The organism is Amphritea atlantica (assembly GCF_018860855.1).
Taxonomy (GTDB): Bacteria; Pseudomonadota; Gammaproteobacteria; order Pseudomonadales; family Balneatricaceae; genus Amphritea; species Amphritea atlantica_A.
On the sequence record NZ_JAHKQE010000014.1, the window covers coordinates 57,672 to 173,014 of the forward strand.

General features: G+C 48.3%; 107 protein-coding genes (2 of these 107 cut by a window edge). 51 read left to right on the forward strand and 56 right to left on the reverse strand.

Translation table 11 applies throughout. From position 1 onward, the window contains the following. The 3 genes in view from dnaG to rpsU are tightly spaced (at most 46 nt apart) and all read right to left on the reverse strand, a layout consistent with a single transcriptional unit that may run on beyond the window. Positions 1–869: the 5' end (the start) of a DNA primase gene (gene dnaG / locus KO512_RS06045; RefSeq protein WP_215951434.1), read on the reverse strand. Its footprint begins 1,078 nt before the window's first position; only the first 869 of its 1,947 coding nucleotides appear in the window; it begins with the start codon at positions 867–869; its stop codon lies beyond the left edge, outside the window. Positions 870–913: 44 nt separating this feature from the next. Further along, positions 914–1,363 (reverse strand): GatB/YqeY domain-containing protein, encoded by a 450-nt coding sequence (locus KO512_RS06050; protein ID WP_215951435.1) that lies wholly within the window; start codon positions 1,361–1,363, stop codon positions 914–916. A 46-nt stretch (positions 1,364–1,409) separates the two neighbouring features. Further along, entirely contained in the window at positions 1,410–1,625 is a 216-nt protein-coding gene (gene rpsU / locus KO512_RS06055) for a 30S ribosomal protein S21 (RefSeq protein WP_019622914.1), read from the reverse strand. 218 nt (positions 1,626–1,843) lie between these two features. Between rpsU and tsaD the strand changes: the two genes are divergently transcribed. Further along, positions 1,844–2,878: a tRNA (adenosine(37)-N6)-threonylcarbamoyltransferase complex transferase subunit TsaD gene (gene tsaD, locus KO512_RS06060; RefSeq protein ID WP_215951436.1), complete on the forward strand. Its 1,035-nt coding sequence runs from the start codon at positions 1,844–1,846 to the stop codon at positions 2,876–2,878. A 627-nt stretch (positions 2,879–3,505) separates the two neighbouring features. Here tsaD and plsY read toward each other — a convergent pair. Further along, a complete protein-coding gene (plsY, locus tag KO512_RS06065; RefSeq protein WP_215951437.1) occupies positions 3,506–4,096 on the reverse strand; it encodes a glycerol-3-phosphate 1-O-acyltransferase PlsY in 591 nt (196 codons plus the stop codon). A gap of 95 nt (positions 4,097–4,191) precedes the next feature. Here plsY and KO512_RS06070 point away from each other — a divergent pair, with 95 nt between their 5' ends. The 5 genes from KO512_RS06070 to KO512_RS06090 are packed head-to-tail and all read left to right on the forward strand — an operon-like array spanning position 4,192 to position 7,989. Then, positions 4,192–4,506, forward strand: coding sequence for a hypothetical protein (locus tag KO512_RS06070; protein ID WP_215951438.1), 315 nt, complete (start codon positions 4,192–4,194; stop codon positions 4,504–4,506). Positions 4,507–4,556: 50 nt separating this feature from the next. After that, positions 4,557–4,913, forward strand: a complete 357-nt coding sequence (gene folB, locus KO512_RS06075) for a dihydroneopterin aldolase (RefSeq protein ID WP_215951439.1) — start codon at positions 4,557–4,559, stop codon at positions 4,911–4,913. Then, positions 4,913–5,422: a 2-amino-4-hydroxy-6-hydroxymethyldihydropteridine diphosphokinase gene (folK, locus tag KO512_RS06080; protein ID WP_215951440.1), complete on the forward strand. Its 510-nt coding sequence runs from the start codon at positions 4,913–4,915 to the stop codon at positions 5,420–5,422. Before folB ends, folK begins: the two co-directional genes overlap by 1 nt. A gap of 36 nt (positions 5,423–5,458) precedes the next feature. Then, a complete protein-coding gene (locus tag KO512_RS06085; RefSeq protein ID WP_215951441.1) occupies positions 5,459–6,055 on the forward strand; it encodes a LemA family protein in 597 nt (198 codons plus the stop codon). 35 nt (positions 6,056–6,090) lie between these two features. Beyond that, entirely contained in the window at positions 6,091–7,989 is a 1,899-nt protein-coding gene (locus KO512_RS06090; RefSeq protein WP_215951442.1) for a M48 family metallopeptidase, read from the forward strand. A gap of 96 nt (positions 7,990–8,085) precedes the next feature. Here KO512_RS06090 and KO512_RS06095 read toward each other — a convergent pair whose 3' ends face one another. Genes KO512_RS06095 through KO512_RS06135 form a run of 9 tightly spaced genes read right to left on the reverse strand, consistent with a single transcriptional unit; the run spans position 8,086 to position 17,274 of the window. Next, complete coding sequence (locus KO512_RS06095; protein WP_215951443.1) at positions 8,086–8,826, reverse strand: pteridine reductase; 741 nt, start codon at positions 8,824–8,826, stop codon at positions 8,086–8,088. After that, complete coding sequence (locus KO512_RS06100; RefSeq protein ID WP_215951444.1) at positions 8,826–9,947, reverse strand: hypothetical protein; 1,122 nt, start codon at positions 9,945–9,947, stop codon at positions 8,826–8,828. The genes KO512_RS06095 and KO512_RS06100 overlap by 1 nt, the downstream gene beginning before the upstream one ends. A 3-nt stretch (positions 9,948–9,950) precedes the next feature. Further along, positions 9,951–10,271 (reverse strand): thiosulfate sulfurtransferase GlpE, encoded by a 321-nt coding sequence (gene glpE, locus KO512_RS06105; protein WP_215951445.1) that lies wholly within the window; start codon positions 10,269–10,271, stop codon positions 9,951–9,953. Further along, entirely contained in the window at positions 10,271–11,092 is an 822-nt protein-coding gene (locus KO512_RS06110) for a symmetrical bis(5'-nucleosyl)-tetraphosphatase (RefSeq protein ID WP_215951446.1), read from the reverse strand. The genes glpE and KO512_RS06110 overlap by 1 nt, the downstream gene beginning before the upstream one ends. A gap of 9 nt (positions 11,093–11,101) precedes the next feature. Next, on the reverse strand, positions 11,102–11,488 hold the full coding sequence (gene apaG / locus KO512_RS06115; protein ID WP_215951447.1) for a Co2+/Mg2+ efflux protein ApaG: 387 nt from the start codon (positions 11,486–11,488) through the stop codon (positions 11,102–11,104). 19 nt (positions 11,489–11,507) lie between these two features. Continuing rightward, positions 11,508–12,308 carry a 16S rRNA (adenine(1518)-N(6)/adenine(1519)-N(6))-dimethyltransferase RsmA gene (gene rsmA / locus KO512_RS06120; RefSeq protein WP_215951448.1) on the reverse strand — a complete coding sequence of 267 codons (801 nt, stop codon included), beginning with the start codon at positions 12,306–12,308 and terminating at the stop codon, positions 11,508–11,510. Further along, positions 12,301–13,305 (reverse strand): 4-hydroxythreonine-4-phosphate dehydrogenase PdxA, encoded by a 1,005-nt coding sequence (gene pdxA, locus KO512_RS06125; protein WP_215951449.1) that lies wholly within the window; start codon positions 13,303–13,305, stop codon positions 12,301–12,303. Before pdxA ends, rsmA begins: the two co-directional genes overlap by 8 nt. A gap of 5 nt (positions 13,306–13,310) precedes the next feature. Further along, entirely contained in the window at positions 13,311–14,606 is a 1,296-nt protein-coding gene (locus tag KO512_RS06130; RefSeq protein WP_252734860.1) for a peptidylprolyl isomerase, read from the reverse strand. Next, positions 14,593–17,274: an LPS-assembly protein LptD gene (locus KO512_RS06135; protein WP_215951450.1), complete on the reverse strand. Its 2,682-nt coding sequence runs from the start codon at positions 17,272–17,274 to the stop codon at positions 14,593–14,595. The genes KO512_RS06130 and KO512_RS06135 overlap by 14 nt, the downstream gene beginning before the upstream one ends. A gap of 132 nt (positions 17,275–17,406) precedes the next feature. On the opposite strand from KO512_RS06135, the gene KO512_RS06140 reads away from it, so the two are divergent. The 3 genes from KO512_RS06140 to djlA are packed head-to-tail and all read left to right on the forward strand — an operon-like array spanning position 17,407 to position 19,986. Continuing rightward, complete coding sequence (locus KO512_RS06140; RefSeq protein WP_215951451.1) at positions 17,407–18,459, forward strand: aminoglycoside phosphotransferase family protein; 1,053 nt, start codon at positions 17,407–17,409, stop codon at positions 18,457–18,459. Next, complete coding sequence (murU, locus tag KO512_RS06145) at positions 18,459–19,151, forward strand: N-acetylmuramate alpha-1-phosphate uridylyltransferase MurU (RefSeq protein ID WP_215951452.1); 693 nt, start codon at positions 18,459–18,461, stop codon at positions 19,149–19,151. The genes KO512_RS06140 and murU overlap by 1 nt, the downstream gene beginning before the upstream one ends. Further along, positions 19,141–19,986 carry a co-chaperone DjlA gene (gene djlA / locus KO512_RS06150; RefSeq protein ID WP_215951453.1) on the forward strand — a complete coding sequence of 282 codons (846 nt, stop codon included), beginning with the start codon at positions 19,141–19,143 and terminating at the stop codon, positions 19,984–19,986. Before murU ends, djlA begins: the two co-directional genes overlap by 11 nt. 60 nt (positions 19,987–20,046) lie before the next feature. Here the strand turns inward: djlA and KO512_RS06155 are convergent, their stop codons facing one another. Further along, the gene (locus tag KO512_RS06155; RefSeq protein ID WP_215951454.1) at positions 20,047–21,132 is read right to left on the reverse strand and encodes a DUF3530 family protein; all 1,086 of its coding nucleotides are present in this window, start codon (positions 21,130–21,132) and stop codon (positions 20,047–20,049) included. A 114-nt stretch (positions 21,133–21,246) separates the two neighbouring features. Here KO512_RS06155 and rpe point away from each other — a divergent pair, with 114 nt between their 5' ends. Both rpe and KO512_RS06165 read left to right on the forward strand, forming a co-directional pair. Further along, the gene (gene rpe, locus KO512_RS06160) at positions 21,247–21,915 is read left to right on the forward strand and encodes a ribulose-phosphate 3-epimerase (protein WP_215951455.1); all 669 of its coding nucleotides are present in this window, start codon (positions 21,247–21,249) and stop codon (positions 21,913–21,915) included. Between the two features lie 56 nt (positions 21,916–21,971). Next, complete coding sequence (locus KO512_RS06165; RefSeq protein WP_354667736.1) at positions 21,972–22,655, forward strand: phosphoglycolate phosphatase; 684 nt, start codon at positions 21,972–21,974, stop codon at positions 22,653–22,655. Here the strand turns inward: KO512_RS06165 and nhaR are convergent. Then, positions 22,621–23,571, reverse strand: coding sequence for a transcriptional activator NhaR (nhaR, locus tag KO512_RS06170; RefSeq protein ID WP_215951456.1), 951 nt, complete (start codon positions 23,569–23,571; stop codon positions 22,621–22,623). The genes KO512_RS06165 and nhaR overlap by 35 nt on opposite strands. 686 nt (positions 23,572–24,257) lie before the next feature. Between nhaR and trpE the strand changes: the two genes are divergently transcribed. Continuing rightward, positions 24,258–25,742, forward strand: coding sequence for an anthranilate synthase component I (trpE, locus tag KO512_RS06175; protein ID WP_215951457.1), 1,485 nt, complete (start codon positions 24,258–24,260; stop codon positions 25,740–25,742). A 170-nt stretch (positions 25,743–25,912) separates the two neighbouring features. Further along, a complete protein-coding gene (locus KO512_RS06180; RefSeq protein WP_215951458.1) occupies positions 25,913–26,902 on the forward strand; it encodes a CobW family GTP-binding protein in 990 nt (329 codons plus the stop codon). Here KO512_RS06180 and KO512_RS06185 read toward each other — a convergent pair. Continuing rightward, positions 26,899–27,393 carry a MarR family winged helix-turn-helix transcriptional regulator gene (locus tag KO512_RS06185; protein ID WP_215951459.1) on the reverse strand — a complete coding sequence of 165 codons (495 nt, stop codon included), beginning with the start codon at positions 27,391–27,393 and terminating at the stop codon, positions 26,899–26,901. The genes KO512_RS06180 and KO512_RS06185 overlap by 4 nt on opposite strands. Positions 27,394–27,577: 184 nt before the next feature. On the opposite strand from KO512_RS06185, the gene KO512_RS06190 reads away from it, so the two are divergent. From KO512_RS06190 to KO512_RS06200, 3 genes are all read left to right on the forward strand, one after another. Beyond that, on the forward strand, positions 27,578–28,570 hold the full coding sequence (locus KO512_RS06190; RefSeq protein ID WP_215951460.1) for an ABC transporter substrate-binding protein: 993 nt from the start codon (positions 27,578–27,580) through the stop codon (positions 28,568–28,570). Positions 28,571–28,650: 80 nt separating this feature from the next. Continuing rightward, the gene (locus tag KO512_RS06195) at positions 28,651–29,550 is read left to right on the forward strand and encodes an ABC transporter permease (RefSeq protein ID WP_215951461.1); all 900 of its coding nucleotides are present in this window, start codon (positions 28,651–28,653) and stop codon (positions 29,548–29,550) included. Beyond that, positions 29,543–30,775 carry a quaternary amine ABC transporter ATP-binding protein gene (locus KO512_RS06200; RefSeq protein ID WP_215951462.1) on the forward strand — a complete coding sequence of 411 codons (1,233 nt, stop codon included), beginning with the start codon at positions 29,543–29,545 and terminating at the stop codon, positions 30,773–30,775. The genes KO512_RS06195 and KO512_RS06200 overlap by 8 nt, the downstream gene beginning before the upstream one ends. Before the next feature lie 93 nt (positions 30,776–30,868). Here the strand turns inward: KO512_RS06200 and KO512_RS06205 are convergent, their stop codons facing one another. Beyond that, positions 30,869–31,642 carry a maleate cis-trans isomerase family protein gene (locus KO512_RS06205; protein ID WP_215951463.1) on the reverse strand — a complete coding sequence of 258 codons (774 nt, stop codon included), beginning with the start codon at positions 31,640–31,642 and terminating at the stop codon, positions 30,869–30,871. A 163-nt stretch (positions 31,643–31,805) separates the two neighbouring features. Beyond that, a complete protein-coding gene (locus KO512_RS06210) occupies positions 31,806–32,657 on the reverse strand; it encodes a LysR substrate-binding domain-containing protein (RefSeq protein WP_215951464.1) in 852 nt (283 codons plus the stop codon). Positions 32,658–32,768: 111 nt separating this feature from the next. Here KO512_RS06210 and KO512_RS06215 point away from each other — a divergent pair, with 111 nt between their 5' ends. Beyond that, a complete protein-coding gene (locus KO512_RS06215) occupies positions 32,769–33,635 on the forward strand; it encodes an urea carboxylase-associated family protein (protein ID WP_215951465.1) in 867 nt (288 codons plus the stop codon). Between the two features lie 54 nt (positions 33,636–33,689). Here KO512_RS06215 and purT read toward each other — a convergent pair whose 3' ends face one another. The 3 genes from purT to KO512_RS06230 form a co-directional block, all read right to left on the reverse strand. Beyond that, entirely contained in the window at positions 33,690–34,874 is a 1,185-nt protein-coding gene (gene purT / locus KO512_RS06220; RefSeq protein WP_215951466.1) for a formate-dependent phosphoribosylglycinamide formyltransferase, read from the reverse strand. Between the two features lie 73 nt (positions 34,875–34,947). After that, positions 34,948–35,682, reverse strand: coding sequence for a sulfite exporter TauE/SafE family protein (locus KO512_RS06225; protein ID WP_215951467.1), 735 nt, complete (start codon positions 35,680–35,682; stop codon positions 34,948–34,950). A 244-nt stretch (positions 35,683–35,926) separates the two neighbouring features. Next, positions 35,927–36,472, reverse strand: a complete 546-nt coding sequence (locus KO512_RS06230; protein ID WP_215951468.1) for a VF530 family DNA-binding protein — start codon at positions 36,470–36,472, stop codon at positions 35,927–35,929. A gap of 295 nt (positions 36,473–36,767) precedes the next feature. Between KO512_RS06230 and folX the strand changes: the two genes are divergently transcribed. The 5 genes from folX to KO512_RS06255 all read left to right on the forward strand — a co-directional run bounded on the left by folX (position 36,768) and on the right by KO512_RS06255 (position 40,462). Further along, positions 36,768–37,136: a dihydroneopterin triphosphate 2'-epimerase gene (folX, locus tag KO512_RS06235; RefSeq protein ID WP_215951469.1), complete on the forward strand. Its 369-nt coding sequence runs from the start codon at positions 36,768–36,770 to the stop codon at positions 37,134–37,136. 445 nt (positions 37,137–37,581) lie between these two features. After that, positions 37,582–38,163 carry an aminodeoxychorismate/anthranilate synthase component II gene (locus tag KO512_RS06240; RefSeq protein ID WP_215951470.1) on the forward strand — a complete coding sequence of 194 codons (582 nt, stop codon included), beginning with the start codon at positions 37,582–37,584 and terminating at the stop codon, positions 38,161–38,163. Between the two features lie 10 nt (positions 38,164–38,173). Beyond that, positions 38,174–39,208: an anthranilate phosphoribosyltransferase gene (trpD, locus tag KO512_RS06245; protein WP_215951471.1), complete on the forward strand. Its 1,035-nt coding sequence runs from the start codon at positions 38,174–38,176 to the stop codon at positions 39,206–39,208. A 6-nt stretch (positions 39,209–39,214) separates the two neighbouring features. Then, complete coding sequence (gene trpC / locus KO512_RS06250; protein WP_215951472.1) at positions 39,215–40,027, forward strand: indole-3-glycerol phosphate synthase TrpC; 813 nt, start codon at positions 39,215–39,217, stop codon at positions 40,025–40,027. A 27-nt stretch (positions 40,028–40,054) separates the two neighbouring features. Beyond that, positions 40,055–40,462, forward strand: a complete 408-nt coding sequence (locus tag KO512_RS06255) for an OsmC family protein (RefSeq protein WP_126157349.1) — start codon at positions 40,055–40,057, stop codon at positions 40,460–40,462. 154 nt (positions 40,463–40,616) lie between these two features. On the opposite strand, the gene KO512_RS06260 is transcribed toward KO512_RS06255, so the two are convergent. The 3 genes from KO512_RS06260 to KO512_RS06270 all read right to left on the reverse strand — a co-directional run bounded on the left by KO512_RS06260 (position 40,617) and on the right by KO512_RS06270 (position 45,736). Continuing rightward, positions 40,617–42,116 carry a hypothetical protein gene (locus KO512_RS06260; protein ID WP_215951473.1) on the reverse strand — a complete coding sequence of 500 codons (1,500 nt, stop codon included), beginning with the start codon at positions 42,114–42,116 and terminating at the stop codon, positions 40,617–40,619. After that, positions 42,116–45,070 carry a hypothetical protein gene (locus KO512_RS06265; protein WP_215951474.1) on the reverse strand — a complete coding sequence of 985 codons (2,955 nt, stop codon included), beginning with the start codon at positions 45,068–45,070 and terminating at the stop codon, positions 42,116–42,118. Before KO512_RS06265 ends, KO512_RS06260 begins: the two co-directional genes overlap by 1 nt. Positions 45,071–45,169: 99 nt before the next feature. Next, positions 45,170–45,736: a cysteine hydrolase family protein gene (locus tag KO512_RS06270; protein ID WP_215951475.1), complete on the reverse strand. Its 567-nt coding sequence runs from the start codon at positions 45,734–45,736 to the stop codon at positions 45,170–45,172. A 117-nt stretch (positions 45,737–45,853) separates the two neighbouring features. Between KO512_RS06270 and KO512_RS06275 the strand changes: the two genes are divergently transcribed. The 6 genes from KO512_RS06275 (at position 45,854) to dnaB (ending at position 50,348) form a co-directional block, all read left to right on the forward strand. After that, entirely contained in the window at positions 45,854–46,798 is a 945-nt protein-coding gene (locus KO512_RS06275; RefSeq protein WP_215951476.1) for a GlxA family transcriptional regulator, read from the forward strand. A 142-nt stretch (positions 46,799–46,940) separates the two neighbouring features. Continuing rightward, positions 46,941–47,414: a hypothetical protein gene (locus KO512_RS06280; protein WP_215951477.1), complete on the forward strand. Its 474-nt coding sequence runs from the start codon at positions 46,941–46,943 to the stop codon at positions 47,412–47,414. Positions 47,415–47,557: 143 nt separating this feature from the next. Then, positions 47,558–48,004 (forward strand): 30S ribosomal protein S6, encoded by a 447-nt coding sequence (gene rpsF, locus KO512_RS06285; protein ID WP_215951478.1) that lies wholly within the window; start codon positions 47,558–47,560, stop codon positions 48,002–48,004. 32 nt (positions 48,005–48,036) lie between these two features. Then, entirely contained in the window at positions 48,037–48,264 is a 228-nt protein-coding gene (rpsR, locus tag KO512_RS06290) for a 30S ribosomal protein S18 (protein WP_215951479.1), read from the forward strand. A gap of 120 nt (positions 48,265–48,384) precedes the next feature. Next, positions 48,385–48,831 carry a 50S ribosomal protein L9 gene (gene rplI / locus KO512_RS06295; protein WP_215951480.1) on the forward strand — a complete coding sequence of 149 codons (447 nt, stop codon included), beginning with the start codon at positions 48,385–48,387 and terminating at the stop codon, positions 48,829–48,831. Positions 48,832–48,965: 134 nt separating this feature from the next. Continuing rightward, entirely contained in the window at positions 48,966–50,348 is a 1,383-nt protein-coding gene (gene dnaB, locus KO512_RS06300; RefSeq protein WP_215951481.1) for a replicative DNA helicase, read from the forward strand. 296 nt (positions 50,349–50,644) lie between these two features. Here dnaB and dauA read toward each other — a convergent pair whose 3' ends face one another. Then, positions 50,645–52,390 carry a C4-dicarboxylic acid transporter DauA gene (gene dauA, locus KO512_RS06305; protein ID WP_215951482.1) on the reverse strand — a complete coding sequence of 582 codons (1,746 nt, stop codon included), beginning with the start codon at positions 52,388–52,390 and terminating at the stop codon, positions 50,645–50,647. Between the two features lie 171 nt (positions 52,391–52,561). Here dauA and KO512_RS06310 point away from each other — a divergent pair, with 171 nt between their 5' ends. Then, positions 52,562–52,756, forward strand: coding sequence for a CopG family transcriptional regulator (locus KO512_RS06310; RefSeq protein WP_215951483.1), 195 nt, complete (start codon positions 52,562–52,564; stop codon positions 52,754–52,756). 207 nt (positions 52,757–52,963) lie between these two features. Here KO512_RS06310 and KO512_RS06315 read toward each other — a convergent pair whose 3' ends face one another. Beyond that, positions 52,964–53,398 carry an acyl-CoA thioesterase gene (locus tag KO512_RS06315; protein ID WP_126159213.1) on the reverse strand — a complete coding sequence of 145 codons (435 nt, stop codon included), beginning with the start codon at positions 53,396–53,398 and terminating at the stop codon, positions 52,964–52,966. Positions 53,399–53,469: 71 nt separating this feature from the next. Here KO512_RS06315 and KO512_RS06320 point away from each other — a divergent pair, with 71 nt between their 5' ends. Further along, positions 53,470–54,114, forward strand: coding sequence for a class I SAM-dependent methyltransferase (locus tag KO512_RS06320; protein WP_215951484.1), 645 nt, complete (start codon positions 53,470–53,472; stop codon positions 54,112–54,114). Here the strand turns inward: KO512_RS06320 and bioA are convergent. The 5 genes from bioA to KO512_RS06345 form a co-directional block, all read right to left on the reverse strand. Next, positions 54,111–55,412 carry an adenosylmethionine--8-amino-7-oxononanoate transaminase gene (gene bioA, locus KO512_RS06325; RefSeq protein WP_215951485.1) on the reverse strand — a complete coding sequence of 434 codons (1,302 nt, stop codon included), beginning with the start codon at positions 55,410–55,412 and terminating at the stop codon, positions 54,111–54,113. The two genes, KO512_RS06320 and bioA, sit on opposite strands and share 4 nt — an antisense overlap. A gap of 124 nt (positions 55,413–55,536) precedes the next feature. Beyond that, positions 55,537–56,511: an SLAC1 anion channel family protein gene (locus KO512_RS06330; protein ID WP_215951486.1), complete on the reverse strand. Its 975-nt coding sequence runs from the start codon at positions 56,509–56,511 to the stop codon at positions 55,537–55,539. A 428-nt stretch (positions 56,512–56,939) separates the two neighbouring features. Continuing rightward, the gene (tsaA, locus tag KO512_RS06335) at positions 56,940–57,668 is read right to left on the reverse strand and encodes a tRNA (N6-threonylcarbamoyladenosine(37)-N6)-methyltransferase TrmO (RefSeq protein WP_215951487.1); all 729 of its coding nucleotides are present in this window, start codon (positions 57,666–57,668) and stop codon (positions 56,940–56,942) included. An 86-nt stretch (positions 57,669–57,754) separates the two neighbouring features. Beyond that, positions 57,755–59,488, reverse strand: a complete 1,734-nt coding sequence (locus tag KO512_RS06340; RefSeq protein ID WP_215951488.1) for a Na/Pi cotransporter family protein — start codon at positions 59,486–59,488, stop codon at positions 57,755–57,757. A gap of 119 nt (positions 59,489–59,607) precedes the next feature. Next, positions 59,608–60,321, reverse strand: coding sequence for a ComF family protein (locus KO512_RS06345; protein ID WP_215951489.1), 714 nt, complete (start codon positions 60,319–60,321; stop codon positions 59,608–59,610). Between the two features lie 84 nt (positions 60,322–60,405). On the opposite strand from KO512_RS06345, the gene bioB reads away from it, so the two are divergent. The 7 genes from bioB (at position 60,406) to KO512_RS06380 (ending at position 66,319) form a co-directional block, all read left to right on the forward strand. Then, on the forward strand, positions 60,406–61,452 hold the full coding sequence (bioB, locus tag KO512_RS06350; RefSeq protein WP_215951490.1) for a biotin synthase BioB: 1,047 nt from the start codon (positions 60,406–60,408) through the stop codon (positions 61,450–61,452). A 49-nt stretch (positions 61,453–61,501) separates the two neighbouring features. Next, positions 61,502–62,680, forward strand: a complete 1,179-nt coding sequence (bioF, locus tag KO512_RS06355; RefSeq protein ID WP_215951491.1) for an 8-amino-7-oxononanoate synthase — start codon at positions 61,502–61,504, stop codon at positions 62,678–62,680. After that, complete coding sequence (gene bioH, locus KO512_RS06360; RefSeq protein ID WP_215951492.1) at positions 62,680–63,453, forward strand: pimeloyl-ACP methyl ester esterase BioH; 774 nt, start codon at positions 62,680–62,682, stop codon at positions 63,451–63,453. The genes bioF and bioH overlap by 1 nt, the downstream gene beginning before the upstream one ends. Continuing rightward, positions 63,450–64,235, forward strand: a complete 786-nt coding sequence (bioC, locus tag KO512_RS06365; RefSeq protein ID WP_215951493.1) for a malonyl-ACP O-methyltransferase BioC — start codon at positions 63,450–63,452, stop codon at positions 64,233–64,235. The genes bioH and bioC overlap by 4 nt, the downstream gene beginning before the upstream one ends. After that, on the forward strand, positions 64,228–64,920 hold the full coding sequence (gene bioD, locus KO512_RS06370) for a dethiobiotin synthase (RefSeq protein WP_215951494.1): 693 nt from the start codon (positions 64,228–64,230) through the stop codon (positions 64,918–64,920). Before bioC ends, bioD begins: the two co-directional genes overlap by 8 nt. A 144-nt stretch (positions 64,921–65,064) precedes the next feature. Continuing rightward, the gene (locus KO512_RS06375; RefSeq protein WP_215951495.1) at positions 65,065–65,310 is read left to right on the forward strand and encodes a hypothetical protein; all 246 of its coding nucleotides are present in this window, start codon (positions 65,065–65,067) and stop codon (positions 65,308–65,310) included. Positions 65,311–65,479: 169 nt separating this feature from the next. Beyond that, entirely contained in the window at positions 65,480–66,319 is an 840-nt protein-coding gene (locus KO512_RS06380; protein WP_215951496.1) for a putative metalloprotease CJM1_0395 family protein, read from the forward strand. Positions 66,320–66,470: 151 nt separating this feature from the next. On the opposite strand, the gene KO512_RS06385 is transcribed toward KO512_RS06380, so the two are convergent. From KO512_RS06385 to xseA, 6 genes are all read right to left on the reverse strand, one after another. Continuing rightward, a complete protein-coding gene (locus KO512_RS06385) occupies positions 66,471–68,624 on the reverse strand; it encodes a glutamine synthetase III family protein (RefSeq protein ID WP_215951497.1) in 2,154 nt (717 codons plus the stop codon). 252 nt (positions 68,625–68,876) lie between these two features. After that, entirely contained in the window at positions 68,877–70,604 is a 1,728-nt protein-coding gene (locus KO512_RS06390; protein WP_215951498.1) for a potassium/proton antiporter, read from the reverse strand. 374 nt (positions 70,605–70,978) lie between these two features. Continuing rightward, the gene (locus KO512_RS06395; protein WP_215951499.1) at positions 70,979–71,740 is read right to left on the reverse strand and encodes an alpha/beta fold hydrolase; all 762 of its coding nucleotides are present in this window, start codon (positions 71,738–71,740) and stop codon (positions 70,979–70,981) included. Positions 71,741–71,809: 69 nt separating this feature from the next. Next, positions 71,810–72,436: an FKBP-type peptidyl-prolyl cis-trans isomerase gene (locus KO512_RS06400; RefSeq protein ID WP_215951500.1), complete on the reverse strand. Its 627-nt coding sequence runs from the start codon at positions 72,434–72,436 to the stop codon at positions 71,810–71,812. Between the two features lie 87 nt (positions 72,437–72,523). Next, positions 72,524–73,354 carry a M23 family metallopeptidase gene (locus KO512_RS06405; RefSeq protein WP_215951501.1) on the reverse strand — a complete coding sequence of 277 codons (831 nt, stop codon included), beginning with the start codon at positions 73,352–73,354 and terminating at the stop codon, positions 72,524–72,526. Positions 73,355–73,363: 9 nt separating this feature from the next. Next, a complete protein-coding gene (xseA, locus tag KO512_RS06410) occupies positions 73,364–74,734 on the reverse strand; it encodes an exodeoxyribonuclease VII large subunit (RefSeq protein ID WP_215951502.1) in 1,371 nt (456 codons plus the stop codon). 166 nt (positions 74,735–74,900) lie between these two features. On the opposite strand from xseA, the gene guaB reads away from it, so the two are divergent. Further along, entirely contained in the window at positions 74,901–76,370 is a 1,470-nt protein-coding gene (guaB, locus tag KO512_RS06415; protein WP_215951503.1) for an IMP dehydrogenase, read from the forward strand. A 133-nt stretch (positions 76,371–76,503) separates the two neighbouring features. Beyond that, positions 76,504–78,084: a glutamine-hydrolyzing GMP synthase gene (guaA, locus tag KO512_RS06420; protein WP_215951504.1), complete on the forward strand. Its 1,581-nt coding sequence runs from the start codon at positions 76,504–76,506 to the stop codon at positions 78,082–78,084. 183 nt (positions 78,085–78,267) lie between these two features. On the opposite strand, the gene KO512_RS06425 is transcribed toward guaA, so the two are convergent. From KO512_RS06425 to KO512_RS06455, 7 genes are all read right to left on the reverse strand, one after another. Beyond that, a complete protein-coding gene (locus KO512_RS06425; protein WP_215951505.1) occupies positions 78,268–79,458 on the reverse strand; it encodes an MFS transporter in 1,191 nt (396 codons plus the stop codon). Continuing rightward, complete coding sequence (locus tag KO512_RS06430; protein WP_215951506.1) at positions 79,455–80,702, reverse strand: FAD-dependent oxidoreductase; 1,248 nt, start codon at positions 80,700–80,702, stop codon at positions 79,455–79,457. The genes KO512_RS06425 and KO512_RS06430 overlap by 4 nt, the downstream gene beginning before the upstream one ends. Before the next feature lie 58 nt (positions 80,703–80,760). Then, entirely contained in the window at positions 80,761–81,207 is a 447-nt protein-coding gene (locus KO512_RS06435; protein WP_215951507.1) for a MarR family winged helix-turn-helix transcriptional regulator, read from the reverse strand. A 552-nt stretch (positions 81,208–81,759) separates the two neighbouring features. After that, complete coding sequence (locus KO512_RS06440) at positions 81,760–82,203, reverse strand: MauE/DoxX family redox-associated membrane protein (protein WP_252734861.1); 444 nt, start codon at positions 82,201–82,203, stop codon at positions 81,760–81,762. 447 nt (positions 82,204–82,650) lie between these two features. Next, a complete protein-coding gene (locus KO512_RS06445) occupies positions 82,651–83,298 on the reverse strand; it encodes an OmpA family protein (RefSeq protein WP_215951508.1) in 648 nt (215 codons plus the stop codon). A gap of 677 nt (positions 83,299–83,975) precedes the next feature. Then, on the reverse strand, positions 83,976–84,938 hold the full coding sequence (locus tag KO512_RS06450) for a universal stress protein (protein ID WP_215951509.1): 963 nt from the start codon (positions 84,936–84,938) through the stop codon (positions 83,976–83,978). 9 nt (positions 84,939–84,947) lie between these two features. After that, a complete protein-coding gene (locus tag KO512_RS06455; RefSeq protein ID WP_252734862.1) occupies positions 84,948–86,645 on the reverse strand; it encodes a cation:proton antiporter in 1,698 nt (565 codons plus the stop codon). 514 nt (positions 86,646–87,159) lie between these two features. Between KO512_RS06455 and KO512_RS06460 the strand changes: the two genes are divergently transcribed. Both KO512_RS06460 and KO512_RS06465 read left to right on the forward strand, forming a co-directional pair. After that, positions 87,160–88,614, forward strand: coding sequence for an ATP-binding protein (locus KO512_RS06460; RefSeq protein ID WP_215951511.1), 1,455 nt, complete (start codon positions 87,160–87,162; stop codon positions 88,612–88,614). Beyond that, positions 88,611–89,285: a response regulator gene (locus KO512_RS06465; protein WP_215951512.1), complete on the forward strand. Its 675-nt coding sequence runs from the start codon at positions 88,611–88,613 to the stop codon at positions 89,283–89,285. Before KO512_RS06460 ends, KO512_RS06465 begins: the two co-directional genes overlap by 4 nt. Positions 89,286–89,480: 195 nt before the next feature. Here KO512_RS06465 and KO512_RS06470 read toward each other — a convergent pair whose 3' ends face one another. Next, positions 89,481–89,717, reverse strand: coding sequence for a hypothetical protein (locus KO512_RS06470; protein WP_215951513.1), 237 nt, complete (start codon positions 89,715–89,717; stop codon positions 89,481–89,483). 280 nt (positions 89,718–89,997) lie between these two features. Between KO512_RS06470 and tadA the strand changes: the two genes are divergently transcribed. After that, positions 89,998–90,480 carry a tRNA adenosine(34) deaminase TadA gene (gene tadA, locus KO512_RS06475; RefSeq protein WP_252734863.1) on the forward strand — a complete coding sequence of 161 codons (483 nt, stop codon included), beginning with the start codon at positions 89,998–90,000 and terminating at the stop codon, positions 90,478–90,480. A gap of 15 nt (positions 90,481–90,495) precedes the next feature. On the opposite strand, the gene KO512_RS06480 is transcribed toward tadA, so the two are convergent. Then, positions 90,496–91,554 (reverse strand): M14 family zinc carboxypeptidase, encoded by a 1,059-nt coding sequence (locus KO512_RS06480; protein ID WP_252734865.1) that lies wholly within the window; start codon positions 91,552–91,554, stop codon positions 90,496–90,498. Between the two features lie 176 nt (positions 91,555–91,730). Continuing rightward, the gene (mltF, locus tag KO512_RS06485; RefSeq protein ID WP_215951515.1) at positions 91,731–93,245 is read right to left on the reverse strand and encodes a membrane-bound lytic murein transglycosylase MltF; all 1,515 of its coding nucleotides are present in this window, start codon (positions 93,243–93,245) and stop codon (positions 91,731–91,733) included. A gap of 112 nt (positions 93,246–93,357) precedes the next feature. On the opposite strand from mltF, the gene purL reads away from it, so the two are divergent. After that, on the forward strand, positions 93,358–97,257 hold the full coding sequence (gene purL, locus KO512_RS06490; protein WP_215951516.1) for a phosphoribosylformylglycinamidine synthase: 3,900 nt from the start codon (positions 93,358–93,360) through the stop codon (positions 97,255–97,257). Positions 97,258–97,444: 187 nt separating this feature from the next. Here the strand turns inward: purL and KO512_RS06495 are convergent, their stop codons facing one another. Both KO512_RS06495 and KO512_RS06500 read right to left on the reverse strand, forming a co-directional pair. Beyond that, the gene (locus tag KO512_RS06495) at positions 97,445–97,813 is read right to left on the reverse strand and encodes a rhodanese-like domain-containing protein (protein WP_215951517.1); all 369 of its coding nucleotides are present in this window, start codon (positions 97,811–97,813) and stop codon (positions 97,445–97,447) included. 215 nt (positions 97,814–98,028) lie between these two features. After that, positions 98,029–100,458, reverse strand: a complete 2,430-nt coding sequence (locus KO512_RS06500) for a GcvT family protein (protein WP_215951518.1) — start codon at positions 100,456–100,458, stop codon at positions 98,029–98,031. Positions 100,459–100,588: 130 nt separating this feature from the next. Between KO512_RS06500 and KO512_RS06505 the strand changes: the two genes are divergently transcribed. Together KO512_RS06505 and KO512_RS06510 are read left to right on the forward strand one after the other, a co-directional pair. Then, a complete protein-coding gene (locus tag KO512_RS06505) occupies positions 100,589–101,479 on the forward strand; it encodes a LysR family transcriptional regulator (RefSeq protein WP_215951519.1) in 891 nt (296 codons plus the stop codon). A gap of 90 nt (positions 101,480–101,569) precedes the next feature. Continuing rightward, a complete protein-coding gene (locus KO512_RS06510; protein ID WP_215951520.1) occupies positions 101,570–102,478 on the forward strand; it encodes a LysR substrate-binding domain-containing protein in 909 nt (302 codons plus the stop codon). A gap of 64 nt (positions 102,479–102,542) precedes the next feature. On the opposite strand, the gene KO512_RS06515 is transcribed toward KO512_RS06510, so the two are convergent. From KO512_RS06515 to KO512_RS06525, 3 genes are all read right to left on the reverse strand, one after another. Continuing rightward, positions 102,543–103,400, reverse strand: a complete 858-nt coding sequence (locus KO512_RS06515; protein ID WP_215951521.1) for an ABC transporter permease — start codon at positions 103,398–103,400, stop codon at positions 102,543–102,545. A gap of 3 nt (positions 103,401–103,403) precedes the next feature. Continuing rightward, a complete protein-coding gene (locus KO512_RS06520; protein WP_215951522.1) occupies positions 103,404–104,213 on the reverse strand; it encodes an ABC transporter ATP-binding protein in 810 nt (269 codons plus the stop codon). A gap of 86 nt (positions 104,214–104,299) precedes the next feature. Further along, entirely contained in the window at positions 104,300–105,301 is a 1,002-nt protein-coding gene (locus KO512_RS06525) for a taurine ABC transporter substrate-binding protein (RefSeq protein ID WP_215951523.1), read from the reverse strand. 355 nt (positions 105,302–105,656) lie between these two features. On the opposite strand from KO512_RS06525, the gene KO512_RS06530 reads away from it, so the two are divergent. The 5 genes from KO512_RS06530 to KO512_RS06550 all read left to right on the forward strand — a co-directional run bounded on the left by KO512_RS06530 (position 105,657) and on the right by KO512_RS06550 (position 111,839). Beyond that, positions 105,657–106,406, forward strand: coding sequence for an electron transfer flavoprotein subunit beta/FixA family protein (locus tag KO512_RS06530; RefSeq protein WP_215951524.1), 750 nt, complete (start codon positions 105,657–105,659; stop codon positions 106,404–106,406). 1 nt (position 106,407) lies between these two features. After that, complete coding sequence (locus tag KO512_RS06535) at positions 106,408–107,364, forward strand: electron transfer flavoprotein subunit alpha/FixB family protein (protein ID WP_215951525.1); 957 nt, start codon at positions 106,408–106,410, stop codon at positions 107,362–107,364. A gap of 71 nt (positions 107,365–107,435) precedes the next feature. After that, positions 107,436–108,290: a formyltetrahydrofolate deformylase gene (gene purU / locus KO512_RS06540; protein WP_215951526.1), complete on the forward strand. Its 855-nt coding sequence runs from the start codon at positions 107,436–107,438 to the stop codon at positions 108,288–108,290. A 52-nt stretch (positions 108,291–108,342) separates the two neighbouring features. Beyond that, complete coding sequence (locus KO512_RS06545) at positions 108,343–110,808, forward strand: GcvT family protein (protein WP_215951527.1); 2,466 nt, start codon at positions 108,343–108,345, stop codon at positions 110,806–110,808. Positions 110,809–110,969: 161 nt separating this feature from the next. After that, entirely contained in the window at positions 110,970–111,839 is an 870-nt protein-coding gene (locus KO512_RS06550) for a tetrahydrofolate dehydrogenase/cyclohydrolase catalytic domain-containing protein (protein ID WP_215951528.1), read from the forward strand. 146 nt (positions 111,840–111,985) lie between these two features. Here KO512_RS06550 and KO512_RS06555 read toward each other — a convergent pair whose 3' ends face one another. From KO512_RS06555 to KO512_RS06570, 4 genes are all read right to left on the reverse strand, one after another. After that, positions 111,986–112,576, reverse strand: coding sequence for a helix-turn-helix domain-containing protein (locus KO512_RS06555; RefSeq protein WP_215951529.1), 591 nt, complete (start codon positions 112,574–112,576; stop codon positions 111,986–111,988). A 496-nt stretch (positions 112,577–113,072) separates the two neighbouring features. Then, positions 113,073–113,690 carry an OmpA family protein gene (locus KO512_RS06560; RefSeq protein ID WP_215951530.1) on the reverse strand — a complete coding sequence of 206 codons (618 nt, stop codon included), beginning with the start codon at positions 113,688–113,690 and terminating at the stop codon, positions 113,073–113,075. Positions 113,691–113,795: 105 nt separating this feature from the next. Next, positions 113,796–114,095, reverse strand: coding sequence for a YciI family protein (locus tag KO512_RS06565; protein WP_215951531.1), 300 nt, complete (start codon positions 114,093–114,095; stop codon positions 113,796–113,798). Positions 114,096–114,105: 10 nt separating this feature from the next. Continuing rightward, a complete protein-coding gene (locus tag KO512_RS06570) occupies positions 114,106–114,663 on the reverse strand; it encodes a septation protein A (protein ID WP_215951532.1) in 558 nt (185 codons plus the stop codon). A gap of 39 nt (positions 114,664–114,702) precedes the next feature. Here KO512_RS06570 and KO512_RS06575 point away from each other — a divergent pair, with 39 nt between their 5' ends. Next, a protein-coding gene (locus tag KO512_RS06575; RefSeq protein WP_215951533.1) for a PHP domain-containing protein crosses the window boundary here: on the forward strand, positions 114,703–115,343 show its 5' portion. The gene runs 235 nt beyond the window's last position; the window shows 641 of its 876 coding nt (coding positions 1–641); it begins with the start codon at positions 114,703–114,705; the stop codon falls past the right edge of the window.

A 115,343-nucleotide genomic window follows, 5' to 3' on the forward strand; every position in this document is an offset into this window, starting at 1 on the left:
GTGGCGGTGCCTAGGGTGGCGACCGCATAACCAATGCCATATTGGGCTAAGCCGACCACGTCCATATAGCCTTCGACGATAATAAGACGGTCGAGTGTTTGGTTAAATTTGCGGGCTTCATATAAGCCGTAGAGCTCGCGGCTTTTATGAAAGGTGTCGGTTTCAGGCGAGTTGAGGTACTTGGGTTTTTCATCGCCGAGTACACGGCCGCCAAAGGCGATTACCCGACCACGCATATCCCGTATTGGAAACATAATACGTTCCCTGAAGCGGTCATAATAGCGATCGGTTTCCTCTTTTTTGATCAGCATGCCGGCTTGTTCAAGCCTGACTTTAGTTGCTTCATCTTTGGCGAGTTTTTTGAGTAGGTTGTCCCAGCCAGGTGGTGCGTAACCAATACCGAAGCGGGCGGCAAATTGCCCAGTCAGGCCGCGGTCTTTAAGGTAGTTAACGGCGATCTCTTTATTTGAATGCTCTCTAAGCTGTCGCTGGTAAAAAGCGGAGGCTTCTTCCAGTAGGGCGTAGATATCTTTGATGCGCTGCTCTCGTTGGTGATCAACGGGGCCGTCAGCTTTTGGCATCTCGACGCCGGCCAGCTTGGCGAGCTCTTCTACGGCTTCCGGAAAGCTAAGACGGTCATGTTCCATTAAAAAGCTGAGCGAATTACCACCTGCACCGCAACCAAAGCAGTAATAAAACTGTTTTTCATTGTTAACGGTAAATGAAGGAGATTTTTCTTTATGGAACGGGCAGAGGCCTGAATAGTTTTTGCCGCTACGTTTGAGCTTTACGCGGGCTTCAACGATATCGACAACGTTGACGCGTGCAAGGAGATCATCAATGAAAGATTGCGGTATTCGTCCGGCCATAATGTCAGACTACCTGCTAATTAGGGGTGGGGTCAGCAGTTATGTTAACTATTTAATGCGTTTTTGACGAGTTGGCTGATAGCGCCCATATCTGCGCGACCTTGGGCCTGAGGTTTTACCAAAGCCATGACTTTGCCCATCTCTTGCATATTTTGCGCGCCGGAATCTGCTACGGCTTGCTCAATAATGATGGCAAGTTCTGCTTCTGTCAGAGGCTGAGGCAGAAACTCCTTGATAACAAGAAGCTCCTGTTGCTCAATATCGGCCAGATCATCACGACCAGCAGTGTTAAACTGCTCAATCGAGTCGCGGCGCTGTTTTTGCATTTTATCCAGCGTTGCGATTACTCGTGCATCATCTAATTCAATACGCTCATCCACTTCGATGCGTTTGAGCTCAGAGAGGATCATTCGGATAGTACCCAAGCGCTCTTTTGCTTTCGCGCGCATGGCTGCTTTCATCTCGGCACTGATGCGTTGCTTCAGTTCGGACATACCGATCTCCTATCTGTATTGAGCTAAGTGATGCTGGGTAAAGATCTTAGTACAGACGTACGCGGCGCTGGTTTTCGCGCTGAACTTTCTTCAGGTGACGCTTAACAGCAGCAGCAGCCTTGCGTTTACGGATTGAAGTTGGCTTTTCGTAGAATTCACGACGACGCACTTCAGCCAGTACACCGGCTTTTTCGCAAGAACGTTTGAAACGACGTAGCGCTACGTCAAATGGCTCGTTTTCTTTAACTTTAACTGCTGGCATATAATACCTTACCTATCCTGTAGAAATTTAATGTCTGTTCCGCTGAGTATTAGACACAGCTGGCCAATAAGGGCCGGTATTTTATTCTTATGGATCGACAGTGTAAAGCCTAAATACGATGAAATGATTGTTAAAATGGATGATAATAGCTCGATCTCAACTGTCCTGCGGCTTTAGGGCAGGCATTTATCCATGATTATGAGCGAGAACAGTTAACAATGCGTGTGTTAGGAATCGAAACCTCCTGTGATGAAACCGGTGTGGCTATCTATGATAGTGAGGCTGGCTTGTTGGGTGATGCTCTCTATAGTCAGATTGCAGTGCATGCTGAATATGGTGGTGTTGTGCCTGAGTTGGCATCCAGAGATCACGTGCGTAAGTTATTGCCGTTGGTCAAAGAGGTTTTGCAACAGGCGAATATGACAGGTAGTGAACTGGATGCGGTTGCTTATACAGCAGGCCCAGGCCTTATTGGTGCATTAATGGTGGGGGCTTCTACGGGGCGGGCTATGGCGCTGGCGTGGGATATTCCGGCGATTGGTGTGCATCATATGGAGGGGCACTTATTAGCGCCGATGCTGGAGGAACATCCACCGGCGTTTCCATTTGTCGCACTGTTAGTGTCTGGTGGGCATACGCAGTTGGTGCAGGTTGATGGCATCGGTGAATACACATTACTAGGCGAATCCCTCGATGATGCCGCCGGTGAAGCCTTCGATAAAGCCGCGAAGATGATTGGTCTTCATTATCCAGGTGGGCCAGAAGTGGCTCGTCTGGCTGAGCAGGGAGATCATAGTCGGTTTCGTTTTCCACGGCCAATGACCGATCGTCCGGGCTTGGATTTCAGTTTCAGTGGTTTGAAAACATTCACGCTGAATACGTCCAATGACTTGAAGGTTGATGGCGAGTTGTCAGACAAGGATCGATGCGATATTGCCGCGGCCTTTGAGGATGCGGTGGTTGATACTTTGGCGATTAAATGCCGTCGAGCGTTACAGCAAACGGGTTTTAAACAGTTAATTATTGCCGGTGGTGTGAGTGCCAATCAGCGCTTGCGAGATCGATTAGAAGAGATGGTTAAGAAAGAGCGAGCCTCTTTATTTTATGCCCGTCCTCGTTTTTGTACCGATAATGGCGCGATGATAGCCTATGCCGGCTGTCAGCGTCTTATGGCGGGGCAGAGTAGTGATTTGTCGATCCAGTGTCAGCCCCGTTGGCCGATGGATAGCCTTGAGCCTATCGCTAAAGGTTAAATTAAGAGGTTAACGGGATCATAAGTTTTTTTACCCATGGAGCCGTTTTTTTCATCCGCATTACCGGTGCGGTTCATTCTTCACCGGCACCTTACGGTTATGGCGGTTTTTCATCCGTATTAGCGGTGCGGTTCATTCTTCACCGGCACCTTACGGTTATGGTGGTTTTTCATCCGTATTAGCGGTGCGGTTCATTCTTCACCGGCACCTTACGGTTATGGTGGTTTTTCATTCGAATTACCGGTGCGGTTCATTCTTCACCGGCACCTTACGGTTATGGCTGTTTTTCATCCGTATTATCGGTGCGGTTCATTCTTCACCGGCACCTTACGGTTATGGCGGTTTTTCATTCGAATTACCGGTGCGGTTCATTCTTCACCGGCACCTTACGGTTATGGCGGTTTTTCATCCGCATTGCCGATGCGATTCACTCTTTACCGGCACCTTACGGTTATGGCGGTTTTTCATCCGTATTACCGGTGCGGTTCATTCCTCACCAGCACCTTACGGTTATGGTGGTTTTTCATTCGAATTGCCGGTGCGGTTCATTCTTCACCGGCACCTTACGGTTATGGTGGTTTTCATTCGAATTACCGGTGCGGTTCATTCTTCACCAGCACCTTACGGTTATAGCGGCGTTTCGCAATGGTTTAATAGGTTGCGGATATTTTGATGATGGGTGGCTAATATCAGGCTGCTCATGATCAGTATCGGTATAAATAATGCAGGGATTAGCACCCAGCAGAAAATGGGGCTCATCAGTGCCATGCATACCGCTGCCAGCGATGAAATTCGGCGGGAAGCTAATAAAATAAGCCAGATAGTGGCTTGAAACAGCGCGAGTCGATAGTCCAAAAACAGGCAGCAGCCGAGCATTGTTGCCACGCCTTTGCCACCCCTGAAACCTAGAAAGATCGACCAGACATGGCCGATCAAGGCGGATATTCCTACCAGTGCCTGATCAAATAGCGTTAGATCCATCCATTGTGCGATGGATACCGCTAGCATGCCTTTACTCAGGTCTCCGGTCAGCGTTAATAGGGCAGCCGCTCGATTACCTGTCCTTAAAACATTGGTTGCCCCAGGGTTGCCTGAGCCGAGTTGACGAGGATCGCCGATCCCCATAAAGTGGCAAACAAGTACCGCATTGGAGATCGAACCCAGCAGATAGGCGATGATCATCACGGTGAGCGTTGTTGCGGCATCTGCTTCGATCATAGTCCTGTTCTGCTGCTTTTTATGGGTTAGACTATTTTTTATAGCGTACTTAAGCAGAGGATGAAAGAAATATAAGAAGGTTGAGGTATTCAAGGATGAATAAAATAATAGTATTAATGCTGTTGTTACTGTCAAACGCTTGTTCTGCTGGCTTACGAATGGAAGATGGTAGTTTGATTAGGGCGGGTGATAATATTGCGCTTCTCCATGCTCGGTGGGGTAAAGAAGATATGAGGCTCACGAGTGAAAGAACCTGTAACCACATCATTCAGTTAAAGCGGCGCTACTGTTCTTCTCTGCGTCTCGTTTGGCGACGTGATGGTCGATATATACTGGTGCAGGTGTCAGGGCGTATGATTATTAAAACAGGTTGGACTCGATCAAAGAGAGTGCTTAAAGAGGCGCTTTAAATCGTTTGTGAAAAATCTGACATCAATTACTGGATCTTAAGGGTTTTGTCTTGGATATTGTGTACATAGAGGGTTTAAAAGTAGAGACCGTCATTGGAATCTACGATTGGGAACGCGAAATCCGCCAGACGGTATGTCTGGATATTAAGATGGCGACAGATATTCAGCAGGCTGCGGCGGCTGAGGATATTGATAGCACCCTTAATTATAAGACGGTGTCTGATCGTTTAATCAGTTTTATTGAAACCAGTGAATTTTTGTTGGTGGAAACCATGGCTGAAGAGATTGCTCAAATTGTTTTGGATGAATTTGGTGTGCGTTGGCTCAAACTTAAACTGGGTAAACCCGGTGCAGTGCCGATGGCACGAGATGTGGGTGTAATTATTGAACGGGGAGAGCGCTTCTGATGGCTGAGGTGTTTGTGAGTATCGGTAGCAATACCGAACGTGAAGTCTATATTAAGCGTTGCCTTGATGCGCTGGATGCACAGTTTGAAAAATTAGCATTATCGTCGGTATACGAAAGCGAGCCGGTCGGTTTTGAGGGTGATAGTTTCTACAACCTCGTGGCATCGTTTAAAACGGATCTGTCAGTCGCTGAACTGAGTAAAACGTTGAAGCAAATTGAAGATGATAACGACCGTTGTCGTACCGCTGAAAAATTTAGCGGCCGAACGCTAGACGTAGATATTCTTACCTATGATGCGCTTATCGGTAAGATTGACGGTGTTACGCTGCCACGTGGAGAGATCACAGAAAATGCTTTTGTGTTGTGGCCGCTCGCGGAGTTAGCACCGAAAGCTCGGCATCCTGTGCTAGCGGAAACTTATCAACAGCTGTGGCTCGATTACGATAAAGAGAAACAGTCGCTGTATCCAGTGCCGTTTATCTGGCGGGAGAACGATCTTTCAGCTTGATTGCACTGCGATATTGATATCAAAAAGGGGAATAAAATGGGTATAGGTTCACTGGTTTTTTTGGTCATTGTTGCTGCATTGGTATTCTATGTGGTGGCGATCTACAACCGTTTAGTGACGCTGAAAAATCGCTTTCAGAATAGCTTTGCGCAGATCGATGTGCAACTTAAGCGGCGTTACGATCTTATCCCCAATTTGGTAGAAACAGCTAAAGCGTATCTTGAGCATGAGCGGGGTACACTGGAAGCGGTTATTGCTGCGCGTAATGAGGCGGTAGCGGGTCTTAAAGCGGCTGCGGCTGATCCGAGTAGTGGTCAAGCGTTATCTCAACTGGCGCAAGCTGAGGGCGGTTTGCAGAGCGCACTGGGTAAAATGAATATTGTGGTTGAGGCTTATCCTGAACTCAAAGCAGACGCGAATATGCGCCAGTTGAGTGAAGAGTTGACCTCAACGGAAAATCGAGTGGCCTTTTCACGGCAGGCCTTTAATGATGCCGTCACCGAATACAATAGTTATAAGCAAAGCTTCCCGCCGGTGATTTTGGCTGGAACCTTTGGTCATGTTAAGGATGCTTCACTGCTTGAATTTGCTGATCGTGAGCAGATACAAGCTGCGCCGAAAGTTAGCTTTTGATTAGCGGTGATAAGGATTAGTGATCGGCGCTGTCTATGAATTTCTATACTGCTCAAGATCAGGCACGTAAACGCAGCCGTCTTTTGTTGTTGCTGTTTGTGCTGTTAAATATTGCCTTAGTGTGTCTGATTAACCTGCTATTTGCCTGGTATCTCTGGGTGAATGATGATCCTCTCTTACAGGCCGATCGGGTCTTTCTAGATTACCTTAGTTGGGAACGCATATTGGTGGTTGCTATGGCAATCGCACTACTGCTGCTGTTTGCTGCTTGGCTCAAATGGCTCGATGTGAAACAGGGCGGTGGCGCGGTGGCTGAACAGCTTGGTGGAGAACAGGTATTGCCGCTGACCACCGATATCGCTGAGCGCCGTCTGATCAATGTCGTTGAGGAGATGGCGATTGCGGCTGGAGTACCGGTGCCACCGGTCTATGTGATGCGCCGAGAAGCAGGTATCAACGCTTTTGCGGCAGGGCTGGGGCTCACTGATGCTGCGATCTGTGTCACCCGAGGAGCGCTAGATAGCCTTAATCGAGATCAGCTGCAGGGGGTTATCGCGCACGAATTTAGTCATATATTGAACGGCGATATGCGTCTTAATATGCGTTTGCTGGTGATGCTTCACGGGATGGTTTTTTTTGCTGAGCTGGGTCGTGTGTTTGCGAGTAGTCGCGGCAGTTGGTGGGTCGATTCCACTAAGTCACGTAGTTCCAGTCGTGGTTACCTCGTCTTGTTAGGGGTTGGCTTGATGGTGGTTGGCTGGTGTGGCGTGATGGCTGGCAATATGATTAAAGCGGCGATTAGTCGGCAGCGTGAGTTTCTGGCGGATGCCTCTGCGGTGCAGTTTACCCGCAACCCTGAAGGGATTGGCGGGGCGCTGAAAGTGATTGGCGGTAGCCATGTGCAAGGGCATTTAGAGCATCCGGAGTGTCAGGAAGCAGGCCATCTGTTTTTTTCGGCGGTCATGCCGAGCTGGCTTTGGTCGACACATCCACCGTTAGATGTACGTATTAGAAAGGTCGACCCTCATTGGGATGGCCGCTATCTTGAGCCTCAAGCCTCATTATCCGAAACCAAAGCGAATGCGGATAAAGCGATCAAGGCCAATCGTCCCGAGAAGCGAGTGCTTGAGGGCTTGCTAGGAGGTTTGGCGGGTGTTGAGCTGATGACTGATTATCACGCGCCCGAGGTTGTTGCGGGGCCATTGGAAGACTCGCTGTATCAGTTGGCAAGGGATCCTTATGATGCCCGCGTCGTTCTGCTGGGGTTGCTGATCGATGGGGATCAGGCGATACGACAGCGGCAGTTGAACCTAATAGACGGCGAAGAGCATGCTTTGGCTGATAGGCTAAGGGGGCGCTTTGAACAGTTTGAACAACTGTCCCGCGCTGAATATTTGGCTTTGATCGAGCTGACTCTGCCTGCATTGAAGGCGCAGTCAGCGACACAATATAAAGCGTTTAAGCGATTATTGTTGCAAGTGGTGCAGGCGGATCAGCAGATTGACCTGTTCGAGTGGGTGCTGTATCAGTTGGTTAGCCGCTATTGTGACGCGCACTTTGGCGCAGTGCGGCCACGGGAAAATCGACATAAGCAGATCGATTCATTAGCCGATGAGTATGCGGTGGTGATTTCGATGCTGGCCTATCATGGTGAAAGTTCGGACGAGGTAACGCTCACCGCTTTTAATCGGGGTGCTGGGGTGGCTGGGCTGTATATACTCAAGATCGTTCCTCGATCAAATTGCACACGTGAACGTTTTTCGGCGGCGGTGGTTGAGTTAGCGGCGGCCACACCATTTCTACGTCAGCGGATGCTTAAAGGTATGGTGCAGGTGGTACGCCATGACGGTCAGATTTTACCACTCGAACGGGAACTCATGACCGCGATTGCCGCTGTAATGGAAAGCCCATTAACAGGGCTGGATGAGGATTAAAACGATACTAGGGCTAAGCTTAGTTAAGTTTAATTCGCGCTAAGTTTAAGCAAGAGCTATGTTAAACGGAATGCTTAGTGAGTGCGGCGTTTAAAGCTAGTGGCTATAGAGTGATTTTCCGCCATCCACCGCAATAATTTGACCGGTGATAAAGTTCTGCTGTGCCAGAAATAATACGGTCTCGGCAATATCTTCAGGGGCTCCCGCCCGTTTTAGCAGCGTTTTATCCACAATAGCCGCCTGTTCTTCTGAGCTGATAGACGCTGCTTGTTCCGGCCAAAGAATCGGTCCTGGTGCCACACCATTGACGCGTACCTTTGGTGCTAGCTCTTTGGCTAGACTGAGGGTCATCATCTGTAGACCCGCTTTGGCGATTGAGTAGATTGGATATCCCGGCAGTGCGCGTTGGGCGTGGATGTCGATCAGATTGATAATACAGCCCTGCTGCTGAGTCAATGAAGCCGCCAATTGGGCTGACAAAAAGTAAGCGGCTTTGAGGTTACTGTTAATCAGGTCATCCCACTGCTGATCGCTGCTCTGCTCCAGCGGGGTGGGGTAAAACGAGGATGCATTATTGACCAGTAGGTCGAGCTGGCCCCAGCGCTTGAGTGCTTGAGTAGCCAGCAATGAGACCTCTGCAGAGCTGTTCAGGTCTGCCTGAAGCACACAGGCACTATCGGCTTTCGTGCCGTTGAGTTCTTCTGCGAGTTGCTGTGCTTCTGCTAGAGAATGATGGCAGTGAATAACAACCCGATAGCCCTGTTGCCACAGATGGCGGGTGATAGCGGCACCAATGCGGCGTGCGGCACCGGTAATCAAGGCGACAGGTTGGCTCATTATAATTGCCCATCGATCTGTTGTTGGCAGGTTTGTAATTGTGCCTGTTGAATAGCTTTACCTAGCGCCTTACCCTTAAACCCCTGTTGCATGAGTTGTTTGGGGTCCACTTGCTGTAGCGCTTGCAGCAGTTCGGGGAGAAGAGTTGTTACGCTTAGGTCCTCAGAGCAGATCAGAGCGCAGCCCTGCAAGAGTAGGTTAAGATGCTCAGAACGTCGCAGTAGATCGAGATCTTTGACTAACTCAAGTCGTTGCTGGGCATCGAGTTGAGCAAAATGGCACAGTCGATCGGCTTGGGCGCTAAACTGTAGCGCTAAATCTCGGTACGCATTAGGGGCGCGATGAACATCACAAAACGCCTTGATCTGTTGATAGCGTTCGCTTTCAGAGACGTTAGCAAAGGCGCTGCGCAGTAGTATGGCGAAACGTGTCCGAGCGTCGGCGGGCTGGCTGATGGCGCTGAGTGTCTGTGGGTCATCTACCGCAGAAAGTAGCTCAGGGAAGAGTACTGAGAGAGCATTCGCCTGTTTTAACGTTAACAAAAACTGCTGCGGTGCCGTTTCACCCAAGGCCCGCTGAAACTCCTGCCATACCCGCTCAGCGGTGAGATGTTCCAGTTCATCGCTGGCGGCGAGTTGCTGCATTAGTTTCAGGGTATCGGGGGCAATGGTAAATCCCAATGGCGCATAGCGTGCTTGAAAACGCGCCACTCTAAGCACCCGAAGGGGATCTTCAGCAAAGGCGGGTGAAACATGACGGAGGATTTTTTGTTGGAGATCCTGCTGGCCATGATAAGGGTCGATGATGTTGCCCTGAGTGTCCATCGCCATCGCATTGATGGTCAAGTCTCGGCGAATCAGATCCTCTTCTAAGGTAACTTCTGGGCTGGCATGGTAAAGAAAGCCCGTATAGCCTTTGCCTGACTTTCGTTCGGTGCGCGCCAGTGCGTATTCTTCGCCGCTCTCGGGGTGAATAAACACCGGAAAGTCTTTGCCGACGGGGCGGAAGCCCTGTTGCTGCATCTGTTCGGGTGTTGCCCCGACGACCACCCAGTCTTTATCGTAGATGGGGTAATTAAGTAATCCGTCTCGAACCGCGCCGCCTACCAGATAGATCTGCATGATTTATTGGTTAGCGCACTGTTCGGGGCGGCTTGCTTGCCAGAGCTCGAAGCCGCCATCGAGGCTATACACTTGGTCAAAGCCTTGTTGGATGAGAAAGCCTGCGGCCGACTGACTGCTAAAACCGTGGTAGCAGCAAACGATCACCGGAGTATCCATATCGGCGGACTGAATGAAGTCGTGTAGCGTTTCATTATTAAGATGAATGGCGTTTTTGATATGGTTCTGTTGATAGCTTTGTGGATCGCGAATATCAGCAACCACCGCGCCCTCAGCGATAAGTGTTTCTGCTCGAGGGATATCGATACATTCAAAGGTGTCCATCAGTTGCCGTACCTCATTTTACTATTAACAGAAAATAGCTGTTGATCTTCAAGTCGAAGGGCCGTGAGTTTACCACCCCAAACGCAGCCGGTATCTAAGGCATACACGTTTGCCCGATCGGCTTTACCTTCCAGAGCAGCCCAGTGGCCAAAGACGATACGCGTTTTTTTCAGCGCCTTGCCCTCATGGCTGAACCAGGGCAAAAAGCCTGTAGGCTGGCTAGACAGTGAGCCCTTAGCGGAAAACTCCATCTGTCCCTTGCTATCGCAAAAGCGCATACGGGTAAAGTAATTGGTGATGGTTCGCAGGCGGTCAAAACCTTCTAGATCGTCAGACCAGCAGTTAGGTTGATTGCCATACATGCGCTTGAAAAATTCAGCGGCGAGGGTGCTTTGTAGTATCGCTTCTACCTCTCTGGCGCGTTTATGAGCTTTTTTGAGCGACCATTGCGGCGGAATACCGGCATGCACCATGGTAAACCCAAGTGGTTCATCGGTCACCAGCAGCGGTTGTGAGCATAGCCATTTCATCAGTTTGTCGGCATCAGGCGCTTGCAAGATATCATTAAAGGTATCTGAGCGTTTACTCTTGATTGTGCCGCTGTAGACCGCCAATAGATGCAGATCATGGTTACCCAGTGTGACCACAACACGGTCACGAATGCGATAAAGGAACCGCAGGGTTTCGAGTGATTTAGGGCCACGGTTAACGAGATCGCCGGCCAGCCAAAGGCGGTCGTTATCGCTAAAGTTGATATGCTGCAACAATGCCTGTAGCTCATCATAGCAGCCTTGGATATCACCAATTGCGTAGGTTGCCATTTGGTTACCTCAGTGCAGTGCGTTTGGCAAGGCGAGGGTGAAGGGTTCAATGTCGGCATTGAAGGTTTGGCCGTCATGGGTCTTCATCTGATAGTGTCCCTGCATACTGCCGACTCGCGTGGCCAGTACGGTGCCACTGGTATAACTGTAGCTTTCCTGGGGTTCGATGACGGGTTGTTCGCCAATGACGCCTTCGCCTTCCACTTCCTGAACCTGCTCATCGCCATCAACAATCAGCCAGCGACGGCGCAGCAACTGCACCGGTTGAGGCTCAAGGTTGGTGATGGTGATGTGATAGGAAAAGACAAAGCGCTTTTTTTCCGGATCGGATTGCTCCGGAAGATAGGCGGTTTTCACATTAATGTCGATATTATGAGCGGTGTCTGAGTAGATCATATAGTTTCGTTATCAGTTGTTATTTACTGCTCAGATAATCACTTATCCGGATAAAGTCAGTCAGTGCTAGTCGTTCGGGGCGAAGGCCGGGATCGATACCCAGTGATTCGATTTCATCGACGGCGAGCAAAGGCTTGAGATTGTTACGCAGGGTTTTTCTGCGTTGCCCAAAGGCGGTACGAACCACGGTTTCGAGTTTACTAATGTCCTGCGCTTTATGCGGCAGTTCTTTGTAAGGGATGAGACGCACAATGGCGGAATCAACCTTAGGTGCAGGATCGAATGCGTGGGGCGGTACCAAAAACAGAGGTTCGATTTGGCAATAATACTGAGCCATGATACCGAGTCGGCCATAGGCGCTGTCACCCGGTTGCGCCGCGAGTCGATCGACAACCTCTTTCTGTAGCATAAAGTGCATATCTTCGATCTGATCAGCAAAGGTGAGTAGATGGAAGATCAGCGGTGTGGATATGTTATAAGGCAGGTTGCCGACAACGCGAAGCTGTTCGTCCTGTTGTTGCAATGTGCTGAAATCAAACTTCAGCGCATCACCCTCATGGATAGTGAATTTATCCGCATAGCTAAAAAACTTGGTGCGCAAGATAGGTATCAGATCACGGTCGAGCTCGACCACATCAAGACGCTGACATAGATCCAGTAGCTCTTCAGTGATGGCACCGAGTCCAGGCCCAATCTCTATCAGGTGCTGTTGTTCGCCGGGCGCAATAGCGCGGATAATACGGCGAATAACGCCCTGATCTTGAAGGAAATTCTGACCAAAACGTTTACGTGCTTTATGACCTGTAGGCTTATTACTCATTCACTGTTCCGGTATGACGGTTAGCTGCCATCTCGGCAGCGTAATTGATGGCGGTTAGCAAACTGCCGTAATCGGCTTTGCCGGTGCCGGCTAGGTCCAGCGCGGTGCCATGATCAACCGAGGTGCGGATAATCGGCATCCCTAGCGTGATATTAACTGCTTGGCCAAATCCTTTGTATTTCAATACGGGTAAACCTTGATCGTGATACATCGCCAGTACAGCATCGGCGGTTTTCAGTAGTTTATCCGTAAATAGGGTGTCGGCGGGCAGTGGGTCGCTGAGATTATAACCTCGGGCGCGCAGACGATCGATGACCGGCTGAATGACGTCGATCTCTTCTCGGCCCATGTGGCCGCCTTCACCGGCATGCGGGTTGAGTCCGGCAATCAAAATTCTGGGGTTATCTAAGCCGAAACTTTGCTGGAGGTCTTGGTGTAGGACCTCTAGCACTTGTTCTAATAATGGCTGGGTGATGGCGGCTGGGACTTCGGACAAGGGCAAATGCGTGGTCGCCAGCGCAACCCGTAATCCTTCGGTCGCCAGCATCATAACAACCTTGCGGGTGTCAGTTAGTTGTTCGAGAAACTCGGTATGACCACTGAACGGGATTCCGGCATCATTAATAACCGCTTTATGTACCGGGGCGGTCACTAGCGCTGCAAATTCACCACTTTGGCAGCCGCGGGTTGCGCGGGTCAGCGTGTCCAAAATATAACGGGCGTTCGCGGGGTTTAACTGTCCGGCGACCGTCGCTTTGACCAAACTGATCGGTTCTATCCACAAGGTACCAGGCGCTGTCGGAATGACGGGCATAGTGGCATCGTATGGCAGCAGCGTGATCGGCAGGTTAAGCTGACGCGCTCGCGCCTGCAGCATCAAAGGATCCGCAATAACGACTAATTGATGATTATGTCCCTGCTGGGCGATCTGAATACATAGATCCGGCCCTATGCCGGCAGGTTCGCCCGGTGTTAGGGCCAGTCTATATGTTTGCATCGGTATTATTTAAGCTCGATATATGCCTGAGAACGAATTTCGCGTAACCAGTTTTGCAGTTCTTCATTGAACTTGCGCTGACGGATTGTCGCTCGGGCCTGATTGGTTTTCATCTCTTCGCTCATATCCTGCTGTCGACGATCGTCTACTTTGAGAATGTGCCAACCAAAGCGTGATTCAAATGGTGCGCTGATCTCACCCTTCGGAGTGCTGAACATCACTTCTTCAAATTCAGGCACCATCTGTCCGGGTTGAGCCCAGCCGATTGAACCGCCTAATGAGCCACTAGCTGGATCATCACTGAGTTGTTTGGCCAGTTCTTCGAAAGGAACACCCTGTTGCAGCTTCTGGTATATAGCGTCGATCTCGCGACGAGTTTGGGCGGCAGAACGGATCTCATTCGGGCTGAGAAGGATATGTCGCACCTTAACCTGATTGACCAGTTGGACCGTATCGCCCTGTTTGTCATTGACCTTTAAAATATGGAAACCGCTAGGGCTACGCAGTGGTGCGCTAAATTCGCCAGGGTTTAACTTCTCTACCACCGCAGAGAACTCTTCAGGCAGTTCATTCAGTTTACGCCAGCCAATTTCACCGCCTTTTAAGGCATTAGGACCCTTGGATTGGGCAATTGCTGTTTCAGCGAAATCAGCACCGTTTTGTAATTGTGCTGAAATACTGTCGGCTTGTTGTTGTGCCGCTTGAAGCATTTTTGAGGTTGCCTGCAGCGGTACGGCGATCAGTATTTGAGAGATATTATAGCTTGCGGTATTGGCCTGTTCGCCCTGATGAGAGCTGAGGAAATTATCTATTTCCTGCTGAGAGACATTGATACGGCTGTTGACGATACGTTGCTGAATTCGCTGAATGAGCATCTCATTGCGAATTTGTTGGCGTACCTGAGCGTAATCCTGTCCTTCCGCGATCAGTGCTTGGCGAAACTGATCCAGTGTTAGTTTTGAACTGGCTGCGATACGTTCGATCGAAGCATTAAGTTCGCTATCACTAATGCGAATGCCGCGTTCTTTACCGATCTGTAGCTGAATATTATCCAGTATTAAGCGGTCTAGCACTTGGCTTTGTAACGTTTGCTCATCCGGTAAGTTACGTCCCTGAGCGTTGAGTCGGCTTTTAATGATCGCCTCCCGTTCGCTCAGTTCGCTTTGTAGAACGATATCATCGTTAACAATAGCGACAATTCGGTCGAGTGGAATATCTGCGGCGCTGGCCGAGACGCTGAGGCCTAAAAATAGGGCAGCCAGTGATGGCTTTAATTTTTTTATGAGCTTAGTAGTCATCATTCTCTTCACGTTCTTGAAAGCCAGCAATATCTTGTAACGCGCTACTGCCGTTACCAATTGCGCCTAATCCTTTCAGGATAAATTGTAGAAACAGGGCGGTATCTTCTTGACCATCGCTATCATCCTCTATCCATTGGCGTGCAGCAACCCGAACTTTCCAGCAACAACTAGCATACTCCAAGCCAAGCATGGCTTCAGGAGTCTGTGAGTTCTCGAAATCTTCCTGCCAGCGTCCCATGGCGGTCCATTCCGGTGAGAGTGGCCAGATAAATGAAACTTCAGTTTGGTTACGGGTATCTTCCCGGTAACGGTAGCTGACATTGATCACTTTATCGATCGCCGGAGTGTAGCGTATTTTAAAGTTGCTCTCTAATGGATTTAGATTGTTCTTATCCAACTCGGTATCGATTGAGAAACGAAGTTTTGAGTAAGGGTTCCAGTCGACTTCAGCGGCAAAGTTCGATTGTGCTTCTGTATCGACACTGGTATCGCCATTAAGTTGCACTGTGCGGTCGGCAAAATAGTAGGCTTGTGCCAGCCCTACATGGGCCATTTCACTGCCGTCTTCACGGTAAAAGCCGGAACCGACCCCTGCCGTTACTTGCTGGGCATCACCAATCTTATCGAGACCGGTAAAACGGTTTTCTCTGAATAAAGCGTCATAGCTGAAGTCTGCTTCAGCGGTATCAAAGTCTGGAATGCCCTGCTGATCCTCTTCTTGGCTATAGAGCGCGAATAGGCGCGGTTCAAGAGTTTGGGTGTACTCGCCGGCTTGACGTTCATACAGTAGTCCGGAGTCAATACTGAAGACCCCTGTCGCGCGGCTGATGCTGTCATCTTCTCCCGCTATTTGATCTTCTAGTTCATATTGGCTTAACCAATAGCTCAGTTTCGGTGTTAGGAAGCCCCAAGATGAGATCATGGGCATGCTAATTGAGGGTTGAACATGGAAACGGGTGCCGGTGACTCGATCAATACCTGTGAGATCTTCGATATCACGATCAAACTGTGTTGCATCGGTTAGGTAGCTCAATACGACTTCTTGACCCAAATCATAGCTGTAACTGCCTTTAACTCGTAGCTGTGGCATTCGTTGATAAGGAGAGTCGCTATCGTTGATGGTTTGGTAGCTGTGCGCTCGCAGCGTGGCTTCCCAGTTTTGCTGGCTATAGGTCGCTTCTGCCAATTGATCCAGATGGTTAGAGCGGTCGACTTCCAAGCTGGAGCCAAGATCATCGAAGTAATCGTCATCACTGACCGCATTAAAGTCGATCTCGCTGCTCCACGCACCTTTGTAACCGGTATGATCGATGCCGACCAGCCAACGATCACGGTCTGCCTGACTATCATCGAACATCAAGCCAGTGCTAAGCGTTTGCTGGCCATAGCCATTCATATGACGAAATTCATTTTCTAGCAACAAACCACGTTCGGTGAACACTTTAGGTGTCAGCGTATCATCATAATTGGGTGCTAGGTTGAAATAGTAAGGGGTGGCTATTTCAAGCCCATCATCATTGGAATAGCCGAATGAAGGGAATAAAAAGCCTGAGTGGCGAAGATCATCAATCGGAAACTCTAAATAGGGAAAATAAAATATTGGCGTGTCACCCACTCGAAGCGTGGCATGACGGGCGGTACCAAAGCCTTTATTTGGATCGAGCACTAGAGAATCAGAAGCAATCTCCCAACTTCCATCTGCTGGTGGGCAGGTGGTGTAACTACTCTGTTCCATCCGTATGCGATTGTCTTGCAAACGAATAATACGCTTAGCTTCACCCCGTAGCGATTGTTCATGAACGATGTAGTCAGCATCGCTGATAACGGTTTCACCGGTGAGCGAATTGGTCTGCGCCTGAGCGCCCCTTAGTAGTAGACCAGGCTCTCGGTAACGGATATCCCCAGTCATGGTGATCTGGTTTGATACCTGATCCACTTCTGCGAAATTACCCCGTAGAAAATGACCCTGTTGACGTAGTTCTACATTACCTTCTAACTGTGTGAGTCCGCCAAGCTCAGTTTTTGAGCTGTCAGCATCAACGGTGAGCTTTTGGCTGTTGTCTGTCGCTATTTCAGTACTTGGCTCGATATAAACGCCATAACAAGCTTTTGACGCTCCGGTAATGGGATACCAATCTTGGCTGGCGTAACGAATATCACTTAGATCGGCTTGATCTTTTAGAGCCTCTAGGCGTTGCTGTTTCGCCGTTTGCTTTGGCTGACGCACGACAGGCGCTGAGGTCTTTGGTGTCGCTGTGGTTGTATCTGAAGTCGCTACGGTGTTTGTTACTGCGGCTGTAGCCGGTTGGCTTGTCGCCACCGGCGAGCTTGGCTCATTGCCTGCACATGCCCAACCGCCGGTAGCACTCGCCTCGCAGAGCCAAGCACCATTAACCTGTGGTTTGGCTGCGTCTACTTGAGTCATGATGGGCGCGACTTTGACCTCGGTGCTTTTGGTTGCGACGGTTTGCGTCACCGCGTCTTCTGCTGGAGACAGAAGAGCCTCCCTTTCGGGCTGATCGCATTGCCAGCTTTGACCATTTTCCATGGTGCAGGTCCACAGGGCATCACGGATATTGGGGTCCGTTTCTGCGCCAAGGAGCATTGTCGGCGTTGCAGCAACAATCGCCAGTGTGAGTGTGTAGGAAGAACGTCTTGAGAACGGCATTCAGATTGTCCATTAGGAAGCGTAGAAAAAGTGTCTTTTCTCTTATCGCTAAACCTTGATTCGAGTAACATAGCCCATTGAGCATGGCATGATAAAACATTCAGCTATAACAAGGCTAGGGGATTGATAGATATGGGACAAAGGCTGGCCGGACTCAGGCAGTGGATAGAGCAGGTTTTTGCCGAGCTAAAGATCGATCTGGCGACGGATTGGCAGTGTGTTCCAGTGTCGGGAGATGCGAGTTTTAGACGTTATTTTCGCGTCATTAGTGGTGATCATAGTTGGATTCTGATGGATGCCCCGCCAGAAAAAGAGGACAGCCACCCCTTTGTTGCCATTGCCAACGCCTGGCAGCCGCTAAAGATTAATGCACCGGTGGTGCATGCAGTGGATTTTGATCAGGGCTATATGCTGCTGTCAGATTTAGGCGATGATCTATATCTCGGCGAGTTAAATGATGACAGTGCCGATGTGCTTTATCGGCAGGCTTTTATGGCATTGACTCAGTTACAGCCCTGTCAGACGATCGTTGGCCATGATTTGCCAGTCTATGATCGAGCGCTGCTACAGCGAGAGATGGATCTTTTTCGTGATTGGTTGGTGGCCGATCTGCTGGGAATTGACCTAGGGCCGGGGGTTAAGCATCTGTTTGCTGAGGTGTCTGAGTATCTTATCCAAGCAGCACTGGAGCAGCCGACTGTCTGTGTTCATCGTGATTATCACTCGCGTAATTTGCTAGTGGATGGTGACAATACGCCGGGGGTGATCGACTTTCAGGATGCGGTAATCGGTCCGGTGACTTATGATTTGGTGTCACTGTTGCGAGATTGTTATATCGAATGGCCGGATAAACGGGTGTATGGCTGGGTCGATGAGTTTGGTGAGTTGCTGGTGGCCGAGGGGTTACTTGCCCATTACGAGCGGGAAACTTTTTATCGCTGGTTTGATCTGATGGGCGCGCAGCGTCATTTGAAGGCGGCAGGTATTTTTGCTCGATTATGGTTGCGAGACGGTAAAGCCGGCTATCTTGAAGATATTCCCCGCACCCTGAATTACATTATCCGAGTTGCCGGGCGTTATGATGGGTTATTAACCTTTGCGGCTTGGTTGCAGGACGTTGTGGTGCCGGCCATGTATGCCTGTGAGCAATTCGAGCCGAAACATCTGGATAAGTGGTTTAGCTGATGCGGGCGATGATACTGGCCGCGGGGTTAGGCACTCGGATGCGTCCTTTGACTCTGACAACGCCAAAGCCGCTACTACCGGTGGCGGGGAAGCCGTTGATTGAATACCATATTGAACGACTAGTCGCAGCTGGGGTCACGGAGATAGTGATTAACCATGCTTGGCTAGGCGAACAACTGGAAGCCTGGGTGGGTGATGGTCGTCGTTGGGGAGCGAGTGTGCATTGGTCTCCTGAGACTGAACCGTTAGAAACCGGCGGGGGAATCTTTCGAGCACTGCCTTTTTTGAGTGATATGGGGGAACCCTTTCTCTTGGTGAATGGGGATGTCTTTACGAACTACCCCTTTGCTTCCTTGTTGTCCCACTCATTTGGCTCTGATGATCTGGCCCATCTGGTTATGACGGAGAATCCCGCGCATAATCCCGCCGGTGATTTCCAATTACTGCAGGATCGCATCGTTGAGCAGGGGGATGCTAAAACAACGTTTAGCGGGATCAGTCTGCTTTCCCCAGAATTGTTTGAAGGTTGCCATGAGGGTAAATTCCCGCTGGCACCGCTGTTGCGCCGAGCCATGCAGTCACATTGTGTGACGGGGGAGTTTTTTTCGGGGTATTGGCGAGATATAGGGACGCCTGAGCGACTTCAGGACGTCAGTGAAGATATTAATAAAGGTCGGATAGATGGCATTTAGAAGTGAGAAGGCAGGGTTTAGCCTGGGTCAGTTGGTCCGCAGAAACCGCACCGCTTTGATTATAGGTGGTTTTATTGGCTTGCTGAGCGGTGGCTTATTTGGTCTGTTATTAGGTGCGGGTATCGGTGTAGCACTGTCGGCCGCGTTGAAAAATGCCTTAGGCAACGCTTTGAATCCGCAGGATGCCTTTTTTAAGGCCACCTTCACGGTGATGGGTAAGCTGGCTAAAGCAGATGGTCATGTCAGCGAAGCGGAGATCCAATACGCCCGGGAAGTCATGAGCCGGATGGGATTGAGTGAAGAGCGTCGTCTTGAAGCGATGGCGCTGTTTTCGCAGGGCAAAGAGAGTGATTTTGATATCGCTGAGGTGATGCGCCCGTTGAGTGCGCTGATTCGGTTTCGTATCCCGCTGAAATTGATGTTTGTCGAAATACAATTACAGGCGGCAATGGCTGACGGCCAGGTTAGCGAAGCTGAAACCGTTATTATTCGCGAGGTCTGTGGGCTGCTGCAGATGTCTCAAGCGGAGATGGCGGCACTGATCGCGCGGATGCAATCGCAGTTCTCTTATCAACAGCATAGTTATCAGTCTCATCAAGGTGGTTATGTCTCAGAGCATGAGCTGCTAAAAGAGTCTTACGGTGTACTAGGGGTCGATGAATCGGTGTCAGATGCCGAGCTTAAAAAAGCTTATCGCCGCTTAATGAGCCAGCACCACCCAGATAAGTTGGTCGCCAAAGGATTGCCTGAAGATATGATGCAGCTGGCGAAGGAGAAAACTCAAGAGATTCAGGGTGCCTATGACCGGATACGAACGGCTCGGAAAAATCGCTGAGTGACGCGCTGTGCTTTAACCGGCAGACCGGTTGAACACGGCAAGATAACTGCCCAACAGTTAACTTCCCGGCGTAAGCTCTCCTGCGGTCGCTGGGTTTGAATTTTTCTGGGGCTGAATCGTTATCAAGTGGTTTTTAAGAATACCTCTAACCTGACGGGTCAGCCACAGAGGTTCCTTTCTCGGATCGTTACTGCGTTGGTTTAGACGGATCTGCCGATAACCCGGGTTGCCACTTCGTAGCGCAGTATGTTTACGCAGAGTGGCTTGTTGCTGTTGATAGCGGTTGTTGTTGAACCAAAGATCTAATATCGGTGCTTGGCTGTCTTTGATCATCTGTAGCAGTTCTGGCGCGTTGATCCCTTCGGTTTGCATCGGATCGAGTAAGACTAAAAATCGGTTTTCTTGCAACTCATCTTGTGCAAAATAATGCATCGCCCAAACTGCACCTTCTCCTACCCCTAAAATAACGGTTATCTCTCCGGGTACTTCAGCTAGACGATTAGCGGCTAAATTACCCAGCGTCACGATCTGCTGTTGATAGTTGTTGATAAGTTCTTCCGGCGATGTTGTTTCGGTGCTATTGGCTGCTGTTTGGCTGTCATCAGCCGTTTCAGCGTCGGAATTTGTCTCGGCATTAGGTGCCGCGCTGCTCTCTGGGGTTGTTTCAGCTGTCTGAATCTGATTTCGATTTTGTAGGCTCGGCAAGGTGCGTTCGGGAATGGCGACCGAGGGCGGTGTTGGTAGTGATAGGCTGAGAGTGTTCCAGCCATATTCAGTTAGTTGGGTTCTCAGGGGGTGAATCAGGTCGGGCCAGTCTGCTCCTGTGGTGGGATCGGTGAAAATGAGAATGCTGCCGGTCGGGGTTGCGGTTGTCGCTTGTTGCAGCAGTGCTAATTGTTTTTCATCATCGAGTTCTAGCCAGACTACTTCGGTTTCTGGCGTTTGTGCCAGCGCGAGGTCGGCCTGTCGTTGCCGAGCGGGATCGAGCATAACGCGGCTAGCGATTTCGCCACCGGTGTCTGTTGTCGCGTCTTCTGTGCCGAGGTTGCTGCTATCGCTGTTTTCAGTCGTATCGTTCTCGGCTGCTGAAACAGAGGTGGCAAGGCTAAAAAACAGTGTGAAAAACAGGGGTTTAAGTTTCATGCTTCGATTATTCAAGAGCGCCGCAATATTAGCAAGGGCGAAAGCTGGTTGAGTTTCAATGTGTGCAAAGTACAATAGCCGAATCCTCCACCTTTTACTTTCCGAGTTACGTTCATGGCTGATTATAAGATTGCTCCATCCATTCTTTCTGCAGACTTCGCCCGCCTAGGTGAAGAGGTTGAAAATGTGCTCGCTGCGGGCGCTGATTATGTCCATTTCGATGTGATGGATAATCACTATGTGCCTAATTTGACCATCGGGCCTATGGTCTGTAAAGCGCTGCGTAAACACGGTATCGAAGCGCCGATCGATGTGCATCTGATGGTTAAGCCGGTGGATCGTTTGATCGGTGATTTTATCGATGCCGGTGCTAGCATTATTACTTTTCACCCAGAAGGTTCTGAACATATCGATCGTTCATTGCAGATGATCCGTGACGGCGGTTGTAAATCAGGGCTGGTATTTAATCCTGCGACCCCGTTGAGCTATTTGGATTATGTGCTCGATAAAGTGGATATGATTCTACTGATGTCGGTTAACCCAGGGTTTGGCGGTCAGAAATTTATTCCGGGTACGTTGAATAAGCTGAAACAGGCCCGTGCGATTATTGAACAAAGTGGTTACGATATTCGTCTCGAAGTGGATGGTGGTGTTGGTATTGCCAATATTGGTGAGATTGCGGCGGCCGGAGCAGATACCTTTGTGGCGGGCTCAGCGATCTTTAACACCGACGACTACAAAGCCACCATCGATAAGATGCGGGCTGAGTTGGCAAAAGTTTAAGTAACACGCCTAGAACGTTTACTCCGTATTATTGACTCACAGGTTGGCCCGTCGCAATGCTTATGACTACCCATTATGATGCTCAACTTCCCCAGCTGGTGCTGTTCGATCTGGACGGTACTTTGCTGGATAGTGTGCCCGACTTAGCTCTCGCGGTTGATCGAACGTTGGCTGCCTTAGCGCGACCATTAGCCGGTGAAGCCTCGGTACGTGACTGGGTCGGCAATGGCGCTCAGATGTTGGTCAAGCGGGCATTAGCCTACGGTGACGAGAATAATGAGCCGGATGACGCGTTGTTTGAGCAGGCATTTGCTCTGTTTTTGCAGCATTACGGCCAGTGTTGTGCGGAGCAAAGCCGGTTATATCCTGGTGTGCGAGAGTATCTGGACTTTTTGCACGAGAGTCAGGTTGATATGGGCTTGGTAACCAACAAACCGATCAGTTTCACCGAGACCTTACTGGATGAGTTTGATCTGCGGCGCTATTTTTCGGTTGTCTTGGGTGGCGATAGTTTGGTTGAGAAAAAACCTCACCCATTACCGCTGCTCCATGCGATGACCGCACGCAGTGTCGCGGCCGAACAAACCCTGATGGTGGGCGATTCACGCAGTGATATTAAAGCGGCGCAAGCCGCCGGTTGTCGAGTGGTTGCTGTTACCTACGGTTATAACCATGGCGAGCCGGTTTCACTATATCAGCCGGATATTATTGTTGATGATCTGATGCAGTTGACCCGCTGATTAAGGTTTTGTCTGACGGCTCAATCTCATCAAAGAAAGCCATTCTGGCGGCATTACAGACCGCTAGTACACCAGGGTGGCTTACTCGACGTTCCAATGAAATGGCATAAAAACGTTCCCGAATATCATCCATCCTGCCGATCACTTCCACACCGTATTGCCGAGTCATCTGTTGTTCGATGACGGTTGGCGCGCAAAATATTCCGGCTCCGGAGAGGCCAAAGGCTTCGATTAATGCGGTATCGGCACACTCCACCCGGATATCTGGGCGAATCTTATACCGTTCGAACCAGCGTTTCAGACCCATACCGCGCTCTGTTTCGGCGGAGGGCATCAGCATGGGTGCGCCTTCTAGTGAGGCGGGAAAGTTAGCTCGGTAAGTGGCGGCAACGGCGGTGGTGGCGAAAAAGCTAAGGCCGCATTCGCCCAATAGATGGTTATACCCGCGAATATGGAAGCTAGCATCGAGAGGGCGGTCAGCCAGTACCAGATCGAGTTTCTGGGTGGCAAGATCCGCCAGTAGGCTGGGCAGCGGGCCCTCTTCGCAGATCAATCGACTCGCATCATTGAGTTTAAGTGCCGGCTCTAACAGGTGGTAGGTGATCAGTTTGGGCAATACATCGGCAATGCCAATATTAAAACGTTGCTGTTTATGGGGCACTGGATTGTGAATGCTCTGTTGCAGTTCATCCCCGAGCTGAAAAATATCTTCGGCGTAGTTGAGAGCGTGTTGTCCGGCTTTCGTTAATATGAGATTGCGGCCGCGTTTTTTAAACAGCGCAGCGCCCAACTCATGTTCCAGCAACTTTAACTGGCCACTAATGGTTTGAGGTGTCAGATGGAGCTTCTCGCTGGCTCGGTTAATACTGCCTTCCTGGGCAACGACGAGGAAATAGCGCAGGTGTTTAAAGTTCATGTTGATACCTGAATAGAAATAAAGCTCGAATAAATCTTACTATTTACATAGTAAATTCGTATTTTATTTATAGTTTGATTGACTATACTGTGACTTATCGGCTTTGTCATGAGTTCTCAGGTTCCCCCTCAGGCTTATGCTTACCGAGTTGTTAGATAGGTTGTTACAAGGTTGTAGTAAGTGTTACACGGTTAAGTTGTTACAAAGATAGGCTGTTATGTAAGTAAGTTGTAAGGCTCTCTAGTCTTAAGTAAATGGACTCTCATCCAATCATTCACCCGGCTCCCAAGGCCGGGTTTTTTTTGTCTAAAAATCAACCATGATTCTGGCAGCGGACATTGTGATGCCTGATATCATGTCTGGGGAACGAGAATATGCACCTGAGAAGGCCATCGAGAAGCCTTTAGGCTGAAAAATATAGTCTGTAAATAACGACTCGGTTGATTCAAAGAGAGGGCTGCTATAAGGTTGGATCTCTGAATTAACGATTGTCTGGAATCACTGTGTCAGATTTGCTATCCCCTATTGAAATTAAGTTGTGTACCCACTATGTCGGGGATCGCTGGCGATGGCGTAACTGAGCCCTGCTTATCAGTTATTACGCGGGCTGTATTGGTTATCGATCCAGCCGAAATAGATTTCAAAACTCTGTTCTATAAATGACAGAGTCGTTATGAGAACACACCATGACCCCTGAACAATTTGCTGAGCTAGCGGCTCAAAACTTCAATCGTATTCCCGTCGTTCGCGAAGTATTGGCGGATTTGGATACACCACTATCCACTTATATGAAGTTGGCGAACCAGCCATACACTTATCTACTGGAATCCGTTGAAGGCGGTGAAAAGTGGGGACGATATTCGATTATCGGCCTGCCCAGTCGGACGGTGTTGAAAGTCTTTGGGCACAGTGTTCGGGTGGAAACGGACGGTGAGATTGTAGAACAAGCTGAAGTTGAAGACCCACTGGATTTTGTAGAACAATTTCAGGCGCGTTATTGTGCTGCAGAGCTACCTGATCTGCCCCGTTTTAACGGTGGATTAGTGGGCTATTTTGGCTACGATAGCGTCCGTTATGTGGAACAACGGTTGTCTGATAGTGCGCCTGATGATGTGATCGGCACGCCGGACATCCTGTTGATGGTGTCTGATGAGGTGGTGGTGTTTGATAACCTCAGTGGCAAGCTGATTCTGATTAGCCATGCCGACCCCGCTGATCATGATGCGTTGAGGCAGGCACAGCTGCGCTTAGATGAATTAGTTACTCGGTTACGTTTCTCTGTACCACACCCAGAAGCCTCGCCGTCTGAGCGTCGTGAGGTATCTGAGTCAGAGTTTAAATCCAGCTTTGGCGAGCAGCAATTTAAAGATGCGGTCGCTCGGATTAAAGAATACATTCTTTCAGGGGATGTGATGCAAACCGTTATCTCACAGCGGATGACGATCCCTTTTACCAGCAGTCCGCTGGATCTGTATCGCGCATTGCGTTGTCTTAATCCCTCGCCTTACATGTATGTGCTGAATTTAGGTGATCACCATGTGGTGGGTTCTTCGCCAGAAATTCTCGCTCGCGTTGAAGATCGTGTTGTCACGGTGCGACCGATTGCCGGAACCCGTCCTCGGGGCGAAACCGAGGCTGAAGATATAGCACTAGAGAAAGATCTGTTAGCAGATCCAAAAGAGTTGGCAGAACATCTGATGTTGATCGATCTTGGTCGCAATGATGTTGGTCGGGTGTCGCAAATTGGTCAGGTGGAATTAACCGCTCAGATGGCGGTTGAGCGTTATTCTCATGTGATGCATATCGTCTCGAATGTGATTGGCCATCTAAAACCTGAGGTATCGGTGATGGATGTGCTGCGAGCGACCTTGCCGGCGGGTACGCTCAGTGGTGCACCCAAGGTACGGGCGATGGAGATCATTGATGAGTTAGAGCCGGTGAAGCGGGGCATTTACGGCGGTGCCGTAGGCTATCTGTCTTGGAATGGCAATATGGATACCGCGATCGCTATTCGTACCGCGGTGATTAAGGATGGTGAGCTGCACATTCAGGCCGGCGCCGGTATTGTGGCGGATTCTGTCCCTGATTCCGAATGGGATGAAACCATGAACAAGGGTCGAGCAATCTTTAAGGCCGTTGCGATGGTTGAGCAGGGGTTAGATAATCTTTAAATTTAATCTCTGTTGATAGAAGCCTCCTGCGGGAGGTTTTTTTATGTCTTTTTTAAAGTTAAAACGTTCTTTGCCAGCATGTGTTGTTCGTTATCGATTTTGTTTTGAACGTTATGATGTCGCTGGCTTGTTTGTTATATTGTAACAAATATTATTTTGCAGAGTTGACCATGTTTACACAGATCCCTACCAATATTATTACCGGCTTTCTCGGCGTGGGTAAAACCACCGCTATTCAACAGCTGTTAAAGAATAAGCCAGTGGAAGAGCGTTGGGCAGTGCTGGTGAATGAGTTTGGTGAAATCGGTATTGATGCGGGCTTGTTGGCGAATGAGCAGCAGGCAACGGGTGTGTTTATGAAGGAGGTGCCCGGTGGTTGCATGTGTTGCGCCGCCGGTATTCCGATGCAGGTTGCACTCAGCCAGTTAATTCGCCAGGCAAAGCCCGATCGTATTTTGATTGAACCAACCGGTTTAGGTCATCCATTAGAAGTCATCAAGGTGTTGCAGCAGCCTCATTATCAGGAGGTTTTAGATCTGCGCACAGTGATAACGCTGGTGGATGCCCGTAAGCTGGCGGATGCTCGATATACCGAGCACGATACCTTTAATCAGCAGTTACAGGTTGCCGATTTAGTGATTGCACATAAAGAGGATCTCTATAACGGGACGGAAATGGCCCAACTGACCGATTACCTGTCTCAGCTTGGGAGTCCGGCGCCGATTGTCGGTAGCTCAAACGGTTTGCTTGATCTGTCGTGGCTGGAAGTGGCGTCTAAACACCGTGCAGCTAACACACCGGCTGAACCATCCCATCAACACCATGATCATTACCAAGCCGATGACGAGATCCCTGCATGTGGTTATCTACGCAAAGATAACCAGGGCGAGGGTTATCGTAGCAGTGGTTGGATTTTCAGTCCTGAATTTGAGTTTTCTTATGCCGCGTTAGAACCGTTGTTGATGGGGGTGGAATCCGAACGCTTGAAAGCGGTGTTTATTACCGATGAAGGGATTTTCGCGTTTAATCAGGTCGATTCAGTTTTGAAAGTGCAGGCGCTTGATGAAGTAATGGATAGCCGTATTGAAGTGATTGGTGAGGAGCCCCGCCAGTGGGCCGAACTCGAACAGCAGTTATTGGCGATGGCGGTGCGTTGCTAGGACTCTCCATCACGGCTTGGTGCGGCGATATCTAGCAATGGCGCTGCATCGAGTGTTTCAGCGTCCATCATCCCAGAAACCTGTTGTAGGGCCGCGAGTATATGCAGTTGCTCTGCATTGCCTAAATTTTCAAAGCGAGTGATAAAGGACTCATGTAACAAAGTCGGCACGGTTTGAAAAATTTCGTCACCGGTTGTTGTCAGCCGAGCATTCACTATGCGGCGATCAGTATTGCTGCGTACCCGTTCGACCAGTTGGCGCTCTTCTAAACGATTCATAATAGTGCTGACGGTCGCTTGGCTTAACGAAACATCATCTGAAATCCGCTTAACGGTAACATCCCCCAAATCCTTGATGGCGCGTAACACCATCACCTGTGGAATCGTCAGACCACAAGCCTTTACTACCCGCTTTGATTGAAGGTCGGTCGCCCGAATGATTTTTCTCAGTTCAATCAGAACATCCTGCCAGCAGGGCATATTATCAATCATTGTCTCTGAAGACCTCTTAACTCGTTGAAAGCCGAGCGAGTATATAGCTAGGCAAGCATGCAACACAAACAACCGTGCGTCGAAGCAAACCATTATAAACAGAAAAATAGTTTGAGTTCTAATTATTACAGGACTAATATAATCACATCAAACTATAATAGTTCAAAATAAACGTGGAGACGTCATGAGAAAATTGATTGCTGCATCGGCAATGCTGTTGGCCGTTACGCAAGTACAGGCGGCAGACGAGTGCGGAAAAGTCACCATTGCGGATATGAACTGGAGTTCGGCAACACTGATTGCCAATGTGGATAGATTTATCCTCGAACACGGTTATGGCTGTGAAGCTGAACTCGTGCCAGGGGATACCATGCCAACGGGCACCTCGATGATCGAAAAAGGCGAACCTGATATTGCTCCAGAGATGTGGAGCAACGCCATGCGTGAGGCGCTGGATAAAGGTGTGGCTGAAAAACGTTTACGCTTTGCCGGTAATTCATTATCTGATGGTGGTGAAGAAGGCTTCTGGATACCGGAATATCTGGTTAAAGAATACCCTGAATTAGCGACCATTGAAGGTGTGAAGAAGCACGCAGCACTGTTTAAGCATCCAGAAGATCATAGTAAATATGCATTTTATGGATGCCCAGCGGGTTGGAACTGTCAAATAAGCGCAGGTAACCTGTTTAAAGCATTAAATCTGGAAGATGCTGGTTTTGATCTGATTGATCCAGGTTCAGGTGCTGGCCTGTCAGGTTCTATCGCCAAGGCGTTTGCTCGTGAAGAACCATGGTTTGGTTACTACTGGGCACCTACAGCGGTGCTGGGTAAATACAAAATGGTGAAAGTTGATTTCGGTTCGGGTGTTGATAAAGATGAGTATATTAACTGTACGTCATCTAACGAATGCGAAAATCCTAAAGTAACCATGTATCCGCCTTCACTGGTTCAAACGGTAACGACTGAAGAGTTTGCGACCCGTGTTCCGGCGGCTTATGAGTATGCGTCTAAGCGTTCGCTGACGAATAATCAGCTCAACACGCTGTTGGCTTGGATGGAAGATAATCAGGCTGATGGTGAGGTAGCTGCTGAGTATTTCCTTACTGAGCATGAAGAGCTTTGGATGCCGTGGGTTTCGGCAGACGTTGCTGCAAAAGTGAAGCAAGCTCTGCAATAATCGTTGCGGTTGAGTGCTAAAAAATCACTGCCTGATTGCCTACAGTAATCGGGCAGTGTTGTTTCTGAAAGAGGTTATATATGGCTGATGCAAGCTGGTTGAGTGAGATACCCCAACTGAGCCGAGGGAATCTCCGGGATATCCGTAAATTTTTGGATACCGAGTATCGTGACTTTTCCCGTGAATACGGCGAGATGATTGAAGGGTTTTTCGACCCTTTGTTAACATTTTTAGTTTGGTTTGAAAAACTGCTATTAGCAACGCCGTGGTGGTTGGTGATTGCTATTATTGCGGGTCTTGCGTATCTATCCAGTCGTTCATGGAAGCTTAGCTTAGGTGTGGTGATATCGTTCTTTATGATCGGTTATTTCGGCATGTGGGATAATACCATGCGCACCATGAGTATTATTCTGGTGTGTACCTTTCTCGCCGTTGCCTTAGGGGTGCCGATAGGAATAGCAATGGCGCGTTCTGATCGGGTGCAGTCGGTGGTGACGCCGCTGTTGGATATCATGCAAACGATGCCTGCCTTTGTGTATCTGATTCCGGTGGTGATGTTGTTGGGGATTGGCAAGATACCAGGAGTGATTGCGGTGATCATCTATGCGATACCGCCGGTTATTCGCTTAACTAATTTGGGTATCCGACTGGTGGATAAAGATGTGCTGGAAGCGGCGACAGCTTATGGTGCCAGTTCGCTACAGCGTTTAATGGGCGTGCAACTGCCTTTGGCTATGCCAACCATTATGGCGGGTATTAACCAGACCATTATGATGGCGCTGTCGATGGTGGTTATTGCTTCGATGATCGGTGTGAAAGGGCTAGGACAACCGGTATTGAAGTCGATTACCAATCAGTACTTCACCTTGGGGTTATTAAACGGTTTGGCGATTGTGGCACTGGCGATTATTTTTGACCGGGTCTCTCAGGCATATGCCAAGCGGAGTCAGCGATACTTAGAGGGCATGGATAATGGCTGAAGCAGATAAAAAAGCAGCCCCTACGACACTGATTAAAATCGAGGGGCTATATAAACTTTTTGGAAATAATCCGAAGAAGTTTATGCCCTTAGTGCATGAAGGAAAAAGTAAGGATGAAATTCTTGCGGAAACCGGTCATACGCTTGGTCTGAAAGATATTAATCTGACGATTAATAAAGGCGAGATTTTCGTGATTATGGGGCTGTCAGGCTCCGGTAAATCCACGTTGATTCGTCACTTTAACCGGCTGATCGATCCGACTGAAGGTGTCATTGAAGTCGAAGGCACCGACGTCATGAAACTCGGGCCTAAAGAGTTAGAACAGTTCCGCCGCCACAAAATGTCGATGGTATTTCAGCGCTTTGGCTTACTACCGCATAAATCGGTGGTTGATAATGTTGCTTATGGTCTCTCTATTCAGGGGGTCAGCAAGGCTGAGAGTAAAGCGAAGGCGACTGAGTGGTTAGCCACCGTTGGCTTGGCTGGCTATGAAGAGCAGTATCCGGCGCAGCTATCGGGTGGACAGCAGCAGCGAGTCGGGTTGGCGCGGGCGTTGTGTACCGATGCTGAAATTCTGTTGATGGATGAAGCTTTCTCGGCACTTGACCCTCTAATTCGTTCCGAAATGCAGGACCAGCTGATTGAACTGCAGGAAAAACTGCATAAAACCATTATCTTTATCACCCACGATCTTGATGAAGCACTGCGTATCGGTGACCGTATCGCTATCTTGAAAGATGGTGAAATGGTACAGCAGGGTGAGCCTGAAGATATTCTGCTCAATCCCGCTAATGATTATGTTGAAGCCTTTGTCCGCGATGTAAACCGTGCTCGTGCGCTGACCGTCGAAACCGTGATGAAGGCACCAGCCTCACGTATCACCGCTGATACCATTGAAGAAGCCTTGAAACAGATGAAAGGCTTTAAAGGTGATTATGGTTATCACATCAATGATGAGGGTTATCAGGGTGTTCTGACGGAAGAGACCTTGCAAGCTGCTTTTGATGACGATAAAAAAGCGGATCTTGATTCTCTTCAATACGAAGACTTGGATGCTATTTCGCAGGATGCGGTGCTAGAAACCGTTATTCCCGAGACCTTGAATGCGGAATACTCTCTACCGGTTATCGATGAAGAGGGCCAAATGACAGGGCAGTTATCCCGTCAGACATTGGCCGAAGTGTTGGGGAATGACGATACATCGGAAGAGCAGAAAAAGAGCTAGCCTCTTGGTTAATCTTTCAAAAGGCTGATGCTTAACGCGTCGGCCTTTTTTGTGGCTGAGGCTTGCCAGCTAGAGCCTGTAGCATGGTGACTTTTATTGAGTATTGGCGCCCTCTAAGGCGAATATACGTCCGCCGTTGCTGACCGAATGGGATTTGCCCAGTAGTTGTAGTGCATGCCAAGCCATCGCTTGGTTACTGGTGATTACGGGAATACCCAACAGCTCTTCTAAGGTTTCAATGACCTCGATGGAGCGCAGTGCGGTACAGGATATGAATAAGGCTTCAGCGTCTGGATGAATCTGTGTTAACGCGGCTTGCTTGATTGCTTCGGGGTCTATTCGGGTGATATCGGCGTCGGCCATCACATTAAAACCGATGATATTGAGGATGTTTAGCCCCTTGTCGGAAAAGAACTTTGCCACCTCTGTGTTAACTTCAGTGATATAAGGGGTGATGATGGTGAGTTTTTTGACACCTAACGCCGAGAAAACAGCGGTCGCTGCCGTGACCGGGTTGGTTACTTGAGATTGCGGCTTAATTTTTTGTATTTGTTCTTTCAACGGCTGCTCGCCAATCGCGACGGTGCCGGAAGAGCAACAAAAAGCAATCACGTCGACCTGCTTTCCCGGTAGTAAGTCCGCGGTAGCACGGTTTAAATCCTGCGCCATTGCTTGAAGGTTTTTTGTATTCACGGGGTCATTGAAGGCGATTCGATTGGTGATGATTGAAACATCAGCGTCGCAGAGCAATGAGCGCATGGCATCCTCAACTAAATGATCTGTCCGTAGGGCGATAAGGCCTATTTTGCAGCCGGGAAAATATTCGCTTTTAGTATGCTCAAAGCCAACCTCTTCAATTTTTGTCATCGCTATGTATCTTATCTCTTTTTAATTATCGCACTGTATTATGCGCCAATTGTCGGACACATCCATTAGCGAGAGGTTAAAAGTCGCTGTTAAGGAGGGCGTGAGTCATCCCTTGAGACGGGGCAAAAGCGTTCTTCGCAGTGAGTAGACGGTATAAAAGGGTTTAAAACAGCGGGGTATCTCTCTGTTCGAGGATCTGTTGAATGAGTTGTTGGGCAGCCTCATTTGCTAGGTTAGGGGCTTGGTGTAATGAAATCTCAGATTCACCCAAACGCGGGAACCCTTCCTTTTCATCCAGTATCCTCATACCGGGTCGTAAGTCTTTTTGAGTCAGAACGGTGACTGCGAGCCCAGATTCTACGGCGGCTTTTATGGCTTCGTGACTGTGGCAACTCAGTGCGATTTGCCAAGCCCTGCCCGCTTTTTCTAAGGCTGTTAGCGCTGTTTTTCGGTAGAGGCAGGGAGAAGGAACCAGTGCCAGTGGTATCGGGCCATTTGTCGGTACTTGAAAGTCTTTACTGGCCAGCCAGACTAATGGGTCTCGATAGAGTGGGGTGCCCTCGCCTGTTGGGGGGATCTGCGAGAGGATGGCAAGATCAATCGCGCCGGCATCAATCTCTGGTCGAATGTTACTACTTAAACCAACGGTGATTTCGATCTCTACATCTTTTTGAGTGCGAGCAAAGCGCGCCAGTACACGGGAGAAGGGCAGTGACAGGTAATCTTCCGGAGCGGCAAAGTTAATATGCCCCTGTAATGGCTTTTCTTTGAATCGCGCTTCTACCTCGTCGCACAACTGAATAATTTTCTTCGCATATTGATACAGCACATCGCCATCATCGGTCAGCCGACAACTTCGCGTTGTCCGTTGTAATAGTTGCTGTCCTAGGGATTCTTCAAGACGTTTGATCTGATGGCTTACGGTCGATTGGGTTAAATGTCTGCTCTTAGTTGCTGCGGTAAAACTTTCGCCTTCGGCAACCGTAATGAAAGTGCGCAACAGCTCAAGGTTCATGGGCAGTCATCTCTTAATATATGGCGAAAATTAAACAATGGCTTTTATTTATATCATTTTTAAAATTTATATCAATGTGATTGAATCCATTAACGCAAAAAGGAATCAAACATGAATACATCGAAAGTTAATAAAGAAAAACCTGCTGTTGAGCCCCGTCATCAACATTCAGCTAAACCGGTTATCTGTTATGACGTTGAGTGTTTGCCTGTCTATGATGAAAACCTCTATCAGCAAGCAAGGCAAGGTATGGAAAAAGTGTCCGAGGTTGTCGTGCCTCCTCGAGACGGCGCTTCTTTTACGGTGCCGGCGGGGCATTTCTTTCGTATTGTCAGCATCGAAGGTCCTCAGGTCGGTGATCTGAATTTGTGGAATGCGAATGACTTATCTGAACGATTTTACAGTGGAAAAACACGCCAGTTACATGCCAGTCATGTAAATACTGGCGATCGCTTATGGAGTAGCCTTCCGGCACTGCGTCCAATGGCAACCATTACCCATGATACTCTGGATTGGTATGGCTGGGATGAAGATGGGGCGGGCGTGCACGATGTGATTGGTACACGCTGTGATCCTTATACGAATCATATGCTTAAAGGTGTCGATTATAACCATTGCTGTCATTCGAATCTGACCCGCGCGTTGGCGCACGCTGAAGGGGTGAGTCCTGAGATCGCTGAACCGCATGTACATGATGTGCTGAATGTTTTTATGTGTACTGGATTCACGCAGGACACACATCAATATTTTATGAAAGCGAGCCCAGTGCGCCCAGGCGACTTTATTGAATTTTTCGCTGAGATCGATCTATTAGGAGCGTTATCTGCCTGTCCTGGTGGCGATTGTGGCAGCAGCCATTCCGATGACAGCACCGCATGTTATCCACTGCTGGTTGAAATTTATAAGCCGACTAATGATGCCTTAGCGGACTGGCAATCACCGCCTAGAAGTGGTTATAACGGTAAACATGCTGTTTAAGTGATGTGTTGGCAGCGACACCAGGTGTCGCTGCCTTGTTGTTTTGAGGCGATTTTATTCGACGTTAACGGTCACTGCCGCGGCAGTCGTTAACGCCTTCTCTACCGCATGATTGATATCGGTTCCCCGTGCTAGGGCGACACCCATACGGCGTTTGCCGTTGATGTTAGGTTTGCCAAACAAACGTAGTTGAGTATCGGGGGCAGCGAGTGCGACTTCGAGGTTAGCGAAGCTTAGCTGGTTTGATTTTGCTTCGACTAAAACCACTGCCGACGCCGATGGACCATGCTGCACGATGTTCGGGATCGGCAAGCCTAAGATCGCCCGAGCGTGCAGGGCGAACTGCGATAGATCCTGAGAGATCATAGTCACCATACCGGTATCGTGTGGGCGAGGTGAGACTTCGCTGAAATACACCTCATCACCTTTGATAAACAGTTCAACACCGAAGATCCCTCGGCCTCCCAGTGCGCCGGTGACTTTTTCGGCGATCTCTTTGGCTCGTTCGAGAGCTTTGTCGCTCATCGCTTGGGGCTGCCAAGATTCGCGATAATCACCGTCTTCCTGTCGGTGTCCTATTGGCGCACAAAAACTGGTGCCCTGAATATGACGGATGGTGAGCAGGGTGATCTCATAATCAAAATCGACAAAGCCCTCGACGATCACCCGTCCTGCGCCCGCTCGGCCACCTTCTTGAGCATAGGTCCAGCTGCTGTCGATATCGGCCGCTGTTTTGATGGTGCTCTGGCCTTTACCAGAAGAACTCATAATCGGTTTAACGACACAGGGCATACCGATCTCAGTTACGGCGTTTTCAAAATCGGTGCGGTTATCGACAAACTGGTAGTTTGAGGTTGGAATGCCAAGCTCTTCGGCGGCTAGACGACGAATCCCTTCGCGGTTCATGGTGAGTCGCGCAGCATTGGCGGTCGGCACTACATTGAAACCCTCCTGCTCCAGCTCAACCAGAGTATCGGTCGAGATCGCTTCGATTTCCGGCACGATATAATCGGGTTTCTCCAGTTCAATCACCCGTCGTAGCTCGGCACCATCGAGCATTGAAAAGGTGTAAGAACGATCGGCAACCTGCATGGCTGGCGCGTTCTCATAACGGTCGCAAGCAATCACTTCGCAGCCATAGCGCTGCAGTTCAATCACCACTTCTTTGCCCAGTTCGCCAGAGCCACAAAGTAAAATTTTAGTTGCAGACGATGAGAATGGTGTACCGATATGAGCCATGAGGAGAGTCCTACTCTTTAAAAAAATAGGGATTATATTTCAAGAATGCGATGGCCCCTAATCTTTAAGCGGATTAGAGCGCCAGCCAGCCGAGCAGACCTTTGATGCTGATGAACAGCGCAGAAGCAGCGGAAACGATTAATAGCAGCGGTTTTGCTGAGGTTGTGGATAACTTGCCATCAATTTTGCGGGCCAAAAAGAAACCGAGAAACAGTCCCGGAACTATTTTCAAACTAAGCTGGGCGCTGTGCCAGTCAAGGCTGCCTTTATAGATCAGCATTAACAGTGAAACTGGCGTGCCGATTAGCAAAAAGGCGGCGATCTCGCTGCGCGCGGTAATCCTATCCTGCTGCTGGTAGACCAGCGCTATCGGTGGTCCCCCTACCGAGGTCGCTGTGCCCCCCACACCGGAAAAGAAACCGCCGATGATCAGATTGACGGGGGTGGCTGAAATATTGAACCGCCATAGGCTAAGCAACACGGCGGTGAGTACGGAAAAACCGAAAAAGAGGCTGAGGGCATATTGTGGTAGCGCGACTAACAACGCTGCACCGCACCAAGCACCGGGGATTCTCGCGATAATAGCGGGCATGACCCGTCGCCAGCGCAGGGCATTACGCTCCCGTATGACCATCATTAAGGCTAAACCAAAGCCGACTAACAAGACTGGACCAGGCACATAGGCGGGGTTGATCAGATAAAGCAGCGGCGCCGCCAGCAAGCCATAGCCGATGCCCACGACAGTTTGCAGGGCGATGCCGCAGGTGACGATCAAGACGGCCAGTAGTTCCGGGAGGGTATATAACATGGTTTCCAGCTATTCACGAGTGAGGTGACAGTATGCCTGTGGATAGAGCGGACGGGTATGGTAGGATGAAAAAATGATCCGGCAACGGAAGTGCAGTCAGCGGCTGGGTCATGGGCTCGATATGTATAGCGCTATCATGCGGCGGTGCCTAGCGCTTGAATAGAGCCTTGCCCTGAACTTGTGATATGTCTTAAAAAACCGCCTTATGGCGGTTTTTTAGTTGTAGCTTTATTGATGCCGTTTTTTATTTACGCCATTTGGCCCATGGGTCATCATCGTTATCGGATGAAGCTTGGGTTGGTGTTGTGGTTTTTCGTTCCGGCTTCCAGCGTTCTTGTTTGTCCCGAGCATTTTCCTCTTTACTCGAATAGCCCTGCTTGCCGTTAGAGCGGCTGCTGCGGTAGCTTTTGGTTTTGCCATGCTCAGCCGCTTTTAGCGCCTGTTTTTCACGCATCCGTTCGGCATCTTCGAGGCTGAGTTCTGCAGGTTCTCGCGGCGTTTGGCCTTCGGGGATAATACGGTCTCTCGGTGATAGGGCAAACTGCTCAGATGAAACTCGGGGCAGGTTCTTAAACTTATACAGGTAAAAAATTTCTACCTTCTCCCGTGCCCAATCGGTTTTCTTGAGAAATTTTACACTGGACTCAATGCTTGGGTTGGTTTTAAAGCAGTTGATGTTGAGGTAGGCATACAGAATCTCGAAGCCGTAGTGATCGACTATCTGAGTTAATAACTCTTTTAAGCCGAGACCGTGTAGTGGGTTGTTTTGGTAATTGATCTCGTCAGTCATAATAATGTCCGGCAATAGCGGCCTGTGGATGTTTTAAGTATAGATAAGTATGGGCATCATACCTGTCAGCGTCCAGACAACCTAGCCTAAAGCGGTGATTCAAGTCTATTTATCAGCCAACCTTCATCCGTTGCCGAGGCAGTGAACCTTTTTCGATGATATTACGTAATAAATAAGCCGTTTAAAATTGATGATTTAGCCTCGGTGTTATTGGGTCTATTGTCATCTGGCGACTTCATTCTGTTCTGTTAGACTAGGAACCGATCAGTGATAAAAATAATTGAAAAGGATTCATATGCCATCAGTCAGCAACGCCATCATCCGCATCAAAAATCTGCGACTGCGTACCTATATCGGCTTTAACCCTGAAGAACGTGAAAAGCTGCAAGATGTGGTGATCAATATTGAAATTCATTACCCAGCGGCGAAAGCGGCCATCAGTGATGATGTCGAAAAAGCGCTGAACTATAAGGTTGTTTGTAAGGATATTATTCAGCATGTTGAGGAAGGCCATTTTCTCTTGTTAGAGAAGCTGGTGGGGGATGTATTAGAGCTTTCCAGTGCTCATCCCTGGGTGACCTTTGCCAGTGTCACTATTGATAAACCGCACGCGCTAAGGTTTGCCGACTCAGTCTCTTTGACGCTGGAAAAACACTGCTGTTGATTGACGGCTAGGCTAAGCGTCATGTCCGCTTTTTGTTATGAAAGTACAACCTAGACGGTACTGTTTAAAGCACTACCGTCATATAGGAAAAGAGTTGTAGCGTTCATCCTTTTGTTTGTCTGGCGCTGATAGAGAAGAGTGTTAGACGTTTAGGTTTATTGATCAGCCCCGCCATAAAATCTTAGCTATATGAAACGTGCATCGAATTTTGGTAGTGCAGTTATAAGCTGTGATAGAATTTGAACCCTTAAACTGTAGAGATTCCACTTTGTTTTTATGGCTAACATCGCTAAACCGACTCTACATGAAACCAATATACGACTGCTCAACATGTCTCTAGGCTTGTGCTCCGGCCTGTTTACAGTTTCCAATTGAGAGTATGAATGTGGATATGGCCATGATGACTTCATAGCCTATCCAGCATTGTCAAAGAGGTAAAACTTGTATGCTACTGATGATCGATAACTACGACTCGTTTACCTATAACGTCGTGCAATATCTGGGTGAGCTGGGCGCTGATGTTCAGGTGTACCGTAATGATGAAATTACGATTGAACAGATCGAAGCGCTGAAGCCCGATCAGTTGGTCATCTCTCCCGGTCCCTGTACGCCGAATGAAGCGGGTATCTCGGTCGAGGCGATCAAGCATTTTGCCGGTAAACTGCCTATTTTTGGCATCTGTTTAGGTCATCAGAGTATGGGACAGGCGTTTGGCGGTGATGTGGTACGTGCACGCCAAGTGATGCACGGTAAAGTGTCACCGGTTTATCATCATAATACCGGCGTTTTTAAAGGGCTGGAAAATCCAGTTTCTGTTACCCGCTATCACTCCCTGGTCATTGATAAAGACACCCTGCCAGACTGCCTTGAGGTCACCGCCTGGACCCAGAATGATGATGGTTCGATGGATGAGATTATGGGCGTGCGGCATAAAGAGCTGGATTTAGAGGGGGTGCAGTTTCACCCCGAGTCGATCCTGACTCAGCAAGGCCATGACCTGCTACAAAACTTTTTGAATCGAGGATAACTACGACACAATGGATATCAAACAAGCGCTGGCGCGGGTGGTCGATCATATCGATCTGAGCCGCGATGAAATGGTTGACGTCATGCGTCAGGTGATGACGGGTGAATGTTCGGAATCACAGATTGCGGGTTTTCTGATCGCACTACGCATGAAGGGTGAATCGATTGATGAGATCACCGGTGCCGCTCAGGTCATGCGAGAGCTGGCCACGCCCGTTAAGGCTACGGCAGCTCCGTTGGTGGATATTGTGGGCACCGGTGGCGATGGCGCAAACCTGTTTAACGTGTCATCCGCCAGTGCATTTGTGGCTGCGGCTTGTGGCGTACATGTGGCTAAACACGGTAACCGAGGTGTTTCTTCAAGCAGTGGCAGTGCTGATCTGCTTGAGCAAGCGGGTATTAATTTAGACCTGAGTGCCGATGCTGTTGCTAAGTGTATCGATGACGTCGGTGTCGGCTTTATGTTTGCTCCAGGTTTTCATGGTGCGATGAAACATGCCATTGGTGCCCGTCGTGCGCTGGGCACTCGAACGTTGTTTAACATCTTGGGGCCTATGACCAATCCCGCCGGTGCGCAGCGCCTAGTGATTGGTGTCTTCAGCAAGAAACTCTGTCGGCCGATGGCGGAAGTCATGCAGCAACTGGGTGGCGAGCATATTATGGTGGTGCATGCTGAGGATGGTCTGGATGAGATCAGCCTAGCCACCCATACCTATGTGGCTGAGTTGAAGGACGGTGACATTACTGAATATCGGATTACCCCTGAAGATCTGGGGATTGAAAGCCAAAGCTTGATCGGTTTAGTGATCGATAGCCCGGCAGAGTCACTGGCGTTGATTCGAAAAACGTTCTCCGGTGCCGAGGATAACACGGCTAAAAAAGCGGCGGCCATGATCGCCCTGAATGCCGGTGCAGCGATCTACCTGAGCGGCCAAGCGGCGAGCCATAAAGAGGGGGTTGCCCTTGCCTTGGACGCGATTAAGTCCGGTGCCGCACTGATAAAAATGCAAGCGTTGGCTGACATGAGTCAGTCGCTGAAGAGCTGAGTAAAGATGACTGATACCCCAACTATTTTAAAGAAGATTATCGCCCGTAAGCACGAAGAAGTTGCTGAGCGTCAGCCAAAGGTGAGTATTGCTGATCTGCAGGCAACCATTGCGCGCCAACAGGGATCTGCCTTTGATCCGCGCGGTTTTGCTGCGAGTATCGGCCGTACATTAGCTGAGGGGCGTTCTGCGATTATTGCGGAAGTGAAGAAAGCCAGTCCATCTAAGGGGGTTATCCGAGATCCGTTTGTACCGGCAGAGATCGCCCGTTCATATCAGGCCGGTGGTGCGAGCTGCTTATCCGTGCTGACCGATGCTGATTTTTTTCAGGGCAGTGAAGCTTACTTGATGGAAGCCCGAGCGGCTTGTTCGTTACCGGTTATCCGTAAAGACTTTATTGTTGATCCTTATCAGGTGTATGAAGCCCGCGCGATGGGCGCCGATTGTATTTTGCTGATTGTGGCAGCATTACAGGATGCGCAGATGGCTGAGCTAAATGCCTTAGCCACTGAGTTGGGGATGGATGTCTTGATTGAGGTGCATAATCAGCAGGAGTTGAAACGCTCACTGCCGTTAGGTAATCGCCTTGTCGGCATCAATAACAGGGACTTACACAGTTTTGAGGTTTCCCTCGATCATACCTTTGATCTGTTGGATATGATTCCTGATGATCGTATTGTGGTGACTGAGAGTGGGATTCAAACCCGCGCGGACGTGATCGCCATGCGAGAGCACAATGTAGATAGTTTTTTGGTGGGCGAGACCTTTATGCGGGCGGACGATCCGGGCGCGAAACTAGCCGAACTGTTCGCTAAATAATAATGATTTGAAGAAGGTGCCGCGATTATGCAAGCAAAAGTAAAATGGGACGGCGATGTTCGTTTCAAAGGGACGACCGGTTCGGGCTTTGATGTCACCATTGATGCCGAGCAGAAACAGGGCCCACGGCCGATGGAGTTGTTACTGCTCGGACTCGGCGGCTGCACTTCTTACGATGTGGTCGGTATTCTTAAGAAAACCCGTCAAGATGTTGTCGATTGTGTTGCTGAGCTTGAGGCCGAGCGTGCCGATACAGTACCGGCTGTTTTCACTAAAATTCACGTGAAGTTTATTGTCTCAGGACGCGGCTTGAATGAGAAAAAAGTCGAACGTGCGGTGAAACTGTCGGCAGAGCAATACTGTTCGGCGTCGTTGATGCTGGAAAAAGGCGGCGTTGAAATTACGCACAGCTTTGAGATTATTGAAGTCGAGTAACGGTCTTGGCTCACTCAATCTAAGATAAAGCCGCTTTCATCAGCGGCTTTTTGTTGTTCGATATAGTGGTCAGCATAGAGGTTGTAGGGTTCCGTTTTTTCAAGGTAATTCTTCTTGCCGGCATCCCTCTCCTACGGTCGTGCTGCTCCTGTCGTTAATGGTTACTTGTCTCAGCGGTATCAACGGCTGTAGGGGTGAACTCACCTTGGTGTAAGATGTAACCGCGCTCATCATCCCATTGCAAAGACATCAGTGTGTTGTCGTGCAACAGGCAAAGGTGTTGGCAGAAAGGTGTTGGCATCTGCCCCCGTATGAGAAGGAGGGAGTCTTTATCGAGCAGATAGTACTGCTGTTCTCCGTTGTAGATGCGTTCGATCAATCGCAACCCATTTTCGCTCACACTGCCTGTATAGAGGTGCTGAGTACTCTCTTCCACAAGGTCAACTAAGTTAATTAACTCTCTATCATGAGTGAGTACCGCATTGAACGGCGTGCTTCGCTCGCGTATTTGATGGCGCATATCGCTCAGCATATCATTGTAGATACCCCGTAATAATGGGTTATCAAGCATACGTTGATAAGAAGGTGTAAGTTCATCTACCGGGTTTGTTGGCCGGGTAACACTTTGCAGATAATTTACTTTTATCTCGGCGAGTAGACTCTTTTCTCGGCCATAGAAGCCCTGTATTAACAGGTTTTTATCGTTATCTCTGTAAAAGGTGTTGATGTAATAATCGGCATATTGATCCAGAGTGGGATGGAGAAAAAAACGTTCTAAGGGCTTTTCTCCTTTGTCGATAATGAAAACAGAGTCGCCTCCGCTAAGCACAAAAGAATCCTCATATTCTTTGCTAAGACTGAGTACTTTGTAAACGAGATTGCCACCAGGGTGATTGGCTAAGAGCAGCTCATTTTGTAGGCTGCCATCGGCGTTGAGAATATAGGCATATTGTCGCAGGGTCGTGCTTGATGAGTCTTCTGAGGCTTCACGTCGAACAACGCCAGCGAGGATATTGCCTTGCGAGGTGAGCAATAGTGAGTTGATCAGTGTATTGGGGAGTTCGCGGCGTTGTAATGTCTGGCCATCGGCTGAAATGAAAAAGAGGAAAGAGGAAAAACCATTTTCTTCATCGAGCATGAGCGGTGTCATCGCCAGTAGGGTTCGTCCATCGGGCAGACGAACCATTGGCCCTGAGGAGACAATATCATTTTCAAGCCGGTTGACCCAAAGCAGTTCGCCTTGCCGGTTGAGATGAAACAGACTGACGGCGATTTTTTTATTGGTGCTAGTAGAAAAAAGCTCCTTATCCGTCGAAGCAATATAAGAGGGGCTGCCGAGCAGATCATCTATTTCGTGTCGATTAAACTGGACGTTGATATCTTCCGAATGCAGCGTGGTGCCCGCAATATAATAACCGGAGTCATCGGCAATTAGCGCGCTAATTTGGTTGATATTATCCAAGGGATGTTGCCAACCATCGGTATATTCGCGGGTATTGAGTACGGGTAGGTTGTCCAATGTCAGAGAGGGGTAATGGGGTAACCCGTCCAAGGGTTTGACCTGGATCTGGTGATACAGGTTTTCGGGAATGTCATCGCTACTTGCCCAAAGCGATGGCGTAAGCAAGATAAGGAGAAGAATAAGAGTGCGCATTAGAGCTTCCAATCGAATGAGATCTGACAGGTTTCGGCATTGATTCGGGCGAGCATCGCGTTAGAGTTCACCGAACCTTCGTTATCCTTAATGTAAGCAACGACAAGGCCATCTTCCCAAGGTTCAGCCGATAGCAGGTTATCGCCAGGCTCGCCTATTATTTCAGCGTTGAAAGTCGTTTCATCCGGGGCAAGACAGTAAAGGAAATGTTGGATGGCTTTATCGTTTCTGCCACTGCCGTAGCTTAATTCCTTCTCACCAAAACCGACGATGCGTCCCTGAGAGGTTCGATATAGCTGTGTTAGCCCTTCAGGGGTTGTTAGTTGCTGCATGATAGAGCCGTCCTCGAGTGATAGTTTCGCGATGGAGTGTGCGCCGTCAATGCTATAGAACAGATTATTAGCTTCATCGATTAATAGACCATTCATGCTGTCCATATGGTGATAAACCCGGCTCCAGATAGGTTCGCCTTGGGGTGTTAATAGCGCAGCGTATGTGCGGAAAAAATTAAAGTGCTGATACAGGTGCCCAATAACCAGTAACCTACCATCAGCTAATGGCTGCAGCTTATTGATACGTGATCGGGCGTAGCCGAAGTTCATTTCGTAATGGCCTAACAGATCGCCCTTGTCATTCAGTACTTCATAGGCGGCATCATTGTTATGGTTGCCGATAGCATAGATATTGCCGTTAGCGCCAGAGACTAAATCAAGGGTGCGATCTAACAGGATTGCGTGACCTTTGGCGACGGGTTGAGCATGTTCAAAACGTAGTTGCTGAAAGCCTGAGATAAAATCTTGTTCGTTATCTCGGTTTACCAGCCAGCCGGGTTCATCATCTAAATCGTTGTCGAAGCTATCATAGCGGATATTGGTGATGGTGAGTGTCTGTTGTCGAGACCCCGGTATCGTTCGTAGTAAGGCTAGCTTATTGTTGCTATTCCCTAGAAGGGTGCAGCCGGTGGTATCACATGACATGCTATTGAGGGTGGTAGAAAAAGGTGAGTCATCTAACGTTAGGTAATGTCGAGATTCTATTTCAAAATCGGCAGAACGTTTTTCAATCCTCACATCATCAGCATTCGCTAAGATAATGTAAGCATGGTTATCGCTTAAGGCGTAATCGAGCGGTGTTAGATTGCCGCCACCAATGAGCGATGTCTTGGCAATCTCACCGGTGCGATTCAATATGGACGCGAGATAGCGGGAAACCATACGTTTGGGCTTGGATGATGAATACTGTGTTTCTGGACGGAAAAGCACCAGTGTGCGATCGGGGTAGTAATCTTGTTTTTGAAAATCGTAAGCAAAGTAGCGATGAAAGCTTCGATGGCCGACGGTCTCCATAGGAACCGCAGGAATAAAGGCTTCTGGTTGACTGGTGATATCGCCTATCGGTTGTAGCCGAGTGTCGTAAAGTGCGGTTGCGCGTTGGGTGGTGAGTGCGTAGCTTTGCGATTGTATGATGAGTGACTCAAAGGTGCCTAAGATATCAACCTGTTCTAGTCGCTCACCATTTTCGTTGAAAAGAGTTAGACGTGTTTTTTGGCGGCCATCAATAAATCGATTTTGCGCTAATAGTAGCTTGCCATCGTTAAAATATAGGCCTGCAGGTTTGTCGAGTATATTAAAAAAACGTTGTTCCCCGAGTGTTATATCCCAGAGCATGGAGCCAGTGGCGTCTTGTTTAGATAATTGATAGCGCTGCTTTTCATTGGAATAGCGCAATACATAAAGATCATCCTGTGGTGAAACGGCTAACTTCAACGGGATAGTGGCTAAGGTATGGTAGTGATCAAATTCATTCCCAAAGGCATGTATCATGCTATAAAAAATATTGATGTCTGTTTGCGTCGCGGCACCGTTATCGATTAATAGTTTGGCCATCTCTAATGATTCCATTGAGCTGTAACTCAACGCGAGATCCATCGGTGATTTTCCGTAAGCTCGGACTTTTTTAGGATCAATGCCCGAGTCGATATAGTGTTGAACCAGCGCATAGTTATGTTCGTCAACCGCGTTAGTAAATGGGTGGTCGAATGCACATTCGAGACCGAGATCAAATAGGACGACGCCACTCGGATCTGACATATCGCAATATTTTCGTAGGTGATGCTGGAATTGATCGTGGTCGGGGTGGGTGATAGCCAGATCGAGGGGCAGCCTCTCTATTAAATCTAAAAAGTCCCAGCTGTTTTCCTCGGTATAGGGAACAGCAGTGAACAGCGTTTGCATCATGATGCGTTGCTTGGGTGAGGCGCTATCGTAATCTACCGGATTAAACAGATTATCAATGCTTTCCGGGGAAAACATATCGGGGTATAAAAGGTAAAGCTGAAAGTAGGCATCCCCATCAAGGTATTCATTAAACATGGCGGCGGCTTCTTCAGGGGACGGTTGGTAGCCTGCTGCCAGAATCTCATTCATTAGAGAGCTGTCTGACGGATCATAAAGGACGTGGAGCTTCTGAGGGTCGGCAAGTGGTAAGTGATTCCATAGCCACCATTGGACTTCATCTTTATCGGTTAGATCAAGGGTGTTGGATAAGCGCACGAAAGCCTCGCGATCAACGATAACGCCTTTTTTCATCAACTCACTGGCTAATGAATGGTGACCACCCTCCACAGCGGCGACTAAGGTATTATCGCCGTTAGCGTCGGGTAGACTGAGGTTATGTCCTTTACTCAGCTGATAAAGCTGATTGAGACGCTCGGCGTCGCCGTCAAAAGCTGCCTGAGTCAAGGCCGTTTTACCATTAGGCAGTAGGGTATGAGGATTTTCGGTTATCTCAGCTGGCGGCAGACTATAGGCGTTTAGGCCGATTTTCTTCGGCTCGTCCCTTGGTTGAATGTCTACCGTTGCTGAGGTCTCTATGGTGTTAGGTGTCGAGATTGACGTCGCGATTAGAAGGAGCAGACCGATCACAGCGAGTAGTGTGAGCGCGTTTTTTAACATGTGATGCCTTAGGCTAGCTATTCGAGGAGATAAATCATACCCCGAATGCCTTGCCTTTTTATATTATCTAAGCCATTTTTGACGATTCAAATCAAACAATTAACTGATTTCCGCTAATAGAGTTTTCGTGTTCTCAATACGTGCATAGGCAAAGGCGAGTGATGCCATAAATGCTGCATGGGTCTGTTGTGCGGATACGGTGATCCCGCTGAAAACTTGATCCCGAGTGGTACAAGCATCTTGTGCCACGCTGACGTTATAGCCTATATCCGCTGCCGCTCTTACCCCCGCATCGATGCAGATATTACTCATTGCACCTACGACGATCAGGTTTTTAATGCCCAGTGAATCGAGGTCAGCTTGTAATGAGGTATTTTTAAACGAGTTGGCGGCATGTTTCAGTATCACCCGTTCACCATCTTTGGGGGTGAATATAGAGTGTATTTTGGCGCCTTCGCTAGCGGCCAAAAAGAACGGTGCATCGGCACTCTCAAACTCATGATAAACGTGAATCACGGGCAAATCCTGCTGACGAAACGCCGCCAGTAGTTTGGCGCCGTTAGCGGCCGCTTTATCAATATTGTCGAGTTCCCATTTACCGCCGGGGAAATAATCGTTTTGGTAATCAATTAACAGTAACGCTGTCTCTTTGTGTGATTTGTTCATGGGTATCTCCTTGGTGAGTCATTCAGTTGATAGGGCTATTATCTAGCGGGTTCGCTTCGTATACTGCAGTCGTATTTGACATATTTAAGGCAATAACTGACATATGGCGTTGTATCGATGAAAACCATTAAGATTGTGATTCTGTTGTATCCGGGAGTGATGAGATCTGCCGTGGAGGGACTACGTGAGCTGTTCGAGCTGGCTAGCCGTTTGAATCCGGTAGAGCAGGGGGAACTACAGTTTACTGTTCGCTTATTGGATTACACCGAGCTAGAACAGGGTGAGGGGGCATCAAACGCGGAGTTGGATCGTCCGCAGGTGGTGATTCTACCGCCCTGTATTACCGATCAGTTTTACCCAACAGAGCAGCCGCAACTGGCCGTCTGGTTACGTGAGATGCACGGTGCGGGCGTTCTGCTTTGTTCGGTATGTGCTGGGGCGTTTATTTTGGCGCAATCCGGTCTGTTAAATCAGCGTCCGGCGACGACCCATTGGTTGCTAACCGAACGTTTAGCACAGCAGTTTCCAGAGGTGTTGGTCGACGGTAATAAAATTCTGATTAACGATGGCGATCTGATTACCGCCGGTGGCTTGATGGCTTGGTTGGATCTGGGCTTGGAGCTGGTGGCGCAGTTTGCGAGTCCGGCACTGATGCGGCGGTTAGGTAAGCAGTTGGTGGTTGATACCGCTCCCCGCGAACAGCGTTATTATCGCTGCTTTATACCGCCCTTCAGTCATGGCGATCGGGTGATACTTAAGGTTCAGCATAGTTTACAAAATACTTATCAACTTCCGCTCACGGTAAGGAAGCTGGCGCTCGATAGTCATCTGACCGAACGGACTTTTCTGCGTCGGTTTGTTCGGGCAACGGGCTATAAGCCCAAAGAATACCTACAGCAGCTGCGTATCAGTAAAGCTTGTGAAGCGCTTGAAGCGTCTCTAGACAGTGTTGAAACAATCTCTCGGCGGGTAGGCTATGACGATGTCAGTGCTTTTAGGAAAGTCTTTATTCAGATCATGGGCCTTACACCGCGTGAATTTCGTGCCCGTTTTAGTCGCTAAAGGGAGATTCAAGGTTTGCATCACTTCAGTGTTGCGATAGGCTGGGGCTTAGAATTACATAACTTAATCATTAGGTTATCGGCGTATTCGTTGAGCGCTTATCAATATTCGATAGGTATTCCTGTTGATCAAAAGGATAAACATGCTATTTAAGGGCGTACTGCTGGGATTACTGATGTCTCAGTGTACCTTTGCCGCCGAAACGGAGATCCACCTGTTAGGGCGGTTTACGTATAAAGGGACACCGGTGAGTCAAGCCGTGATATTAACGGATAAGCGGGTGACCGGGTTAGAGCAATGCCGTGATTTTGTGCGTTATCAAGTCCGAGGCACTGAGCGGGGCAAAAATTACTATCGACATTATATTCGCGCGCAGCGTAAAGGCATCAATATTGTTACCCATTACACCTGCATTGAAACGTCGTTACAGGTGAGTCGTTGGAACGCCCATGATTTTTACGACAAGGTCTATTTAGTTGATCTACGTAATGGCCAACGCTTTACCCGCTATGCAGATACCAATAGTTGTTGGGCGGCGATACGTAAAGACCCAGACAAGCATAGCCGTAAGCTGTATTGCGCTAAAATGAATCAAACGCTATCACCTGCAGAATAGCGTAGTTATGTTTGTGTTTTCTCGATATTCGCGTATAATTTCGCCTCCCGTTGGCTATGCCATTGAGGGAACTCACTTTAACTCCTTGCTTTCTACCGTTTTTCGATGCGGCTGAAGGCTGTATAACCCGTAAGGAGCAATTAATGCGTCATTACGAAATCGTTTTTCTGGTTCACCCGAATCAGAGTGAACAGGTTCCAGCTATGGTTGAACGTTACACCAAGCTAATTGAAGAATCTGAAGGTCAAATCCACCGTCTGGAAGATTGGGGCCGTCGTCACCTGGCTTACCCAATTAACAAAATCCATAAAGCTCACTACGTTCTGATGAACGTTGAATGTGCTCAGGAAACACTGGACGAGTTAACTAACATCTTCCGTTACAACGATGCGGTTATCCGTAATCTTGTTGTACGTCGTAAAGATGCTGTTACTGATGTATCTCCAATTAAAGCTGCTGAAGGTCGTGAAGAGCGTCGTCCACGTCGTGAAGAGCGTTCCGATAAGCCTGCTGCACCTGCAACTGAAGCACCTGCTGCTACAGAAACACCTGCTGCAGAAGCACCGGCTGCTGAAGCTGCTGCCGAGTAATCGGTTTAATTTTTATTTAGAGGAGATATACCATGGCTCGTTTTTTCCGTCGTAGAAAATTCTGCCGTTTTACCGCTGAAGGTGTTACCGAGATCGATTATAAAGATCTAGATACCCTGAAAGGTTACATTACTGAAACCGGTAAAATCGTTCCTAGCCGTATCACTGGTACTAAAGCTCGTTACCAGCGTCAGCTGGCAACTGCTATCAAACGTGCACGTTACATAGCACTGCTGCCATACACTGACAGCCACCAGTAATAACGGTTAACTTACTGCACATTGAGACTGATTAAGTCGATGTGCATAGGTGATTAAACAAGTTTCAGCCCATAGATGTTTAGCATCGCTGGGCAAGCGTAAAAAATAGAGGTTTGCGAGATGGAAGTTATCCTGCTCGAGAAAATTGGCAAACTGGGTAGCCTAGGTGACAAGGTTACCGTGAAGCGTGGTTACGGTCGTAACTATCTTCTTCCTTTTGGGAAAGCGGTTCCTGCTACTGCAGCTAACCTAGAAACCTTTGAAGCACGTCGTGCTGAATTGGAATCTGCTGCAAATGAAAAACTGAACAGTGCTCAGACTCGTGCTGATCAACTGAACGAAATCGAACTGTCTATCGTTGCGAAAGCTGGCGAAGAAGGCAAATTGTTCGGTTCTATCGGTACTTCTGATATCGCTGATGCGATAAGTGCTTCAGGTATTGAAGTTGCGAAAAGTGAAGTTCGTCTGCCAGAAGGTGCATTGCGCACTACTGGTGAATTCGAAGTTTCTATTCAGCTTCACCCTGAAATTACTGCAATTGTCGGCATCATTGTTGTTGGCGAATAAGTATTGCTTTAATCTGGCGTAAGTCAGAGATGAGTTAAAAAGCACTGCGTAGTATTATACTGCGCAGTGCTTTTTTCGTTTTAGGCCAGTGCGATGGTGATACTGGTGTTTTGTTTGCTGAGGTAAAAGAGTTTATGGATTATCCGGATCCCAATGCTGCCGATATGGAAGGTGTAAAAATCCCTCCCCACTCACAGGAAGCAGAGCAATCAGTGCTCGGCGGCCTGATGCTGGACAATAATGCCTGGGATGCGGTTTCAGAAATCGTGCTGGAAGATCAATTTTATCGTCATGATCACCGGCTGATTTTCCGTACGATTGAGAAGCTAGTCAGTAATATGCAGCCGATCGATGTGGTGACTATCTCAGAGGAGTTGGATCGCACCGGTAATCTCGATGCCGCCGGTGGGCTAGATTATCTGATCGAGCTGGCGCGAAACACACCGAGTGCCTCAAATATTCGCGCCTATGCCGAGATTGTCCGTGACCGTGCGCTACTGCGTAAGATGATTACGGTGGCCCATGAGATCGCTGAGAATGCCTTTATGCCCGAGGGGCGTGCGGGTACCGATATTCTCAGCGAAGCCGAGCAGAAGATCTTTCAGATCGCCGAAGACCGACCCAATGAAGGTGGGCCGATCGGTGTTAATCCATTGCTGAAAAAGGCTGTGGATAAGATTGATGAGCTGTTCAACTCTGAAGGTGCGATGACCGGTGTGACCACCGGTTTTGATGAGCTTGATAAAGCCACCGGCGGGCTCCAGCCATCGGATCTGATTATTGTTGCCGCGCGTCCATCGATGGGTAAAACCACCTTTGCGATGAACCTCGTCGAAAACGCCTTGATGGCACAGGATAAGCCGGTGCTGGTGTTTAGTTTGGAGATGCCTGCGGATCAGCTCGTGACGCGGATGTTGTCATCCTTAGGACGGATTAATCAGACTAAGGTGCGTTCCGGTAAGTTGGAAGAGGATGATTGGCCGCGTTTGACGACTGCGGTGAATATGTTGCGGGATAAGCCGCTGTTTATCGATGACACGGCGGGTATTAGCCCAACCGAGATGCGTAATCGTGCACGACGTATTGTTCGTGAACACGGTGATATTGCTATGATTATGGTCGATTATCTTCAGTTGATGCAGCTTAAAGGCGGTAATAGTGAAGGTCGTACGGCGGAGATCTCTGAGATCTCTCGCTCGCTTAAAGCGTTGGCGAAAGAGCTGGAGTGTCCGGTGGTGGCGCTGTCTCAGTTGAACCGTGCGTTGGAGCAGCGGCCGAATAAGCGCCCTGTGAACTCTGACTTACGGGAATCCGGTGCGATCGAGCAGGATGCCGACGTGATCATGTTTATCTATCGAGATGAAGTGTATAACGAAGACTCGCCCGATAAAGGTATCGCCGAGATTATTATTGGTAAGCAGCGTAACGGTCCTATCGGTAGCAACCGTTTAGCCTTTATTGGTCAGTTTACCAAGTTTGAAAACCTGGCGCCGATGGGTTATCAAGAGTACGAATAAACGGCTAGCGTCGCCATGTGATTGGATGCGGTTTTTCATGCCGGAGAGGATTCTGGTGTGGGAACCGCCTCTAGCGGCGATATTATGAGGCTCTATCTTGACCTAACAGCTATGATGCGGTTTGCACAGCTCACCGCATCCTACGGGACTGCGTCTTATCGCCCCTAGAAGGTGCTCCTACACCGACTGTCAATTACGGCTCCAAATTCCTCTGTAGGAGCCGCCTCTGGCGGCGATATTATGAGGCTCTATCTTGACCTAACAGCTATGATGCGGTTCGCACAGCTCACCGCATCCTACGGAGCCGCATTGTCGGTGATGACTTTGGCGCTGGCCAACTCGATAGCTTCTGCCAGTGTGGGTGTGAAGACAAGTTTGTTATCGATCGGTTTGAGACCCGCTTTAGCGATGTTTTTCAGCGGCTGAAACTGTAGGTCAGCGATAATCACAAAGGCATCGTCTTGAAATTTTTCGTCCAGAAAATGATTCAGCGAGGAGAGTCCTCCAGCATCAAGAATCGGCACTGCGTCCATGTAGAGCACGATGTGGTGCTTATCTTTAGAAATCTCCAGTATCTCTGAAAAAATACGATCAGCAGCAGCAAAAAACAGTGGACCGCTAATTTTATAGACGGCCCAGTCTTCGGGCAGTATTGCAGGCACGTGCTTACGATTATCGCTCACGTCAGTTACCCGCGTCATCTGCGCAATATCACGCATAAAGAGTATCGATGCGAGGATAATACCAAAAGAAATTGCTACCACCATATCGATCATAACCGTCAGTGAAAAGCAGGTGACGAGTACGAGAATATCGCTGGTCGGGGCTTTTTTTAGTAACGAGACCACTTTAGGTGCCTCGCTCATATTCCAAGCGACCATTAATAGCATTGCGGCCATGGAAGCCATTGGGATATAGGCCAACCAAGGCGCCAGTATCAACAAGCTGGCAAGCACCACTAAGCCATGTATCACACCAGCAATAGGTGATTTAGCGCCCGCGCGATAGTTTGCCGCTGAACGGGCGATGGCTGCGGTGGCGGTGATGCCTCCAAACCATGGAGTGACGATGTTGCCGATCCCTTGACCTAACAACTCGACGTTCGAATGGTGACGGGTGCCGCTCATACCATCGAGTACCACCGCGCACAGCAGGGATTCAATGGCTCCCAGCATAGCGATGGAGAAGGCGATCGGCATGAGTTCGGTAAGTTTGTGGAAATCCCAGTCGATCAGTTCACCATCCGGGCCAGGTTGTAGCCAAGGCCAATTGAATTCAGGTAGCGCAGGAGGAATACCCTGTCCGACGGTACCATCGAGCAATTCATAGCTGAAACGGGAGCCAATGGTTTGGATATCAAACCCTGTTGAGGTTAATACCAGTGATAGAAGTACGCCGATAGCAACGGCGGGTAAGTGGCCCGGAATAGGAATGCGCAGTCGAGGCCACAAGACTAAAACGATAAGCGTGGTGGCGCCAATAGCGAACTCAGGAAGCATTAGCGTCGGTAACGCATGACCGAGTGCTGCGACCTTATCGATATATTTTTCCGGCATCTCATCTAGCTGAAGACCTAGAAAATCCTTCATCTGTAGGGTGGCGATCACCACCGCGATACCGGATGTAAAGCCGAGGGTTACCGGTTCCGGAATATATTCGATTAGTCTTCCTAGACGGCTTAAGGCCATGATAATCATCATGATACCGGCCATCAGTGAAGCGATAAGTAGCCCGCTGAGCCCGAACTGTTGGGCCACGGGATAGAGAATCACAACAAAGGCGGCGGTTGGGCCTGAGATGCTGTAACGCGAACCGCCGGTTAGCGGGATTAATATCCCTGCGATGATTGCCGTGTAGAGGCCGTATTGAGGGGGAATACCACTGGCAATAGCCAGCGCCATCGATAGGGGTATAGCGATGATGCCAACGGTGATACCGGCCATGATATCGCGATAAAGATCGGCGACACTATAGCCCTCCCTAAAGGTTTCACGTAAGGCGCTAAAAGGTTGAATACTATGCAGATGTAAACGATGCGACATGAACAATTGCTCTTGGTAAGGCGCGGTAGCTGACAGGCGGCTTGCCGGCCGAAATGAGAAGTGGCCTCTGACTCTGCTGAGTGGGGTCGTTACTATATGTAACATTACATGTTAACTGCTATATAAATCAATGTTAATATGATTAACATAAACTTAAGTTAAGGAATGGTAATGGAGCAGAGAACTGCGCGATTGACACTGTTGATTGATCCAAAAAAGAAAGCGACGTTTGAGAAGCTTTGCAGTGCGGATGACGTCACACCTTCGCAGATGGTGCGTAAATTGATTCGTGACTATATCGAAGAGAAGCTAGGGCCTGATTGGCGAGACGAGGTATTTAGTAAAGAGAAAGACAGTCATCGCTGAGTGGTAGATGACTGATTTTCTGCCGGTGGATCTACTTATTAGGTTATAAACAGAAACAGTGTCACAAGACTGTGTGTAACTCGAGGATAACTCTCTGAAAGCCCCTTGTTACGGGGCTTCCCATCGGTGGGTTAAAATTCGTTCAGTGTTGCGTTTCTGTCTATTTTTCAATCGTTTATCGTGATGTCTTGAGTGTTTTTTGAGCATTTACTCGACGACTTTCATAATGCTATCTTTAAATTTCTCGGGTACAGGTACGACTTTTCCGGCACTGTAATCAAAAAAGACAATACCGGTCTTCACATGGGCCATCTCGACAGCGGTTTTCTTATTGCTCAGTAGATAATAGATATCACAGCCATATTTATTAAAATCCCCCACGGTGACATCGATCTGAACTAGGTCGCCATGAAAACCTTCAGCCTTATACACAATGGCTGAATCGGTCATGATAATGCCTCTTCCTTCAATATCCAGTTCGGTGTAGTTACGTGATTTCAGGTAGCGTAGGCGGGCTTCATGTACTATTGATAACACAGAGTCGTTGCTGAGATGGCCGGCATAGTTAATATCACGAATCTGCACGGGGATCTCGGTGGTGAAGCTATAGTTTTCGGGCATATCAATTTTGATACGTGCCATGGGTAAACTCCTGTAAACAAAATAAATAATGACGCAATTACAACTTATAAGAGAATAGTGGAAGCCGAGCAATGAGTCTACGCAGTTATAACCCCTATTATCGTTGGCTGTTTCCTTGGCTATTGGATCGAGTATCTGCCGCGGTCGCTGATGAACGCAGTGAGCTATTAGATTTGGCGCAGGGTATCGTGTTAGAAATTGGTGCGGGTACCGGCAGTAGCTTTCACTGTTATCCTGATGCTGTGGATAAGTTAGTTGCGTTAGAGCCGGATATCGCTGTTATGCATTTGGCGCGTAAGCATCTGAATAAAATGCCAGCGTTGGTGCAAGCAAAAACCGAGTTATTACTGGCGGATGCCGAAGCTATTCCATTGGCTGATAATAGTGTTGATACCCTCGTCTCTTTTTTGGTGCTCTGTTCCGTACCACATCCGCAGCATGCGTTAGCAGAGATGCGTCGAGTGCTTAAAGCCGATGGTCAGTTACTCTTTTTTGAACATGTTTTAGCCGATGACCCTAAAGTACAGCGCTGGCAACATCGCCTCAACCCTTTTTGGCACCGTTGTGCTGGCGGTTGTCAGTTAAATCGAGAAACGGCTGAGCTGATTCAGCAAGCGGGTTTTAGTCTGCCAACCTACCAACGTTATCAGCATCAGTCTTTTCCTCGTTTAGTGGGTCAGCTAATAAGCGGAAGAGCGGTTAAAGCGAATGACTAGAGGCTGTTTGCTACCGTATGCTGCTGAATCACTGCGCAGATCCCTGCGGTTAGTGTTTTCAAATCTTCATCAGATATGACGTAGGGCGGCATCACATAGATAAGTTTGCCAAAGGGGCGAATCCAGATCCCTCGTTCGACAAACAGAGGTTGTATCTCGGCGGTGACCACCGGATGCTTCATTTCCACCACGCCGATGGCACCTAGGCAGCGAACATCGGCGACCGTGTCTAAATTCGCGCAGGGGGCTAGTCCGGTTGTTAGCTGCTGTTCAATGCGTGCAATATTACTTTGCCAATCAGATTCACGTAGAAGTTTGAGGCTGGCATTGGCAACTGCACAGGCCAGAGGGTTGCCCATAAAGGTCGGCCCATGCATAAAACATCCGGCTCCCCCTGCGGAGATAGTTTCACCGACATCCGTGGTGGTTAGGGTCGCCGCTAGGGTCATATAACCACCGGTAATCGCTTTACCGAGGCAAAGAATATCGGGGATGATCTGGGCATGATCACAGGCAAATAGTTTTCCACTACGACCGAAGCCGGTAGCGATTTCATCGGCAATGAGCAGGACATTATATTGATCGCATAATGCTCTTGCTTGCTTTAGATATTCTGGATGATAGAAACGCATCCCGCCGGCTCCTTGAACAATTGGCTCGAGTATCAGCGCAGCAATCTCGCCGTGGTGATCGCTTATCAGTCGGTTGAGTTCATCGCAATCACTGGCATCCCAGGGTTGGCCATATTTTATCTCTGGCGCTGGGGCAAAGAATTGCTGTGGCAGGACACCATTAAAAATTTCATGCATACCGTTGACGGGGTCACAGACGGACATCGCGCCAAAGGTATCACCATGATAGCCGTTACGAATGGTGATAAATTTGTGTTTGGCTGGTTGTCCTTTGGCATGCCAATACTGAATCGACATTTTTAGTGCGACTTCTACTGCAACAGAGCCGGAATCGGCTAAAAATACTTTTTGCAGCGGCTCTGGCGTCATCTCGACAAGTTGACGGCATAGTTCAATCGCCGGCTCATGGGTTAGACCACCAAACATAACATGGGACACTTGATCTATCTGGGCGTGGGCGGCGGCATTCAGACTTGGATGGTTATAGCCATGGATGGCTGACCACCATGAGGCCATGCCATCAATCAGCTCAGTACCATCAGCTAATGTTAATCGAACGCCTTTTGCCGATATCACCGGATAGGCTGCTGGAGGGTTGATCATTGAAGAGTATGGATGCCAGATATGTTGCTGGTCAAAACGGATCTGATCGCTGGCAATACTCATACTGATGCTCCGGTGAATGTGCTGCTGAAGTGCAGCGATAGAGTGTTTTTTAACGGTTTTTTGAATAAAAAAAACGAGCTATTACAGCCCGTTTTTCAGAAGAAAGCAACTTGCGGTGAGAGCTTTACTCCGGCACGCAGAACTCGTTGCGGATCACAGCCAGTAGGGTGCGGAAAAATAGCAGTACAATAATGACACTTGAAAGCGCGATAAGTACCAGCGATAAATAATAGAAAAATGGCTGTCCTAATTGGCTATACATTAACTGAGCAGCGATGGCTGCGGCGGCCAGTGGAAATGAATATGCCCACCAAGACATAAAGAACTTGATACGGGTAAAGCGAGGAGCCTGAACCAGTAATAGAACCACCAGAAACATGGCTGTGTAGAACAGAATGCGAGCAAAGTTATCCAGTTCACCATTGAGTTTCATATAGGAGATAAAACCAACGGCGGGTGGAGCAATCAAGATAAACATCGTTGGTAGCAGTTTATGAGGGATCGGATCATGAAATATCATTCGGTTCAGTACCAGTGTTTTTAGCACGATCCAGTAAACAATCCCAATGGAGAAAAAGAACCAGCTAATTTCGGTGTATCCGTGCTCAACGCCAGCAATCGGTACCAGAATATTACCCACCACAGGGATGAACCAAGCGGGGGTCATATGAATAACTTTGAATTTGGGGTGGTGAATCCACTGATTCAAAACATACACGGTGAGCAGCAGATGAATAACGCTACCGCTACTCCAGAGTATAAAGGAGAGCTGCTCTGATACATCCAGTGTTGCGATACTTAGCAGGAGCATGCTGATACTAAACGCAGGGAAAAAACTAAGTTTAATGGGATGATTAAACTCTTCGAGCACCGCGGGAGCTTTTAGCATGATCTTTAAAAGATAAATCAACGCTAAGATTAAAAATAGGCATGCGGTGACGATTAATAAAACATGGCCAATAATGGGGGGGGTTGAAAACACATGGCTGGCTTTTTCCCAGACCAGCGTCAAACCCGTCATGCCCATAATCATGGCGAAAAAGGTGATTGGAAAGTGCTGCAACTTAGAAGCGCTTGTTTGTTCTAGCTGGTTACTCATGTGATCATATCCTGAAGATTCACTTATCAAGGTACTGGCTGAATGGCTGGTGGAGTACTGTTATGTTTAGCAGGCCAAACGCTCAAGGACTTTACAATAGTGGAGCTTATCTTAAAACGATAAAGTTTTATTTAAAATACTACATTAGTGATATCTAATATAGTAGATTATTCATCTCCTTAAATCGAATTAAATTTTGTGTCTTTCAGTGTGATTTCAGTTACCGCGTCTATAGTCGCTTTAATGAAACAGCATGCAGGCACAGCCCGCTGCTGTTTTCGCCCGAGGACTGATCTGAACATGAGGCATAATGTCTGCTCACATTACTCATGGCCAGTGACGTCTCGGTGATCGTTTATGTGGATTTAAAGCAAAGTTTCTCTCTTTCGCAGCGCTTAGCGCTGCTTTTTTTATCTGTTGGTTATGTTCTAAACATCGTTATCGGGATTAATCTCGATCTGTAAAACGAGAATCGCCCGATCGTTGATCTCCCAGCGAATATTTAGATCATGCAAGCGAATCCCGTAGGTGCGTTGCTGCGCTTTTTGTTTATGGTAAGCAGGGCGAGGATCGCAACGTAACACCTCTTCAATCTGTTGCTGTAAAGGCAGATTTAACCTTTGGCTCTGTTGTTCGAGTGCAATTTGGGCTTCGGCTGAAAACTGTACCGGTAAATTCAATGTGTCGATCTTGCTAGCGATATCATAGTGGGCCTGCGGAAGACTATCTGAATAGGGAAGATAGGGTTTGATATCGACAATCGGTGTTTTATCCAGTAGATCAGCGCCGCTAACATCGAGAAAAACCTGCGCTCCTTCGCAGCGAACGCCCTCTAGTTTCACCGGAGATAAACCAATAGGGTTAGGCCGAAAAGGTGATCGTGATGCGAATACACCTAACTTTTCGTTGCCGCCGAGCCGAGGGGGTCTAACCAGCGGTGACCAGCCTTTATCTACGCAAGCGCTAAATATAAACAGTAGCCAAATATGGCTGCACTGTTCTAGTCCTCTAACCGCATCGGTACTATTGTAAGGCGGCAGTAATTCAATGCTTGCCGTCATTGAGCGAGCCAAGCCTGGTTGCCTCGGAATGCCGAACTTTTCTTTATAGCCGCTGTGGATAATGGCAATCGGTTCAAATACTAACGGTGAGCTCATGTTTAGGTATCAGTGACAGAGAAAAAAACAACATCGGCACTGTTATTGAGTGCCGATATCCTGTTAGGACTATTCTGCCCTCTGTGTTAGTTAACTGCCAGTTCTTCTGGAGGCAGAGGGACTTTTTTCGCTTCTCCCGTTGTCTCATGATGATCGGGTTCCGAGGTTTTCCGTTGCTCCGGTGCATCTGATTGATTGATGATCGGCGAGCGATGTTCAATAGGTGTCAGGCTACTCCAGTAGCGAGTGCTTTTTTCTGCTTGCTGACCGAGCCGGTGAACATGGCTGAGTGAGTCGAGCAGATCAGTCCCTTCGTCAGGGCTGAGTCGTCCATCAATCATCGCATCTAACACATGCAGTTTGATTTTATGGTAGGTCTTTTCTAATTCATGCAGCAGCAGGCGGCTCTTATCAGACGAGGTGTATGAATCATCGTCTATAGCGGCAGCATCCAGTATTTTACGGGTGATATCTTTCAGTTCATAAATGTCTTTTTGGGTATTGCTGTCACTGACCTGCTCAAAGCGCTCACAGTATTCGGCGATTAGGTTTGAAAGACGAGCGATCTCATTGAAATAGCGAGCGACCCGCATTGTGTTGGGTAAAATTTGGGAAATCTCTTCGCTGAGCGGTTGTTGCCCCAGCTTCTGGCTAAATTTACCTACCTCAACGATCAGCTGATTGATAATAAGTGATTGAGCGCGGATGGGTGTTCTGTCAGATAGATCCGCATCAAGGGATTGCTTGGCTAGGGAGGTTGCCATGCGACTCACTCGGCTGAGCTCACGGGTCATCGCCTCAATGGCTAGCAGGGGTGTTTCAAGAATATTGTTGTCCAGATAGCGGGGTTTGGCCAAGTCTTCATCACCGCGCCGAAAACGTTTCTCCAAAAACGCCACCATAGGATTCGTTAGAGGCCACATGATCAGCACGCCTGCGACATTGAATAGCGTGTGGAATAGGGCCAGTAGAATAACCAGATCAAAGTACCGGGTGAGATTTGAGCCGTTAATGATGCTGGATAAACTGATCAGTAAAAGTAAACCCGCAGCGCCGGTAATCAGGTTGAAAAAGACATGGGCGCAGGCGATTCGTTTAGCATTAGAGGTGGCACCGATAGCCGATAACGCTGCTGTAGAGGTGGTGCCTAGGTTTGCACCAATCACCAGTGCACCGGCGGTTGCGAGTGGAATAGCGCCGCTGGCTGCCAGCGATAGCGTGATGGCCATGGCGGCGCCGGATGATTGAATCAGTACGGTGAGAATAAACCCTGCCAGCACAAACAGCGCCAAACCATAACTGGTCTGACTAATGGCTTCAAAGGGGATGCTGTTCTCTAGGCCGCTAAAGGTGTCTTTGAGAAACGATAAGCCAACAAAAAACAAGCCAAAGCCGGTGAGTGTGGTGCCTAAGTGGGCATAGCGTTTTTCACCGCCGATCAGACGCATGATCATACCGATGCCGATTATGGGCAGTGCGAACGCACTAATATTAAAGTTAAAACCAATGGTGGCAACCAGCCAGCCAGTCATGGTGCTACCAATATTGCAGCCATAGATAACCGCGATCGATTGCCCTAAATTGAGCAAGCCGGCATTGACGAAACCGATGGTGGCCACTGTGACAGCGGTGGATGACTGTACCAGTGCGGTAATAGCAGCGCCAGAAATGAGGCCTCTAAAACGTGAGCGAGTGGCTGCTTCTAGGGCTTTTCGTAGAGAGTGACCGGCGGCCCGTTTCAAGCCGTTGGTCATCAGTTGCATGCCGAGTAGAAAAAGTCCGATGCCTCCGATCAGATCACCAATATTACTCAGATCCATGATGGGCTCCTTACAGGGGGATAACGGGCAGGTTTATTATTATCAAATTTTGAGTGTTAAGGCCTAACCTAATAACGAGCCCCTTAACGCTCGGGCTGCACAATAATGAAAGCGCTAATTCAGCGTAAATGCAACTCTTTTGCCGTGCGGGCAATAACCCAGATATAAATCTGCTGAGCCCCTGCCTGCTTTAAAACTCGGCTGATTTCTGCGGCGGTGGTGCCGGTAGTCATGACATCGTCGACAACCGCAACTGAAGTAGGTGGTGTGCCGACACATTGAAAACTGTTGCGTAGGTTTTTCCGTCGAGCTTTGCGGTCGAGGTCGGCTTGATGTTGGGTGTTTGCCGTTTTAATCAGTAAGGTGTTGCTGAACGGGATGTCCAGCTTGCGAGCCAAATGTTTTGCCACTAACGCGGCCTGATTGTACTGCCGTTCCTGTAGACGTTTAGAGTGTAGCGGAACGGGGATGATCAGTTCGGGCATAGGTGCTGCTTGTAGCCGCTGGCTTAATAACTCAGCCAGTGGGTTGAGATAGTGTGTTTGGCCATTGAACTTGGCCAATTGCACCAGTTGATCGATCGGGAAACGATACTCAAAGGGGGTGATGACCTGATGAAAGGGTGGTGATTTCTGTTGGCATTGAGGGCAGATAAAGGAAAGCGCTGTGTGGTGCATGGGTTCGGCGCAGCGTAGGCAGGCGTTACCAATCCAAGGTAGATCATCAAGGCAGGCCTGACAGATTTGAGCCTCTGCTGGTGGCCGTAAACCACAGAGGATACAGGGCTGACTTAGATTAAATAATAACCAGTTGTTTTTATATTGTTTAATCATAGGTTGACAGATCCTTCTGTCCTATTAAAATTAGCCTTTCACTAAATCCTTATCATTCGGATCTATTACAGGATATATACGGCGATGCAGCAAGACCAGACAGAGATCAGACACGATTGGAGCGAGCAGGAAGTTCGTGCGCTATTCGAACTCCCTTTTAATGACCTGCTATTTAAGGCTCAGTTGGTTCATCGCCAATACTTTAATCCGAATGAAGTGCAGGTGAGTACTCTGCTCTCGATCAAAACCGGCGCTTGCCCTGAAGATTGTAAGTATTGTCCACAGAGTGGTCATTATAATACGGGTCTTGAGAAAGAGCGCCTGATGCAGGTTGATGCGGTGCTGGAGAAGGCTAAACAGGCGAAAGAATCGGGTTCTACTCGTTTCTGTATGGGGGCGGCTTGGAAGCATCCTGCCGATAAAGATATGCCCTATGTCATCGAGATGGTGAAAGGGGTCAAAGCACTCGGTCTAGAAACCTGCATGACCCTAGGCATGCTGGATGAGGGCAAAGCAGAGCAGCTAGCAGATGCAGGGCTAGATTATTACAACCATAACCTCGATACCTCGCCAGAGTTTTACGGCAATATTATCACCACTCGAACCTATCAGGACCGTCTTGATACCCTGCATCATGTGCGTGAATCCGGTATGAAAATTTGTTCTGGTGGTATTTTAGGTATGGGTGAAACCGCCACCGACCGTATCGGCTTACTACGCCAACTGGCGAACCTGCCTAAACAGCCTGAAAGTGTGCCGATCAATATGTTGGTTAAAGTGAAAGGCACACCGCTGGAAAATGCGGAAACCTTAGATAATCTCGATTTTATCCGCACCATTGCGGTGGCGCGGATCATGATGCCGCAATCCCATGTGCGTCTCTCGGCTGGCCGTGAAAATATGAGTGATGAGATGCAGGCCATGACCTTTATGGCAGGGGCGAATTCTATTTTCTACGGTGAGTGCTTGCTGACGACACCAAACCCTGAAACCCATCGCGACCTGCAATTATTTAAACGTCTGGGGATCAATCCCGAACAGCGAATTTCTGAAGCGGATGATACTCAAGAGCAGGTGATCATTAACAATCTGCAGAAACAGCAAGATAAGTCGTTCTTCTACGAAGCCTGATTTACGCTATCCGCTGGGCTGTCATGGATAGCCCAGCAAGGAAGTGACCATGTCTTTCGATCAATTGCACGCAGAATTGCAGGCACGCAAAGCACAGTCTTTGTATCGTCAGCGGCGTATTTTACAAAGCCCGCAGTCACCGCAAGTAATGGTCGACGGTAAGGCTTGTCTGGCTTTTTGCTCTAATGATTATCTCGGCCTTGCGAATCATCCTGAAGTTATTGCTGGGCTCAAAGCAGGTGCCGATCGTTATGGTGTCGGTGGCGGGGCATCTCATTTGGTCAATGGCCATAGCCAGGCTCATCATGCCCTTGAAGAGGAGTTGGCAGACTTTACGGGTCGCCCTCGTGCGTTGTTATTTTCTACCGGTTATATGGCCAACATTGGCGCCATAACGGCGTTGTTGGATAAGCGGGATGGGGTGTTTCAAGATCGAGTCAATCATGCCTCGTTATTGGATGGGGGCTTACTGAGTGGCGCGCGCTTTCAGCGTTTTTTACACAATGATGCCGATAATCTAAACACCCGACTACAACGCACCGATGCACGACGTAAGCTGGTGGTCTGTGATGGTGTTTTTAGTATGGATGGAGATCTCGCTGAGTTACCCACAATATGTGACACGGCCGCACAGCATAAAGCTTGGGTGATGGTTGATGATGCCCATGGTTTTGGCTGTATTGGTGCTCAGGGGCGAGGTACGGTTGATCATTTCGGGCTGGGTAATGACGATGTGCAGATTTTAGTCGGTACGCTGGGTAAGGCTTTTGGCACCTCCGGCGCTTTTGTGGCTGGCTCAGAAGAACTGATCGAAACCTTGATTCAGCATGCCCGAACTTATATCTATACCACCAGTATGTCGCCGGCGGTGGCAGCGGCAACGCGAGTCAGTTTGAAGTTATTACAGCAGGACGAATGGCGTCGAGATAAGCTTAATGACCTGATACTGCGTTTTCGTCAGGGTTGCGAGCAACTGGGTTTGCCTGTTATGGCATCAGCGACACCGATTCAGCCGATTATGGTGGGGGCTGCCGATAGGGCGATGGCAATCAGTGCCGCACTCGAAGCAAAAGGTATCTATATTGGCGCGATTAGGCCACCAACTGTCCCCGAGGGGGGCGCTCGTCTACGAGTGACGTTCAGTGCTACCCATACCGATGCACAGCTTGATCGCTTGTTGGATGCGCTGGATGAGGTGATGGTTGGCACGTCAGGTAGAGCAAATTGATGCTCTATTCTCAGCAGTATGGTTCTCAGCTGAATTCAGACGTCCCCTCTTTGGTGCTGTTACACGGTTGGGGGATGCACAGCGAGATTTGGCAGACATTAATACCCGAGTTACAGCAGCAGTATCAGGTGACGGTTATTGATCTACCGGGGTTGGGCCGTAGTGCTGAATGTTTACCTGAGGTTTATGATCTTGAAGCGGTCGTGGCATGCTTAGCCGAGGTTGCGCCGGCATCGGCTATTTGGTTTGGCTGGTCGTTGGGTGGCATTATCGCGATGGCGTTTGCGCAGCGTTATCCCGACAGGGTTTCAAAGGTGATCACTTTAGGGAGTAGTCCCTGTTTTGTTGAGCGTGAAAATTGGCCCTTTGGTATGGGTGAGACCACCTACGGCCAGTTTGAGTGTGACTTGCAAACGAACTCTGCGAAAACCCTACAGCGTTTTAACCGCTTGCAAGTGCATGGTAGCGCCACTGCTCGCGCGGACCTGAAAATACTCAAACAGATTGTGGCAGATGTTCAGTCTAGTGAACGAGGCTTAAACGCTAGCTTGGCGTTACTGCGACAAGACTACCGTGAGCTGTACCGAGCTATCGACTTACCAACGCTGCATCTCCTGTGCGAACGGGATACGCTCGCGTCAGCGGCCATGATCGATGCACTCTCTCAATTGCAGCCCGATGCAAATGTTGCCGTGCTTGCAGAACAATCCCATGTTGGTTTTCTGTCTGCCCCCGCGTGTCTAGCTGAAAAAATTCGGCAGTTTTGCCCATGAATACTCAATTTTTGAAGCCTCAGATTGCCGAGTCATTTAGCCGTGCGGCGGTCAGTTATGACGGTGTGGCGCAATTGCAACGGGATATCGGTCATCAGCTACTCAATCAATTGCCTCACTCATCCTCAGAGGTGGTGATGGACTTGGGTTGTGGTACGGGGTACTTTGCACCCCTGTTAGCAGAGAAGTTCAAACCGCAGCAACTGATCTGTTTGGATTTAGCTCAGGGGATGTTGGCCTACGCGCGCGAACATCGGGCGACCCCTAATGCGCTTTGGCTATGTGGTGATGCGGAGAATTTGCCGTTGGCAGATAGCTCTATTGATCTGATCTTTTCCAGTTTAGCGATTCAGTGGTGTGAGGACCTCCCCTCATTGTTTAGCGAAGTGGCTCGGGTGCTAAAGCCCGGTGGACGCTTTCTGTTCAGTACCTTAGGGCCGGATACGCTGTATGAAATCCGTGAATCTTGGTCGGCGGTTGATTGTTTTCAGCATGTGAATCGTTTTATTAGTTTTAGCCAGTTGCAGGCGAGCGCTGAGGGTTATCTGCAACAAGTGAGTTTGAGGCAGGCACCCGAAGTGCTGCTTTATGACCAGTTACGCGAATTGACCGCTGAGTTGAAAGGGATTGGTGCGCATAATATTAGCGCTGGTCGCCCCAGCGGTTTAACCGGCAAGGCGAGGATGATCGCTTTTAAACAAGCGTACGAACAGTTTCGACGGTCGGATGGCCAATTGCCGGCGACCTATCAAGTATTTTATGGTGAGTATATTAATGGCTAAGCGTACTTTTTTTGTCGCTGGAACCGATACCGATATGGGTAAAACGCTGGTTTCCGCGGGCTTGTTGGCCGCTGCTAATCAGCAGGGGTTGTCTACCGTTGGTGTGAAACCGGTTGCGGCGGGGTGTGAGAAAACAGAGGCAGGTCTGCGTAACAGTGATGCACTTTTATTACAGCAGACAGCCTCCATCAAGCTGAGTTATGAACAGGTTAACCCGATTGCTTTTGAATCTCCGATAGCGCCTCATATCGCGGCGCAGTTATTGGGGCGTCGATTGGATGCCGATCGCATCGCAGCCCTGTGCCGTGGTGTGATGATGCAGCCCGCCGATTTTATGATCATTGAAGGGGCGGGTGGTTGGCGTGTGCCCTTGAATAATCGGCAGACTTTGGCTGATGTTGCTAAGTTGTTGCGTACCCCTGTGATTCTGGTAGTCGGCATGAAACTGGGCTGTATCAGCCATACTTTGCTAACCGTCGAAGCGATTGTTAAGGATGGACTGCGATTAGCGGGCTGGGTTGCCAACCAAATAGAGCCGCAGATGAGTTGTTACGATGAAAATCTGGAGACGCTGAAATCGATGTTATCAGCGCCACTGTTGGCTGAAGTCCCTCATCTTGAGGCGTGTAGTGCTGAAAAAGTAGCCAGCTATATTGATTTGGCATCGCTAATGACTGATCAATAAATGAACTATTTGTTCGGCTGAGCTATAATCAACCAATATTGCTAAATATTATGATCAATTATTACGGTGATATTGGCTGGTTAGGCTGAATTGTTAGTCGTCTGGCAAGTGAAATAGTCTGGCAAGTGAAATAAGAGGTGCTTTATGAACGTTACATCAGCGCTGAGTACTGGGGTTCTAGGATTAAATCGGGGTTTGGACGGCGTCCAAAAAGTGGCGTCTGATATCGCCGGAGCTGGGAAGTCCGATACGCCAGAAGAGGGAACAGGGAACGACCTAAATCAGTCTTTGGCTGATCTCGCTGTTGAAAAGAATGCTGTTGCCGCATCCACTAAAGTTGTGCAGTCGGTGGATGAGACGTTGGGGACATTGATTGATATTCGTGCTTAATATTTAGCACTGTTTTATAACTATTAGGCCGTTATTGCCGTGGTTTATATCAATTCCTTAATGGCTGACTTGGCGGCTATCTATGTCATAACCGCGATCGCAAAATATTTATGTTCTGAAGAAGGTGTTTTTAATCAGTAACGTTAATAAGTAACGGGAGGTAGACGTGATGCAGGTATCTCTGGCTACCGGTTCACATGTTCTGAATACGAGTGATTCATTCAAGGCTGCCGAGCGGAATCCATCTACGGTGGCGAACAGCGTATTACCTTCTGTGTCGCCTTCCGATACAGTGCAAACGTCTCCTTCTACTCCTCCGGTGCAGCCTTCTCATGAGGCATCCGCTGCCGATACGAATCCAAATACCAAAGACCAATCCCTCGGCGACTCCGCAAATCGATCGTCTAACTCAGCGGAGGCCGAAAGTGAGTCTCAGTTGTTAACTGAATTAGCCGCTCGTGATATGGAGGTGCGTCAGCATGAGCTAACCCATGCCGCGGCAGGTGGTCAGTATGCCGGTGCTCTTACGTTTGAGTATCAACGAGGCCCTGATGGTAGGCTCTATGCGGTAGGTGGCGAAGTTAGTATCGATACTTCGTCGGTGCCGAATGACCCTCAAGCAACGTTAGAGAAAGCTGAAGTTATTATGCGAGCTGCGCTAGCGGTAGCTGAACCCTCCTCTCAAGATCGCTCTGTTGCGGCGCAAGCAGCTGCGATGGCGGTAGAGGCGCGCGCAGAGCTGGCACGGGAGAGCAGTGAGCCTGACGATAGCAGTGAGAATCAGCGCCAGATGGAATCACTTAGCGATGAGCAACGTGCAGACGCGTTGGAAAAACAGAAAAAAGAGCTGGAGGAGCAAGAGCAGGGTCAAGCAGATAAGCGTGCTGAGTACAGTCAACAGCTGGCCGAGGTTAACCTAAAACTGGCTGAAATTAATCAGAAATTGATCGATGCTGGGGTGTTCAAAAAGCTTTTTAATGAAGGCTTTGTCTTTGATGAAAGGGTTTAGTTGCACTGGGTTTTGGTCCCAATAGAAAGTGCACGCTAAGCTAAAAAGCCGATTACATAAAAATAGTTATAAAAAAAGCACGTGTTATAACGTGCTTTTTTATTGCTGCGCTCAGTCGAACGCAGCAATTGACTGCAATACCGCGTGTTTATTATTTAATAAACAGCATTTCACGGTATTTAGGCAGAGGCCAGAGGCTATCATCAACCAGCATTTCCAACTGATCGGCAGCGCTACGTACTTTCAGCATTAGGCTACAAACATCCGTTGCAAGGAACTGCATATGAGCTTCAGTAGATTCAAACTCTTCTGTTGCCAATGCTGCGCTGAGTTCTTCAACCGCAGCCATCATCGCATTGGCGGCATCAGCGACTTTCTCTGCAGGAGAGAACGTCAGTGTCACACCGGTCGCGGCGATATTCGACAAGTAGTTAATGGCTGCTGGGTAGATGATCGTGGTTGCCATTTCGACAACCAGTTTCGCTTCTACTTCAATAGAAAGAACATATTGCTCGGCATATACTTCAAAGCGGCTAGCCAGTTCTGCTGGTGTAAAGACGCCAGTATTGGCGAACAGGTCGATCACTTCCTGAGTTTTAAAGGCAGGTAGTGCATCCGCAGTGGTTGGGATGTTTTTCAGACCATGCTTCTCAACAGCGTCTGTATGCCACTGGGAAGAGTAGCCGTCGCCACCAAAGACAACTTTGCCGTGCTCTTCCATCAGCTCTTGCAGCACAGTAAATACAGCTGCTGTTTTGTCGGCGTTAGCCGCCAATGCTGTTTCGAGTTTCGCTGCAATCCATTCAAGTGAATCAGCCAGCATGGTATTCATTGCGACCAATGGGCCAGAGACCGATTGAGATGAACCGACTGCACGGAATTCAAAACGGTTACCGGTAAAGGCAAACGGTGAAGTACGGTTACGGTCGCCTGGGTCACGATCAAATTTCAGGATCTGTGACAGGCCAATATCCATCTGTCCACCCGTCGTTGGCACGTGAAGCGCACCGGTTCTGATGTCATCAAATACTTTTTCCAGTTGATCACCCAGATAAACAGATAGGATAGCTGGAGGCGCTTCGTTAGCACCTAAGCGATGGTCGTTGGCAGCGGAAGCAATAACAGCCCGCAATAGTGATCCATATTTGTGCACGCCGCGAATTACCGCACCACAAAAGAGCAGGAAGTTTAGGTTTTCGTTTGGTGTGTTACCAGGATCGAGCAGGTTACCTTGGGTCGCATTGCCTACAGACCAGTTAACATGCTTGCCTGAGCCATTAATGCCGGCAAAAGGTTTCTCATGTAATAGGCAGATAAAGCCATGACGTTTAGCGGTATTTTTCAGCAAAGTCATCAATAATTGCTGATGGTCAGAGGCTACATTGGCCGCTTCAAAGTACGGAGCGATCTCAAATTGGCCTGGAGCTACTTCGTTATGGTGCGTTTTAGCCGGAATTCCCAGACAATAGAGTCTATCTTCCAGATCTTGCATGAAAACCTGCACACGTTCAGGTATTGCACCAAAATAGTGATCATCGAATTCCTGACCTTTAGCAGGTGAAGCACCAAACAGTGTTCTACCGGCTAGCAATAGGTCGGGACGAGCGTTGGCGAATTTTTCATCAATCAGGAAGTATTCCTGTTCTGCACCACAGCTTGAGTTGAGGGTAGCGATCTCTGTTTCGCCCATCAACGCCAATACTTTTTGTGCTGCGCTATCCATTGCAGCATTTGAGCGTAGCAGTGGAATTTTCTTATCCAAGGCTTCACCTGTCCAAGACATGAAGACACTTGGAATCATCAATACAGCACCGTTAGCGGTATGCATGATGTAGGCTGGGCTGGTTGGATCCCATGCGGTATAACCGCGAGCCGCATTGGTCATCCGCAGGCTGCCGTTCGGGAAAGATGAACCATCTGGCTCGCCTTTGATCAGCAAACTGCCGGTAAATTCTGTGATTGCGGTGCCATCAGCGTTGGTAACGACAAAACCGTCGTGCTTCTCTGCGGTGGCATTGGTCATTGGATAGAAGATGTGTGAGAAGAACTTAGCACCTTTAGCCATGGCCCAGTCTTTCATAGCGGCTGCGACAACATCAGCAACGGCTAGCTCTAATTCAGAACCGGTTTGTACTGTTTTTTTGATAGCTTTAAAAGCAGCTTTGGAAAGCGATTCTTCCATCTGTTGCAGACCAAACACATCAGACGCCCAGATCTCTTTTAGTGGGGCTGTCATGGTGGTGGTGTAGGGTGCAGCATTGGTGATTTCTTTAACTGCACTCAAACGTGATTCATTTCTGCTCATCTTTTTCCCCTGCATCCAAATTTTCCAGTGGATTTTAGTTGGTATGGGTTTTAGCAACCCAGATATTTAATGTGAATTAATGATAGGTATTAAAGTAAGCAATAATCGAACCAATCTTATGATTTGTATCGATTCGATTGGCGGGAAAGGCAGGTAGTTTGTTTTGGGTACTTAGAGCTGACCGAGAGCTGATCGATAATTATGGAAGGACAGGACATCGGTATTGCGAATGCCCTGTTTTTGACGAAGGTGTTAAGCCTTACCGAGTTGCATCTGTGGATCTCGTATAAAGCTCACTGTCGCAATCTCCTGTGCCTGAAAGCTTTGTATAGTTAACTTGGCCGCCTCAATTTTTAGATGGTTGCCGATCTCTAATGGTTTAACCGTCTGTTTTAAATAGTCACTCAAGCTGGTGGTGTCGCAGGGACCAATAATGATGCCGTAGGACCTGAAGATATCTTCAAGGGTGGATGAACCCTTTAATAGTAGTTCTTCATTAGGCAGGTCGGTGGCTAGGCTCGGGGCTATGGTTGAAAAAATACAGTCAACAAATGGCCGCAAGCCGGGTTTCAGCACAATAAACAGATGATCCTCTGTTTGTAGTTTGCTGGAACCTCGTGGCGGGAATACATCATTTCCTCTGGTTATCATGGCCACTACAGCCCCCTCGGGTAGAGCCAACTGAGAGATAGTAAGATCGAGTGCTTTCGAGTTTTCTCCCAATGTATACCGGACGATTTCAGTATCGATATTGGCCAATGCCGCTATTTCCAGTGTCGCAGAAGGCGTAGCAGGTGGCGGCTCAATTAGCTTCAGTTTTCGTGCCATCCAAGGGAGTGTTGAGCCCTGTAGTGTGGCGGATATTAACACCACAAAGAAGACAACATTAAAGAGCAGATCTGCTTGGGGTAGGCCAAATATGAGTGGGAATATGGCGAGAATAATCGGCACCGATCCTCGCAAACCCACCCAGGAAACTAAGCCTATTTCTCGTTTATTAAAACCAAAGAAGGCTAGCAGAGGAGCGACGGCGAGTGGGCGGGCGACAAAGATCAGTACTAAGGCGATCAATAAGCCTTCGCGCCAGACCTGAATCAGCGAAGTAGGTGTTACCAGCAGACCGAGCATCACGAACATGCCGATTTGGCTAAGCCAGGCTAAACCGTCGTGAAATAGAAAGGTTGCCCGTTGATAAACAAATCGACCATTACCAATAATGACGCCGGTAATAAAAATGGAGAAGAAGCCGCTGCCGCCGAGTGTTGCTGATACACCAAAAGAGAGTAATCCGCAGGCTGACACCATGACCGGATAGAGGCCCGGGGCTTGCAGTGAAATACGGTTAAATAGCTTAACTGCGGGATAGCCTATCGCTAAGCCAATAATACTCCCCACACCCATCTGTTGGACAAATAAGATCAGTAGTTCTGTGCCGGGCATGGCATTGGTGGTGACGAGTTGTAATAGACCGATGGTGAGGAAAATCGCCATCGGGTCGTTGGATGCACTTTCTATTTCTAGAGTAGATTTTAGGCGCGGGCTTAGGTGGATGCCGGCATTTCGTAAAATCGTGAATACCGCAGCGGCATCGGTTGAGCCGACAATTGCTCCTAATAGGAAGCCGACAGGCAGTGATAGGTCTAAAATATAGGCGGCGGCCAGTCCAGTGATACCTGCAGTGATCGCCACGCCTAAGGTTGCCAGTGCGCTGGCGGGTTTCCAGACCAGTTTGATCGACGATAGCGAGGTTTGTAAGCCGCCATCAAAGAGAATGATGGCCAGCGCTATTGTGCCCAATGCATGAGCGGTATCCACATCGTTGAATTGAATTCTACCAATGCCATCTTCACCCGCCAACATGCCGACTCCGAGGAAGATCACCAGTACCGGCAAGCCAATCCGAGGGGAAAGCTTACTGGTAATAACCCCAGTAAACAGCAGCACCGCAGCAATAAGAATCTGATGATCAATGGGAAACATGAAGCGTCCTTTCGTGAAAAATGGCAAAAATATTATCGAATCACCGTTTGGTGAGCCTAATAAAAATCTGCGAACTTAGCTGCTATTGTTAGTCCGTTAAAACCGCTTAGTGTTCAACGTGCGTTATATATAAGGGCGTTTACAGTTTAACCAATCCATGTGATGAATTGTTTTCAGTTTAAAGTTATACCGCTTGCGAGGAGAGCGGCCGGTGTGATTGAGCTTTAACATGAGAATTAAGCTGCCCTTAATTTTGCACCGCCTCACCGATGCAGCGATAACCCAGTGGTAAGCTAATGGCACGTTGTTGCATGAGGCATGGCTGCGTTTATCTATTTTCCTGCTCTATTCGCTGAATGGCTTAGCGATCAGCTTTACTTCATTAAATAGTTTAAAACCAATTTAGTAAAGATGGCCGCTTTTTCCGCATGGGGCCAATGGCCTGATCCTTGAATCATTCGATAGTCGGCTTTAGGAAACAGCGCCAGTATCTGGTCACGGTAATCAGGGGTGATGTAGTCGGAATTTTCGCCTTTAATAAACAACACGGGTTTATCGAATGCGGGGCCGCAAGGGGCTTTGCTGATCTCGTCGTAACAGGCTTCCAGCGTTGGTAAGTTCATGCGCCAAGCAAACTGTTTTGCTTCGTTGCGATATAAGTTCGTGAGGAGAAACTGCCGCACAGCGAGTTCAGGAATGGACTGGCTAAGCTGCTGGTCAGCTTCTCGGCGAGAGGTTAGGTGTTCTAGGTCGACAGCATTGAGTCCGGCGAACACTTCACTGTGATGGTTCGGGTATTGAACTGGGGCAATATCAACAATGATCAGTTTGTCGACACGCTGAGGGTTATTCATCGCTACTTGCATCGCGACTTTTCCGCCCATTGAGTGACCTAAGATATGGGCGCTCGTCAGTCCCTGTTGATCCATCAGTTCGATGATGTCAGCGGCCATTTCAGGGTAGCTCATAGTCTGCGTATGAGGTGAGCGGCCATGGTTACGTAGGTCAACGGCATAGACGGTGTAATGTTCCGCCAGTGCTTTGGTTTGTCCGCTCCAGTTCTGCAGCGTGCCAAACAGGCCGTGAATAATAATCAGCGGTGCTCCGCTACCGGTAATCTGCAGGTTTAGGTGCATTGTTTTCTCCATAAAAAAAGACCGGGGCATACGCGACCGGTCTTTATTACATCAGATGTGAGTTCCCAGTTACAGGATTTCTAACAGCTCAACATCAAAGACCAGTGTTGCGTACGGTGGGATACCGCCGGGTGAACCCTGTGCGCCGTATGCCAGTTGATACGGAACAGTCAGACGCCATTTGGCACCTTTAGTCATCATTTGTAGTGCTTCAGTCCAACCAGCGATAACGCCGCCGACTGGGAATTCTGCAGGCTGACCACGCTCGTAAGAGCTGTCAAATACTTTACCATCGGTGAATGTACCGTGGTAGTGAGTGCGAACAGTCGATTCAGCGGTAGGGCTTTCGCCACCTTCTTCACCGGCAGTAATGATTTCGTACTGCAGGCCTGAATCCGTCACGAAAATCTCTTCACGCAGGGCATTTTTTTGCAGATACAGTTCGCCTTCAGCAGCAGCTACTTTCGCCTGCTCTTCAGCTTTTGCTTGCATGCTTGCTTGGATCTCGTTAAACGCAGCCTGAATTTTATCGCCTTCGATGCTCAGTGCTTCACCGGCAAATGCTTCTTTAATACCCGCAATAACGGCATTTAATTCTACGCCGTCGAAGCTTTGGGTTGCGATGTGATCGCCCATCTGACGGCCGATACCGTAGCTAGCGATCTGTTCAGTTGTTTCAAATTTAATTTCAGACATGAGTACTCTGTCGGTTCGATTTTAAAGAACGGCGAAGACTACCATATTCGCCTGCTTATATCTTGCTTACATACGGTTGATTGCGACCTACTGGGCCACAAAGAGTAGTGGGTCTACCCGAGTATTGTTCAGGCTAACACTCCAGTGAAGATGAGGACCCGTCACGCGGCCGGTTTTGCCAATCTTGCCGATACCGTCGCCGGTATTAAGCTGATCGCCGACCTTAACGTCGATTTTACTCATGTGACAGTACATAGTGGTCAAGCCATAGCCATGATCAACGATGACGGTGTTGCCGTTGAAGAAGTATTCGCCAACAGCAACCACTTTTCCCGGAGCAGGCGCATGGATAGGACCGCCCTGTCCGCCGGCGATATCGAGACCGCTGTGGGGGTTGCGGGGCTGATCATTAAAAAAGCGTTTCAAGCCGAACGGGCTACTAAAGCGACCGGTCGCAGGTAGATTGAATTGGGCTGTGGATATTGCCGGCGTACTCCAAGATTTAAACGCAGCCACCATCTCTTCTTTTTCTCTTTTATAGCGCGCGAGGTCTTGAGTATTGGGATTAACGTGACGCTTGTTAGTGATTGTCAGGCGTTGTTCTTTATAAGCCTTGTCCTGAATCTTAAAAGGGAAGCGTTTGCCATCGGCTTTCATCAGTTGCTCTTGGCTGGGTTTAGCCGATAGTGGGATACCAATAACGGCTAGCCAAGAAGCTTGATCCGCATACGTGGTGTCTTGGGCAGGGATAACCATGACACGGTTGCCGCGGTACCAAGCCGATGGGGCTGCTTTCGTGTCTAGCCCACTGAGCGGTATGAGGGCGATCCCCCCAGGTACTCGAGATTCTGTTGGTAGGTCGATCGCTGCCGCTGAAAGACTGAATAATAGGGCAAACATAAAACTGACAAAGCGCATAGGGCGTCCTTATTCCTTAATAACCTGAGTGACTCTGCTGATAAAACGGCCGTTGGCGAGCCGAGTTTCAACGCTGTTATCCATTGCTACATGGTCGATATCTTGTATAACTTTGCCCGTTTGATCCTGAACAATAGCGTAACCCCGATCGAGCGTTGCTAAAGGGCTGACGCTGTTAAGAGTAGCGGCTAAGCCGGATAATTTTAGCTGGTTCTGTTTTAGTAAACCTTGCATCAGTGTGGTTAGCCGATGTTGCAGTTCATCCTTGCGTTGCTGCCCAGCGGTTATACGGGGCTGGGGGGAGCAGCGTTGGTAGCGTTGTTGCCATTGACTGAGCTGCTGTTTATGTCGCTCCACGTTGAGTCTGACCGCACGCTGCATGCGTAGTTCCAGCTCGTCGAGCTTCTGGGCTTGCTCTTTGAGTTTATCACCGGGGTGGCGCAGTCGGGCGCGAGTCCATTGGAGCTTCTGTAGATGCTGCTGATGATTGCGTTTCCAAGCTTGGACCAGCCGCTGCTGTATCTGTTGTAGCCGCAGCAGTATTTGTTGTTGATCGGGGCTAATGAGTTCAGCTGCAGCAGAAGGGGTCGCGGCCCGCAAGTCTGCAACGAAATCGGCGATCGAGACATCCACTTCATGACCGACGGCGCTGATAATCGGAATATGGCTATTGAAGATGCAGTGTGCAACGATCTCTTCATTAAAGGGCCATAGATCTTCCAGTGAGCCGCCACCACGGCCGACGATCAAAACATCGCAGCGACCATCTTCATTGGCTAGCTGAATCGCGCTAACGATTTGAGCCGCTGCATCATTGCCTTGAACCGCAGTCGGAAATAACGTCACCGGCAGTGACGGGAAACGTCGTTTCAATACCGTAAGAATGTCGTGTACCGCGGCCCCAGTAGGGGAGGTTATCACTCCGAGATGCTTTGGATGCGTAGGTATCGGCTTCTTAAAGGCCGGATCGAACAAACCCTGCTGTTGCAGTTTCTGTTTCAGCGCTTCATAGGCTTGCTGTAGCGAGCCAACACCGCTCTCCTCAATAAAGTCGCAGATCAGTTGGTAATCACCTCGGCCGGGGTACAGGCTGACTTTGGCGCGGACGACCACCTTGTCGCCATTTTTGGCTTTGTATTTGAGGTACTGATTACGGTTGCGGAACATCGCGCAGCGCACTTGGGCATCTCGGTCTTTTAGAGTGAAGTACCAATGGCCTGAACTGGCTTTAACAACGTTCGACAGCTCACCTTCAACATGAATGGTCAGGAAGGAGCTCTCTAAAAGAGATTTCACCTGACGGTTCAGTTCGGTAACGCTGAGCGCTTGTGGTGCAGCGCTATGGCGGGATAAATTTGGGGTGTGTGAGTACGATTGCATAGTGTGCATCTTAAACCAACCGATCATCGGTTTGTAATGACTGTTTGGCAGAATTGATAAAATGGATAAAAATGGTTGGGAATAGCTGCATTTTGATTGTCGGACGTGCGACAAAAGGCTATAATCCCGCGTCTTATTTTTTTAGACACTACAGGCAATCTCACTCATGTTGCGAATCGCTGAAGAAGCCCTCACTTTTGATGATGTTCTACTGGTTCCCGGTTACTCCGAGGTTCTGCCTAAAGACGTTTCGTTGACGACACGCCTGACCAAAGGCATTAAACTGAACGTTCCCCTGGTCTCTGCTGCAATGGATACGGTAACCGAATCTGGCCTAGCGATTGCGATGGCACAGGAAGGTGGTATCGGTATCATTCATAAAAACTTAACTATCGAGCAGCAGGCAGCAGAAGTTCGTCGCGTTAAGAAGTATGAAGCAGGAGTGGTTAGTGATCCTGTTACCTGTAGTCCCGATATGACCGTTGGCGAGTTGAATGCACTTTCTGCTCGGCTTGGTTTTTCCGGTTTCCCCGTAATAGATAATGGTGAGCTAGTCGGTATTGTGACCGGCCGAGATGCCCGTTTCGAGAAGAAACTGGACGCGTCTGTTGCCTCTATTATGACGCCTAAAGATCGTTTGGTGACCGTGCTGGAAGGCGCTGATCCCGATGATGTTCGTAATCTGCTACGCAAGCACCGTATCGAAAAAATTCTGGTTGTCGATGAAGCCTTTGGTCTGCGCGGTATGATGACCGTTAAAGACATGAACAAAGCACTGACACATCCAAATGCCGCTAAAGATGGCGATGGTTGCCTGATTGTCGGTGCTGCTGTCGGTACCGGCCCTGAAACAGAAGATCGCGTTGACGCATTGGTTAAAGCCGGTGTTGATGTGATTATCGTTGATACAGCCCATGGTCACTCAAGAGGCGTTATTGATCGTGTTGCTTGGGTGAAGAAAACTTACCCAGGTGTTCAGGTGATTGGCGGTAACATTGCTACTGCTGATGCCGCTATTGCGCTGGCCGAAGCCGGTGCCGATGGTGTTAAAGTGGGTATTGGCCCAGGTTCTATCTGTACTACCCGTATCGTTGCGGGTGTTGGTGTTCCACAGATTACAGCGGTTGCGAATGTTGCCGAAGCATTGAAAGCCTATGATATCCCTTGTATCGCCGATGGTGGTGTACGTTTCTCTGGCGATCTATCTAAAGCGATCGTGGCGGGTGCGTCAGCGGTGATGATCGGCTCTATGTTAGCCGGTACAGATGAAGCGCCGGGTGCTGTGGAACTGTATCAAGGTCGGGCATACAAGTCTTACCGTGGTATGGGCTCTATTGGTGCGATGGCACAGAGTTCAGGTTCTTCTGACCGTTACTTCCAAGACGCTTCGCAAGGTGCTGAGAAATTAGTGCCTGAAGGTATTGAAGGCCGCGTTGCTTGTAAAGGGCCGATGGGTGGTGTTGTGCATCAGTTAATCGGTGGACTGCGCTCTTCCATGGGGTACACTGGCAGCCCAGATATTTTGGCGATGCGGACTATTCCTCAGTTTGTGCGTATCACCAGTGCGGGTATGGCCGAGAGCCATGTGCACGATGTTAGCATAACTAAAGAAGCGCCGAACTATCGCGTTGGATAATCCTTTTTAAATGACTAAAACAGGTGGGATGGCTTCGGCCCTCCCACTTTTTCTTTTTTAACACGCGGCTAAAACAGCCAATCGCCGAGGTTAACCTGAAGCAGGTACCGGCGATGATTTCGGAGTCATCGAAATGTCACAAGATATTCATGCTCAACGAATTCTGATTCTGGATTTCGGTTCACAATATACTCAATTGATTGCCCGTCGGGTACGTGAGATTGGGATCTACTGTGAGATTCATCCATGGGATATGGATGACTCTGCGATCCGTGAATATAACGCCAAGGGTATCATTCTGGCCGGTGGTCCTGAGTCGGTTACTGAGTTCGATTCGCCCCGCATACCTGAAGTGGTATTCGAGGCAAATGTACCATTGCTGGGCATCTGCTACGGTATGCAGGCGATGGCTGAGCAGCTGGGCGGTAGTGTCGTTTCTTCTGATCTGCGTGAATTTGGTTACGCCAAAGTTCGCTTGGAAGACAGCCCTAGCCGTTTGTTGGAAGGTATTGAAGATCAGGTTGCGAATAACGGCTCGCTGATGTTGGATGTTTGGATGAGCCACGGTGATAAAGTAGGTGATCTGCCAGAAGGCTTCAATGTTATCGCTAGCACCGCGAGTGCGCCTGTTGCCGCTATGTGCCATCCAGGTAAAAACTACTACGGTGTTCAGTTCCACCCAGAAGTCACACACACCAAACAGGGCGGCCGTATCCTCGAACGCTTTGTACGTGAAATCTGCGAATGCGATGCGTTGTGGAATCCTGCTAACATCATTGCTGATCTGATCGAAAAAGTTCAGCAGCAGGTCGGTAGCCAGAAAGTATTGTTAGGTCTGTCCGGTGGTGTTGACTCCTCCGTGGTCGCAGCACTGTTACATAAAGCGATCGGCGACCAGTTGACCTGTGTGTTTGTGGATAACGGGCTGTTGCGTAAGAACGAAGGCGATCAGGTCATGGAAATGTTCGCCCGCAACATGGGGGTCAAAGTGATCCGTGTTGATGCGGAAGACCTGTTCCTCGGACGCCTAAAAGGCGAAAGTGATCCAGAAGCTAAGCGTAAGGTTATTGGCAACACCTTTATCGAAGTCTTTGATGAAGAAGCCACTAAACTGAAAGATGTTAATTTCTTAGCACAGGGCACAATCTACCCCGATGTGATCGAATCCGCGGCATCTAAAAATGGTAAAGCGCATGTGATCAAATCCCACCATAACGTCGGCGGCCTGCCAGACGATATGAAGATGGATCTGGTTGAGCCACTGCGTGAACTGTTTAAAGATGAAGTGCGCAAAATCGGCCTAGAACTGGGTCTGCCATACGATATGGTTTACCGTCATCCGTTCCCGGGCCCAGGTTTGGGTGTGCGTATTCTGGGTGAAGTGAAGAAAGAGTATGCGGACATTCTGCGTGAAGCCGATGCGATCTTCCTAGAAGAGCTGCACAAAGCCGATTGGTATCACAAAACCAGCCAGTCTTTTGCTGTTTTCCTGCCGGTTAAATCGGTAGGCGTTGTGGGTGATGCTCGCCGTTATGAATACGTGATCGCTCTGCGCGCCGTTGAAACGATCGACTTCATGACCGCTCGTTGGGCGCACCTGCCTTATGAACTGCTGGAAACCGTCTCAGGTCGAATCATCAATGAGATCGCCCACGTTTCACGGGTGACTTACGATGTAAGCTCTAAGCCACCGGCGACTATTGAGTGGGAATAACTGCTCGCCAGCACTAACCAGCTAGAAACCGCTAAGCCCGCATTGTTGCGGGCTTTTTTGTTTTTATCGCTAGCCATGTCGATAACGTTTTTTTAATTGTTATCCACAACAGATGAATGACAAATTCTCGGTTGAACGCCATTAATTTGAGTAGCTAAAAGATCATCGGTAGTGAAGGACTGGCTAACGAGTGCGCTTTACGTAGATCGCGGCGATAAACAGCAGCGGCACCAGTATCGCTAAGATGAGTAGCAGTTGTATTGCACTATTAGGTGTGCCTGAATGGGTCCAGTAGGCGGCGATAGACCATGGTGCGGCGGCGCGTGCAAGTGACATCGGCACTAGCATAATACCGTTGATGGTGCCGTAGTTGTGGCGTGAAAGGAGTTCTGGCACAGCCATACCCCGCACAATCGTGAAGATACCATTGGCTGCGCCATAGAGAATACATAAACCTGCCAAGGTGAAGGCGGAGGGCGGTAGTTTGAGCATCAAGATCGCCAGTGGAAATGCGATACCCGCCAGTAAGCCAAGCCGCTTGATACTGATCTCTTCGAACAATAGTAGCAGCGTGCGCGCGCCAACTTGGGCGGGGCCAATCAGGGCAATGGCAAAAACAACGGACTGAGTGTCGCTAGATAGAGCGATCAGCAGTGGATAGATGTGATAGGTGAAACCGGAAAAGAGCGCCATGTAAGCACAGAAAGAGGCGCTAAGTAAGTAGAATCGTGGGCTGCGTAATACCGCTCTAATGGGGCTTTCTTCTGGGTTTGGTGTTTGCTGTAGAGGATGATTGTCAGCGTTGGCCGGCCAGATGGCCCATCGATAGAGTGGTGCGGCGATGGTGATATTGATCATGGCTAAGCCTAGCAGTGCATCACGCCAACCCCAATTATCGAGCATGAATTGCAGTAAGGGGACGAATACGGTGCTGGCAAACCCAGCCCATAGCGTGATGGCCGTGATCGCTGAACGTGCTTGCTGCGTGCCCAGTTGCCGTACGGTGACCGCAAAGGCTGGTTCGTAGGATAGCGCCGCTTGAAGCACCCCCAATGTTATGATGAGGGCATAAAGCGACAGTATGCTGTCAATATTAGACCAGCCTATCAAGACAAAAGAGGCCGCGACTGTTGCCCCGACCATCAGCTTGCGTCCATGGCCGCGATCAATCATTGCGCCAATCGGATAGGTGGCCAACGCAGAGGCGACTAAGCCGAGTGTGGCGGCACCATAAATATCAGCGCGGCTCCATCCCAACTCAGCGGCCATAGCTTCGGCAATAAGGGGAAAGCTGTAATATAGCGTTCCCCAAGAGACGAGTTGACTGAGGCCAAGCGCAGAAATAAAGCCGCGCTTGGGTGCTAACCTATTCATCCTTGGCAAGTAGAAACTACGGGGGCTGCTGTATATGTCTGACAAATGGCCGACATTTCGGGTGTACCCAGCGCAGAGACAACAGCGGTAACTTGTTTATAACCCGTTCTCAGCAGAAAGGTTGGTGCACGGCCATAACTCTTGATGCCCAAGATAAACAGGCCAGATTCAGGATGTGACAGTTCGGCTAGGCCATGTTCAGGCACTGAGCCGCAGCTATGTATATTCGGATCGATAAGTGGCGCCAACTGAATAGGGCTTTGAGTCGCAGGGTCCAACGAGGTGCGCAATTCGGCAAGCAGGTTAAGGTTTGGCCGAAAGCCGGTGGCGGCGATGATACGATCGACGGGCGGTAACGTTTTCGATCCACTTTGTACGATTAACTTGCCGTTTTTGCGTTGAATTGTATCAATCTCAAGTTCGGTAAATACTTCGATACGTCCCTGCTCAAGTAACTCCTGAATCCGTACTTCGAGGCGTCGGCGCTCTTGCAGTTCATCATTTTCGGGTGAGCGAACAACGTTGCTGACTGAACTATTTCTCACTCCCCAAAGCACGCGCATATCTTGATGCTCATCGGCGAGTTGCACTAAATCCTGTAGTGCATTGAAAGCGGAATGACCACCACCCACAACCAGTACCGATCTGTTTTTATATTGCGCTCGTGCAGAACCAAGAATATTGGGAACACCGTAGGCGATGGCCTCTGCGGCTTCGGTTTCCCCCAATGCTGGAATGCCATGTGTACCCAGCCAATTAGGCATTTGGTAGGTACCTGATGCATCGATAACCGCCTGCACGATCATATCTTCTTCACCTTCAGGGCTTGATACTCGCAGCACGAACGGCGCTTCATTGCGACCTTTAGTGCGTAACAGGTCATGATTGAGTCGGCTAACATATTTAACTTGTGTGTTTAGATGCAGGTGAGGGCTGATCTCTGGGTGAGAGGCTAATGGGGTGACATACTGCTCTAGCAGTTCATTACCGGTGGGGAAATCCGTCGCCGTGGGTTCACTCCAACCGTTTTGTTTTAGTAGTTCTGCCGCTGCAGGGTCTACGTTGTATGCCCAAGGGGAAAACATACGCACATGTCCCCAGCGAGCGATATTAGCGCCTGCTTGATTACCCGCTTCAAACAGAACGGGAGTGTAGCCCCGCTTGAGTAGTTGTACTGCGGCACTCAATCCTATGGGGCCAGCGCCAATAACGGCCACCGGTAGGTTCATTGTTTCGTTGTGCATAAGTCTGTCCTCCATGATTAATGTTGTTACTGACAACTAATAGGTTAAAAAAAGTGCGTTATGAGCCTAAGCGAGCACGTGCAGCCTTTGTTAGCTGCTGAATAAGGGTTAATGTGCCATCAATCACTTCCGGCGAAACATCTTTAATGAGCGAAGCCTCTTCTAAAATCAAGTCTTGATGAATGGTATGGTATAGCGCCTCACCTGCGGGTGTTAGTGACAGCTGGATTGCTCGCTGGTCTGCGGGATCCAGAAGCTTGAGCACATACTCTTTGCGCAATAAAGAATCTACCACGCGGCTGGTGGTGCTCTTATCTAGATACATCTCATCAGCGAGTGCCTGCAATCTCAAAGGGCCACGTTTTACTAAGGTTTCAAGCGCATAACACTGTGCTACCGATACATCGTGGGAGCAGATGTAATCCCTATCCCTGAACTGATGAACACGGATAAGTTGGTTGACGGCTTCATATAGCGCTTCAGCACGCTCTAAATTAGCGGGCATAGAGTTAAACCTTGATAATTTATGTTGTTAGTAACAACTATAATCATTGTTGTCTCAGCTTGCAAGTTTGAATGACCGCTTTGTATTGCTCAACCGTTTGATTAGGGCCTATATTGATACTGGATGGGAATTTGATAGCCGCTGAGTGTTTGTTGAAATCCTGCATGATTTATTGTTCTGTATTATTCGATATATTAGGGTTTATGCCGCTGTTGTTAGCCGATCGTTGTTAATTTATATATCGAATAAAGCAGAGTAATATCGGCATAAATGAATGAATAAATAAAAGCGAAAATATGAAGTTAAGGCGTTTTTTTTGATCAGTGCTGCAATACTGTGTATGAATTTAATAGCGAGGATAAGTCCCACAATGGCAATCGGTGATGATCCGATTAGTGGCATCGACATTTTATCCAGTGGCCAAACTACCCATAACAGAACTAGGGTTTTATCTGGCTAGGTAATAACGGTATGCATGTTCATATGTGGAAAATGGCGCGTATAAAAAAATTACCATGAGAGGTTGGTCATCATGGTAATTATCAGACTGTATTAGTTTTTAGATGGTTTTTGTTTTTGCGGGATAGTGCACAAAGTGTCCCAGTCTCTTAACCAATAAAGGGCGAGGCAGGCCGCGAGCATAGGCCAAGCCGCAAAAAACAATAGATTATTAAAAGGATCCATATATTTATTGTAAGCCACTAAGGTTGATAGCGTATGGAGCACTAAAATGCCCATGTATGTCCAGCGACGCCAGAGTCCGGCAACAAAAGCCAGAATAAACAACAACTCTGCGGCGCCTATGATGTAAGCAAAATATTGGGTGAGCCAGTCAATGCCATAAAATTTATTCATCATTACGCCCGTGTGGGCAGGGCTAGCAAACTTATCGAGAGTCCATACAAGCATGACGACAAAGACACCTAAGCGCAATGCCAGCAAAGAGCGCGATAGTGGCTTTTGCAGGGTTTCGGGAATCGAAGCTTGAGAATTCATTAATGATTTACCTTTTTTAAATTATTTATATCAGGGTTTTTTGTGTGGATAATATATGGTTAAATTTTTTACAGTAGATAGACTCTATGGTGAAAATAAAAGTTCCGCTGTTTTATTTTTAATATTTAAAAGTAACGGTGGGGTAATAAATAAGGAATTAGCTTATTATTGTTTGTTATAAATGATTTTGAATATATCGATGGAATACTCCAAAAATATCGCTGCAAGCCGTTAATTAAGCGAGTGTTTTTTTATTTATGGTTATGGGTAAGTCAAGGCAGGTTTATCGAGTCCCTGTAATGTCGCCTGAGACTGCGCATAAGAGATTCAGAGAAATTTTTATCAAAAAAAAGCAGGTAATTACCTGCGTAATTGCCTGCCGTAGTCATGTATGAGTGGTAATGGTCATCCCTGACGATATGACATACTTAACAGAGCGGTGAGTGCTCAGTTACTACCTGTGGTGCGTTTAGTGCCTATCATTTCGATATCAACACGACGGTCGAGTTGTAAACAGGCGATCGTTCTTGAGACTTTCATCCCTTTGCATGCACCTGTTTCTGAAGGGGATCTTTCGCCCATACCCTTCGCTGTAATACGCTCGGCGGGGATGTTTTTGCTAACCAGGTAATCTTTTACCGATTGTGCTCGGCGTTCCGAGAGTTTTTGATTATAGACGTCGGAGCCGATGCGATCAGTGTGACCTGTGACCTCAATCGTTTCATAAGCTGTATTGTTTAGTTGTTGTACTAGGTTGTCCAGCAGCGCCATCCCTTCAGGTTTTAACGCGGACTTATCGAAAGCAAATAACGCACTGCCCGAAAAGCTGATTTTTTTGGGTAGCGGAGCCGGTGGTGGAGTCACGGCGGGTTCTGGAGCGGCGACTAGGACAGGTTTGTAAGACGGGTCGCAAGGTTCACGATAGCTTGCCGGCGTCCATTCACTGATATGCCAGCACTCATCGCTGCTGTTCATCACGTTTTTACCGTTGCTATCGACCAGATAACCTTCGGCCATCGTGGTCAGCGGCATCAGCGCTGTTGTTACAACGGCGGCAATCGCCAGTGGTGAAATGAATTTTCTAATTGGTTTCATGCACTTATTCCTTTAATAAACTTCAAAATGAGAAAATATCCGAACAATTGGCAGTGCAGAGATATGTTGCCAGGCGGCACCATCCTGAGTTAATACGTTTGCTGCTTGCCCAACGCATGCATAAGTATAGTCTACTGATCAATATTCGCACGATCTGTCTGCTACCGTACAAAACTCAACAATAATCATAGCCCGTTTGTTGACATCATTTTTTCCTCCGTCACCTTAGCTGTGCTTAGATGCGGTCATTAAGCCTTTCTTTTTGCATACCAGTAAACGCAAATGCGCTAATCACCTTGTCTTCTAGGGTTATGGTGATACATGCGGTAATGAATAGACTGATGTTATTCACGCGGATAAATTGTGATCTGACTGATTGTTGAGAAACGGCTGGGTAATATTGTGGGAATAACTCTTTAGCGTTTGGGTTTATTCACTCAGAGATAGATGAGGTGTCTTTAGCATCCCGTATGTATTTAATATATAAAATAGTGACGGTCAGCCTTTATGACTAATGTTAGCCATCCGGCGAATGGGGGCAGTTATAACGTGCAGATTATCCTTCGACTATCAGCACCTTCCAGCGAGAAGGTCATCTAGAGATGACCTTGCCCTGTTATACAAATAAGGCGTTTGAGTAACCTCCTCAGCGGTGATTTAGCGGTAAAATTGACTAATTATGTTATTGGTGACACAAAGCCTTTGGGTTTGATCGCGAGCACAGAGCATCGCAGCTGGGGCAGCACGTTCTCTGCTGTATTACCAATAACGACACCGGCAATACCCGTACGCGCGATGGTACCCATGACAACTAAATCAGCGTTTAGCTCATTGGCTAGCTTAGGTATTTCACGCCCAGGAGGTCCTTGAGTAATATGGGTTTGGGGGGATAAATAATCGTAGGATTGCGCCCCGATCTTCGATTTTAAATCATCCATCAATACTTTGATTTTGTGCTGTTTTTGGCGCCCTTCAGCGGCAAATAACTCCTCTTTTACGATATCCGCTTGCTCTGCCCATAAGCTGATAAAACCTGCTTGCGGGACATCGTAAGCATTGACCACATGCAGTGTTGTAAAGTCTGCTAGCGATAATGAATAGGCAAATTCGAGTATCTCGCTGTTTAGTTCATCGTTAGCGGTATCGGTTGTATCAGTGAGGTCAACCGCGGCCATAATATGTTTATATTGCGGATCGGCATCTTGTTTCATCAACCAGACTGGGCAGGGGCATTTGCGCAATAGGTGCATATCATCGCTGCCTAATAAGCGGTCAAGCCAGTCAATATCGTCGATTTCCTTAATCACGAGGTCGAAGTCTTGCGCCTGAACAAGCCGAATAATCTCAACATAGGGCTTGCCCGTTCTTTGTTCGGCCTTCAAACTGAAATCAACATCGAGAGAGTCGATCAGCGTTTGTAGCTTTGCTTTTTCTTGCTGCTGCATTTTATGCGGCAGTGTTTCAGTGCTGATACTGCCGTGATCATAGGGCTGAATAAATGATGCAGCATCGGGCAATATTTGTAACAACGTTAGGTCTGCTTGATTGGATTTTGCCAGAGCGATAGCACGCATCAGTGAAACAGAAGACTTATGGGTATGGTCATCAAGCACATAGAGTATGTTATTAAAATGTTTCATAGCCAGCTCCTATGATGGGTGTGATTGAAGGGATGGGTTATTCAAGCCTTCGAGTAATAACTCAGTCGCTCGGTCGGCAGCATCTTGAAACGGTTCCAATACTAAATCGACACCGAGTAGTTTTAGCTCTTCTGTATCTACTTTACTGTGTGACACGGTCGCTAATCGGCCCGTAAAGCCAGCGGATCGTGTTAACTGAATAATGGTTTTACGGGTGTCCTCCGAGGCAATGCCTATATGGTGTTGTGGAATGGTGGAGATCAACCACTGGGTATGTTTAAGGGGTAGCTCGGTAACGAATTCTGGGTCGGTGACATCACCATATTCGGTATCGAGTCCTAGATATCGCCAGTGCTTAATGGCAGCGGGGTTGAAGTCGAGGCCCAAGACGCTGACCCCTTTTTCTTTCAAGCGATTAGCGATCTCGGTGCCGAGGCGACCTAGACCAAAAATGACCACTTGATAGGCGTTGCCGGAAGGGAGTTCAGTGGCTTGTTCTCGGGGTGTACCGGAACGTTCAAAGATGCCAATAACGGGTTCAAAAAAGGCATAAAGCTGGTGGGAATAGGTGATCATGTAAGTCGATGCGGTAATCGTTACGATACCCACAAGTGTGACTAAGCCTAGAATGTCATGATCAACATGCCCTAAACTGACCCCCATGGTGATGAATATGAGTGAAAACTCGCTGATTTGCGCGACGGTTAGGCCTGCGAGAAAGCCGGTTCTTTTGCGATACCCCATGGCTCCCATAATGGCTAAGACGATGAGTGGATTACCAATCAGCACAAACAGTGAGAAAATTGCTGCACCGGACATATGAGCGCCCAGCAGTGATAAATCCAATGTGGCACCTAAGGCGATAAAGAAAAAGAGCAGTAAAAAATCTCGCAAAGGCGCCAATCTTGCTGCAATACTTTCTCGGAAGGGTGTTGACGCTAGGGAGACCCCCGCGAGTAACCCACCCACTTCCATGCCTAGGCCGATAATATTGCCGATGGCTGCAAATAAGGCGGCCTGTGCGATCGCATAAATAACCAATAGCTCTGGCGTTTTGGCCAGTTGCTGAGTGAGCGGGTTAGCGATATAGCGCACAAAAATGATGACAAACAGTAACAAGCCAGCCCCCGCGATCCCGACTTGCCAGATAGAGGTATTGGCATCGCCACCATGGCCGGAACCGATGCCGATGGTTGCTAGGACAATCATCGCTACGACAACGACCAGATCTTGGACAATCAGAAAACCGAGTGCGATTTTGCCATGTAATGAGTCGATCTCCCGTTTATCGGAGAGCAGTTTAACGATGATAATAGTGGATGAGAAGGTGAGTGCCACGGCAACATAGAGGCTGGTAATGTGATCCAAACCAATGGCTAGACCGATGAAATAACCCACAATTGATGTGAAGGCCACTTGTCCAAGCCCTGTCATGATTGAGACAGAGCCGATAGATCGAATTAATTTCACATCCAGTTTTATACCGACGAGAAACAGTAAAACGGCTATGCCTAACTCTGAGAGCAATTGAATCTGCTCTTTCGAGTGAACAATATCCAAAACGGATGGGCCTGAAATTAACCCTACGGCAATAAAACTAACGATCAGTGGCTGTTTGAGAAATAAGCCAATAAACCCCATCACCGCGGCCAACACCAGCAAGGCTGCAATTTCAGTAAAAGACGACTGCGTAATCAACTCGATCAATTGGTGCTCCTTATGACTTATCTGTAATCCATTATTAATTGATAAATTTATACGAATCATGACTTCTCAAGAAGTTTATGAAATCGCTAACAGTTGGTAAGTGAGCTCCTTTTATTAAATTTCACCGCATTAAGCTTTATCTGAACGCCTGAGTATTTCGTCTTTCAGGTTGGCAGTTTAGCGTTATTCGTTTGAATCTTAATTGATCCTAAACAAGGAGGCTTGAATCAGTTCTTTGCTCGTTGAAACAGGTTAAGACTCTGCCTCGATAACACACCCATAACGACCTCTATAGATATTGACCCTCTAAGGTGAAAAAGATTCCCAGCCTTGGCACTCTATTTGAATGGGTTGGTGTTTAGAATGAGAAGCGCACTAAAAGCGAGTGAGGGTCTGCTTGATGTTTTCTGTTTTACTCGCTTGCCTATAACAGAGGACTCCTGGCTTCTTCCTTTTTTTTTGCCCATTTCAATGCATACTAGAGGCGACATTATCACTTTGAATACTAATCATTATGACGATTACCCGAAGACTCCTCTTTATTCAGTTATTTATTGCGCTGGTACTGGTTAGCGGTATGTTCCTGTTTATTCAGTGGTCTTTTGATCGTGGTTTTCTTCGCTATATTGATGAGCGAGAGCAACAGATTACCGACAGTCTCGCTGAAGAGTTAGGCGTTATTTATGTGACGGATGGTGGTTGGGAGCGATTGGCTGCCTCGCCAGAACGGTGGTTGCAATTAGTAACCTCGGTTGCCGGTGTACCGTTAACCGGCGAACGCTTAGCGCGTGGGGCGAAGCATATAGAGGAAACAGGCTGGCCGCCACAAGAGGCAGAAAAGCCTCCAGCAGGGTTGCCTGAGCCGTTAGAGTGGCGTATTCGTTTATTGGATGCTCAGTCGGTGATGATCTACGGCCCTGCCGAAGAACCGTTGTCTGCGCTTGAATTACATCCGATTATCACGGACAACGGTGCAACGGTGGGCTTTCTTGGCTTAGTTAAGGACAAAGCTGCTTTTTCAGCCGCCCGTGATCTGCAGTTTTCAGAGCAGCAGAATCAGGCTTATTTTATAATCGCTCTGGTGATGTTATTACTATCGGCAGGTGTGGCGTTGCCGTTGGCGCATCACCTTGTTGGACCGATTAAAGATCTCACTCTCGCAACGCGGCGCTTGGCCTCGGGTGATTACACTGCCCGTATTCAACATCAGAGTAATGATGAGGTGGGGCAGTTAGCCCGCGATTTTAACGAGCTTGCCCTGACGCTTAGCCAGAACGAGGTACTGCGTCGCCGTTGGGTAGCGGATATCTCTCACGAACTACGTACACCATTGTCGATTTTATTAGGTGAGATTGATGCGCTACGGGATGGTGTGTATACCTTAGATGATAATGCGCTGAATTCACTACATCAGGAAGCGCAGCTTATGTCGCGCTTGATTAATGACCTTTATGAGCTGTCGATGTCGGACATTGGTGCACTGGATTATCATAAAGTGCCGCTGGATCTAGGGGCAGCGGCACGGGATGCTCTGGAAGGTTTTCTACCACGGTTTATGGAAAAGTCGATTCAAGTTGAAATCCATGGCCTTGATGATGTTAAAGCGGTCGTGTTTGCCGATCCCGATCGCATTGATCAATTACTATCGAATCTATTACAGAATACCTTGCGTTATACCGACGCCAATGGCTGCGCTCGCCTATCGTTGATACGGCAAGGCAAACAGGCTTGTTTGACGCTGGAAGATTCCGCGCCGGGAGTAGATGATTCCGAGTTGCCGAAGTTGTTCGATCGGCTGTATCGTGCCGATTCATCCCGCAATCGAAAAACGGGCGGTACAGGCTTAGGTTTGGCGATCTGTCAGAACATTACAGCAGCGCATGCGGGGTCTTTGACTGTCAGAGCGTCGCCACTAGGCGGCTTATGTTTTACCCTGAAATTACCGTTGATCATGGAGGAAGCCGTATGAGCGAAACCATACTTGTGGTTGAGGATGAGGAAAAGTTGGCGCGCCTGTTGGCGAGCTATCTTGAACAGGGTGGTTTTGCGGTGCATCAGATTCATGATGGGCTGGCAGCGACGCCTTGGATTCGCCAGCATCAACCGGACCTGATATTGCTTGATTTGATGTTGCCAGGGGCGGATGGATTAGATATCTGCCGTCAGGTGCGTTCGTTTAGTAATGTGCCCATTATTATGGTGACGGCGAGGGTCGAGGAGATCGATCGTTTATTAGGACTGGAGATGGGTGCGGATGATTACATTTGCAAACCCTATAGTCCTCGAGAAGTGGTTGCTCGCGTCCGCGCGGTATTGCGACGGGTCAATCAGGTTTCGCCGCCCGAGCATGCTCAACTGCAGCTGCTTGAAGATCAGTTACTGGTGATGGTCGGTAACCAGTCACTGGAGTTAACCGCAGTGGAGTTTCATCTACTGCAGACGCTGAGTCAGTCCGCTGGACGGATTTATTCCCGTGATCAGTTGATGGATCATATCTACGCGGACCGGCGTATTGTGAGTGAGCGGACGATTGACAGCCATATCAAAAAGTTACGCCGCAAACTTGCTACCTTATTACCTGAGCAGGATGTGATTCAGTCAGTCTATGGTGTGGGTTATAAATATGATCCCACGGCGTGATATTGATTGGTATTACCCTGCGTAGCAACGCTAAATCAAGCCAGACTTTGCTTTTGTGATACCGGTTGAATTAGTCGAATGGTTGGTTATAGCAAGAGTAAGAGCTCACAGAACGTATAGCTTGTGGCGTTTTTGTGCTTTGAGGTTAATCGGCAGAACCTCTGTTCTGCCGTTATTCGATGGGACTTAGTCTGTTTAGTTACGCGCTGGTGGGTTCTCAGGTGCACAGACGAGTTTGTCGTCACGTTTGCTTTCGCAGGTGCCGGGTATCGTTTCTCCCTGACGACCACTAAAACTACAGCTGTCACCTGTCTTCGCAGAAGCACAGGCTTCAATCGCTTCTTTTGGTGGACCTTGACGCTCTGGGGCGGCCATTGCTGTTGTTGATAAAAGTAAGCCCAGCGCTGTTGCCATGATAGATAGGTGCTTCATGTTGATGACTCCAATAAGCGGATTTAACGGTCAAAATAATTCGGCTTTTTGTCGCCGAGTCGAGTTAAAAAGCAGTTTACGTGAAGAAAGCGCAAGCAGTGTGCAAGCATTATGGAAAGATCGAGCCACAATGGCATATCAGAACAGTTATATAGAGCTGCTGTAGCCGGCACTTTGTCATGGTGTAAATATTAACATCTAAAAGACGCTGATAACGCTCATCTTTAAGGTTTGTATTTGCTATATTCCCTGCATGAATGAAAATCAAGATTTACACTGGATGGCACGTGCGTTGGCATTGGCTGAGCAAGCTGCGGCGCTGAATGAGGTGCCGGTGGGTGCTGTCGTGGTGCTGGATGGACAGGTCATTGGTGAGGGGTGGAATCAACCCATTTCAGGCCATGATCCGACGGCCCATGCTGAAATTATGGCCTTGCGTGATGCCGCGGCAAAAACCGGTAATTACCGACTGGCTGGTGCCACGCTCTATGTCACCATCGAGCCCTGTACCATGTGCGCAGGCGCGATAGTGCATGCCAGAATTAAACGCGTTGTTTTTGGTGCGGTTGAGCCAAAAGCGGGAGCTGTTGTGAGTAATAGCCAATTGTTTGGGCAGTCTTGGCTTAATCACTGGCCGGAATTTACGGGCGATGTGATGGCGGAACAGTGTAGTGAAGCGATTAGCCAGTTCTTCCGTCGTCGCCGCGCAGAAAAGAAAGCGCTAAAGCTCGCGGCCAAAGCCATTGATAATAAACTGGAGTAGTACCGATACCTTTTATTACAAGGTTTTGGCTTTACGGGCCAATAGTGTTCCATCTCCCTCTGTGCGTAGTTTTATCCAGCGGATCAGGTCCGTCCACATGTGATCGATATCCTTTTTGCTTGGCATAATGCCTGCGTGTTTCAACTCAATCGTCATTACTGGGGTTTGCTTTACAAACCAACCGTAATTACCCAGAGAACCAGGGTAGGTGCCTAATTGTCTTAGACGTAGCGGCCCAAGTTTTTGTGGCGGTGTGATACTACCGTCATAATCGAGAATTCCATGGGGCGCATGAACCGAAACGATAATGTCAGGCTTGAGTTCATTGATGAGCTGATGAATCGCCTGGGTTTCTGGTTCGCTAAGCGGCTTGGTGCCGGGGTAGTAGCGAGCGCGTTTTTTGGCGTAGGTTTGCCAGTGCTTAATAGGATCAACTGATGTTTCTGAAGGAATAAAATTACGGTTCAGATCAACATTACGGGCGTTGACCCGGGTTGATTTTTTTTGCAACAGCCCGTCAGGATTGGTAAGGGGCATGAAGTGCCAGTCGTAAACACCTCTATGATTCTGCTCGAGTATTTTTAACCATTTAAATGACAGGCTGACGCTCGAATACTCATCACCGTGGATGCCGCCTAAAAATAGAATACGGGGGGCGTTAACTAATCCGGGGCTGGCATAAAAGTGTTTTTCCAGCAAAGGGCGATGTTTATTTGAGTAAAAACGTGGTTTATCGAAGACGGCATCGAGACAGTCGCTACTGGAAACGCTGCCGAGTTTATTGCCAATCTCATTACAGATGGTCACAATTTCTGGGTGAGGTTCCACTATCAAATAAACAGGTGATTTTATCTCGGCTTTGTTTTGACTTGGCTTGGTGATGGAGGCACTGACGTCAGTTTGAGTCCCATTATCTGTTGCTTGAGGGCTCGTTTTGAGGAATGTTTTTTTATCGACCGCAGAGGTAGGTTCACTTTGAGGCTTAATGACGCTGGGTTGCTCGTCGGTCGTTTTGGCATGACTCGAGTAATAACTGAGCGGGTCTTCGGGTTCACCAAAAGCAGTAAGCGGCATACACAGACTGAGTCCGGATATATAGAGAAAAAGAAGACGTCGCAACATTGGATCAGACTCACCCACCGATAATTTAGTCAGTCATTGTAAAGTTCTTTTTTGTATATGTGGAGATCTGCAACGGCTTTTGCTAAAAAATCGTTTTTTCGTTCGTGTGTAGTTCGCTGTTATTTATTTCAAAGGGTGGAGGGGATGGAGTCGATAATATCCTTCGCCGCTTCTATGCCTTTGTCGAGGGTATCACTGGGAATGGTGAGGATAACACTCTCGCTTTCGGCAGGGCTGATGGGTTTAGCCGCTTCAATTCGTGCTTTCTGTAGTTCCCAATCAAGTAGATCATAATAGTTGCGGATATTTTTCACATATAACACCGGCTCATAGCCGCGGGCATATCCGTAGCGTACGGTTGAGAAATGTTTGCGTTGCGTTAAAAGGGGCAGGAACTCTTTCACATCGCTCCACTTATCGGGGTTTCTGCCGGCACGGGCGGTGAGTACACGAGCATCTTCGAGGTGACCATAACCAATATTGTAGGAGGCTAAGGCAAACCAAATGCGCTCTTTTCCCTGAATGCGGTCAGGTATTTTTCGCATCACCTGTTGCAGGTAACGGGCGCCGCCCATAACACTTTGTACGGGGTCGGTTCGATCTTTTACACCGACCTCTTTAGCCGCGTCTCTGGTCAGCATCATGATGCCTTTCACGCCGGTGGGTGACACAGCCTTAGGATTCCAGTGGGATTCCTGATAGGCAATGGAGGCCAATAAACGCCAATCGATATCGGTTTCCTGCTCTGCCAGCATAAAATACTGCTCTAATTTGCAGAAACGTTTTTCTAAATCACGGCGAAAGGTTTGAATATCGACATAGCCAAGCCGAGTTTGGCGAGCGAGATATTTTTTCTTTAACGTTACCAGCAGATCCTGAGTTTCAGGCAGCTCAAAGAAACGCTTGATTGCGCGTTGTAGGCTTTGATCGTTCTGTCTCACCAATAACCACGCGACAGGTTTAGGTTGACTGAGCGCCAGTGATTTTTTTAAACCGGGGAAATAGGATTTCTGCGCATCGAACACAAAGTCGTCGCTAACGGTGTAGTCGATCTCCTGTTCGTAAACATCTTCAAGCAGCTCAGTCACACTGCTGGTGGAGGTTTCCTGCCAGCTTAAAAGGTTATGGGTCTTTTTTAAATTGCGAAACAGCTCTGCATGGCTGCTATTGGCAATGAGTTTAATATTTTTGTTCTCGAGGTCGGCAAAGGTTTTCGGCGCTTTTTTTCCCTGAGTTTCACGGTAGATCAATGTGGGTGTTGAATAGGCATAAGGAGGGGAGAAACGGAACTGCTTTTGGCGTTCTTCGGTGATCGTTAGTCCGGCTGCGGCGATATGAGCACTACGATCTTTAACGAGTGTAAAGACCTCGCCGAAGCTATCGGGAATGATCAGTTTGAGTTCTACCCCGAGGTAGTCGGCAAAGGATTTTAACAGTTCATATTCAAAACCAGCGGCTTTGCCATTGTTGTCTTGATAATAGGTTGTGGGGGTATTACGGGTGGCCACTCGTAGCTCGCCCGTTTTCTGAATTGCCTCAACCTGAGTCCGATGACCCTCGTTAAATAGGTATATAGCTAAAAACAGGGACACTGAAATCAGCAGAAAAACGAGTTCTTTAACGTGAAATGAATTTATTCTCATAAGAAAATGGGCTTTCTCTGGTAACTAATCTGCTATTTCAGTAAAATTCGGCCTTAATTTTCTCCTACATACAACCTATCTGTTAGACAGACTCAAGAGGCTTGAAACTAACATGCTGGTACTGCGTGGAGCGCCTGCTCTTTCTGCTTTTCGACACGATAAGCTGCTATCTGTCCTAAAATCCCGAATTGCCCATATCACTGGTATCTACGGTGAGTATATGCATTTCGCTGATTTGGAAAAAAACCTGTCTGATCAGGAACGTAACACGCTGGAGCGTATCCTTTGCTACGGCCCTAAAACTAAAGCGGAAGAGCCATCAGGTCAATTGGTTTTAGTTGTGCCCCGTCCAGGAACGATCTCTCCTTGGTCATCGAAAGCGACTGATATCGCCAGAAACTGTGGCCTACAGAGCATTAAACGACTGGAACGTGGTACTGCCTATTTTGTGCATTCTGAACAGCCATTAACCGCTACCGAGCTAGAATTAGTGCATGCAACGCTGCATGACCGCATGGTTGAGGCGACATTTGATGCTGTCGATGACGCTGCTCAGCTGTTCCGCACCGACTTACCCGCTCCGTTAACGCTGGTGGACGTGTTATCCGGTGGGCGCGAAGCGTTGGCAAAAGCGAATACCGACTTGGGCTTGGCCTTGGCTGATGATGAGATCGATTATCTTGTTGCCAGCTTCATCGAACTGGGGCGTAACCCGGCGGATGTCGAGTTGATGATGTTTGCCCAAGCAAACTCAGAGCACTGTCGTCATAAGATCTTCAATGCCTCATGGGATATTAATGGTGAAGCGCAGGATAAATCGCTGTTCGCGATGATCCGTAACACCAATGAGCTGGGCGGTGAAAATATTCTGTCGGCTTATTCCGATAACGCTGCCGTGATGGTGGGCTCAGAAGCGGGGCGTTTCTTCCCTAATCCTGAGACCAAAGAATATAGCTATCATCAGGAGAGTATTGAGATCCTGATGAAAGTGGAAACCCATAACCACCCGACCGCGATTGCGCCACACTCAGGTGCGGCGACCGGTTCCGGTGGTGAGATTCGTGATGAAGGTGCGACCGGTAAAGGGTCTAAGCCGAAAGCGGGTTTGAGTGGTTTTACGGTTTCTGATTTGAAAATCCCCGGCTTTGTTCAGCCATGGGAATCTGATTACGGTAAGCCAGAGCGTATCGTATCAGCATTAGACATCATGCTTGATGGCCCGATTGGTGGTGCCGCGTTTAATAATGAGTTTGGGCGTCCGGCCTTGAACGGTTATTTCCGTACCTTCGAGCAGAAGGTTAACGGGGCCGCCGGTGAAGAGATGCGTGGTTACCATAAGCCAATTATGATCGCGGGCGGTTATGGCAACATTCGTACCGACCATGTGGATAAAGGCGAAATCGAGGTCGGTGCTAAGCTGATCTGCCTCGGTGGTCCAGCTATGCAGATTGGTCTGGGTGGCGGCGCAGCCTCTTCTATGTCATCCGGTAGTTCATCGGCTGATCTGGATTTCGCTTCAGTACAGCGTGACAACCCAGAGATGGAGCGTCGTTGTCAGGAAGTGATAGATCAATGCTGGCAGCAAGGGGATACCAACCCGATCGCCTTTATCCACGATGTGGGTGCCGGTGGTCTGTCGAATGCCTTCCCTGAACTGGTGAAAGATGGCGGTTGTGGCGGTGATTTTGAACTGCGTAATATCAACAATGATGAGCCGGGTATGTCGCCGCTGGCGATCTGGTGCAACGAAGCACAAGAACGTTATGTGCTGGCGGTTCAGCCAGAAGATATGCCGCGCTTTGAAGCGATCTGTGCCCGTGAACGTTGCCCTTATGCCATTGTGGGTACGGCGACTGACGAGAAACACCTGATTCTGAGCGACGCTCACTTTGGCAACAAACCCGTTGATCTACCGATGAGCGTGTTGTTTGGCAAGCCACCTAAAATGCACCGTTCGGTTGAGCGTATCAGTTATGAGGTGCCAGTCTTTGATGCTTCCGCTATCGAACTGGAAGAAGCGGCAAAACGGGTTCTGACACTGCCGGCAGTGGCTTCTAAGTCCTTCCTTATTACCATTGGCGATCGGTCAATTACCGGTCAGGTCGTTCGTGATCAGATGGTTGGTCCATGGCAGGTGCCGGTGGCTGATTGTGCGGTCACTACCGCCTCGTTTGATACCAACGCCGGTGAAGCGATGGCGATGGGCGAGCGTACACCGTTGGCGCTGGTTGATTCTCCTGCTTCCGGTCGGATGGCAGTGGGTGAAACCGTAACCAATTTAGCGGCGGCGCGTATCGGCGATATTATCGATATTAAACTCTCGGCTAACTGGATGTGTGCTGCTGGCCACCCCGGTGAAGATGAGAAACTTTACGATACGGTTCAAGCGGTCGGTATGGATCTTTGTCCAAAACTGGGCATTACGATTCCGGTGGGCAAAGATTCCATGTCGATGCGTACGGTCTGGAATGACGGCGATGAAAAATCGGTTACTGCGCCGACTTCACTGATTATCACTGGTTTTGCAGCGGTTAAAGATGTGCGTAAAACACTGACTCCGCAACTGCGTACGGATGCTGGCGAAACCGACCTGATCCTGTTGGACTTGGGTAACGGAAAAAACCGTTTGGGTCTGTCTGCGCTGGCGCAGGTCTACAACGAAGTCGGTCAAGATGTCCCCGATGTTGATGATGCCGATCAACTGGTGGCGTTCTTTACTGCGATTCAGGAACTTAACGAGCAGGGTCTGCTACTGGCATACCATGACCGTTCTGATGGCGGTTTATTTACGACGGTTGCAGAGATGGCCTTTGCCGGACATACCGGTGTGGATATTAATCTGGATATGTTGGCGACCGGTCGCACTGAGTTTGCAGCGGCGCTGTTTGCTGAAGAACTGGGTGCAGTTATTCAAGTTAAACGAGCTGATATTCAGCAGGTACTGACCGAGCTTAATGCCGCAGGCCTTGCTGAAGTGACTAAGGTGATTGGCTCGGTTAATCTGGATGATGAGTTACGTGTACATTTCGATGATGAAGAGATCTACGCTGAATCGCGTACCACCTTGCAACGCATCTGGGCGGAAACCTCTTACCGGATGCAGTCGCTGCGGGATAACTCAGCCTGTGCACAACAAGAGTTTGATTCTCTGTTAGATAAAGAAAACCCAGGTCTAAATGCTGAACTGACCTTTGATGTGAATGATAATATCGCTGCGCCCTATATTCAGACGAGTATCCGTCCAGAGATGGCGATCATTCGTGAACAGGGTGTCAACGGCCAGATAGAGATGGGCGCGGCTTTTGACCGAGCGGGTTTCGCGGCGGTTGATGTGCACATGAGTGACATTCTCGCCGGACGGGTTGAGTTGGATCGCTTTAAAGGTCTGGTTGCCTGCGGTGGTTTCTCTTACGGTGATGTGTTGGGTGCCGGTGAAGGTTGGGCTAAATCAATACTGTTTAATGGCCGTGCCCGTGATCAGTTTGAAGCCTTCTTTAATCGTGACGATACATTCTCATTAGGTATCTGTAACGGTTGTCAGATGCTGTCAAACTTACATGAGTTGATTCCAGGTGCTGATCTGTGGCCGCATTTTGTACGCAACATGTCGGAACAGTTTGAAGCGCGGGTAGCTATGGTTGAAGTGCAGCAGAGTCAATCTGTCTTCTTGCAAGGCATGGCGGGTTCACGGATGCCGATTGCCGTAGCTCACGGAGAAGGTCGGGCGGAGTTTACTGATCAAACTCACTTAACTAATCTGCAAGCCTCGAATGCGGTTGCGCTGCGTTATGTGGATAACTATGGCAAGGTAACCGAACGTTATCCTGCGAATCCGAACGGTTCTCCCGAAGGTATCAGCGGTGTCACGACTACTGATGGTCGTGTAACCATTATGATGCCTCACCCTGAGCGTGTGTTCCGTGCGGTAACAAATAGCTGGGCACCAGAGGAGTGGGATGAGGATGGCGCTTGGATGCGGATGTTCCGTAACGCGCGCGTGTGGGTTAACTGAGGTTAATGACACATGTGGATAAGCTAAGAGGCTAGTAGTTGCTTTCTTAGCGATCTATCTAAGTTGTTCTATTAAAGCGCCTGCGGGCGCTTTTTATTGTCTCTTTGGCGTGTAAAAATGAGCTATTCGCCACGTATCGCTTGATGCGTCGGTGATATATAACAAGTGAGCTATTTATACAGCTTATTTACTCTATCGGAAGCTGACGTTTCCACCATGCCAACATCCCACCTTGTAGCTCTTTTGCATCAAAACCTGACTTGATGAATCGGCGCGTGGCTGGCTTGCTGCGATGGGCCGATAAACAGATACAGACAACGGGTTTGTCACTCGGCAAGTGGTTGATACGTGTATGATTCAACTTGTGTAATGGCAGTGATATTGCACCGGGAAGGTGACTTTTCTGATATTCCTGCGGCGAGCGTACATCGACAATGAGATAGTGATTCAGCGTTAGCGCTAGCTCTTCGGGTGAAATATTGGGAACTGCCCCAAATGGTAGCCAATTAAGCCAACGGGGTAGCGATGTCTGTCGGGGCTTAATAGGCGTGTTCATAGGAGGTTAAAGCCTTTTTGTCATGAGCTAAAAGAGGTTGAGTGTCTGGAACGATCATTGGTATCTATGATAGACCATTTACAGGCGGCGCTGCAGCTTAACTAATAGTCGATTATCGAGATGTTTCTCTGGATAAAAAACAACCCGATCAATGACCGGGTTATAAATCGATACTGTGTGATTAAGCTGACAATACCGAGGCGACACAGAGCCGCTTAGTCATCTGATTTTAACAACGCCCCTTTCGGATCGTAGATGCAGCCTTTTGTTACGGTTGCGGAATAATCGTTGCCGAGAATTTTAACCGTTAGATCTGACGTTAATGCATCTACATCGATGTATGCCAGCGCCAGGCTTTTTTGCGTTCGGTGGCCGAAACCGCCGGAACTGCATTGGCCTACGACTTTACCATCCGCATAAACCGGCTCCATGCCATTGGCGGCATCAACATCTGTGGTGTCGATATCTAACAGTACCAACTTGGTTTTAAGCCCTTCTTCTTGCTGTTTCACCAGTGCTTCGCGACCCTCGAAATAACCCTTATCCATTTTAACAAAGTAACCTAGGTTCGCTTCGAGAATGGTGAACTCGGTGATGAGGTCATGAGCCCAGATAGGGTAGCCTTTCTCCAGTCGCATAGAATCCATTGCCCGCAGACCAAAGTTGGCAATATCGAACGCTTTACCGGCTTCCATCAGCGCATCGTACAGGGCTAATTGTTGATCGATGGGGTGGTGCAGTTCCCAGCCGAGTTCGCCGACAAAGTTCATGCGTAACGCTCGCACCGGTACACCGGCGACATCAATCTCTTGACCGGTAAACCAAGGGAAGGCGGCATTGCTGAGATCCGTGTCGGTTAATTGGCTGAGTACTTTACGCGCGTCGGGACCCGCAATGACGAGCGTGCCATATTCAGGGGTGATGTTTTTAATGGTAACGCTGCCATCTCCCGGTAAACGCTGAGTCAGCCAATCATCAATTAAATCTTCAGCAGCGGCCGGTGCCATCATGTAGTAGCTACCGTTCTCCAAGAGGGTGATCGATAGCTCCCAAGCGATGCCACCTTCTTTGGTGAGGGCATGAGCCAAGGCTGTGCCACCGGTCTGGGTTGGAATGCGGTTAGGCGAGAATGATTCAAGCCAAGCATGAGCGTTCGCACCAGAGATCTCAAATTTAGTGAAGGGGGTAAGATCTAATAAGCCGACATGTTTTTGCACATGTAAACATTCGTTCGCGACAGGTTCAAACCAGTTGCCCCGGCGAAAACTGTGTTCTTCTACCGCAGGGGTACCGGCTGGTGCAAACCAACTCGGACGTTCCCAGCCAAAATATGCGCCGAAAACCGCATTATGTTCTGCGTGACGCTCGTAGGTGGGTGATTTTTTAATGCCGCGTTTGGCAGGACGCATCGCATACTCATTAGGGAAGCCCAGTTGATATTCGTTGGCGTACACCTCAGTCGCTTTAGCAACACAGTAATCATGATCGGTGTAATCACCGAAACGACGAGGATCTAACTCAAACAGTTCAAGCTCTGGATGACCATTCACGATCCATTCGGACATGAATTTACCAGCCCCACCGCCCTGAACAATACCGAAGTTAAAACCACTACAGACAAAATAATTCGTATAACCATGTACCGGTCCGATCAACGGGTGGCCATCAGGGGTATAGGTGATAGGGCCATTAACAACGGTTTTAATACCTGCCGTGGCGATCAGTTCAACCTGTTCCATGGCGGTGCACATGATATCTTCAATACGATCTAGCGCAGGTTGTAGAAGTTCTTGACCGAAGGTTGCAGGCACACCATCGACCGCCCATGGAATGCCCCCTTTTTCATAAGGCCCGAGGATAAAGCCTTTGCCTTCCTGGCGCAGATAGTAGGAAACATCGGGGTCGCGCAGCATTGGCAGCATGTTGTCACGGGATTCGAGTTCTGGAATATTATCCGTGACCACGAATTGGTGTTCCATTGAGGTAATCGGTAGTTGATGGCCAATCATCGCCGCGACTTCGTTGGCTCGGAAACCCGCTGCGTTAACAATGATACCAGCATCAATTATGCCTTTGGCCGTGGTGACTAACCAGCGCCCATTGATCTGTTGTTCAATCGCTTCAACAGGATTGTTACGAACAATGGTTGCGCCTCCGTCTCGGGCCCCGGAGGCCATCGCGTTGGTGACACTCGTTGGATCGATATGGCCATCCGCAGGATCCCATAAACCCCCTAACAATCCGGTTGTATCGAGGTAAGGGTACAACTCTTTTAACCGTTCGACTGATACCATCTCTAGGTCAAGTCCTGCCAAGTCAGACATAGCACAGACACGCTCAAATTCATCCATACGGTCTTGAGTGTGTGCTAGTCGTACCGCACCGGTTGGGTGGTGATCAACGGCTTGTCCTGTTTCTGCCTGCAAACGGCTATATAGATCAATACTATACTGCTGCAACTTCATGATGTTATAGCTGTTGCTGAAATGAGGTAGGTTACCGGCAGCGTGCCAAGTTGAGCCCGAGGTAAGCTCCAATTTTTCGGTTAGCATCACATCGGACCAGCCGAGTTTTGTGAGATGGTAGAGTGTACTTACACCTGCAATGCCACCGCCAATAATTAATACTTCAGTTTTATTCTTCACTGTTTTATTCCCGTCGGTCACAAAGTGGAACAACCACTAGATTGTCTTGTAAATGAATGCAATTTGATGGTATGAATGTATTCGCATCATGACAAACGATTAAAAACATCCTTTTGGATAAGCTGTACTAATGAAAGAGATTTTAACCAATAACATTCAACTCAATTGGCTCAGAACCTTTGAAGCGGCGGGCCGTAAACTGAGTTTTACCCTCTCGGCACAAGAGCTCAATATGAGTCAATCGGCGGTGAGTCAGCAGATTCAGCTACTCGAGCATCATCTGAATCAGCAGTTGTTTGTACGAGCGAACCGGTCGATTCAACTGAGTGATACGGGGCGTTCGTTCTTACCGTTGGTGCAGGAATGTCTACGACAGTTAAATGCCGGTGCGGCACAGATCTTTACGCCATTGAATAAAACCGTTATTGAAGTCAATGTGAATACCACATTCAGTGTGTTGTGGTTATCAACGCGTTTGCAGCGGTTTAATGAGATTTATCCACAGATAACGATTCGTCAGTTAGGCACGAACTGGCCGACTGATTTCAATATATCCACTGCAGAGCTAGAAATTCGATATGGCACGGGACATTGGCCAGGATTTGAATCACACCCTCTGGTTTCGCCTGTTTTGCGTCCCTATTGCTCAATGGATACCGCGAATCGATTGCGTAAACCGGCGGACTTAGAAGGCATGCCACTGTTGGATGTGATAGGGACTCCGCAAGGGTGGAGTGGTTGGTTAAAAGAGATGAAATTAGATCATTTACAGGGCCAAACGCGACAGTTTATGGATAGCCATGCCGCAGCGGTGACGATGGCTGCCAATGGCTTTGGTGTCTGTTTGATGTACGATGAACTGATGGGAGAGGGGGTGTTAGCGAAACACTTAGTTGCCCCGTTCGATGAGAGTATCACCACTGAGGGTAGTTATTACTTATGTTATCAAGGGGATAAAGATCTATCCGCTGCGTCACGTATTTTTCGTGATTGGTTATTAGGCTCAAGAACGCATCGTTAGTGCATTAATACCAAGACTCTAGTGAGAGCATAATCATCATATGAATATAAGACGGGTAAACAGGTTGTTCGATGGGTTGGAAGCACTTTCATGAGGCGTCATATACCCTCATTACAGGCGTTAAAAGCGTTTGAAGCTACGGCGCGGCTGCTGAGTTTTCAGCAAGCGGCGAAAGAACTGAATGTGACTCACTCAGCGGTCAGTCATCAGATCAAAAAAATGGAGCAAGATTTAGGTCAACCTCTGTTTGAGCGGCTAGGGCGGAGTATCGCCTTGACGCAGGTAGGGGGGCTCTATGCGTCGGAGGTGCGTCGTGCGCTTTATAATATTGAAACCTCGACGCAACGTATTTTTGGTGACCCCGATAAAGGGGATTTGTCGGTACAGGTTTATATGGGTATCGGGTCCCGTTGGTTGGTGCCAAGGCTAGGAGACTTTAGAGATCAATTTCCGGATATCAATATTGAACTCTGTAGTACCTATTATCATTGGGAGTTTGATGAAAATACAGCGGATATCGGTCTTGTTTATAGTCGCAATACCGCCTCAGGTTTAAACTATCAGCCGTTATTTAAAGGCACACTGATACCGGTATGTAGCCCCGAACTGATACCAGAAAGTGGCCCCATGACACTTGATCAACTGTTAACGATGCCGTTTCTTAATATTGCGGAATCCCCATCCAATTTACCTAACTGGTTACACAGTGTTGGCGCAGGCGAACATAGGGTGAATATTGTCAGTGAGCATGACAACCACCTGTTAGCGTTAGAAGCGGCAATAGCCGGCAAGGGCGTTGCCATCGTTCATTCATTTTTCGCCAGCGGTGATTTTGCCAATGATAAACTGGTGATGCCGATGGATCTACAGATGCCTGAAGCGGGTTCTTGGTACTTAGTACAGCCTTCCGGCAATGCGTTTGATTCAAAGGTGAACCACTTTGCTCGCTGGTTACATCATCAAATATCAGAAGATAAAACCTTGTTGCGTATAACTTAAAAAAGGAAAGGCCGATTTCACGGCCCTTCCTTGTTGGATTATCAATATTGAGGTTGTTCTGTTTTTACGATTTTCCTTTCCATGGAATGAGCTTAGACTCAAGTTTGCGCATAAGAATATCCATCGAATAGCCAATGATACCGACAATGATCACGCCTAATACGACGATATCGGTGGCGAGGAATTTACTGGCAGCCATAATCATAAACCCAACCCCCGATTCTGCCGCTACTAACTCGGCAGCAACAACGGTTCCCCAGCAGATGCCCATCGCTACACGCATACCCGTAAATATTTCAGGTAAAGCATTCGGTAAGATGACATTTTTCAGTATCTGACGCTTATTAGCACCGAGCGAGTAGGCGGCATGAATTTTAGAGAGCTTTACGCTTCCTACGCCGGCCCTAGCCGCGATGACCATGATCCAAAGCGCAGCAAAAAACAGCAGTAGGATTTTTGAACGCTCGCCAATACCGGACCAAATGATAACGAGTGGGATAAAGGCTAGTGGGGGGATCGGACGGAAAAACTCAACGATAGGATCAAACCAGCCACGTAAGATTTCAGACAGCCCCATGGCAAAACCAAGTGGTATACCGATTAAGCAACCGAGTGCGAAGCCGACGAATATTCGATAGAGGCTGGCCCAGATATGTTCCCACAGGGTAAAGTTTCGATAGCCATTCTGAGAAATATTAATAAATTGATCCCAGACGGCTGAAGGGGATGGCCAGAATATCGGGTTGACGAGTTCGAGTGCGCTCCCTAAATACCAAGCTAGGGATAACGTGATAACAGAGATGATACTCCAGATGCGGCCTTTGCCAACCGCCGAGGTGTCACCAAAGGTCACTGTTTTACGTTTGGTTAGGCCATCTTTTTGCAGGCCTATTTTGTACTTAAATGATTGCATAAGTGACATTGATTAGACTCCTGCCGTTTCAGTCTGGCCCATAATTTCCTCTTCCATCTCCCAAATCATATTCAGAATCTCCTCTCGCTTAGCGCCAAAGGCTGGATCGGCTTTCACTGCTCGAGGATCTTGCGTTACCCCGGCTTCAGCAAAGGGAAGTGTATATTCTTGTTTTATACGGCCCGGTCGAGGCGCCATGACGAAGAGTCGTTCACCAAGAAACAGGGCTTCTTCGACACTATGGGTGATTAAGATGATCGTTTTTCCAGTTTCCTTCCAAAGCTTTAACACCAAGCCTTGCATCTTTTCACGGGTGAGCGCATCCAAGGCACCGAGGGGTTCATCCATCAGGATGACATCAGGATCATTAGCAAGGCAGCGTGCTAAGGCGACCCGTTGTTGCATGCCGCCAGACAGTTCATAGGTCGCTTTTTCACCGAAATCGTGCAGGCCCACGGTCTCTAAAAGGTGATCGACGGTTTGCTTAATCTCAGACTTGGGCGTTCCTTTCATGGAGAGGCCGAAGCCTATGTTTTCGGCGACGGTTAACCATTCAAATAGAGCCCCCTGTTGGAAGACCATGCCGCGATCTGAACCGGGGCCATGAATTTCTGTTGATGCCAATACAACCTTGCCGTGTGTCGGAGCGAGAAAGCCGGCGATAATATTTAATAGTGTACTTTTACCGCAACCTGACGGGCCTAAGATGGACAACAGCTCACCCTGTTTGAGTGAAAAGGAGACGTTTTCGAGAGCATGAACCTGCTCACCACTCGGTGTCTCAAATACCATGGAGACATCATTAATAACTAGGTCGGACATCGCTATTTCCTTAAAGCATCAGAATAAATAAAGAGTGGGGCAACAGATATCTGCTGCCCTTATTTAGCTTTTTATGACCGATCTGCTTACTTTACTTGTTCAAAAAAGCGGCTATCAATGGTGGCGCTATAGTCGGGTAGTGCTTTAGGGATTTGATTGTGCAAGACAAAGAAATCAGCGACTTCTTTGGTGAACTGTTGCACTGCCCCGCCCAGCCATTGTTCAGATAACTGCTGCTCTTTTAAGGGGAAATCAAAGAGTGCTAGAAGTTGTTTGGCGTCATCGACTTCAAGACCTGAAGCTTTAGCAATAAGTGGCTGATATTTCTTTGGATCATGCGCATAAGCACTATTTGAATCGTTCGTTACTTGAAGAAATTGAGTGATTAGTTCTGGGTTGTTTTTGGCAAACTTATTGTTGGTAGAAATAACGTCGAATACCCGAATGCCTAATGCTTCCTGTTCGGCGGCAGTCATAAGCACTGAGCCGTAGTTTTTCATGCGCCGCAGTGCGCCACCCCAGCCGCACGCCATGGCGATATCACCACGAGCGATCGCCGCAGCACTATCGGCCGGTGCCATATCGAGTAAGCGAACCTTGGTGCTATCAACATTCAAGTGGCTCATGATACGTAGCATTTTGTAGTGTGCGACAGTACCGAAAGGCACGGCAACTTTTTTGCCTTCAAGCTCTTTCGCATTAGCCTGGGTGATACCGGAGTGAGTACTGACAACGCAGTTATCGTTTTCAGCATAAGACACGGCAATCCCTACCATCGTGATTGGCAACCCTTGCGATACGGCGACGGTGAAAGGAACGAGTCCTTGTGAGTAAGCCATATCGACATCACCGGAGGCCATCGCGGCTGACATAGCGGTGCCGGAGTCGAATGCACGCCATTCCATATTGACGCCCATGGCTTGGTCGTAGGTTTTTTCGATCTGCGCAATCTGGTTAGCGGTTGGCCATTCTAGGAAGTAACCAACGGTTACGGTCTCTGGCTTATCTGCCGCAAGCACAGATCCTGCTATCAGGACAGAAGCGCTTAAAGTCATTGTTTTTAATGTGTTAGAGACGATCGCTTTCATAATTACCTCGATATTATCGCTAGTGCGAATGTGTAATTTGATGGTTCGATTCACCTTGAGTGGATCGGCTGTGAGTATCATTAAATTAAATGAACTTCATTCGATACTGCCCCAGACGTTGTGGATGGACAATTGAGGAAAATTTCCATGTTGTTACTTTTCCTAACAATAAACTAAGGACACCATCAGGAAATTTGAGTGGATAGGTTGCTCTGATTTATCTGCGTGCTAGGAAATGAATATTTTTTTATTTGCATTGTTGACATGAATATAAAAACATATATAAATACCTATATGAAAATATTAACTATAATTTCATTTCATATTTTTAAGCCACTTCCTAGCTGAGGTCACAATGAAAGTACTGGTCGCGATAAAGCGCGTTGTCGATGCCAACGTAAAAATACGAGTTAAGCCTGATAATTCCGATGTTGATTTAGCTAACGTGAAAATGGCGATCAATCCGTTTTGCGAAATTGCTGTTGAAGAAGCGGTTCGTTTAAAGGAAAAGGGTATTGCGAGTGAAGTTTTAGTGGTCAGCGTTGGGGATGATCGTTGCCAAGAGCAGCTGAGAACAGCGCTGGCGCTAGGTGCTGATCGGGCCGTACAGGTTAAAACTGATTTTGCAGTTGAGCCGTTAGGCGTCGCCAAGTTGTTGAACGCTATTGTGGCAAAGGAAGAGTGCGGCCTCGTTGTATTGGGTAAGCAGTCTATCGATAGTGACAATAATCAAACAGGACAGATGCTCGCTGCTATCGGCAATATGCCACAAGGCACATTTGCTTCTGACATTGAGCTCAAAGATGGTGAATTACGGGTAACACGTGAAGTCGATGGTGGATTGCAAAAGGTCGCGTTGACTTTGCCGGCGGTCATTACTACTGATTTACGTTTGAACGAGCCCCGTTTTGCTTCTCTGCCGAACATTATGAAAGCGAAGCGTAAGCCTTTAGAGGTGATATCCCCAGAAGAACTGAACGTTGATGTGACGCCTCGTCTCACCACCCTCAGTGTGGTTAGCCCATCGGAGCGACAAGCCGGTGTTATTGTCAGCAGTGTTGCTGAGTTAGTTGAAAAGCTGAAAACAGAAGCGGGAGTACTTTAAGATGACAGCCTCTATTTTAGTGATTGCCGATCACAATAATGAACAATTGAACGCCGCTACACTGAATACCTTGCAAGCGGCGGTTGAGCTGAAAGCAAAAACAGGATCTTTGATTACTGTTCTAGTGGCTGGTGGCCAATGTGAAGGGGTCGCTCAGCAGGCGGCTGAGGTATCCGCTGTCGATCAAGTTGTACTGATTGAGGATGATACGCTTAGCAGCCAATTAGCAGAAAGTGTTGCCCCTGCGGTGATTGCGCTGACTAATGAAGCGACGTATAGCCATATTCTTTGTGCCGCCACGACCTTTGGTAAAGACCTGTTGCCACGGGTGGCGGCGTTGTTAGATGTTTCTCAGGTATCTGAAATTATCGAAGTCGTTGATGCCGACACTTTTGTGCGTCCGATTTATGCTGGTAATGCTTTGGCAACGATTAAGAGCAGTGATGCGATTAAAGTGCTGACCGTACGTGGTACGGCATTCGATGCCGTTGCTGCCACGGGCGGAACAGCCGAACTGAACCGTTTCATCGTAACCCATAGCAATGAGCTGTCGCGCTTTGTGAGTGAAGAGAAAACGGTGTCTGAACGTCCTGAATTAACCTCCGCTGCGATTATTATCTCTGGCGGTCGAGGCATGCAAAGTGGTGATAACTTCCCGATGTTAGAGAAAGTGGCCGATAAACTCGGTGCTGCGGTGGGTGCATCCCGTGCTGCTGTTGACGCAGGTTTCGTCTCAAATGATATGCAAGTAGGTCAGACCGGTAAAATTGTTGCGCCTGATCTTTATTTTGCGGTGGGTATTTCCGGTGCGATTCAGCACTTGGCCGGTATGAAAGATTCTAAAGTGATTGTCGCCATTAACAAAGATGTTGACGCGCCTATCTTCGGCGTCGCGGATTATGGTTTGGTAGCGGATTTGTTTGAGGCAGTGCCTGAACTTGAACAATCACTGAGCTAATTGGTTTTATCAATTATACGGTGTGGCAGCGTTAGAGGTTTAAAGTGCTGCTGCATTTAAGGATAAATAGCATGAATCGTACATATCGTTTAATTCTCGATTGCCCTGATCAAGTTGGTATTGTTACTCGCGTCGGCGAAATGATTACTCGGCATGGTGGTTGGATATCCGAGGCGGCTCACCATTCCGATGTCGAAAGCCAACGGTTTTTCTCACGCTTTGAAGTTCAAGCAGATTCCCTGCCATTTGGTATCGAGACACTGCGTGAAAAGTTTGCGCCGATGATCGAAGAGTGTCAGATGAACTTTAATCTCGTCGACAGTAGTCAGCCGAAGAAAGTGATAGTGATGGCGAGTAAAGGGAGTCATTGCTTATCAGATCTACTCGATCGATGGAGAAGTAACGACCTGGACTGCGAAATCAGTTGCGTTATTTCTAACCATACCGATATGCAAGGCTTGGTCGAGTGGTATGGCATACCCTATCACCATGTTGTGATTGATAAAGACAATAAAGCACCAGGCTTTGCACAGGTGGAAAGTTTAGTCGATCAATATCAGGCAGACTGCATCGTGCTTGCACGTTATATGCAGATTCTACCTCAGGTGTTATGTGAGAAATATCGTCATAAAGTGATCAATATCCATCACAGTTTTTTACCCTCTTTTATCGGTGCCAAGCCTTACCATCAAGCTTCCCGTCGTGGCGTTAAGCTGATCGGTGCCACCTGTCACTATGTGACGGAGCAGTTGGATGAAGGCCCTATTATTGACCAGGACGTAGTGCGTGTTACCCACAGTGACAAGGTAGATGATCTGGTGCGATTGGGTAAAGATGTTGAGAAAACAGTGCTCGCGCGCGGTTTACGGCATCACTTAGAGGATCGTATTTTAGTACACGGCAATAAGACAGTTGTTTTCAGCTAAATAATTGACCAGCTTAACCTGAGCCAATGTCGCCGGGTTTTGGAGAAACATAATGACTAAGGAACAATCATCCATTCAACTACCGAAGTCTGCTCAGGTAGTTATTGTTGGCGGTGGTATTATTGGCTGCAGCGTGGCCTACCATCTCACTAAACTTGGGTTTACTGATGTCGTGCTATTAGAGCGCCGTCAACTGACCTGTGGAACAACATGGCATGCGGCAGGGTTAGTGCCAACACTTCGGGCTACCTATAACATGTCGATGCTGGCAAATTATAGTGCGACTTTGTATGACCAGCTGGAAGCTGAAACTGGGCAAGGTACAGGCTTTGTACGTAACGGTTCACTGACGATAGCGACTAACCGTGAGCGTTTAGCTGAGTTGAAACGCGGCGCTTCGATGGCGAAGGTTGCCGGTTTCCCTTGCGATGTTATTTCGCCAGAACAGGCGAAAGAGCTTTGGCCGTTGATGAATGTCGATGATGTGCTGGGTGCTATCCACCTGCCGATGGATGGCATGACTAATCCGGTCGACGTTACGCAGGCGTTGGCTAAAGGTGCTCGTATGGGTGGGGCCAAAATCATCGAAGGCGTTAAAGTGCTGGATATGAAAATACGCGATGGTAAAGCGGCAGGCGTGATTACCGAACAGGGTGATATCGATGCCGAATACGTTGTTAACTGTTCCGGCATGTGGGCTCGGGAGTTTGGTCGTAAAGCGGGTGTGAATGTGCCTTTGCATGCGGCGGAGCATTTTTATGTCGTCACCGAAAATATGCCAGATCTCACCCGTGGTTTACCGACGATGCGTGATATGGATGGCTATTGTTACTACAAAGAAGATGCCGGCAAGATATTGGTTGGGATGTTTGAGCCGAATGCCAAGCCTTGGGGTATGAAAGGCATACCAGAAGACTTTTTCTTTGATCAGATCCCGGACGATTTAGAACATCTGGAGCCCTATCTAGAAGCGGCGATGCATCGCTTACCGATTTTGGAACGCACCGGCTTGCAGGTGTTTTTTAATGGACCAGAATCCTTTACGCCGGATGATCGTTACCATTTGGGTGAGGCGCCTGAGTTGCGTAACTATTTTGTTGCCGCTGGGTTTAACTCGGTAGGCATTCAATCCGCAGGTGGTGCTGGTAAGATGCTCGCCGAATGGATTCATAACGGCCATGCACCACAGGATCTATGGGATGTGGATATTCGCCGCAACCTACCCTTCCAAGGTACGCAAAAGTATCTAGAAGAGCGGACCACTGAATCGCTAGGTTTGTTATATGAAACACACTTTCCCTTTAAACAGTTTAAAACGGCTCGGGGCGTGCGTCGTTCAGTCCTGCATGAGCAATTAAAAGCACAGGGGGCTGTATTTGGGGTCGAAAGTGGTTGGGAACGGGCTAACTGGTTTGCAAATGAAGGACAAACTGCAGAGTATGAACTCTCTTTTGGGCGGCAAAACTGGTTTGACAATAACCGCGCAGAACATGAAGCCGTACGGACATCGGTTGGCGTGATTGATCAGAGTTCGTTTTCTAAATATCAGATAGAAGGGCCCGACGCAGAAGCCTTCCTGAACCGAATTTGCAGCAACAATGTATCGGTGAGAGTGGGTAAGATGGTGTATACCCAATGGCTCAATGAGCGTGGCGGTATTGAAGCGGATGTCACCGTGACACGGTTAGCACAGGATCGTTACTTAGTGGTATCCGGTGCTGCTTGCCAAACCCGTGATATGGATTGGCTGCGCCGCAATAAACCTGATAATGCGTTGGTCGTCTTCATCGATGTCACATCGGCCTATGCGGTGGTAACCGTGATGGGACCAAAATCCCGTGACACCTTGAGTAAACTGACTAACGCCGATATGTCTCACGAAGGCTTTCCGTTCGGTAGTTCCCAAGAAATTGAGTTGGGTTACGCGATCGTTCGTGCATCGCGTATCACCTATGTGGGTGAGTTGGGTTGGGAGTTATATATCCCCGCCGAATATGCTCCGAGCGTATATGAGTTGCTGATGGAAGCAGGTGAAGAGTTTGCGATTAAGCCTTATGGTTATCACACCATGAATTCATTGCGAATGGAAAAATGCTATCGCCATTGGGGGCATGACATTACTGATGAGGATACTGCTTTAGAGGCGGGTCTAGGGTTTGCCTCTGACTTTGAAAAAGAAGGCGGCTTTATTGGTAAAGAAGCACTGCTAGCACAGAAAGCGGCAGGCCCTTTGAAGAAGCGTTTTGTGGCGTTTTTATTCGAGAACCCCGAGCCTCTGTGTTATCACGAAGAGCCTATTTACGCGAACGGTAAGATTGTTGGCCGTACCACTGCCGGCATGTTTGGTCATACCGTCGGGGCAACCGTGGCGATGGGGTATGTTGTCAATGAGGAAGGTGTGACGAAGGAGTGGTTGGATAATACTGATTTCGAGATAGAGGTTGAGTGTGAGCGTTATGCGGTAAAACCATCGTTACGTTCCTTTTATGACCCCGCCATGGAAAAAATTAAATGTTAATAGCGCGACTATGACATCTAAACAATAGAACGTACCATACAGCCTATCGATGAGTGTCGCAGAGAGTCGTTAATGACGGCCAGAGACATATACTCAAATAAGCTGTGTGGTAGTTTTAATTTAGATTTTAGTAAGCGAAGAATAATGAAGAGGTTTGATGGATGTCTGCATTGATTTTAGACGGCAAGGCTCTGGCTAAAAGCCGTGAGCAGCAATTACACGCCGCTGTTAAAAAGTTTCAGGATGAAGGTGGCCTACAGCCAGTATTGGCAACTATTTTGGTGGGTGATGATCCTTCGTCCGCGACCTATGTGCAGATGAAAGTTAATGCTTGTGCTCGAGTCGGTATGGGCTCTCGCTTTATTAGTTTGCCAGCCTCGACGACGACAGACGAGTTACTTGAAAAGATTGACCAGCTAAATAACGATGCAGAGGTTTGCGGAATCCTGCTGCAACATCCGGTGCCTGAACAGATTGATGAGCGCGCCTGCTTTGATGCTATCGCTATCGAGAAAGATGTTGATGGGGTAACCACTCAAGGCTTCGGTTTGATGGCGATGGGAGAGCCTGCTTTTGGCTCGGCAACCCCTGCCGGTATCATGACCTTGTTGAAGCATTACGATATAGCGCTTTCTGGCAAGCATGCGGTCGTGTTAGGTCGTAGTCCTATTTTAGGCAAGCCAATGGCGGCGATGTTGTTAAATGCCAATGCAACCGTCACTATTTGCCATTCAAGAACAGAAAATCTAGCAGCGCTGGTGGCGCAAGCCGATATCGTTGTCGGTGCCGTGGGCCAACCCGAGTTGATAAAAGCAGAATGGATTAAAGATGGCGCCGTGGTGGTCGATGCCGGTTATCATGCTGGTGGTGTGGGTGATATCGAAAAGACGGGGTTGCAAGCAAGAGTTGCCGCGCTAACCCCTGTACCTGGTGGTGTCGGGCCGATGACAATTAATGCCCTGATCAGCCATACCTTAGAATCAGCACAACGGTTAGAACTGTCGTCAGCACAGCACAGTGTTATCGAATAATAACGCTAAACATAAGCTGCACAAAAGAAGATTCAAACGACTGAATCTTCTTTATCTGATAGATGTTTATCATAGAGGATGAAGCAGACGTTGTGATGCTTCGTTCTTTTTACCCTCTTTTACCTCTTTTGTATGGTGGCGACGATTTAGTAGCCGCCGATAATTGTCCAAACTACTACGGTTTCTTCTGTTTCTGACGCATTGCCAACACGGTAATTTTCATCGCCGTACAGAGTAAAACTATCGCCCGCATTGAGTATAAAGTGGTTATTCTCAATCCATAAGGAGAGGGTGCCGGATTGTACCACCCCACCTTCTTCGCCTTTCATCTTACGGGGCTCACGATTTTTGATGCCTGGGGCAAAGGTGGTAAGAATCATTTTTAATTGCCCCGACAGTTGTGGGGATAGTAATTCTTCTCGGATGCCGCTTTCGGATAAATTTAAACTGCGGCGAGAGTCTTTGCGGACAATATGATTAAGCTCATCCAGTGGAACTTCTCTATCTGAATGGAAGAACCAGCTGATTTGCACTCCTAGCACATCACTGATGGCTTGCAGTACTGGAATAGGTAGCGATGACACGCCCCGTTCAACTTGACTAACATAGCCAACTGATCGCTGAATACGTTCTGCCATATCAATTAGCGTAATGTTCTTTGCTTTACGCAAATCTCGGATTTGACGGCCAATGCGCAGGTTTTCTTGATCCGCGGCTTCCTTTCTATTTTTACTCATATATCCAAATCACATGCTTTATTTTCACGCTGAATTCAATTATGAATTTTAATAAAAAAATTTCATGAATACACGGTTTTAAATCAATTATGATAAATAACAGATGAATTAATGATAATTACGAATCTATTTCGTGTTTTGTTATATGAAGCATGAACCGCAGGCAAAATGATGTGATGCTTTTATGAGTAGAGTTGCGGTTACTTTTTTAAGAAAAATGTCAGCGTCGATAGAGGAGAGGCAGAGGGGAGTTGAATTCGCGAGTGACTTAATAAAAGTGACTCTGGAGAAGAGCTATCGGCAAGGCGTATTGCTAAGTGCCTATTAACGGAGTTTTTTCCAATCAGTTAGTAGCACGTAAAAATATTTATGACGATTGTCTTGTGTGAGTCATTTGCAAAAAAAAACCGACTAACAGTCATATTTCAATGACCGTTAGCCGGTTTATATTAGAGGTAACGGCTATTAAAAGTCGTTACGCTCTTGAGTCCAGTGATTACTGCTGTACTTTAATTTGCTTTTGACCGTCGATATTAACTTCTACGCGACGGTTTTCTGCTAGGCAAGACTTACGTGATGAACCTGCATCAGTACAATCTTTAACTGGGTTTGCTTCACCGAAAGAGTAAGTAACTACTTTTGCAGTATCGATACCGGCAGCAGCAAGAGCTGCGTCAACCGCTTCAACACGACGCTGAGACAGCGCATCGTTGTAAGCGTTAGAACCGATTGAGTCAGTGTAACCTTTCAGCTCAATGCTGTTCAGTTTAGCCAGAGAGCCAACATAGTTAACGATAGCGCTAACGTCTGTTACTTTGCTGCTGTCAAAGTCGAAGTAAACAATATGGCTTTCTTCAACATCGATCATTTTCATGACCATTTTAGGTGCTGGTGCAGGAGCTGGAGCAGGTGCTGGAGCAGCGGCTTCAGCGCCACACTCAACGGTTTTGTCTTCTTCTGTCCAGTAACCGTGCTGCCAGCATTCGCCGTAGCTGGTTTTCCAGACGGTGTCATTGCTGCTAGTTGCATAACCAGCGTTAGTTGGGTGAGCATTGGCAACAGCGGAAATGCCCATTGTTAGAGCTAAAGCGGCTGTAAGAGCTAGTTTCTTCATCGTAAACATCCTTATGTTTTAATTTTGATCTATTTATACCAGTTCAACCTGAACCTAAGTTAAACAGAGTGTTCTGATATAGGTATTTAAACCTAAAAATCGCTTTTATGGTAAAACTTTTTTATATGGTTTTACTATTACTTGTTGGTAGACACCTGCATCTATATAGGGATCTTCATCTGCCCAAGCCTGAGCTTGCTCAAGTGAGGCAAATTCTGCAATCACTAGACTGCCGGTAAAACCTGCTGGACCGGGGTCTTCGCTATCGATGGCTGGGTGAGGGCCTGCCACTAGTAACCGACCTTGGTCGCGTAGAGCTTCGAGCCGAGCCAGATGCTCTGACCGCACTGCCAGACGTTTTTCCAGTGAGTCTGGTTTATCTTCGCTGATAATAGCGTAAAACATTCTACAATCCTTAGTTATCGCTTTGGTTGCTATTGCTCTCAGGGGTCATATGCTTTGATATGTAAAAGCCCTGAAGCAAAATAAAGACCATTGTTAGGCCGAGCATACCAAACAACTTGAAATTAACCCATGTCTCTTCGCTCATAGTGTAGGCGACATAGAGATTAATTGCCCCAAGAATCACATAAAAAATGATCCAGGCAATGTTTAATTGTTTCCAAGCGTATTTGGGCATCTCGATAGCCCCGTTCATCAGTCGTTGAATAATGGTTTTTTCGCCAATAAACTGGCTGCCCAAGAAGGCCGCTGCGAACAACCAGGTGACGACGGTGGGTTTCCATTGAATGAAGGTTTTATCTTGAAATAGCACGGTTGCGCCGCCCAATACCACTACTAATGCCAGTGTGACCAGTTGAATTGTCTCGATTTTATGGGTTTTAAACCACGTATAAAGCATCTGTAACAGAGTGGCCGGAATCAAAATAGCGGTGGCTAGAATAATATCATCGGTGCTTTTGTAGACAATAAAGAAGATAATGACCGGTAGAAAATCTAAAAGTAGTTTCATAACAACATTTTTTTGTTTAGGAAGTAGGGTGATTATAGAGTGAGCGAGTTAAGTTATAAACCCGAAAGCGGTGAGGAATTGCCTTTCAGTGATCTTCATTGCCATTCTTGCTACTCCGATGGTGAATTACCTCCTGCTGAACTGCTGCAAGGTGCCCTCGAGCGAGGTGTTGCTGTCTTCGCCATTACGGACCACGATACTGTTGCAGGTATTGCTGAGCTGCGAGCGGCAGCGGTGGATATTGATGTCAAAGTATTGGCCGGTATTGAGCTGACCTGTGAATGGGGTCGTAATATGGTGCATATTGTTGGGCTTGGTTTTGATGAGCATCATCCCGCATTGGGCGACTATCTAGAAAAAGTGGATCGGTTACGTTTGCAGCGCGCCGGACTGATTAATGAAAAGCTGATGAAACGGAATATTCCTGATTTATTACCTAGAGTTCTAGAGTTGTCAGGGGCTGGACAGGTTGGTCGACCTCATTTTGCTCAGGCGATGGTTGAAGCGGGTGTCGTGAAAAATGAAGTGCAGGCGTTTAACCGCTATTTAGGCGCGGGTAAAGTTGGTGATGTTAAGGCGGAGTGGCCAACCATGGAGGAAAGCATCGATATTATCCATCAAGCGGGAGGTCTCGCTGTTTTGGCGCATCCAACAAAGTATAAAATGACCTTTACCAAAGT

Excerpts from the sequence above, each read along its gene's own strand:
- KO512_RS06510 (WP_215951520.1), top strand. The coding sequence starts at position 101,570 with ATGAGGCGTCATATACCCTCATTACAGGCGTTAAAAGCGTTTGAAGCT.
- bioA (WP_215951485.1), bottom strand. The coding sequence starts at position 55,412 with ATGAGTATTGCCAGCGATCAGATCCGTTTTGACCAGCAACATATCTGG.
- rpsR (WP_215951479.1), top strand. The coding sequence starts at position 48,037 with ATGGCTCGTTTTTTCCGTCGTAGAAAATTCTGCCGTTTTACCGCTGAA.
- rpe (WP_215951455.1), top strand. The coding sequence starts at position 21,247 with ATGGCTGATTATAAGATTGCTCCATCCATTCTTTCTGCAGACTTCGCC.
- glpE (WP_215951445.1), bottom strand. The coding sequence starts at position 10,271 with ATGGACACCTTTGAATGTATCGATATCCCTCGAGCAGAAACACTTATC.
- tadA (WP_252734863.1), top strand. The coding sequence starts at position 89,998 with ATGGCACGTGCGTTGGCATTGGCTGAGCAAGCTGCGGCGCTGAATGAG.
- dauA (WP_215951482.1), bottom strand. The coding sequence starts at position 52,390 with ATGTCGCATCGTTTACATCTGCATAGTATTCAACCTTTTAGCGCCTTA.
- KO512_RS06110 (WP_215951446.1), bottom strand. The coding sequence starts at position 11,092 with ATGGCAACCTACGCAATTGGTGATATCCAAGGCTGCTATGATGAGCTA.
- rsmA (WP_215951448.1), bottom strand. The coding sequence starts at position 12,308 with ATGAGTAATAAGCCTACAGGTCATAAAGCACGTAAACGTTTTGGTCAG.
- KO512_RS06395 (WP_215951499.1), bottom strand. The coding sequence starts at position 71,740 with ATGCACCTAAACCTGCAGATTACCGGTAGCGGAGCACCGCTGATTATT.
- KO512_RS06405 (WP_215951501.1), bottom strand. The coding sequence starts at position 73,354 with ATGCGCTTTGTCAGTTTTATGTTTGCCCTATTATTCAGTCTTTCAGCG.
- apaG (WP_215951447.1), bottom strand. The coding sequence starts at position 11,488 with ATGATCTACTCAGACACCGCTCATAATATCGACATTAATGTGAAAACC.
- KO512_RS06505 (WP_215951519.1), top strand. The coding sequence starts at position 100,589 with ATGAAAGAGATTTTAACCAATAACATTCAACTCAATTGGCTCAGAACC.
- folK (WP_215951440.1), top strand. The coding sequence starts at position 4,913 with ATGGCTGAGGTGTTTGTGAGTATCGGTAGCAATACCGAACGTGAAGTC.
- trpC (WP_215951472.1), top strand. The coding sequence starts at position 39,215 with ATGACTGATACCCCAACTATTTTAAAGAAGATTATCGCCCGTAAGCAC.
- tsaD (WP_215951436.1), top strand. The coding sequence starts at position 1,844 with ATGCGTGTGTTAGGAATCGAAACCTCCTGTGATGAAACCGGTGTGGCT.
- KO512_RS06520 (WP_215951522.1), bottom strand. The coding sequence starts at position 104,213 with ATGTCCGACCTAGTTATTAATGATGTCTCCATGGTATTTGAGACACCG.
- KO512_RS06190 (WP_215951460.1), top strand. The coding sequence starts at position 27,578 with ATGAGAAAATTGATTGCTGCATCGGCAATGCTGTTGGCCGTTACGCAA.
- KO512_RS06345 (WP_215951489.1), bottom strand. The coding sequence starts at position 60,321 with ATGATTAAACAATATAAAAACAACTGGTTATTATTTAATCTAAGTCAG.
- KO512_RS06195 (WP_215951461.1), top strand. The coding sequence starts at position 28,651 with ATGGCTGATGCAAGCTGGTTGAGTGAGATACCCCAACTGAGCCGAGGG.
- KO512_RS06495 (WP_215951517.1), bottom strand. The coding sequence starts at position 97,813 with ATGAACACGCCTATTAAGCCCCGACAGACATCGCTACCCCGTTGGCTT.
- KO512_RS06135 (WP_215951450.1), bottom strand. The coding sequence starts at position 17,274 with ATGCCGTTCTCAAGACGTTCTTCCTACACACTCACACTGGCGATTGTT.
- guaA (WP_215951504.1), top strand. The coding sequence starts at position 76,504 with ATGTCACAAGATATTCATGCTCAACGAATTCTGATTCTGGATTTCGGT.
- KO512_RS06480 (WP_252734865.1), bottom strand. The coding sequence starts at position 91,554 with ATGCCGCTTACTGCTTTTGGTGAACCCGAAGACCCGCTCAGTTATTAC.
- KO512_RS06445 (WP_215951508.1), bottom strand. The coding sequence starts at position 83,298 with ATGAAACCAATTAGAAAATTCATTTCACCACTGGCGATTGCCGCCGTT.
- KO512_RS06260 (WP_215951473.1), bottom strand. The coding sequence starts at position 42,116 with ATGCGCACTCTTATTCTTCTCCTTATCTTGCTTACGCCATCGCTTTGG.
- KO512_RS06525 (WP_215951523.1), bottom strand. The coding sequence starts at position 105,301 with ATGAAAGCGATCGTCTCTAACACATTAAAAACAATGACTTTAAGCGCT.
- KO512_RS06155 (WP_215951454.1), bottom strand. The coding sequence starts at position 21,132 with ATGAAACTTAAACCCCTGTTTTTCACACTGTTTTTTAGCCTTGCCACC.
- pdxA (WP_215951449.1), bottom strand. The coding sequence starts at position 13,305 with ATGCAAACATATAGACTGGCCCTAACACCGGGCGAACCTGCCGGCATA.
- KO512_RS06470 (WP_215951513.1), bottom strand. The coding sequence starts at position 89,717 with ATGAAGCACCTATCTATCATGGCAACAGCGCTGGGCTTACTTTTATCA.
- KO512_RS06425 (WP_215951505.1), bottom strand. The coding sequence starts at position 79,458 with ATGAATAGGTTAGCACCCAAGCGCGGCTTTATTTCTGCGCTTGGCCTC.
- KO512_RS06515 (WP_215951521.1), bottom strand. The coding sequence starts at position 103,400 with ATGTCACTTATGCAATCATTTAAGTACAAAATAGGCCTGCAAAAAGAT.
- KO512_RS06280 (WP_215951477.1), top strand. The coding sequence starts at position 46,941 with ATGCTATTTAAGGGCGTACTGCTGGGATTACTGATGTCTCAGTGTACC.
- KO512_RS06085 (WP_215951441.1), top strand. The coding sequence starts at position 5,459 with ATGGGTATAGGTTCACTGGTTTTTTTGGTCATTGTTGCTGCATTGGTA.
- KO512_RS06560 (WP_215951530.1), bottom strand. The coding sequence starts at position 113,690 with ATGAAGAAACTAGCTCTTACAGCCGCTTTAGCTCTAACAATGGGCATT.
- rpsF (WP_215951478.1), top strand. The coding sequence starts at position 47,558 with ATGCGTCATTACGAAATCGTTTTTCTGGTTCACCCGAATCAGAGTGAA.
- murU (WP_215951452.1), top strand. The coding sequence starts at position 18,459 with ATGCGGGCGATGATACTGGCCGCGGGGTTAGGCACTCGGATGCGTCCT.
- KO512_RS06050 (WP_215951435.1), bottom strand. The coding sequence starts at position 1,363 with ATGTCCGAACTGAAGCAACGCATCAGTGCCGAGATGAAAGCAGCCATG.
- KO512_RS06185 (WP_215951459.1), bottom strand. The coding sequence starts at position 27,393 with ATGATTGATAATATGCCCTGCTGGCAGGATGTTCTGATTGAACTGAGA.
- KO512_RS06205 (WP_215951463.1), bottom strand. The coding sequence starts at position 31,642 with ATGACAAAAATTGAAGAGGTTGGCTTTGAGCATACTAAAAGCGAATAT.
- trpD (WP_215951471.1), top strand. The coding sequence starts at position 38,174 with ATGGATATCAAACAAGCGCTGGCGCGGGTGGTCGATCATATCGATCTG.
- KO512_RS06430 (WP_215951506.1), bottom strand. The coding sequence starts at position 80,702 with ATGCACAACGAAACAATGAACCTACCGGTGGCCGTTATTGGCGCTGGC.
- plsY (WP_215951437.1), bottom strand. The coding sequence starts at position 4,096 with ATGATCGAAGCAGATGCCGCAACAACGCTCACCGTGATGATCATCGCC.
- KO512_RS06545 (WP_215951527.1), top strand. The coding sequence starts at position 108,343 with ATGACTAAGGAACAATCATCCATTCAACTACCGAAGTCTGCTCAGGTA.
- mltF (WP_215951515.1), bottom strand. The coding sequence starts at position 93,245 with ATGAGAATAAATTCATTTCACGTTAAAGAACTCGTTTTTCTGCTGATT.
- KO512_RS06570 (WP_215951532.1), bottom strand. The coding sequence starts at position 114,663 with ATGAAACTACTTTTAGATTTTCTACCGGTCATTATCTTCTTTATTGTC.
- rplI (WP_215951480.1), top strand. The coding sequence starts at position 48,385 with ATGGAAGTTATCCTGCTCGAGAAAATTGGCAAACTGGGTAGCCTAGGT.
- KO512_RS06230 (WP_215951468.1), bottom strand. The coding sequence starts at position 36,472 with ATGACTGACGAGATCAATTACCAAAACAACCCACTACACGGTCTCGGC.
- KO512_RS06385 (WP_215951497.1), bottom strand. The coding sequence starts at position 68,624 with ATGAGCAGAAATGAATCACGTTTGAGTGCAGTTAAAGAAATCACCAAT.
- KO512_RS06375 (WP_215951495.1), top strand. The coding sequence starts at position 65,065 with ATGAACGTTACATCAGCGCTGAGTACTGGGGTTCTAGGATTAAATCGG.
- KO512_RS06215 (WP_215951465.1), top strand. The coding sequence starts at position 32,769 with ATGAATACATCGAAAGTTAATAAAGAAAAACCTGCTGTTGAGCCCCGT.
- KO512_RS06095 (WP_215951443.1), bottom strand. The coding sequence starts at position 8,826 with ATGAGCCAACCTGTCGCCTTGATTACCGGTGCCGCACGCCGCATTGGT.
- bioH (WP_215951492.1), top strand. The coding sequence starts at position 62,680 with ATGCTCTATTCTCAGCAGTATGGTTCTCAGCTGAATTCAGACGTCCCC.
- KO512_RS06225 (WP_215951467.1), bottom strand. The coding sequence starts at position 35,682 with ATGTTATATACCCTCCCGGAACTACTGGCCGTCTTGATCGTCACCTGC.
- KO512_RS06550 (WP_215951528.1), top strand. The coding sequence starts at position 110,970 with ATGTCTGCATTGATTTTAGACGGCAAGGCTCTGGCTAAAAGCCGTGAG.
- KO512_RS06535 (WP_215951525.1), top strand. The coding sequence starts at position 106,408 with ATGACAGCCTCTATTTTAGTGATTGCCGATCACAATAATGAACAATTG.
- KO512_RS06460 (WP_215951511.1), top strand. The coding sequence starts at position 87,160 with ATGACGATTACCCGAAGACTCCTCTTTATTCAGTTATTTATTGCGCTG.
- KO512_RS06180 (WP_215951458.1), top strand. The coding sequence starts at position 25,913 with ATGTTTACACAGATCCCTACCAATATTATTACCGGCTTTCTCGGCGTG.
- KO512_RS06465 (WP_215951512.1), top strand. The coding sequence starts at position 88,611 with ATGAGCGAAACCATACTTGTGGTTGAGGATGAGGAAAAGTTGGCGCGC.
- guaB (WP_215951503.1), top strand. The coding sequence starts at position 74,901 with ATGTTGCGAATCGCTGAAGAAGCCCTCACTTTTGATGATGTTCTACTG.
- KO512_RS06315 (WP_126159213.1), bottom strand. The coding sequence starts at position 53,398 with ATGGCACGTATCAAAATTGATATGCCCGAAAACTATAGCTTCACCACC.
- KO512_RS06310 (WP_215951483.1), top strand. The coding sequence starts at position 52,562 with ATGGAGCAGAGAACTGCGCGATTGACACTGTTGATTGATCCAAAAAAG.
- nhaR (WP_215951456.1), bottom strand. The coding sequence starts at position 23,571 with ATGAACTTTAAACACCTGCGCTATTTCCTCGTCGTTGCCCAGGAAGGC.
- KO512_RS06140 (WP_215951451.1), top strand. The coding sequence starts at position 17,407 with ATGGGACAAAGGCTGGCCGGACTCAGGCAGTGGATAGAGCAGGTTTTT.
- folX (WP_215951469.1), top strand. The coding sequence starts at position 36,768 with ATGCCATCAGTCAGCAACGCCATCATCCGCATCAAAAATCTGCGACTG.
- KO512_RS06130 (WP_252734860.1), bottom strand. The coding sequence starts at position 14,606 with ATGATGACTACTAAGCTCATAAAAAAATTAAAGCCATCACTGGCTGCC.
- KO512_RS06530 (WP_215951524.1), top strand. The coding sequence starts at position 105,657 with ATGAAAGTACTGGTCGCGATAAAGCGCGTTGTCGATGCCAACGTAAAA.
- KO512_RS06100 (WP_215951444.1), bottom strand. The coding sequence starts at position 9,947 with ATGCAGATCTATCTGGTAGGCGGCGCGGTTCGAGACGGATTACTTAAT.
- KO512_RS06400 (WP_215951500.1), bottom strand. The coding sequence starts at position 72,436 with ATGTCTGAAATTAAATTTGAAACAACTGAACAGATCGCTAGCTACGGT.
- purT (WP_215951466.1), bottom strand. The coding sequence starts at position 34,874 with ATGGCTCATATCGGTACACCATTCTCATCGTCTGCAACTAAAATTTTA.
- rpsU (WP_019622914.1), bottom strand. The coding sequence starts at position 1,625 with ATGCCAGCAGTTAAAGTTAAAGAAAACGAGCCATTTGACGTAGCGCTA.
- KO512_RS06255 (WP_126157349.1), top strand. The coding sequence starts at position 40,055 with ATGCAAGCAAAAGTAAAATGGGACGGCGATGTTCGTTTCAAAGGGACG.
- KO512_RS06165 (WP_354667736.1), top strand. The coding sequence starts at position 21,972 with ATGCTTATGACTACCCATTATGATGCTCAACTTCCCCAGCTGGTGCTG.
- KO512_RS06435 (WP_215951507.1), bottom strand. The coding sequence starts at position 81,207 with ATGCCCGCTAATTTAGAGCGTGCTGAAGCGCTATATGAAGCCGTCAAC.
- purU (WP_215951526.1), top strand. The coding sequence starts at position 107,436 with ATGAATCGTACATATCGTTTAATTCTCGATTGCCCTGATCAAGTTGGT.
- dnaB (WP_215951481.1), top strand. The coding sequence starts at position 48,966 with ATGGATTATCCGGATCCCAATGCTGCCGATATGGAAGGTGTAAAAATC.
- bioF (WP_215951491.1), top strand. The coding sequence starts at position 61,502 with ATGTCTTTCGATCAATTGCACGCAGAATTGCAGGCACGCAAAGCACAG.
- bioD (WP_215951494.1), top strand. The coding sequence starts at position 64,228 with ATGGCTAAGCGTACTTTTTTTGTCGCTGGAACCGATACCGATATGGGT.
- KO512_RS06380 (WP_215951496.1), top strand. The coding sequence starts at position 65,480 with ATGCAGGTATCTCTGGCTACCGGTTCACATGTTCTGAATACGAGTGAT.
- KO512_RS06090 (WP_215951442.1), top strand. The coding sequence starts at position 6,091 with ATGAATTTCTATACTGCTCAAGATCAGGCACGTAAACGCAGCCGTCTT.
- djlA (WP_215951453.1), top strand. The coding sequence starts at position 19,141 with ATGGCATTTAGAAGTGAGAAGGCAGGGTTTAGCCTGGGTCAGTTGGTC.
- KO512_RS06440 (WP_252734861.1), bottom strand. The coding sequence starts at position 82,203 with ATGAATTCTCAAGCTTCGATTCCCGAAACCCTGCAAAAGCCACTATCG.
- KO512_RS06565 (WP_215951531.1), bottom strand. The coding sequence starts at position 114,095 with ATGTTTTACGCTATTATCAGCGAAGATAAACCAGACTCACTGGAAAAA.
- tsaA (WP_215951487.1), bottom strand. The coding sequence starts at position 57,668 with ATGAGCTCACCGTTAGTATTTGAACCGATTGCCATTATCCACAGCGGC.
- KO512_RS06265 (WP_215951474.1), bottom strand. The coding sequence starts at position 45,070 with ATGTTAAAAAACGCGCTCACACTACTCGCTGTGATCGGTCTGCTCCTT.
- KO512_RS06340 (WP_215951488.1), bottom strand. The coding sequence starts at position 59,488 with ATGGATCTGAGTAATATTGGTGATCTGATCGGAGGCATCGGACTTTTT.
- purL (WP_215951516.1), top strand. The coding sequence starts at position 93,358 with ATGCTGGTACTGCGTGGAGCGCCTGCTCTTTCTGCTTTTCGACACGAT.
- KO512_RS06330 (WP_215951486.1), bottom strand. The coding sequence starts at position 56,511 with ATGAGTAACCAGCTAGAACAAACAAGCGCTTCTAAGTTGCAGCACTTT.
- KO512_RS06240 (WP_215951470.1), top strand. The coding sequence starts at position 37,582 with ATGCTACTGATGATCGATAACTACGACTCGTTTACCTATAACGTCGTG.
- bioB (WP_215951490.1), top strand. The coding sequence starts at position 60,406 with ATGCAGCAAGACCAGACAGAGATCAGACACGATTGGAGCGAGCAGGAA.
- bioC (WP_215951493.1), top strand. The coding sequence starts at position 63,450 with ATGAATACTCAATTTTTGAAGCCTCAGATTGCCGAGTCATTTAGCCGT.
- KO512_RS06555 (WP_215951529.1), bottom strand. The coding sequence starts at position 112,576 with ATGAGTAAAAATAGAAAGGAAGCCGCGGATCAAGAAAACCTGCGCATT.
- KO512_RS06270 (WP_215951475.1), bottom strand. The coding sequence starts at position 45,736 with ATGAACAAATCACACAAAGAGACAGCGTTACTGTTAATTGATTACCAA.
- KO512_RS06210 (WP_215951464.1), bottom strand. The coding sequence starts at position 32,657 with ATGAACCTTGAGCTGTTGCGCACTTTCATTACGGTTGCCGAAGGCGAA.
- KO512_RS06390 (WP_215951498.1), bottom strand. The coding sequence starts at position 70,604 with ATGTTTCCCATTGATCATCAGATTCTTATTGCTGCGGTGCTGCTGTTT.
- KO512_RS06320 (WP_215951484.1), top strand. The coding sequence starts at position 53,470 with ATGAGTCTACGCAGTTATAACCCCTATTATCGTTGGCTGTTTCCTTGG.
- KO512_RS06200 (WP_215951462.1), top strand. The coding sequence starts at position 29,543 with ATGGCTGAAGCAGATAAAAAAGCAGCCCCTACGACACTGATTAAAATC.
- trpE (WP_215951457.1), top strand. The coding sequence starts at position 24,258 with ATGACCCCTGAACAATTTGCTGAGCTAGCGGCTCAAAACTTCAATCGT.
- KO512_RS06450 (WP_215951509.1), bottom strand. The coding sequence starts at position 84,938 with ATGAAACATTTTAATAACATACTCTATGTGCTTGATGACCATACCCAT.
- KO512_RS06070 (WP_215951438.1), top strand. The coding sequence starts at position 4,192 with ATGAATAAAATAATAGTATTAATGCTGTTGTTACTGTCAAACGCTTGT.
- xseA (WP_215951502.1), bottom strand. The coding sequence starts at position 74,734 with ATGCAATCGTACTCACACACCCCAAATTTATCCCGCCATAGCGCTGCA.
- KO512_RS06275 (WP_215951476.1), top strand. The coding sequence starts at position 45,854 with ATGAAAACCATTAAGATTGTGATTCTGTTGTATCCGGGAGTGATGAGA.